109 protein-coding genes, 2 tRNA genes and 1 other RNA gene (1 of these 112 only partly in view) are annotated in these 112,945 nt (G+C 76.0%); 71 read left to right on the top strand and 41 right to left on the bottom strand.

Annotation, left to right across the window (positions count from 1 at the left end):
- The 5 genes from P9841_RS10230 to P9841_RS10210 form a co-directional block, all read left to right on the top strand.
- A protein-coding gene (locus tag P9841_RS10230) for a TIGR03557 family F420-dependent LLM class oxidoreductase (RefSeq protein ID WP_283318587.1) crosses the window boundary here: on the top strand, nt 1-352 show its final stretch. 659 nt of this gene lie to the left of the window's left edge; 352 of the gene's 1,011 nt are visible here — the last part of the coding sequence; the start codon falls outside the window, past its left edge; the stop codon is at nt 350-352.
- Nucleotides 353-422: 70 nt separating this feature from the next.
- Entirely contained in the window at nt 423-788 is a 366-nt protein-coding gene (locus tag P9841_RS10225; protein WP_283318586.1) for a hypothetical protein, read from the top strand.
- Between the two features lie 162 nt (nt 789-950).
- On the top strand, nt 951-2,189 hold the full coding sequence (locus P9841_RS10220; protein ID WP_502847449.1) for a VIT1/CCC1 transporter family protein: 1,239 nt from the start codon (nt 951-953) through the stop codon (nt 2,187-2,189).
- A 71-nt stretch (nt 2,190-2,260) separates the two neighbouring features.
- Nucleotides 2,261-3,199 (top strand): siderophore-interacting protein, encoded by a 939-nt coding sequence (locus P9841_RS10215; protein WP_283318585.1) that lies wholly within the window; start codon nt 2,261-2,263, stop codon nt 3,197-3,199.
- Between the two features lie 155 nt (nt 3,200-3,354).
- Nucleotides 3,355-4,098 carry a DUF3800 domain-containing protein gene (locus P9841_RS10210; RefSeq protein ID WP_283318584.1) on the top strand — a complete coding sequence of 248 codons (744 nt, stop codon included), beginning with the start codon at nt 3,355-3,357 and terminating at the stop codon, nt 4,096-4,098.
- Between the two features lie 303 nt (nt 4,099-4,401).
- Here the strand turns inward: P9841_RS10210 and P9841_RS10205 are convergent, their stop codons facing one another.
- Both P9841_RS10205 and P9841_RS10200 read right to left on the bottom strand, forming a co-directional pair.
- Nucleotides 4,402-5,715 carry an RNA polymerase sigma factor gene (locus P9841_RS10205; RefSeq protein ID WP_283318583.1) on the bottom strand — a complete coding sequence of 438 codons (1,314 nt, stop codon included), beginning with the start codon at nt 5,713-5,715 and terminating at the stop codon, nt 4,402-4,404.
- Nucleotides 5,688-6,110: a YciI family protein gene (locus P9841_RS10200; protein ID WP_283318582.1), complete on the bottom strand. Its 423-nt coding sequence runs from the start codon at nt 6,108-6,110 to the stop codon at nt 5,688-5,690. The genes P9841_RS10205 and P9841_RS10200 overlap by 28 nt, the downstream gene beginning before the upstream one ends.
- A gap of 157 nt (nt 6,111-6,267) precedes the next feature.
- On the opposite strand from P9841_RS10200, the gene P9841_RS10195 reads away from it, so the two are divergent.
- From P9841_RS10195 to P9841_RS10165, 7 genes are all read left to right on the top strand, one after another.
- Nucleotides 6,268-6,687, top strand: coding sequence for a pyridoxamine 5'-phosphate oxidase family protein (locus P9841_RS10195; protein WP_283318581.1), 420 nt, complete (start codon nt 6,268-6,270; stop codon nt 6,685-6,687).
- Between the two features lie 68 nt (nt 6,688-6,755).
- Nucleotides 6,756-7,301, top strand: coding sequence for an NINE protein (locus P9841_RS10190; RefSeq protein WP_283318580.1), 546 nt, complete (start codon nt 6,756-6,758; stop codon nt 7,299-7,301).
- A 159-nt stretch (nt 7,302-7,460) separates the two neighbouring features.
- The gene (locus P9841_RS10185; protein WP_283318579.1) at nt 7,461-8,498 is read left to right on the top strand and encodes a LacI family DNA-binding transcriptional regulator; all 1,038 of its coding nucleotides are present in this window, start codon (nt 7,461-7,463) and stop codon (nt 8,496-8,498) included.
- A gap of 85 nt (nt 8,499-8,583) precedes the next feature.
- Nucleotides 8,584-9,879, top strand: a complete 1,296-nt coding sequence (locus tag P9841_RS10180; protein ID WP_283318578.1) for an ABC transporter substrate-binding protein — start codon at nt 8,584-8,586, stop codon at nt 9,877-9,879.
- 158 nt (nt 9,880-10,037) lie between these two features.
- The gene (locus P9841_RS10175; RefSeq protein WP_283318577.1) at nt 10,038-10,985 is read left to right on the top strand and encodes a carbohydrate ABC transporter permease; all 948 of its coding nucleotides are present in this window, start codon (nt 10,038-10,040) and stop codon (nt 10,983-10,985) included.
- A 1-nt stretch (nt 10,986) separates the two neighbouring features.
- Entirely contained in the window at nt 10,987-11,973 is a 987-nt protein-coding gene (locus P9841_RS10170; RefSeq protein ID WP_283318576.1) for a carbohydrate ABC transporter permease, read from the top strand.
- A gap of 1 nt (nt 11,974) precedes the next feature.
- Nucleotides 11,975-13,354 (top strand): glycoside hydrolase family 32 protein, encoded by a 1,380-nt coding sequence (locus tag P9841_RS10165; protein WP_283318575.1) that lies wholly within the window; start codon nt 11,975-11,977, stop codon nt 13,352-13,354.
- Here P9841_RS10165 and P9841_RS10160 read toward each other — a convergent pair.
- Complete coding sequence (locus tag P9841_RS10160; RefSeq protein ID WP_283318574.1) at nt 13,293-14,681, bottom strand: MFS transporter; 1,389 nt, start codon at nt 14,679-14,681, stop codon at nt 13,293-13,295. The two genes, P9841_RS10165 and P9841_RS10160, sit on opposite strands and share 62 nt — an antisense overlap.
- A 22-nt stretch (nt 14,682-14,703) precedes the next feature.
- On the opposite strand from P9841_RS10160, the gene P9841_RS10155 reads away from it, so the two are divergent.
- The gene (locus P9841_RS10155; RefSeq protein WP_283318573.1) at nt 14,704-15,264 is read left to right on the top strand and encodes a TetR/AcrR family transcriptional regulator; all 561 of its coding nucleotides are present in this window, start codon (nt 14,704-14,706) and stop codon (nt 15,262-15,264) included.
- A gap of 147 nt (nt 15,265-15,411) precedes the next feature.
- Here the strand turns inward: P9841_RS10155 and P9841_RS10150 are convergent, their stop codons facing one another.
- Nucleotides 15,412-16,479 carry a methyl-accepting chemotaxis protein gene (locus P9841_RS10150; RefSeq protein WP_283318572.1) on the bottom strand — a complete coding sequence of 356 codons (1,068 nt, stop codon included), beginning with the start codon at nt 16,477-16,479 and terminating at the stop codon, nt 15,412-15,414.
- A 215-nt stretch (nt 16,480-16,694) separates the two neighbouring features.
- Nucleotides 16,695-17,696: a LacI family DNA-binding transcriptional regulator gene (locus P9841_RS10145; RefSeq protein WP_283318571.1), complete on the bottom strand. Its 1,002-nt coding sequence runs from the start codon at nt 17,694-17,696 to the stop codon at nt 16,695-16,697.
- Between the two features lie 167 nt (nt 17,697-17,863).
- On the opposite strand from P9841_RS10145, the gene P9841_RS10140 reads away from it, so the two are divergent.
- From P9841_RS10140 to P9841_RS10125, 4 genes are all read left to right on the top strand, one after another.
- Entirely contained in the window at nt 17,864-19,150 is a 1,287-nt protein-coding gene (locus P9841_RS10140; protein ID WP_283318570.1) for an ABC transporter substrate-binding protein, read from the top strand.
- Between the two features lie 70 nt (nt 19,151-19,220).
- A complete protein-coding gene (locus P9841_RS10135; protein WP_283318569.1) occupies nt 19,221-20,165 on the top strand; it encodes a carbohydrate ABC transporter permease in 945 nt (314 codons plus the stop codon).
- Nucleotides 20,162-21,082: a carbohydrate ABC transporter permease gene (locus tag P9841_RS10130; RefSeq protein WP_283318568.1), complete on the top strand. Its 921-nt coding sequence runs from the start codon at nt 20,162-20,164 to the stop codon at nt 21,080-21,082. The genes P9841_RS10135 and P9841_RS10130 overlap by 4 nt, the downstream gene beginning before the upstream one ends.
- Before the next feature lie 38 nt (nt 21,083-21,120).
- Nucleotides 21,121-22,218, top strand: coding sequence for a glycoside hydrolase family 172 protein (locus P9841_RS10125; protein WP_283318567.1), 1,098 nt, complete (start codon nt 21,121-21,123; stop codon nt 22,216-22,218).
- Between the two features lie 123 nt (nt 22,219-22,341).
- Here P9841_RS10125 and P9841_RS10120 read toward each other — a convergent pair whose 3' ends face one another.
- Nucleotides 22,342-22,758: a PIN domain-containing protein gene (locus P9841_RS10120; RefSeq protein WP_283318566.1), complete on the bottom strand. Its 417-nt coding sequence runs from the start codon at nt 22,756-22,758 to the stop codon at nt 22,342-22,344.
- Nucleotides 22,743-23,003 carry a type II toxin-antitoxin system Phd/YefM family antitoxin gene (locus P9841_RS10115; protein WP_283318565.1) on the bottom strand — a complete coding sequence of 87 codons (261 nt, stop codon included), beginning with the start codon at nt 23,001-23,003 and terminating at the stop codon, nt 22,743-22,745. The genes P9841_RS10120 and P9841_RS10115 overlap by 16 nt, the downstream gene beginning before the upstream one ends.
- 80 nt (nt 23,004-23,083) lie before the next feature.
- Here P9841_RS10115 and P9841_RS10110 point away from each other — a divergent pair, with 80 nt between their 5' ends.
- The 4 genes from P9841_RS10110 (at nt 23,084) to P9841_RS10095 (ending at nt 25,629) form a co-directional block, all read left to right on the top strand.
- The gene (locus P9841_RS10110) at nt 23,084-23,380 is read left to right on the top strand and encodes a DUF6412 domain-containing protein (RefSeq protein WP_283318564.1); all 297 of its coding nucleotides are present in this window, start codon (nt 23,084-23,086) and stop codon (nt 23,378-23,380) included.
- A 116-nt stretch (nt 23,381-23,496) separates the two neighbouring features.
- Complete coding sequence (gene yidC / locus P9841_RS10105) at nt 23,497-24,300, top strand: membrane protein insertase YidC (RefSeq protein WP_283318563.1); 804 nt, start codon at nt 23,497-23,499, stop codon at nt 24,298-24,300.
- An 86-nt stretch (nt 24,301-24,386) separates the two neighbouring features.
- Nucleotides 24,387-24,668 (top strand): DUF3892 domain-containing protein, encoded by a 282-nt coding sequence (locus tag P9841_RS10100; protein WP_222171018.1) that lies wholly within the window; start codon nt 24,387-24,389, stop codon nt 24,666-24,668.
- Nucleotides 24,669-24,705: 37 nt separating this feature from the next.
- Complete coding sequence (locus P9841_RS10095; RefSeq protein WP_283318562.1) at nt 24,706-25,629, top strand: pseudouridine synthase; 924 nt, start codon at nt 24,706-24,708, stop codon at nt 25,627-25,629.
- A gap of 26 nt (nt 25,630-25,655) precedes the next feature.
- Here P9841_RS10095 and P9841_RS10090 read toward each other — a convergent pair whose 3' ends face one another.
- Nucleotides 25,656-27,383: a hypothetical protein gene (locus tag P9841_RS10090; RefSeq protein ID WP_283318561.1), complete on the bottom strand. Its 1,728-nt coding sequence runs from the start codon at nt 27,381-27,383 to the stop codon at nt 25,656-25,658.
- 69 nt (nt 27,384-27,452) lie between these two features.
- Nucleotides 27,453-29,288, bottom strand: coding sequence for a sigma-70 family RNA polymerase sigma factor (locus P9841_RS10085; RefSeq protein ID WP_283318560.1), 1,836 nt, complete (start codon nt 29,286-29,288; stop codon nt 27,453-27,455).
- Between the two features lie 215 nt (nt 29,289-29,503).
- Here P9841_RS10085 and P9841_RS10080 point away from each other — a divergent pair, with 215 nt between their 5' ends.
- The gene (locus P9841_RS10080; protein WP_283318559.1) at nt 29,504-35,377 is read left to right on the top strand and encodes an SdrD B-like domain-containing protein; all 5,874 of its coding nucleotides are present in this window, start codon (nt 29,504-29,506) and stop codon (nt 35,375-35,377) included.
- Between the two features lie 51 nt (nt 35,378-35,428).
- Here P9841_RS10080 and P9841_RS10075 read toward each other — a convergent pair whose 3' ends face one another.
- Nucleotides 35,429-36,448 carry a glycoside hydrolase family 43 protein gene (locus P9841_RS10075; protein ID WP_283318558.1) on the bottom strand — a complete coding sequence of 340 codons (1,020 nt, stop codon included), beginning with the start codon at nt 36,446-36,448 and terminating at the stop codon, nt 35,429-35,431.
- A gap of 79 nt (nt 36,449-36,527) precedes the next feature.
- On the opposite strand from P9841_RS10075, the gene P9841_RS10070 reads away from it, so the two are divergent.
- The 5 genes from P9841_RS10070 to P9841_RS10050 all read left to right on the top strand — a co-directional run bounded on the left by P9841_RS10070 (nt 36,528) and on the right by P9841_RS10050 (nt 42,194).
- Nucleotides 36,528-37,568: a LacI family DNA-binding transcriptional regulator gene (locus tag P9841_RS10070; RefSeq protein ID WP_283318557.1), complete on the top strand. Its 1,041-nt coding sequence runs from the start codon at nt 36,528-36,530 to the stop codon at nt 37,566-37,568.
- 148 nt (nt 37,569-37,716) lie between these two features.
- Nucleotides 37,717-38,976 (top strand): ABC transporter substrate-binding protein, encoded by a 1,260-nt coding sequence (locus tag P9841_RS10065; RefSeq protein ID WP_283318556.1) that lies wholly within the window; start codon nt 37,717-37,719, stop codon nt 38,974-38,976.
- A gap of 97 nt (nt 38,977-39,073) precedes the next feature.
- On the top strand, nt 39,074-40,054 hold the full coding sequence (locus P9841_RS10060; protein ID WP_283318555.1) for a carbohydrate ABC transporter permease: 981 nt from the start codon (nt 39,074-39,076) through the stop codon (nt 40,052-40,054).
- A complete protein-coding gene (locus P9841_RS10055; protein ID WP_283318554.1) occupies nt 40,054-40,932 on the top strand; it encodes a carbohydrate ABC transporter permease in 879 nt (292 codons plus the stop codon). The genes P9841_RS10060 and P9841_RS10055 overlap by 1 nt, the downstream gene beginning before the upstream one ends.
- Nucleotides 40,929-42,194: a family 1 glycosylhydrolase gene (locus P9841_RS10050; protein WP_283318553.1), complete on the top strand. Its 1,266-nt coding sequence runs from the start codon at nt 40,929-40,931 to the stop codon at nt 42,192-42,194. Before P9841_RS10055 ends, P9841_RS10050 begins: the two co-directional genes overlap by 4 nt.
- 19 nt (nt 42,195-42,213) lie before the next feature.
- Here P9841_RS10050 and P9841_RS10045 read toward each other — a convergent pair whose 3' ends face one another.
- The 3 genes from P9841_RS10045 to ppk2 all read right to left on the bottom strand — a co-directional run bounded on the left by P9841_RS10045 (nt 42,214) and on the right by ppk2 (nt 44,129).
- Nucleotides 42,214-42,684, bottom strand: a complete 471-nt coding sequence (locus P9841_RS10045; RefSeq protein ID WP_283318552.1) for an ATP-binding protein — start codon at nt 42,682-42,684, stop codon at nt 42,214-42,216.
- Between the two features lie 89 nt (nt 42,685-42,773).
- Nucleotides 42,774-43,292, bottom strand: coding sequence for a GNAT family N-acetyltransferase (locus P9841_RS10040; RefSeq protein WP_283318551.1), 519 nt, complete (start codon nt 43,290-43,292; stop codon nt 42,774-42,776).
- Between the two features lie 24 nt (nt 43,293-43,316).
- Nucleotides 43,317-44,129 carry a polyphosphate kinase 2 gene (gene ppk2 / locus P9841_RS10035; protein ID WP_283318550.1) on the bottom strand — a complete coding sequence of 271 codons (813 nt, stop codon included), beginning with the start codon at nt 44,127-44,129 and terminating at the stop codon, nt 43,317-43,319.
- A gap of 109 nt (nt 44,130-44,238) precedes the next feature.
- Here ppk2 and P9841_RS10030 point away from each other — a divergent pair, with 109 nt between their 5' ends.
- Genes P9841_RS10030 through P9841_RS10015 form a run of 4 tightly spaced genes read left to right on the top strand, consistent with a single transcriptional unit; the run spans nt 44,239 to nt 46,785 of the window.
- Complete coding sequence (locus tag P9841_RS10030; RefSeq protein WP_283318549.1) at nt 44,239-44,547, top strand: hypothetical protein; 309 nt, start codon at nt 44,239-44,241, stop codon at nt 44,545-44,547.
- The gene (locus tag P9841_RS10025) at nt 44,544-45,917 is read left to right on the top strand and encodes a restriction endonuclease fold toxin-2 domain-containing protein (RefSeq protein WP_283318548.1); all 1,374 of its coding nucleotides are present in this window, start codon (nt 44,544-44,546) and stop codon (nt 45,915-45,917) included. Before P9841_RS10030 ends, P9841_RS10025 begins: the two co-directional genes overlap by 4 nt.
- Nucleotides 45,914-46,363 carry a hypothetical protein gene (locus tag P9841_RS10020; protein WP_283318547.1) on the top strand — a complete coding sequence of 150 codons (450 nt, stop codon included), beginning with the start codon at nt 45,914-45,916 and terminating at the stop codon, nt 46,361-46,363. Before P9841_RS10025 ends, P9841_RS10020 begins: the two co-directional genes overlap by 4 nt.
- Nucleotides 46,360-46,785 (top strand): hypothetical protein, encoded by a 426-nt coding sequence (locus P9841_RS10015; RefSeq protein WP_283318546.1) that lies wholly within the window; start codon nt 46,360-46,362, stop codon nt 46,783-46,785. Before P9841_RS10020 ends, P9841_RS10015 begins: the two co-directional genes overlap by 4 nt.
- A gap of 31 nt (nt 46,786-46,816) precedes the next feature.
- Here the strand turns inward: P9841_RS10015 and P9841_RS10010 are convergent, their stop codons facing one another.
- Nucleotides 46,817-48,223 carry an APC family permease gene (locus tag P9841_RS10010; protein ID WP_283318545.1) on the bottom strand — a complete coding sequence of 469 codons (1,407 nt, stop codon included), beginning with the start codon at nt 48,221-48,223 and terminating at the stop codon, nt 46,817-46,819.
- A gap of 145 nt (nt 48,224-48,368) precedes the next feature.
- On the opposite strand from P9841_RS10010, the gene P9841_RS10005 reads away from it, so the two are divergent.
- Nucleotides 48,369-48,701, top strand: a complete 333-nt coding sequence (locus P9841_RS10005; protein ID WP_283318544.1) for a YtxH domain-containing protein — start codon at nt 48,369-48,371, stop codon at nt 48,699-48,701.
- 16 nt (nt 48,702-48,717) lie between these two features.
- Here P9841_RS10005 and P9841_RS10000 read toward each other — a convergent pair whose 3' ends face one another.
- From P9841_RS10000 to P9841_RS09985, 4 genes are all read right to left on the bottom strand, one after another.
- Complete coding sequence (locus P9841_RS10000) at nt 48,718-49,551, bottom strand: FAD:protein FMN transferase (RefSeq protein ID WP_283318543.1); 834 nt, start codon at nt 49,549-49,551, stop codon at nt 48,718-48,720.
- The gene (locus P9841_RS09995; protein WP_283318542.1) at nt 49,548-50,102 is read right to left on the bottom strand and encodes an FMN-binding protein; all 555 of its coding nucleotides are present in this window, start codon (nt 50,100-50,102) and stop codon (nt 49,548-49,550) included. Before P9841_RS09995 ends, P9841_RS10000 begins: the two co-directional genes overlap by 4 nt.
- Nucleotides 50,103-50,114: 12 nt before the next feature.
- Nucleotides 50,115-51,581 (bottom strand): ferredoxin reductase family protein, encoded by a 1,467-nt coding sequence (locus tag P9841_RS09990; RefSeq protein WP_283318541.1) that lies wholly within the window; start codon nt 51,579-51,581, stop codon nt 50,115-50,117.
- Nucleotides 51,582-51,728: 147 nt separating this feature from the next.
- Entirely contained in the window at nt 51,729-52,442 is a 714-nt protein-coding gene (locus P9841_RS09985) for a FadR/GntR family transcriptional regulator (protein ID WP_283318540.1), read from the bottom strand.
- A 175-nt stretch (nt 52,443-52,617) separates the two neighbouring features.
- Between P9841_RS09985 and P9841_RS09980 the strand changes: the two genes are divergently transcribed.
- The 3 genes from P9841_RS09980 to P9841_RS09970 all read left to right on the top strand — a co-directional run bounded on the left by P9841_RS09980 (nt 52,618) and on the right by P9841_RS09970 (nt 55,490).
- A complete protein-coding gene (locus P9841_RS09980; protein WP_283321917.1) occupies nt 52,618-53,094 on the top strand; it encodes a gluconokinase in 477 nt (158 codons plus the stop codon).
- 49 nt (nt 53,095-53,143) lie between these two features.
- Entirely contained in the window at nt 53,144-54,526 is a 1,383-nt protein-coding gene (locus tag P9841_RS09975; protein WP_283318539.1) for a GntP family permease, read from the top strand.
- 217 nt (nt 54,527-54,743) lie between these two features.
- The gene (locus P9841_RS09970; RefSeq protein ID WP_283318538.1) at nt 54,744-55,490 is read left to right on the top strand and encodes an SAM-dependent methyltransferase; all 747 of its coding nucleotides are present in this window, start codon (nt 54,744-54,746) and stop codon (nt 55,488-55,490) included.
- 43 nt (nt 55,491-55,533) lie between these two features.
- Here the strand turns inward: P9841_RS09970 and P9841_RS09965 are convergent, their stop codons facing one another.
- Nucleotides 55,534-57,306, bottom strand: a complete 1,773-nt coding sequence (locus tag P9841_RS09965) for a pyruvate dehydrogenase (RefSeq protein ID WP_283318537.1) — start codon at nt 57,304-57,306, stop codon at nt 55,534-55,536.
- A 218-nt stretch (nt 57,307-57,524) separates the two neighbouring features.
- Here P9841_RS09965 and P9841_RS09960 point away from each other — a divergent pair, with 218 nt between their 5' ends.
- Complete coding sequence (locus P9841_RS09960; RefSeq protein ID WP_283318536.1) at nt 57,525-61,814, top strand: SCO7613 C-terminal domain-containing membrane protein; 4,290 nt, start codon at nt 57,525-57,527, stop codon at nt 61,812-61,814.
- A gap of 31 nt (nt 61,815-61,845) precedes the next feature.
- Here the strand turns inward: P9841_RS09960 and P9841_RS09955 are convergent, their stop codons facing one another.
- On the bottom strand, nt 61,846-63,372 hold the full coding sequence (locus tag P9841_RS09955) for an MFS transporter (protein ID WP_349306889.1): 1,527 nt from the start codon (nt 63,370-63,372) through the stop codon (nt 61,846-61,848).
- A gap of 73 nt (nt 63,373-63,445) precedes the next feature.
- Between P9841_RS09955 and P9841_RS09950 the strand changes: the two genes are divergently transcribed.
- Nucleotides 63,446-63,742 (top strand): GNAT family N-acetyltransferase, encoded by a 297-nt coding sequence (locus P9841_RS09950; RefSeq protein ID WP_283318535.1) that lies wholly within the window; start codon nt 63,446-63,448, stop codon nt 63,740-63,742.
- 13 nt (nt 63,743-63,755) lie between these two features.
- Here the strand turns inward: P9841_RS09950 and P9841_RS09945 are convergent, their stop codons facing one another.
- The 3 genes from P9841_RS09945 to pgm form a co-directional block, all read right to left on the bottom strand.
- Entirely contained in the window at nt 63,756-64,433 is a 678-nt protein-coding gene (locus P9841_RS09945) for an HAD family hydrolase (protein WP_283318534.1), read from the bottom strand.
- 51 nt (nt 64,434-64,484) lie between these two features.
- Nucleotides 64,485-64,649 carry a hypothetical protein gene (locus P9841_RS09940; protein WP_283318533.1) on the bottom strand — a complete coding sequence of 55 codons (165 nt, stop codon included), beginning with the start codon at nt 64,647-64,649 and terminating at the stop codon, nt 64,485-64,487.
- Nucleotides 64,650-64,789: 140 nt separating this feature from the next.
- Nucleotides 64,790-66,460, bottom strand: coding sequence for a phosphoglucomutase (alpha-D-glucose-1,6-bisphosphate-dependent) (gene pgm / locus P9841_RS09935; RefSeq protein WP_283318532.1), 1,671 nt, complete (start codon nt 66,458-66,460; stop codon nt 64,790-64,792).
- Nucleotides 66,461-66,555: 95 nt separating this feature from the next.
- Between pgm and P9841_RS09930 the strand changes: the two genes are divergently transcribed.
- The 3 genes from P9841_RS09930 to P9841_RS09920 all read left to right on the top strand — a co-directional run bounded on the left by P9841_RS09930 (nt 66,556) and on the right by P9841_RS09920 (nt 69,029).
- On the top strand, nt 66,556-67,383 hold the full coding sequence (locus tag P9841_RS09930) for a DUF5926 family protein (protein ID WP_283318531.1): 828 nt from the start codon (nt 66,556-66,558) through the stop codon (nt 67,381-67,383).
- 415 nt (nt 67,384-67,798) lie between these two features.
- Nucleotides 67,799-68,560: a glycosyltransferase family 2 protein gene (locus P9841_RS09925; RefSeq protein ID WP_283321916.1), complete on the top strand. Its 762-nt coding sequence runs from the start codon at nt 67,799-67,801 to the stop codon at nt 68,558-68,560.
- Between the two features lie 94 nt (nt 68,561-68,654).
- Nucleotides 68,655-69,029, top strand: coding sequence for a VOC family protein (locus P9841_RS09920; RefSeq protein ID WP_283318530.1), 375 nt, complete (start codon nt 68,655-68,657; stop codon nt 69,027-69,029).
- Between the two features lie 139 nt (nt 69,030-69,168).
- Here P9841_RS09920 and P9841_RS09915 read toward each other — a convergent pair whose 3' ends face one another.
- From P9841_RS09915 to P9841_RS09905, 3 genes are all read right to left on the bottom strand, one after another.
- Nucleotides 69,169-69,627, bottom strand: a complete 459-nt coding sequence (locus P9841_RS09915) for a hypothetical protein (protein WP_283318529.1) — start codon at nt 69,625-69,627, stop codon at nt 69,169-69,171.
- Nucleotides 69,627-70,223 carry an HVO_A0114 family putative DNA-binding protein gene (locus tag P9841_RS09910; protein ID WP_349306962.1) on the bottom strand — a complete coding sequence of 199 codons (597 nt, stop codon included), beginning with the start codon at nt 70,221-70,223 and terminating at the stop codon, nt 69,627-69,629. Before P9841_RS09910 ends, P9841_RS09915 begins: the two co-directional genes overlap by 1 nt.
- A gap of 248 nt (nt 70,224-70,471) precedes the next feature.
- Nucleotides 70,472-70,556 (bottom strand) — tRNA-Ser (locus P9841_RS09905).
- A gap of 95 nt (nt 70,557-70,651) precedes the next feature.
- Here P9841_RS09905 and P9841_RS09900 point away from each other — a divergent pair.
- From P9841_RS09900 to P9841_RS09880, 5 genes are all read left to right on the top strand, one after another.
- Nucleotides 70,652-71,380 (top strand): AAA family ATPase, encoded by a 729-nt coding sequence (locus P9841_RS09900; protein ID WP_283318527.1) that lies wholly within the window; start codon nt 70,652-70,654, stop codon nt 71,378-71,380.
- 24 nt (nt 71,381-71,404) lie between these two features.
- An RNA gene (gene ffs, locus P9841_RS09895) (signal recognition particle sRNA small type) lies at nt 71,405-71,501 on the top strand.
- A gap of 147 nt (nt 71,502-71,648) precedes the next feature.
- A complete protein-coding gene (locus P9841_RS09890; RefSeq protein WP_283318526.1) occupies nt 71,649-72,554 on the top strand; it encodes an ABC transporter ATP-binding protein in 906 nt (301 codons plus the stop codon).
- Entirely contained in the window at nt 72,551-73,927 is a 1,377-nt protein-coding gene (locus P9841_RS09885) for an FtsX-like permease family protein (RefSeq protein WP_283318525.1), read from the top strand. The genes P9841_RS09890 and P9841_RS09885 overlap by 4 nt, the downstream gene beginning before the upstream one ends.
- A 123-nt stretch (nt 73,928-74,050) precedes the next feature.
- A complete protein-coding gene (locus P9841_RS09880) occupies nt 74,051-75,697 on the top strand; it encodes a serine/threonine-protein kinase (protein ID WP_283318524.1) in 1,647 nt (548 codons plus the stop codon).
- A gap of 57 nt (nt 75,698-75,754) precedes the next feature.
- Here P9841_RS09880 and P9841_RS09875 read toward each other — a convergent pair whose 3' ends face one another.
- Nucleotides 75,755-76,186, bottom strand: coding sequence for an Lrp/AsnC family transcriptional regulator (locus P9841_RS09875; protein ID WP_283318523.1), 432 nt, complete (start codon nt 76,184-76,186; stop codon nt 75,755-75,757).
- Nucleotides 76,187-76,255: 69 nt separating this feature from the next.
- On the opposite strand from P9841_RS09875, the gene P9841_RS09870 reads away from it, so the two are divergent.
- The 3 genes from P9841_RS09870 to P9841_RS09860 all read left to right on the top strand — a co-directional run bounded on the left by P9841_RS09870 (nt 76,256) and on the right by P9841_RS09860 (nt 79,790).
- Nucleotides 76,256-76,996 carry a LysE family transporter gene (locus tag P9841_RS09870; protein WP_283318522.1) on the top strand — a complete coding sequence of 247 codons (741 nt, stop codon included), beginning with the start codon at nt 76,256-76,258 and terminating at the stop codon, nt 76,994-76,996.
- A 182-nt stretch (nt 76,997-77,178) separates the two neighbouring features.
- A complete protein-coding gene (locus P9841_RS09865; RefSeq protein ID WP_283318521.1) occupies nt 77,179-78,339 on the top strand; it encodes an alpha-hydroxy acid oxidase in 1,161 nt (386 codons plus the stop codon).
- Nucleotides 78,336-79,790, top strand: coding sequence for an FAD-binding oxidoreductase (locus P9841_RS09860; protein WP_283318520.1), 1,455 nt, complete (start codon nt 78,336-78,338; stop codon nt 79,788-79,790). The genes P9841_RS09865 and P9841_RS09860 overlap by 4 nt, the downstream gene beginning before the upstream one ends.
- 1 nt (nt 79,791) lies before the next feature.
- Here the strand turns inward: P9841_RS09860 and P9841_RS09855 are convergent, their stop codons facing one another.
- The 5 genes from P9841_RS09855 to P9841_RS09835 form a co-directional block, all read right to left on the bottom strand.
- Nucleotides 79,792-79,995, bottom strand: coding sequence for a hypothetical protein (locus tag P9841_RS09855; protein ID WP_283318519.1), 204 nt, complete (start codon nt 79,993-79,995; stop codon nt 79,792-79,794).
- Nucleotides 79,996-80,064: 69 nt separating this feature from the next.
- Nucleotides 80,065-80,664 carry a methionine ABC transporter permease gene (locus tag P9841_RS09850; RefSeq protein ID WP_283321915.1) on the bottom strand — a complete coding sequence of 200 codons (600 nt, stop codon included), beginning with the start codon at nt 80,662-80,664 and terminating at the stop codon, nt 80,065-80,067.
- Between the two features lie 62 nt (nt 80,665-80,726).
- Entirely contained in the window at nt 80,727-81,797 is a 1,071-nt protein-coding gene (locus P9841_RS09845; RefSeq protein ID WP_283318518.1) for a methionine ABC transporter ATP-binding protein, read from the bottom strand.
- Between the two features lie 124 nt (nt 81,798-81,921).
- Nucleotides 81,922-82,821, bottom strand: a complete 900-nt coding sequence (locus P9841_RS09840; protein WP_283318517.1) for a MetQ/NlpA family ABC transporter substrate-binding protein — start codon at nt 82,819-82,821, stop codon at nt 81,922-81,924.
- A 516-nt stretch (nt 82,822-83,337) separates the two neighbouring features.
- Nucleotides 83,338-84,249 (bottom strand): MetQ/NlpA family ABC transporter substrate-binding protein, encoded by a 912-nt coding sequence (locus P9841_RS09835; RefSeq protein ID WP_283318516.1) that lies wholly within the window; start codon nt 84,247-84,249, stop codon nt 83,338-83,340.
- A 622-nt stretch (nt 84,250-84,871) separates the two neighbouring features.
- On the opposite strand from P9841_RS09835, the gene P9841_RS09830 reads away from it, so the two are divergent.
- The 4 genes from P9841_RS09830 (at nt 84,872) to P9841_RS09815 (ending at nt 89,026) form a co-directional block, all read left to right on the top strand.
- Complete coding sequence (locus P9841_RS09830; RefSeq protein ID WP_283318515.1) at nt 84,872-87,532, top strand: DNA polymerase III subunit gamma and tau; 2,661 nt, start codon at nt 84,872-84,874, stop codon at nt 87,530-87,532.
- Complete coding sequence (locus P9841_RS09825; RefSeq protein ID WP_283318514.1) at nt 87,529-87,660, top strand: hypothetical protein; 132 nt, start codon at nt 87,529-87,531, stop codon at nt 87,658-87,660. The genes P9841_RS09830 and P9841_RS09825 overlap by 4 nt, the downstream gene beginning before the upstream one ends.
- Before the next feature lie 85 nt (nt 87,661-87,745).
- Nucleotides 87,746-88,345 (top strand): recombination mediator RecR, encoded by a 600-nt coding sequence (gene recR / locus P9841_RS09820; RefSeq protein WP_283318513.1) that lies wholly within the window; start codon nt 87,746-87,748, stop codon nt 88,343-88,345.
- Nucleotides 88,346-88,459: 114 nt separating this feature from the next.
- Nucleotides 88,460-89,026, top strand: a complete 567-nt coding sequence (locus P9841_RS09815; protein ID WP_283321914.1) for a DUF5063 domain-containing protein — start codon at nt 88,460-88,462, stop codon at nt 89,024-89,026.
- 65 nt (nt 89,027-89,091) lie between these two features.
- On the opposite strand, the gene P9841_RS09810 is transcribed toward P9841_RS09815, so the two are convergent.
- Nucleotides 89,092-89,517, bottom strand: a complete 426-nt coding sequence (locus tag P9841_RS09810; RefSeq protein ID WP_283321913.1) for an organic hydroperoxide resistance protein — start codon at nt 89,515-89,517, stop codon at nt 89,092-89,094.
- A gap of 133 nt (nt 89,518-89,650) precedes the next feature.
- On the opposite strand from P9841_RS09810, the gene P9841_RS09805 reads away from it, so the two are divergent.
- The 10 genes from P9841_RS09805 to P9841_RS09760 all read left to right on the top strand — a co-directional run bounded on the left by P9841_RS09805 (nt 89,651) and on the right by P9841_RS09760 (nt 98,887).
- Nucleotides 89,651-90,268: a TetR/AcrR family transcriptional regulator gene (locus P9841_RS09805; protein WP_283318512.1), complete on the top strand. Its 618-nt coding sequence runs from the start codon at nt 89,651-89,653 to the stop codon at nt 90,266-90,268.
- A complete protein-coding gene (locus tag P9841_RS09800; protein ID WP_283318511.1) occupies nt 90,265-91,044 on the top strand; it encodes a TSUP family transporter in 780 nt (259 codons plus the stop codon). Before P9841_RS09805 ends, P9841_RS09800 begins: the two co-directional genes overlap by 4 nt.
- Nucleotides 91,045-91,170: 126 nt before the next feature.
- Complete coding sequence (locus P9841_RS09795; protein WP_283318510.1) at nt 91,171-92,445, top strand: aspartate kinase; 1,275 nt, start codon at nt 91,171-91,173, stop codon at nt 92,443-92,445.
- A complete protein-coding gene (locus P9841_RS09790) occupies nt 92,442-93,512 on the top strand; it encodes an aspartate-semialdehyde dehydrogenase (protein ID WP_283318509.1) in 1,071 nt (356 codons plus the stop codon). The genes P9841_RS09795 and P9841_RS09790 overlap by 4 nt, the downstream gene beginning before the upstream one ends.
- A gap of 150 nt (nt 93,513-93,662) precedes the next feature.
- Nucleotides 93,663-94,040: a GntR family transcriptional regulator gene (locus P9841_RS09785; protein ID WP_283318508.1), complete on the top strand. Its 378-nt coding sequence runs from the start codon at nt 93,663-93,665 to the stop codon at nt 94,038-94,040.
- Complete coding sequence (locus P9841_RS09780) at nt 94,037-94,945, top strand: ABC transporter ATP-binding protein (RefSeq protein WP_283318507.1); 909 nt, start codon at nt 94,037-94,039, stop codon at nt 94,943-94,945. Before P9841_RS09785 ends, P9841_RS09780 begins: the two co-directional genes overlap by 4 nt.
- A complete protein-coding gene (locus tag P9841_RS09775) occupies nt 94,942-95,745 on the top strand; it encodes a hypothetical protein (protein WP_283318506.1) in 804 nt (267 codons plus the stop codon). The genes P9841_RS09780 and P9841_RS09775 overlap by 4 nt, the downstream gene beginning before the upstream one ends.
- Before the next feature lie 83 nt (nt 95,746-95,828).
- The gene (locus P9841_RS09770) at nt 95,829-96,776 is read left to right on the top strand and encodes an ABC transporter ATP-binding protein (protein ID WP_283318505.1); all 948 of its coding nucleotides are present in this window, start codon (nt 95,829-95,831) and stop codon (nt 96,774-96,776) included.
- A 1-nt stretch (nt 96,777) separates the two neighbouring features.
- Nucleotides 96,778-97,548, top strand: a complete 771-nt coding sequence (locus P9841_RS09765; RefSeq protein ID WP_283318504.1) for an ABC transporter permease — start codon at nt 96,778-96,780, stop codon at nt 97,546-97,548.
- Nucleotides 97,549-97,633: 85 nt separating this feature from the next.
- On the top strand, nt 97,634-98,887 hold the full coding sequence (locus tag P9841_RS09760) for a GGDEF domain-containing protein (protein ID WP_283321818.1): 1,254 nt from the start codon (nt 97,634-97,636) through the stop codon (nt 98,885-98,887).
- A 74-nt stretch (nt 98,888-98,961) separates the two neighbouring features.
- On the opposite strand, the gene P9841_RS09755 is transcribed toward P9841_RS09760, so the two are convergent.
- From P9841_RS09755 to P9841_RS09745, 3 genes are all read right to left on the bottom strand, one after another.
- Nucleotides 98,962-99,035, bottom strand: a tRNA-Pro gene (locus P9841_RS09755).
- A gap of 89 nt (nt 99,036-99,124) precedes the next feature.
- On the bottom strand, nt 99,125-100,102 hold the full coding sequence (locus tag P9841_RS09750; RefSeq protein ID WP_283321817.1) for a metallophosphoesterase: 978 nt from the start codon (nt 100,100-100,102) through the stop codon (nt 99,125-99,127).
- On the bottom strand, nt 100,099-102,546 hold the full coding sequence (locus tag P9841_RS09745) for a penicillin-binding protein (RefSeq protein ID WP_283321816.1): 2,448 nt from the start codon (nt 102,544-102,546) through the stop codon (nt 100,099-100,101). Before P9841_RS09745 ends, P9841_RS09750 begins: the two co-directional genes overlap by 4 nt.
- Before the next feature lie 251 nt (nt 102,547-102,797).
- On the opposite strand from P9841_RS09745, the gene P9841_RS09740 reads away from it, so the two are divergent.
- The 3 genes from P9841_RS09740 to P9841_RS09730 all read left to right on the top strand — a co-directional run bounded on the left by P9841_RS09740 (nt 102,798) and on the right by P9841_RS09730 (nt 103,831).
- Nucleotides 102,798-103,106, top strand: a complete 309-nt coding sequence (locus P9841_RS09740; protein WP_283321815.1) for a WhiB family transcriptional regulator — start codon at nt 102,798-102,800, stop codon at nt 103,104-103,106.
- 84 nt (nt 103,107-103,190) lie between these two features.
- Nucleotides 103,191-103,352: a Sp36 family protein gene (gene sp36 / locus P9841_RS09735; protein ID WP_146837291.1), complete on the top strand. Its 162-nt coding sequence runs from the start codon at nt 103,191-103,193 to the stop codon at nt 103,350-103,352.
- The gene (locus tag P9841_RS09730; protein WP_283321814.1) at nt 103,349-103,831 is read left to right on the top strand and encodes a RidA family protein; all 483 of its coding nucleotides are present in this window, start codon (nt 103,349-103,351) and stop codon (nt 103,829-103,831) included. Before sp36 ends, P9841_RS09730 begins: the two co-directional genes overlap by 4 nt.
- A gap of 78 nt (nt 103,832-103,909) precedes the next feature.
- Here P9841_RS09730 and P9841_RS09725 read toward each other — a convergent pair whose 3' ends face one another.
- Complete coding sequence (locus P9841_RS09725; RefSeq protein WP_283321813.1) at nt 103,910-104,587, bottom strand: Crp/Fnr family transcriptional regulator; 678 nt, start codon at nt 104,585-104,587, stop codon at nt 103,910-103,912.
- A gap of 51 nt (nt 104,588-104,638) precedes the next feature.
- Nucleotides 104,639-105,058 (bottom strand): hypothetical protein, encoded by a 420-nt coding sequence (locus P9841_RS09720; RefSeq protein WP_283321812.1) that lies wholly within the window; start codon nt 105,056-105,058, stop codon nt 104,639-104,641.
- Between the two features lie 154 nt (nt 105,059-105,212).
- On the opposite strand from P9841_RS09720, the gene nth reads away from it, so the two are divergent.
- Nucleotides 105,213-105,977: an endonuclease III gene (gene nth, locus P9841_RS09715; RefSeq protein ID WP_283321811.1), complete on the top strand. Its 765-nt coding sequence runs from the start codon at nt 105,213-105,215 to the stop codon at nt 105,975-105,977.
- 19 nt (nt 105,978-105,996) lie between these two features.
- Here the strand turns inward: nth and P9841_RS09710 are convergent, their stop codons facing one another.
- The 3 genes from P9841_RS09710 to P9841_RS09700 form a co-directional block, all read right to left on the bottom strand.
- Nucleotides 105,997-106,920: an alpha/beta fold hydrolase gene (locus P9841_RS09710; RefSeq protein ID WP_283321810.1), complete on the bottom strand. Its 924-nt coding sequence runs from the start codon at nt 106,918-106,920 to the stop codon at nt 105,997-105,999.
- 11 nt (nt 106,921-106,931) lie between these two features.
- Nucleotides 106,932-108,224, bottom strand: a complete 1,293-nt coding sequence (gene nhaA, locus P9841_RS09705; RefSeq protein ID WP_283321809.1) for a Na+/H+ antiporter NhaA — start codon at nt 108,222-108,224, stop codon at nt 106,932-106,934.
- A 91-nt stretch (nt 108,225-108,315) separates the two neighbouring features.
- Entirely contained in the window at nt 108,316-109,047 is a 732-nt protein-coding gene (locus P9841_RS09700; RefSeq protein WP_283321808.1) for a winged helix-turn-helix transcriptional regulator, read from the bottom strand.
- Nucleotides 109,048-109,253: 206 nt separating this feature from the next.
- Here P9841_RS09700 and P9841_RS09695 point away from each other — a divergent pair, with 206 nt between their 5' ends.
- From P9841_RS09695 to ygfZ, 5 genes are all read left to right on the top strand, one after another.
- A complete protein-coding gene (locus P9841_RS09695; RefSeq protein ID WP_349306949.1) occupies nt 109,254-109,991 on the top strand; it encodes a hypothetical protein in 738 nt (245 codons plus the stop codon).
- A 1-nt stretch (nt 109,992) separates the two neighbouring features.
- Complete coding sequence (locus P9841_RS09690; protein ID WP_283321806.1) at nt 109,993-110,439, top strand: thioredoxin family protein; 447 nt, start codon at nt 109,993-109,995, stop codon at nt 110,437-110,439.
- Nucleotides 110,440-110,469: 30 nt separating this feature from the next.
- Nucleotides 110,470-110,937 carry a DUF4395 family protein gene (locus P9841_RS09685; RefSeq protein ID WP_283321805.1) on the top strand — a complete coding sequence of 156 codons (468 nt, stop codon included), beginning with the start codon at nt 110,470-110,472 and terminating at the stop codon, nt 110,935-110,937.
- A gap of 166 nt (nt 110,938-111,103) precedes the next feature.
- Nucleotides 111,104-111,682, top strand: coding sequence for a heme-binding beta-barrel domain-containing protein (locus P9841_RS09680; RefSeq protein ID WP_283321804.1), 579 nt, complete (start codon nt 111,104-111,106; stop codon nt 111,680-111,682).
- 1 nt (nt 111,683) lies between these two features.
- Nucleotides 111,684-112,910: a CAF17-like 4Fe-4S cluster assembly/insertion protein YgfZ gene (gene ygfZ, locus P9841_RS09675; protein WP_502848833.1), complete on the top strand. Its 1,227-nt coding sequence runs from the start codon at nt 111,684-111,686 to the stop codon at nt 112,908-112,910.
- Nucleotides 112,911-112,945: the final 35 nt, after the last annotated feature.

Genomic DNA, 112,945 nt, shown 5'->3' with positions numbered 1-112,945 from the left:
CCGCAAGATCGGGCAGATCCCGATCTCCTGGGACCCCGACGTGGAGACCGCGAAGCGGCGCGCGCACGAGCAGTTCCGGTGGTTCGCCGGCGGCTGGCACGTCAACGCCGACCTGCCGACCACGGAGGCGTTCGACGCGGCCAGCCAATACGTCCGCCCGGACGACGTCGCGGAGACGATCCCCTGCGGCCCGGACCTCGACGCGATCGTCGAGGGCGTGAGCGCCTACTGGGAGGCGGGGTTCACCGACATCGCGCTCGTGCAGGTGGGCGACGCCGCGCAGCAGCGGTTCCTCGACGAGGCCGCCGGGCCGCTGCTGGAGAAGCTGCGCGAGGCCGCGCCGTCGTCGTGACCGCGTCGTGACCCCGTCCGGCCGTGTCCAACCGGCCGGTTGACCAACCCCACGGTTCGAGAGGAGCACCATGGCTGTCACCGCGTTCCAGGACCTGCCGCTCGCCGACCGCGACCGCGAGTGGGACGGCGCCGCCGCCGAGAAGCGCGTCCGCGCCTGGGCGGGCGCCGAGGACGACCCGAACGAGACGTACCGCGACGCGCACGTCTGGTACGACGCCGACGCGAAGGGGAACTTCACGGCGTACAAGCTGCTCATCGCGGACGTCGTCGACGACCGGCTGGTGGCCGTGCCGCGGGGCGTGTTCGCCGCCGCAGCCGTCCTGCAGGGCTCGCGCGGCGGCGTGGACCTGCCGGCGAAGGACGTCGACCGTGTGAAGAGCCACCTCGCGAAGTACTACCGGAAGCTCGACGAGACGCCGCCCTGGGAGGACTGACCGGGCACGCGCCGGGCGGGGGTGGTGGCACCCGGGTCGCCGGACCGCCGGTCGGGGACGTCCGGCGCCCTGCTCAGGGGGCCGGCGGACCCGTCGATTCGGCCTCCCGAATCGGCCCGGAACGCGTGACGTGGGCGTCGGCAAGCCCCACGATGGTGGACCGTGCCACCGACCCACAGCCCCTCCGGGGGCCACCCCGCAGCGCCCGCGCCCACCCCGACCCGCCGGCAGGTGCGCCGGTGGCGCCGCTACCTCGCGGACGAGCGGGCCGAGGCCGCCGCGTACCGCGACCTCGCGTCGCGCCGCACGGGTGAGGAGCGGGCGATCCTGCTGGCGCTCGCGGACGCCGAGAAGCGGCACGAGCAGCACTGGCTCGACCTGCTCGGCGACCAGGTGGGCCGCCCGCTGCGCGGCGACTACCGCTCGCGCGTGCTCGGCTGGCTGGCCCGGCGGTTCGGGGGCGTGTTCGTGCTCGCGCTCGCGCAGCGCGCCGAGTCCCGCTCCGCGTACGCGGACGACGCCGACGCGACCCCGACGATGGCCGCCGACGAGCGCATCCACGAGGAGGTCGTCCGCAGCCTCGCGATGCGCGGCCGCAACCGCATCTCGGGCACGTTCCGCGCCGCGGTGTTCGGCGCGAACGACGGCCTGGTGAGCAACCTCGCGCTCGTGCTCGGCATCGGCGCGAGCGGCGTCGCCACGTCCACCGTGCTCCTCACGGGACTGGCCGGCCTGCTCGCCGGGGCGCTGTCCATGGGAGCCGGGGAGTACGTCTCCGTGCGCTCGCAGCGTGAGCTGCTCGAGGCGTCGCGGCCGAGCCGGCAGGCCCGCGAGGCGCTGCCGCACCTGGACCTCGACGCCAACGAGCTGGCGCTCGTCTACCGGGCGCGCGGGATGACGCCCGACGCCGCCCGGGAGCGCGCCGGCACCGTCCTGGCCGGGCTCGCCGTGCTGGAGGGCGCCGCGCCCGCGTCCGCGCTCACGCCCGGTGAGGGGGCGGTCGACGAGGCCGCGGACGCCGGGGCGGGTGCGGGCGGCGAGGGGGCGGCCGACGCGGGTGCCGCGGGTGTCGCGCCCGCTGTGCCCGACGTGCCCGCCGAGGTCGTCGACGAGCACGAGACCGTCGGCTCCGCGGTCGGCGCCGCCGGGGCGAGCTTCTGCTTCTTCGCCACCGGCGCCCTGGTCCCCGTCGTGCCGTACCTGCTCGGCATGGAGGGCTGGCCGGCGGTCGCCCTCGCGAGCGGGCTGGTCGGCCTGGCGCTGCTCGGCACGGGGGCGACGGTCGGCGTGCTGTCCGGGTCCTCGCCGACCAAGCGCGCGCTGCGCCAGCTGGCGATCGGCTTCGGCGCCGCCGCCGCGACCTACCTGCTGGGTCTCGCGTTCGGGACGTCCGCAGCATGACGGCGGTCCACCCAGTGGGATGTGTCACACAGGGGGTGAGGTAAGGCTTGCCTTCGGGTTACGGTGGCGCCATGACCACGACCACCGCGCCGGCCGTCACCACGCCGTTCCGGTTCTTCGACGTGCGGGTCGCACGCGTCGTGGACCTCAGCCCGTCGTTCCGCCGCTTCACGTTCACCGGCGACGACCTCGACCAGTTCGCCGACAACGGCTACGACCAGCGCATCAAGCTGCTGCTCCCGCTGCCGTGCGGCTACGACACCGTCCCGCAGGGCGAGTCCTGGTACCTGCAGTGGCGCGATCTCCCCGAGGAGCTCCGCCACCCCATCCGCACCTACACCGCCCGCGCCGTCCGGCAGGACGCCCGTGAGCTCGACGTGGACGTCGTCCTGCACGGCGACGCCGGCCCCGCCTCCCGCTGGGCCGCGTCCGCCGGCGTCGGCAGCTCCCTCGTCGTGCTCGGCCCCAACCGCGCGCACCCCGGGCCGTCCGGCGGCGTCGACTTCGTCCCGCCCGCCCACGCCGACCGCCTGCTCATCGCGGGTGACGAGACCGCCGTCCCCGCCATCGCCGGCATCCTCGAGCGCCTGCCCCGCGACGCCCGCGGCGAGGCCCTGCTCGAGGTCCCCGTCACCGGCGACGAGCTGCCCCTCGACGCCCCCGCCGGCGTCACCGTCCGCTGGCTCCCGCGCGACGGCGCCCCGCACGGCTCGCTGCTCGTCCCCGCCGTCCAGGCCGCCTGCACCCGCCTCATGCCCCACGAGGCCCCCGTCCCCGACGGCCTCGACCTCGAGGACGTCGACATCGACGGCGGCATCCTCTGGGAGGTCCCCGTCGACCACACCACCGGCGAGCCCCTGCGGCAGTCCGCCGCGCTCTACGCCTGGCTCGCCGGCGAGGCCGGGGCGATCAAGACGCTGCGCCGGCACCTCGTCGGCGGCTGCGGCGTCGACCGCAAGGCCGTGGCGTTCATGGGCTACTGGCGCGAGGGGCGCTCCGAGGGGGCGTAGGTCCGCACGCACGGGCGCTGGTTCCTGGCTCGGGATCTGAGCGGGGAGGCGGCGATCGTTGTCGACGTGCGTGCGAAGCGCCGGCGGTGGTCGTGCGCTCCGCGGCTAGCGTCGCCCGGGTGAACACCGTTGTCGCCCGCGAGAACGAACCGAGCGTGACGCACGATCGACCGGACGTCCGTCGGGACCCGTTCCCGTCCGGGCTGCTGCTGGCGTACGTCGACGAGTCGTACACCGCCGAGCGGTTCTACCTCGGCGCGGTCCTCGTCGACGGTGAAGCCGCCGCGCGCATCGAGGCCGGCTTCGACGCGATCGTGGGCGACTACTGCGGGAGGTTCGGACTGTCGCCAGCGGCGGAGATGCACGCCAACCCGCTGTTCCAGGGCAAGGGCGAGTGGCGCGACGTCCCCACCCGTGCCCGGATCAACGTGTACGCCAGGGCGATGCAGGTCCTCGGCAGCTCGGGTGCGCAGGTCGTCCTGCGTGGCATGAACGTCCGCCGGCAGCGCGAGCGCTACGTGAACCCGCACCCGCCCCACGAGGTCGTGCTCGGTCACCTGCTGGAGCGGGTGGACGAGCGCGCTGAGGTCTCCGGCGCCCACGCTCTCGTGCTGGCGGACGAGGTGCACAACAGCGACCGTCACCGCACCAACTTCCGTGAGTTCCGGGTCGGCGGCACTCCCGGGTACCGCAGCACGACGCTGCACCGGTTGATCGACACGATCCACTTCGCGCCCTCGGAGCACTCGCGGCTCCTGCAGGCGGCCGACCTCGTGACCTTCCTGCACCGGCGGAGGTGCACCCACGCAGAAGCGGATCCGCGTGCGCAGCGGGCCAACGACGAGATCTGGGGCAGAGTCGCCCCCGCGATCGTGCACGAGCTGTGCTGGGAGCCGTAGCAGCACGAGAGCCCCGCACCACGGGGCGCGGGGCTCAAGGCGATGCGGGAGGCTGCGAAGCGTCCTGCTCGACCGATGCTACACGCGCGCACCGACTGCCCGGCCGGTGGGTTGCGCCGAGTCGTATGCGGCCCCGGCCTCCGGGACGGACCCTCGTGCTCACTGTCGGAGGCTCCCACCGTGATCGGAGAGGTCCGCGCGGGATCGGAGGTGTCCGCGGAGACCTCCGAGCCCGCGTCCCTCCCTCCGATGACTGTCGGAGCCTCCGAAGGGGAACCGCCGGGGTCGCGGGGAGGGGCGCGGTCAGGCGTCCCGGAGGTCCGCTGCCTTGCGTTCCAGGACCGACCGCTCGCGGGCGTTGCCGCACAGCGCGGCCGCGCGCAGGAGCTCCGCCCGGGCCTCGTCGGTCCGGCCGAGGCGGGCGAGCAGCTCGCCGCGGACGCTCGGCACCAGGTACGTCCCGCGCAGGGCGCCGGCGTCGGCGAGGGCGTCGACCAGGGGCAGCGCGGCCGCCGGGCCGGACGCCTGGGAGACCGCGACGGCGCGGTTGAGCTCGACGACGGGGGACGGGGCGACCTGCGCGAGCGCCCCGTACAGCTCGACGACGCGCGCCCAGTCGGTGCCGGGCACGGAGGGCGCGAGGTCGTGCTGCTCGGCGATGGCGGCCTGGAGGGCGTACGGCCCGAGCCCGCGGCCGGCGGCGTGCGCGCGGGCCAGGGCGGCGCGGCCGCGGCGGATCGCGGACCGGTCCCACCGGCGGCGGTCCTGGTCGGCGAGCAGCACGGGCTCGCCGTCGGGGCCGGTGCGCGCGGGGAACCGGGCGGCGGTGAGCTCGAGCAGCGCGAGGAGGCCCTGGGCCTCGGGCTCGTCCGGGACCAGCCGCGCGAGCACCCGCGCGAGCCGGACCGCCTCGTGCGCGAGGTCGAGCCGGATCCAGGAGTCGCCGGTGGACGCCGACGAGCCCTCGGTGAACAGCACGTACACGACGTTCAGCACCGACCCGAGGCGCTCGGCGCGCTCGGCCGCGGGCGGGACCTCGAACCGCACGCCGGCGGCGGCGAGCGTCTTCTTGGCGCGGGTGATCCGGGCCTGGACGGTCGGCACGGGGACGAGCAGCGCCGCGGCGACCTGCTCGCTGGTGAGCCCGCCGACCACCCGCAGCGTGAGCGCCAGCCGGGCCTCGCGCGGCAGCACGGGGTGGCAGGCCACGAACAGCAGCGCGAGCCGGTCGTCGTCGATCCGGTCGGGGTCCCACAGCACGTCGGGGTCGTCCGAGAGGGCGGGCTGGGCACCCGCGTGCGCGCCGCCCTCGGGCAGCCCGCGTCCCAGGGCGGCGTACCGGGTGTCCCGGGCGGACCGGCGCCGGAACGCGTCGACCGCCCGCAGCCGGCCGACGTGCAGCAGCCACGCGACGGGGTCGCGCGGGACGCCGTCACGCGGCCACGCGACGAGGGCCTCGGCCAGCGCCTCGGACGCCACGTCCTCGGCCAGCGGGAAGTCGCCGGTGTACCGGGCGAGCGCGCCGACGATCCGCGCGGACTCGATCCGCCAGACCGCCTCGACGGCGCGCCGCCCGGCGTCGGCGGCGCTCAGTTCGTCCCGAGCTGCTCCCGCCACACGGCCTCCTTCTGGATCCACTCGTCGTCCTGCGGGAAGTCCTCGGGGCCGGTGACGCGGCGGACCTCGATCTTGTTGCCCGCGCCGTGCAGCGGGGCGCGCTTGGCCCACTCGACGGCGTCGTCGAGGGCGGGCACGTCGAGGATCCAGAAGCCGTTGAACAGCTCCTTCGTCTCGCCGTAGGGGCCGTCGGTGACGACCGGGGTCTCGGCGGTGAAGTCCACGACGGCGCCCTCGGTGGCGTCGCTCAGCCCCTCGCCGCCGACGAGCACCCCGGCCTGCATCATCGACTCGTTGTACCGGCCCATCGCCGCGATGACCTCACGGAAGTCCAGCTCCCGGAAGGCCGCGACGCCCTCGTCGGTGCCCCGCATGATCAGCATGTACTTGGCCATCGTCGTCTCCCTCGGTGTCGGTGGCCCGCCTCCCGCGGACCCTCTCACCTCCCAGGTCGAACGGGAAGGCCCCGGATCGACAGCCGCCGGCGAGGAATCCGTGCGCGCCGCCCGGGGTTGCGCGAGGAGGATCCGCCACTCACCCGGGAGGACGACCATGGCCGCCGCGTTCACCGCCGAGGACCGCGCCCTGCTGCAGCGCCCGCTGCACGGGTTCCTCACCGTCGCCGCCGGGCCCACGCCGCCGCAGCCGCGACCGGTGTGGTTCGAGCTCGCGGACGACGGCACGGTGCAGCTGTTCACCGGCCCCGGGACGCTGAAGGTCCGCCGCCTGCGCGAGGACCCGCGGGCGTCGATCGTCGTCGCCGCCCCCGTGGGTGAGCGGGAGCACTGGGTGGCGGTGTCGGGGCCCGTGACGGTCGAGCACGACGGTGGCCACGACCTGGCGGCCCGGCTCGCGGCCCGGTACTGGGACCTGGACGACCCGGTGCGCGCGCGGGAGCTCGAGGGGCTGCTCGCCGAGGAGCAGGTCCGCCTGGTGATCCACCCCGACGCGGTGAGCCGCTACGCGTTCTGACCGCCGGCGCCCACGACGGCCCGGGAATCCCGTCCGCGGGCGGCGCCCGCCGCGCTAGTGTCCGGCGCATGACGGACGAGCAGCAGCCCCCGCAGCCGGCCGAGGGCGCGCAGCCCGTCGGCGACCCGTACCCGACGCCGCAGGACCAGCCGCCGTACCCGGGGGCCGAGCCGTACGCCGCGCAGCAGCCGTACCCGGGGCAGGACCCGTACCCGGGCCAGGACCCGTACGCCGCGCAGCAGCCGTACCCGGGCGCCGTGCAGGCGTACGCCGCCGCGTACCCGCCGCCCGCGGCGCCGCTGTACGCGAGCCCGACCGCGCCGTACGGGGTGGACCCCGCGACCGGGCTGCCGTGGTCGGACAAGAGCCGCTCCACCGCGGGCCTGCTCCAGCTCCTGCTGCCGCTGGTCGGCGTGTGCGGCGTCGGGCGGCTCTACGCGGGGCAGACGGCGATCGGCCTGCTGCAGCTGCTGGGCTTCTTCCTCGGCGGGCTGCTCATGGTGGTGCTCATCGGGTTCGTCATCGCCCCGGCCGTGTGGCTGTGGGCCGTCGTCGACGGGATCGTCCTGCTGGCCTCCGGAGGTCGTGACCAGTACGGACGCCCGCTGCGCTGACCTCGCCCCCGGCGCCGCCCCGGCGGTGTCCGCCGCAGCCGCACGTCGTGTGCGCGGCGGTGGGTTGACACGGACCCGTCCGGTGGTTCATCGTTTTGGCACTCGGCTGACAAAACGGTTTGGCAGCCACGGACACGACGAAGTGGCGGTGAGCGGCCCGTGGCAGCACGCGTGAGCATCCGGGACGTCGCCGCCCGCGCCGGGGTGTCCGCGACGACGGTCTCGCACGTGCTCAACCGCACCCCCGGCACCCGCACGTCGGCCGGCACGCAGGAGCGCGTGCGCCGCGCCGCCGAGGAGCTCGGGTACTCCGCGAACGCCGTCGCGCGCACGCTGCGCACCCGCCGGTCCGACTCCGTGGGCTTCGTCGGCGACGAGATCGCGACCACCCCGTACGCCGGGGAGCTCATCGCCGGGGCGCAGGAGGTCATCCGCGCGCACGACGGCGTGCTGCTCGTGACGAACACCGAGTACGACGCCGAGCTGGAGGCCCGCGAGGTCCGCGAGCTGCTGGACCGGGAGGTCGACGGCGTGCTGTACGCCGCGATGTACCACCGGGTGGTCCAGGTGCCGCAGGGCCTCGCGGACGTGCCGGTCGTGGTGCTCAACGCCGAGGCCGCCGGGAGCACGCACTCGTGGGTCACGCCCGACGAGGTCGCCGGCGGCCGGGACGCAGCCGCGGTGCTGCTCGACGCCGGTCACCGCCGGCTGGCCATGATCAACGACGCCGACGACATCCCGGCCTCGCACGGACGCCCCGCGGGCTTCCGCGCCGCGTGCGCCGAGGCCGGGCGCCCCGCGCAGGACGTGGTCGTCGTCCCCAGCGAGCCGACCACGGACGCCGCGCGGCGCACCGCGACCGCCCTGCTGACCGGACCCGACCGCCCCACCGGCCTGTTCTGCTTCAACGACCGCATGGCGATGGGCGCCTACCTCGCGGCGCACGCCCTCGGGCTGCGCGTCGGCGTGGACGTCTCGGTCGTCGGGTTCGACGACATGCGGATCCTCACCGAGGCGATCGACCCGCCGCTGACGTCCGTCGCCCTCCCGCACCGGGAGATGGGCGCGTGGGCGGCGCAGCAGCTGTACCAGCAGATCTCCGCGCGCGACGAGGGCCACGAGCCCGAGGTGCGCACGGTCCGGCTCCGGGGTCCGGTCGTGCACCGGGCCTCCGTCGGAACGCCGCCCCGGGAATGACCCCGGGGCGGCGCCCCAGCGACGCGTTGCAGCGCGTCGCGGCACACCAGATGAACGACCATCCAGTGATCCGGAGGACCATTCCGTGTCTCGTCACACCGTCCGGCGCCTCGCAGCCGCCAGCGTAGCCGCCTGCTCCCTCGTCGCCCTGACCGCCTGCTCCTCCGGGTCGTCCGGCGGCAGCGGCGACGGCCCCACCACCATCGCCCTGTGGACCCACAACGGCGGCAACGACGCCGAGCTCGCCGCGAACCAGCAGATCGTCGACGACTTCAACGCGAGCCAGTCCGACTACCGCGTGGAGCTCGAGGCGTTCCCGCAGGCGTCCTACAACGACGCCGTCGTGGCCGCCGCGTCCGCCCGCAAGCTGCCGTGCGTGCTCGACATCGACGCCCCCAACGTCCCGAACTGGGCGTGGGCCGGCTACATCCAGCCGCTCGGGCTGCCCGACGACGAGCTCGACGGGCAGCTGCCCAGCACGATCGGCGAGGTGGACGGGGACGTGTACGCGTTCGGCCACTACGACGTCGCGCTGGCGTTCTTCACGCGCGCCTCGGCGCTCGAGGCGGTCGGCGCCCGCGTGCCCACCACCGACGACCCGTGGACCCGCGACGAGCTGGAGACGGTGCTCGACGACCTCCAGGCGACCGGGCAGTACGACTACCCCCTGGACCTCGGCACCGGCGGCACCGGCGAGTGGATCACCTACGCCTACTCGCCGTTCCTGCAGTCCGCCGGCGGCGACCTGGTCGACCGGGACGGCTACACCACGGCCGACGGCGTGCTGAACGGCGACGCCGCGCTCGACTGGGCGGGCTGGATGCAGGGCCTCGTCGCGGACGGCCACATCGCCGCGCGCTCCGGCGAGGACGCCACGGCCGACTTCGTCAACGGGAAGTCCGCGATCCTCTACAGCGGCTCGTGGGCGTACGACACGGTCACCGACGCGTTCGGCGACGACGCGGTGGTCATCCCGCCGGTCGACCTCGGCGAGGGCCCGGCCATCGGCGGCGGCTCCTGGCAGTGGGCGATGAGCGCGCAGTGCGAGGACGTCGACGGCGCGCGCGCCTACCTCGAGTTCAGCCACCAGGCCGAGTACGTGCAGGCGCTCGCGGAGGCGACGGGCACCATCCCCGCCACCGACGAGGCGGCCGCGGCGATGACGGACTACGCCGCCGGCGGCGCCAAGGAGGTGTTCCGGACGTTCTCGCAGGACTACGCGGTGGTGCGCCCGGTGACGCCCGCCTACCCGTACATCACGTCGGTGTTCCAGAAGGCGACGCAGGACATCCTGTCCGGCGGCGACCCGGCGACGATCCTCGACAAGGCCGTCTCCGACATCGACAACGACATCGCGCAGAACGGCGACTACGCCTTCTGACGCCCCGCGGCCGGCGCCCGCCGCCCGGCACCCCGTCGTCCCGGTCCGCCCGGGCGCCGGCCGCACCCCGTCGTCCCGCACCGCTGCTCCGAGCGGACGGCACCCCGACCCCCGCGCCGGCCTCCGCGCCGTCGCGCCCCACCCCGAAAGGTCCCGCCATGGCCCTCGCCACCGGAGCCGCGCGCCTGCGACCGCGGTCCGCCGCGCGCCGCCCGTCCCGCGGCGGCACGCGCACCAGCCGCGGGCACGAGGCACGCACCGCCGCCTGGATGGTGGCGCCCGCCGCCACCCTGCTGGTGGTGTTCCTCGTCGTGCCCGTGGTGCTCGCGTTCGTCCTCGCGTTCACCAACGCCCGGCTGATCTCCCCGCGGCCGGCCTCGTTCGTCGGGCTGCACAACTTCGCGACCCTCTGGGGCGACCCGGTGTTCTGGGCGTCGCTGCGCAACACCGTGGTGTTCGCCGCCGTGGTGGTGCCGGTGCAGGCCGGCCTGGCGCTGGTGCTCGCGCTGCTGGTCAACGCGAAGGTCCGCGGCACGAACATCTTCCGGACGCTGTACTTCGTGCCGGTCGTGACGTCGATGGTCGTGGTGTCGCTGCTGTGGCGGTTCCTGTACCAGAAGGACGGGCTGCTCAACGCGATGATCACGGTGGTCCACCCGTCGTACCAGCCGGTCGACTGGCTCAACGACACCCGCACCGCGCTGCCGGCGATCATCCTCATGTCCATCTGGCAGGCCGTCGGCTTCCACATGATCATCTGGCTGTCCGGCCTGCAGACGATCCCGGGCGAGCTCTACGAGGCCGGTGACCTGGACGGCGCCACCGGCTGGAAGCGGTTCCGGTACATCACGTGGCCGTGCCTCGCGGCGACCCGGACGTTCATCCTCATCACCATCACGATCGCCGCGCTGAGCCTGTTCACGCAGATCAACGTCATGACGCAGGGCGGGCCGCTGGACTCCACGACGACCGTCGTCTACATGGCCGTGCGCACCGGCTACCAGCAGCTCGCCACGGGCTACGCCTCGGCGATCTCCCTCGTCTTCTTCGTGCTGGTGCTCGTCGTGTCGGGCGTCCAGCGCTTCCTCACCCGGGACAAGGACTGACATGGCCACCGTCACGCCCCCGCACGCCACCTCGCCGGTGCCCGGCCCCGCCGCCGGGGACCTGGCGCCCGCCGCGCAGCCCGCCCCGGAGCCGCGCGCCCGCTCCGGCCGGCGGGCGGGCCGCCGCCGCGCCGCCTGGCTCACGCAGACCGGGCGGGTGCTGCTCGGCCTGGTGTTCGTCGGGCCGCTGCTGTTCCTGTTCGTGTCCTCGCTGAAGCCCGACCTGCAGATCTTCGCGGACCTCGGGTCCTGGCGGGCGTTCCTGCCGGTCGGGGACATCTCGCTGGACAACTACACGGCGGTGTTCGACCGGGTGCCGTTCGCCCGCCTGCTGCTCAACTCCATCGGCATCTCCGCGGTCACCGTGGCGCTCGGGCTCGTGATCAACTCGCTCGCCGCATTCGGACTCGCCCGGCTGCGGTGGCGCGGCAAGCAGCTCGTGCTCACCGCGATCATCGCGACGCTCATCGTGCCGTTCGAGACGCTGGCCCTGCCGCTCGTGTGGTGGGTGAACAAGCTCCCGAGCCTGCGCCTGGAGGGCTTCCACCTGGAGCTGACGCAGGGCTGGCTCGACACGTACCAGGTGCAGGTGATCCCGTTCCTGGCCAACGCGTTCTCGATCTACCTCTTCTACCAGTACTTCACGTCCATCCCGACGGAGCTCGACGAGGCCGCGCGGATGGACGGCGCCGGGTGGTTCCGCATCTACCGCCGCGTGGTGATGCCGCTGTCCGGCCCGGCGGTCGCCACCGTCGCGATCCTGACGTTCCTGCCCGCCTGGAACTCCTACCTGTGGCCCCTGATGGTCGTGCAGTCCGAGGAGCTGCGTCCCGTGATGATCGGCATCCAGTACTTCTTCCAGCTCAACGTGTCGTGGGGGCAGATCATGGCCTACGCCTCGATGATCACGCTGCCCGTCCTGGCGCTGTTCCTGGCGTTCCAGAAGGCGTTCATCGGGTCCATCGCGTCCTCGGGGGTGAAGGGCTGACATGACGATGCTCCCCGCCGCCGGCGACACGGCCGTCACGGACGCCGACGCGCAGCCGGCCCCGACGCCGCACCTGCGGCCCGCCTGGCACTTCACGACCGCCGACCGCTGGCTGAACGACCCGAACGGCCTGGTGCACGCCGACGGCGTCTACCACCTGTTCTTCCAGACCAACCCGCACGGGACGACCTGGGGCGACATCTCCTGGGGCCACGCCACGTCGGCGGACCTCGTGCACTGGACCGAGCACGGCACGGCGATCCCGGCGCAGGACGGCGAGATGGTGTTCTCCGGCTCCGCGGTGGTCGACCACGGGGGCACGGCGGGCTTCGGCGCGGGCGCGCTGGTCGCCGTGTGGACCGCGGCCCGGCCGGGCAACCAGTCGCAGGCGCTGGCGTGGTCGGGGGACGGCGGCCGGACGTTCGCCCGGTTCGAGGGCAACCCGGTGCTCGACATCGGGTCGGCCGAGTTCCGCGACCCGTACGTGCTGCGGTACGGCGACCACTGGGTCATGGCCGTCGTGGAGGCCGACCGGCAGCGCGTGGCGCTCTACACCTCGCCGGACCTGCGCGACTGGGCGCTCGCCTCGCACGTCGGCCCGGTCGGCGCGGTCGGCGGCGTCTGGGAGTGCCCGGCGCTGCTCCAGGTCCCGGTCGAGGGCGGCGCCCCTGGCGAGCGGGCCTGGGTGCTGCTGCTGTCGCTCAACCCGGGCGGCGCCACCGGGGGCTCCGGCATGCAGTACCTGGTGGGCGACTTCGACGGCACGACGTTCACCCCGGCGCCGCTGCGGGACGGCGCGCCGCGCTGGCTCGACCACGGCCACGACTACTACGCCGCGGTGGCGTGGAGCGACGCGCCGGACGGCCGGGCGCTGACGATCGGGTGGGCCTCGTCGTGGCAGTACGCCCGGGAGGTGCCGACGGCGCCGTGGCGCTCCTCGATGTCGCTGGCGCGGGAGCTCGCCCTGGTGCGGGTGGACGGCGAGGCGGTGCTGGTGCAGCGGCCGGTGCTGCCCGCCGACGCACCGGTGCACGCCGTCGGTCCCGCGCCGGGCGCCGTCCCGCTGGAGGGGCCGGCGGTCGTGGAGGTGGTGCTGCCGCGGGGCGGGCGCGTGGCGGTGCGGGACGAGACCGGGGGCGCGGTCCTGACGCTGGCGCTCGACGCCGAGGGGCTCGTCCTGACGCGCCCGGCGCCGGCCGCGGGCCTCGACCCGCACTTCACCGCGCCGGCGGTGGCGCCGGTGCCCGGCGACGGCCCGGTCGCGCTGCGCGTGGTGGTGGACGGCAGCGTGGTGGAGGTGTTCACCGCCGACGGGCGGGTCACGTTCTGCGAGCTGGTGCTGCCGGACGGCCCGCTCGCGGAGCTCGTGCTCGACGCCTGACGCCGTCCGCGGAACGGCCCGCCGCCGCGCCCTCGTCGCCCGCCCGCCGGGTGACGAGGGCGGCCCCGGCGACGACGACGGCGGCCGCGAGGAACGTCGGCCGCGGGCCCCACCCGCCGACGAGCGCACCGGCGGCCGCCGAGCCCGCGCCCTGGCCGAGCACCAGCACGACGAACAGCATCGACGTCCCGGAGGGCGCCCGGCCGGGGTCGAGCCGGACGGTCCACGCGATGAGGGCGCCGGTCGCGGCGGTGTAGCCCCAGCCGAAGACCGCGGCGGCGGCGAGGGCCGGGCCGGTGGCGCCCGGCACGAGGGCGAACGCGGCCGTGGCGGCGGCGACCGCGAGCACCGTCACCCCCCACGCGGTGCGCGGTCCGGCGGCCGTGAGCGGGCGGGCGGTCCCGATGACCGCCGCGCCGCCCGCCCCGACGGCGATCCACGCCGCGACCGAGGCGGTGGGACCCGCGCCGGCCTCGACCAGCAGGGACCGGCCGTACGTCCAGACCGCGGCCGAGCCGGCCCCGAGCAGCAGGGCGGCGACGAGCAGGCGGCGGTGGGCGGCGAACCAGGCGGTGGGCGGCAGGGCGGAGACGAGGCGCCTCGCCGGGGCGGTGCCGCCTGCCGGGCGGGCGTGGGCGCTCGCCGCTTCGTCGCCCGACGTCGCGCGGGCGGCGCCCTCGGCGCCCCCGGCGCCCTCGGCTCGCTCGGGGCCGTCTCGGGGCGCGCGGTCGGAGCGCTCGTCCCCGCGGTCGAGCGCGAGCACGAGCGCCCCGGCCGCGGCCGTCACGACGGCGACGACGCCCCACGCCAGCCGCCAGTCCGGCAGCACGACCAGCGCGAGCACGCCCGCGGCCACCAGCCCCGGCCCGGTGCCGGCGTTGACGACGGCCTGCGCGCGGTCGGCGGCGGCCGGGGGGACGTGGCCCGCCACGACCTGCACCAGCGCGGGGGAGGCGAACCCCGCGCCGGCCGAGCTGAGCACCGCCGCCGCCGCGAACCCCCCGGCCGTGGGCGCCAGCGCCATCCCCGCGGCCCCCGCGCCGGCGGTCAGCGCCGCCGCCGCGACGAGCGCCCGCCGGTGGGAGCCGGCCGCCACGAACCCGGTCACGGCGGCGAGGCAGTACGCGAGCGACGCACCGAGCGCGGCCCGGCCGGCGGCGGCGTCGTCCAGCGCCAGCTCCGCCTGGACGTCGGGCAGCACGAGCCCGTAGGCGAGCCGGGTCAGGCCGTAGGTCGCGGCGATCAGCCCGGTGCCGGCGGCGAGCAGCGCGGCGCGGCGGGCGGGGGGCGGGAGCGGCGGAGGCCGAAACGAAAACGAACGTTTCACTTCTTGAGCATAGGCTGGGGCGGTGCGCGCCACCACCGAAGCCCGGCTGCTCGACGCGGCGGAGGAGCTGTTCTTCTCCCGCGGCATCGCCGCCACGCCCGTCGACGCCGTCCTCGCCCGCGCCGGGGCGTCGGCCGCGACGCTGTACCGCGGCTACCCCACCAAGGAGGCGCTGGTGGCCGCTGCGCTCGACCGCCGGCACCGCGACTGGGTCGCGACGTGGGACGCGTGCGTCGAGCGGCAGCCCGACGACGAGGGCCGGCTGCTCGCGGTGTTCGACGCCCTCGACGCGTTCCGCTCCGGCCCGCGCGGCGCGCGGTGGTGCGCGTTCCTCGGGGCGGCCGCGGAGCACGCCGACGAGTCGGCCGAGGTCGCCGCCGCGGTGCGCACGGACACCGAGACCCTGCGGTCCCGGCTCACCGCGCTCGCGGAGCCGGTCGTCGGCCCGGACGCCGCGGCGCTCGCCGAGGAGCTGCTGCTGGTCGTCTCGGGCGACCTCGCGATGCGCCTGCGGGACCCGGGCCACAGGACCGCGCTCGCCCGCGAGGTCGCCCGGGCCCTGGTCGCGCGCCGCCGCGCCTGACGCCCGCCCGAGCCCGCCCGAGCCTGCTCGAGCCCGCCCGAGCCTGCTCGAGCCCGCCCGGCCGCCGTCGAGGTTGCAGCAGATGCGGGTTTCCGGGCCGCGAACCCCGCACCTACTGCACTCTCGACGGCTGCCCGGCGCGCGCGCTCAGGCCTGGAACAGCTCCTCGAGCCGCGTCGCCCGCCCGGAGACGAAGTCCGCCGAGGACCGCAGCCCGTCGACCGCGCGCGCCGTGGCCGCGGCGGCCTCCGCGACGCTGCCGACGTCCCGGCTCATGCCGTCGGCGACCGCCGACTGCTCCTGCACGGCGGCCGCGATGCCGGCCTGCCGCTCCCGGACGTCCTCGATCTGCGTGACGATCTCGCCGATGGCCTGGGTGGCGTGCGCGGTGGTCTCGGTGATGGCGTCGACCATGCCCGTGATCTCGTCGGTCGCCTCGTGCGTGCGGTCGGCGAGCGACTTCACCTCACCGGCCACCACCGCGAAGCCCCGGCCCGACTCGCCGGCCCGGGCCGCCTCGATGGTCGCGTTGAGCGCCAGCAGGTGCGTCTGCTCGGCGATGGACGTGATGAGGCGGCTGACGGTGCCGATGCGCTCGACGACCTCGGTGAGCGCCGCCAGGCGGTGGCTCGCGGTGGACGCCGACTCGACCGCCCGGGCCGTCCCGGCGGACGCGGCCGTGGAGCCCGACGCGATCTCGTGGATGCTGGCCGACATCTGCTCGGACGCGGCGGCCACCGACGCGGCACGGCCGGACACCCCGTCGGCGTCGTCGGCCAGCCGCTGGGCGAGCGCGGTGAGCGTCGACGCCGACCCGGTGAGCTCGTCGGCGACCTCCACGGTGGTGCGCCGCTGCACGTGCTGGTCGGTGACGTCGTCCCACACGCCGACGAAGCCCTCCGGCAGCCGGTCGAGGACGACGCGGAGCTCCACCGACCCCGAACCGACCGGCACCGAGGTGATGGTGGTGACGGGGAACTGCCGGCAGTCCCGGATGGTCTCGGCGAGCCGGACGCGCAGCGCCTCCATGACGTGCTTCCCGTGCTGGGCGACGATCCGCTGCGCGAGCACGTCGCCGGCGCGGTTGCGCTGGACGATGGTGCCGCTGTCGTCCGCGACGATCAGCGGGGCCGGCAGCGCGTCGAGCACCGCCTGGGCCCCGATGCGGGCGACGAGGGGGGCGACGCCGTCGGCGGCGGCCTGACGACGGAACACGCGCATGACCTTCTCCTCTGCGAGCGGGATGCCTGGTGCATCGACCGCCGCCGGGGCCTGCTGACGGGTTCGGCCTGGTCGGCGGCCGGATCGGGACCTCGGTCCTGCTGCACCCGGGTGGCGGGCACCCGCGTCCGGGTGGCGGCCCCGGGCGGGCGGGTGAACGGCGGACCGTCCGGGGGCGCCGCGGCGGAGGACCTCCGTGCCGGCGCGCGTCAGGGCGCGGGGATCTCCCCGGAGCCCCGGGGGATCAGCGTCGTGCGCAGCCGCACGCCCTCGAGCACGGCGTCCGGCCGGGCGAGCTGGTCCAGCAGCAGCCGCGCGGCGCTGCGGCCGACGGCCACCGGGTCCTGCGCGACCACGGTCAGCCCCGGCTCGACGAGGTCGGCGAGCTCGACGTCGTCGAACCCGACCAGGGCGACGCGGTGCTGGACGCCGGCGCGGTGCAGGGCGCGGACGGCGCCGATCGTGGTGCCGTCGCGGCCGGTGACGACGGCGGTCGGGGGGTCGGGCAGGGCGAGCAGCTCCAGCACCGTGGCGGACGCGGCCTCGGGGGTCTCGACGTCGGTGCGCACGAGGGCCGGGTCGGCGGGGATCCCGTGCTCCCGCAGCCCGTCGAGGAACCCGGCGTGCCGCTCGCGCATGGTGGCGGAGCGCAGGTCGGTGACGTACGCGATGCGCCGGTGGCCGTGGGCGACGAGGTGGGACACGGCCTGGTGCGTGCCGCCGCGGCCGTCGGACAGCACGGCGGGCGCGGCGATGCCGTCCGCGGGCCGGTCGACCAGCACGACGGGGATGCCCTGGCGTCGCGCGACGGCGAGGTACGACTGGTCGCCGGGCGGCGGGGCGACCACCAGGCCGTCCACCTGCCGGGACCGGAGCTCCTGCACCAGGTCGGCCATCCGCTGGGGGTCCTCGTCGGTGCTGGCGGCGAGCACCAGCGACCCGCGCTCCCGCACGGCGTCCTCGATCTCGCGGTGGAGCTGGGCCTGGAACGGGTTGGCGACGTTCTCGATGACCAGCCCGACGGTCCACGTGGGGCCGCCGCGGCGCCGGAGGGTGGAGGCGGCGTGGTTGCGGGTGTAGCCCAGGGCGGCGACGGCCTGCTGGACGCGGGCCGCCGCGTCGGCGCCGACGTTGCCGGTGCCGTTCACGACGCGCGAGGCCGTCATGGGGCTCACGCCGGCCAGGCGCGCCACGTCCTTGATCGTCGTCACCGCTGCTCCCTCGCTGGTCGGAGGTCACGTTACCAAACCGCAACGTGCCGCGGGCGACGTTCCTGCTAGACGCATCGCGAGGCCGGAGGTAGCGTTACCACCGCTGCAACCCGGGTCACGGCGGGCGGTGGCACGGCACACAGTCAGCGACGACGTGGGAGGAAGCTGTGACACGAACGAGGCTCCGGGTGGCCGGCGCGGCCGTGGCGGTCCTGGCAGGTGGCGCGCTCGCCGCCTGCGGTGGCGGATCGGGCGGCGACGACTCGACCTTCACGATCCTGCAGTACGAGACGACGTCCACCGCGCAGTACAAGGGGTGGCAGCTCGCGCTCGAGATGTTCCAGGAGGCGCACCCCGACGTCGACGTCGAGTTCGCCTCCACGAGCTTCGACTCCATCCGCTCCAACGCGAAGATCCTGCTCACCGGGGACGACGTGCCCGACGTGATGCAGTTCAACACGGGCAACGCCGACGGCGGGCAGCTCGCCGCGCAGGGCCTGCTCGACCCGCTCACCGACGTGGTCGAGGAGAACGGCTGGGACGACACCATCACGGGCTCGGTCGCGGCGCTCGCGAAGTACGACGAGAACGGCCACGCCGGCTCCGGCGACTGGTACGGCGTCCCGAACATCGCGTCGTTCTTCACGTTCTACTACAACGCGGACCTGCTGGCGGAGCACGGCTTCGACGCCCCGCCGCAGACGATGGCCGAGCTCGAGGACATGTTCGACGCGTTCCTCGCGGACGGCGTCACGCCCGTCTCCAGCAACGCCGGCGAGCACGCCGTGCTCCAGACCTGGTGGCAGCTCGTCTCGGGCGACGCCGACCGGCAGGAGATCGACGACTTCATCTTCCTGCAGGGCGAGCCCGACGTGACGTCCGGGGCGTTCGCGTCCGGCACGGAGCGGCTCCAGGAGTGGATCGAGAAGGGCTACCTCGGCACGCAGCTCGCCGGGATCAAGGCCGACGAGATGGAGCGGGCGTTCATCGCCGGGGAGTTCCCCTTCATGGCCAACGGCACCTGGTCGTTCTCCCGGGTCGCCGAGGAGGCCGACTTCGAGTGGGGCACGTTCACGTTCCCGGGGGCGGCGCTCAACGCCGGCGCGTCCGGCCACCTGTGGGGCGTCCCGGCGAGCTCCCAGCACAAGGACCTCGCGTACGACTGGATCGCCACGACCCTGTCCCCCGAGGTGCAGAACGAGATCGCCGCGCAGGGCGGCATCCCCGTCGCCGGTGACACCGCCGCGATCGAGGACCCGCGCATGCGGGACATGAACGAGCAGTTCGACGCCATCAAGGCCGCCGACGCCCTGTCGTTCTACCCGGACTACCCGGTGCCCGGCCTGCTCGACTTCCAGATGAGCGGGCTGCAGGGCATGACGAACGGGTCGACGGACGCCGCGGGCTTCCTGGCCGGGCTCCAGGACTTCTACGACTCCGGCAAGGACTCCTGACCCGCCCGCGCCACGCGCACGGCCCGGGCCGGCACGACGCCGGCCCGGGCCCCCACTCCGGGAGACACGCATGACAGCCACCACCCCGCCGCGCGCGCGGCCCCGCCCCGCACCGGCGCCCCGGCCGCGGCGACCCGTCAGCTACTGGGCCTACCTGCTGCCGATGGGCGTCGGGTTCGGCCTGGTCGTCCTCGTCCCGTTCGCCGTGAACGTCTGGTACAGCCTCTTCAGCTGGAAGGGCGGCGCCGCCCCGCGCACCTGGGTCGGGCTCGAGAACTACCGCGAGCTCATGCAGGACGACGTGTTCTGGCGCTCGTTCGGCAACACGCTCTACCTCATCGGCGCTGTCGCCGTGGTGCCCACCGTGATCGGCCTCGTGCTCGCGGCGCTGCTGTTCGACCACATCGGGCGCAGCTTCGGGGCCCGGGCGGCGTCGGTGCTGCGGGCGGCGTACTACCTGCCGCAGATCCTGCCCATCGCCGTGGCCGGCGTGCTCTGGAGCTGGATCCTCGAGACCCGCGACGGCGCGCTCAACTCGGTGCTGCGCTCGCTCGGCGTCACGACGCTCCCCGACTGGCTCGGCGACCCCGGCATCGCGCTCTGGTCGATCATGCTCATGCTGGTCTGGCTGCAGATCGGCTACCCGGTCGTGGTGCTCATGTCGGCGCTCCAGCGGGTCGACCCGGAGCTTTATGAGGCGGCGGAGCTCGACGGCGCCGGCTGGTGGCGCCGGTTCCGCGCGATCACCGTGCCGCACATCCGCACCGACATCTACGTGGTGGTGCTCACCGCCACGATCGGCGCGATGAAGCTGTTCGCCCCCGTGCTCATCCTCACCAGGGGCGGCCCGGAGAGCTCGACCTACGTGCCGTCGTTCTTCTCCTACCGGAACTTCTTCGAGCTGTCCCGCGTCGGCTACGGCGCCGCGTCCGCCACGGTGCTCGCCGTGGTGATCGGCCTCGTCGCCGGGGGCCTCATCTTCTGGCAGGCGCGATCCGTGGAGGCCGACCGATGACGACGACCACCGCCGCCGCCCCGGTGCGCCGGCCCGACCCCGCCCGGCGCCGGGACGGGCGCCGCCGCCGGTCCCGCGACCGCCGCCTGTCCGTCGCCCTGCTCGGGCAGCGCTGGCTGGTGCTGCTGCTCGCCGTGGTCGTCGGCGTGGGGATGCTGCTGCCGTTCTACCTGCTGGTCACGAACGCGTTCAAGACCGGCGCGGACTACTCGCGCCGCGGCCCGCTCGCGCTGCCGCAGGAGTGGACCCTGTCGGCGTTCGAGCGCTACCTGTCGAGCGTCGACTACCCGCAGCTGCTCGCGAACTCCGTGCTCATCGCGGGCGTCGTCGCGGTCGGCGGGGTGGTGCTGGCGATGCTCAGCGCGTACGCCCTCGGCATCGGGAGGGTGCGCGGCCGCACGTGGGTGGTGTTCGTGCTGCTGCTCGCGACGATCCTGCCGCAGGAGGCCCTGATCTACCCGCTCTTCTCCGGCGCGCAGGCGGTCGGGCTGCAGAACTCGGTCTGGTCGGTCGTCATCATCTTCGTGGTGCTGCAGGCGGCCTTCGGCACCTACCTGCTGAGCTCGGTGCTCGGGACGTTCCCGCACGAGATGCTCGAGGCCGCCCGCGTCGACGGCGCCAACCGCTGGGTGCTGCTGACCCGCATCGTCACCCCGATCATGCGCCCGACCATGTCGGTGCTGCTGGTGTTCTTCTTCGTCTGGACGTGGAACGAGTTCTTCATCCCGATGATCATGCTCATCACGCCGAAGGCGCAGACCATCCCGATCGCGCTGGCGGCCCTCAAGGGCCAGAACACCCTCGACGTCACCCAGCTCGCGGCGGCGTCCCTGCTGTCGCTGCTGCCGACGCTCGTCTTCTTCGTCCTGTTCCAGCGGACCCTCACGCGCGGCGTCACCGCCGGGGCCGTGAAGTGACCGCGCCCGTCCCGTCCCCGACCCCCAGGAGCTCCGCCGTGCCCCTCGCCACGCCCGCCTACGCCGTCCTCGACGGGACCCGCACCCGGTCGCTGAGCGCCGAGAACCCCACCGGTGCCCCGGGCGCCGGGGGCTCGGCCGCGTCCGCGCTCGGGCCCGGTCGCAAGGGCCGGCCGTGCGTGCCCGTGCCGGCCGGTGAGGCGCTGACCATCGCGGACATCGAGGGCCCCGGCGTCATCCGGCACCTGTGGTTCACGCTGCCGCGCGACACGGAGGCCGGGCCGTACGTGCTGCGGGACCTCGTGCTCCGCATGACGTGGGACGACGCGGACGAGCCGGCCGTCGAGGTGCCGTTCGGGGACTTCTTCTGCAGCGGGTTCGCCACCGCGTCCGTCATGACGTCCGAGGCCGTGGTCGTCGCACCGAACGGCGGGTTCAACTGCTACCTGCCGATGCCGTTCCGGCGGCGGGCGCGCATCGAGCTCGTCAACCAGCACGCCGGGGACATCCCCTACGTGTTCTACGAGGTGTCGTACTCGCTGGACGACGACCTGGGCGACGACGTCGGCTACCTGCACGCCGCGTGGCGCCGCTCCGACCCCGCCGCGCCGCGGGGCACCGACCACGTCGTGCTCGACGGGGTGACCGGCCGCGGGGCGTACGTCGGCACCTACATCGGCGTCACCGCCCTCGAGCGGTTCTGGTGGGGCGAGGGCGAGATGAAGTTCTTCGTCGACGACGACACCGACCTGCCGACCATCTGCGGCACCGGCGTGGAGGACTACGTCGGCGGCGCGTGGGCGTTCCAGGACCACCTCGGCGCGGTCCCCGTGCCCCGCGCGCAGACCTTCAGCTCGGCGTACCTCGGCTACCACCAGCGGATCGTCGAGGACGGCACCGCGCACTCGCCGTACGACACGACGATGCCGCCGAGCCACGGCATGTACCGCTGGCACCTGCCCGACCCGATCCGGTTCGCCACCGGGCTGCGCGTCACGCTCCAGCAGATCGGCGACCGCGGCGGACGCCTGTTCGAGCGGGCGGACGACGTCTGCACGACGGCGTACTGGTACCAGGACACGCCGGGCGGCGCCCGCGAGCCGCTGCCGCCCGCCCCGCTGCGCGAGCCGCGCTGAGGCCCGGCGGTCACCGACCCGCGCCGGACGCGGCGCGGCGCGTGCCCGGGGTCCCCCGTGACGGGCCCCGGGCACGCGTGTGCCCGGGGCAGGTCGGCGGGCGGCGGGTCAGCGCGCGGCGGGTCAGCGGGCGGCTGCGTCCGCCGCGGCGAGGTAGCGGACGGCCGGCAGCTCCCCGAACCGGGCGCGGGCGTCCGTCGAGAGCACGGTGCGGTCGTGCTCGACGGCGGTGGCCGCGATGATCAGGTCGTGCGCCCTGCGGCGCCGGCCGGTCCGGCGCGTGTGCGCGAGCAGGCGGCCGTGCAGGGCCGCGGTGGCCTCGGTGTAGTCGAGCACCGGGATCGTCGCGGTGACCGCGTCCAGGACCGCGCGCCGGGAGGCCGCGCGCGCGGGGGAGTCGGCGAGCTCGACGCCCGTGCGGAACTCGGCGATCGTGACGGCGGCGACGGCCAGGTCGTCGTCGGCGAGGGCCGCCCGGTCGAGCGTGCCGCGCTCGAACGCGATCAGGGCGCCCGTGTCGAGGATCAGGCGTCGCGCCACGGGTCGCCCTCGTCGGGGGTGAGCAGGTCCGTCGCCGCGTGCACGTCGGACTCGAACGCCTCGTCGAGGGCGGCGTCGGCCGCGTCGAGCGCGCGCGCGAGCGATCGTCCCGTCGCCGTCGTGACGGGACGCAGCTCGGCCACGGGGTGGCCGCCGCGCGTGATCGTGATGACGTCGCCGTGCTCCACCGCGTCGAGCGCCGCGGCGAACCCCCGCGAGATCGTCGTCGCTGTCATCGTCCGCATGGCTCGCATCCTATCTGATTATCTGATCGGGCGACCGGCTACCCTGGTCGCACCAGCACCTCCGGACGAGAGGAACCCCGGTGGGAGACGCCCTGCCCGTCGTCGAGCTGCTGCGCGACGCCGTGGTGTCGCTGGCGCTCCTCCTCGGGGCGGGCACGCTGACGAGCACGTTGGTGCTCGCCGGTGCCACCACCCTCGCGGTCGCGGTCGCGACGGCGCTGCTGGCCCGCGGGCTGCGCGGCCTCGTGCTCGACGTCGCCGCGGTCCCCGCCGGGCACGTCCGCGCGACGGCCGACGCCGGGCCCTCGACGGCGCAGAGCGACCCCGACGCCCCGGGGCGGCCCCGTCCCCGGGCACCCGGCCTGCTCCTCGGCTGACCCACCCGTCCCGAGGCTCTCTCCACCCGACACCGCGCAGCGCGCGGTGACCGGTCGCCCGCGCGCACGGGTCGGTCGGCGGACGCGTACCCGCCCGTCACGACCGAGGACCCACCATGGACCTGCTCTCCCTGCCCCCCGTCGCCGCCGTGCTCGACACGGCCTACCGCGCCCTCATGGGCCTGACCCACCTGCTCGAACCCCTCGCCGGCAGCGGTGCCGCGGCCGCCGCCGTCGTGCTCGTGACCCTGCTCGTGCGCGCCGCGCTCGTCCCCGTCGGCGTCTCGCAGGCGCGCGCGGAGCAGACCCGGGCCCGTCTCGCGCCCCGGCTCGCGGAGCTCCGGCGGCGGCACAGCCACCAGCCCGAGAAGCTCCAGGCCGCGACGCTGCAGCTCTACGCCGACGAGGGCACGACGCCGTTCGCCGGGTGCCTGCCGGTGCTCCTCCAGGCGCCGGTGGTCGGCGTGATCTACGCGGTGTTCGTCCACCCGCGGCTCGCCGGGCACCCGAACGCCCTGCTGGGCGAGACGCTGGCCGGCGTGCCGCTCGGGTCGAGCCTCGTGGGCGTCCTGGGCGGTGGTGGCGCGTCGGCGGCGACCCTGCTCGTCCTCGGCGCCGTCGTCGCGGCCGTCGCGGCGGTGGGTGAGCTCAGCCGGCGGGCGGCGCGACCCGGGGGGCCGCTGGCGCCGCCGGCACCCGAGACCGGGGCGGGCACGCCCGCGGGACCGCTCGCCGGCCCCGGCACGCAGCGGCTGCTGGGGATGCTCCCGCTGACGACGGCCGTGGTCGCGTGCGTGGTGCCGCTCGCGGCCGGCCTGTACCTGCTCGTGACGGTCGCGTGGACGTACGTCCAGCGCCGCGTGCTGCGCCGCCGGTACCCGCTGCCGCCGGCACCGCCCGCGCGCCCGGCCACGGACTGAAGTCCCTTCCGGGTGCCGTGCGGGCGGCGGGACGCTGGGCCAGGGCGCAGCGTCGCGCCCCAGCCGGTGGTCGAGGAGAACGCGCCATGAGCATCCGCATCACCCACATCCGCCTGTCCGACGGGGTCCGGGACCACGAGCACATCACCGATGTGCAGTGGACCAGCCTGGAGGACAACGACCACGGCGTGAGCCCCCGCGCCGCCGTGGTGAAGTGGATCGACACCGAGGGCGGCCACGCCTACGTCGGGCAGGGCCCGTCCTCGGTGCGCGTCACGACGGTGCACCCGGCCTTCGGGGCCGCGCACCTGCGGACGTGGGCGGACGGCGCGTGGACGGACAACCTCCTGGAGCTCCAGGAGTTCTGAGCGTCCGGCGCGGCGGGCGGCCTCGTACCATCACCGGGTGCCGCCCCGCTCGCCCCTGCCCCCGCGCCACGGCCTGGGGGCGGCGTGGGTCCGGACCCCGGACCGCGCGCGCGACCGGGTGGACCCGTGGCCGACGATGGGCGCCTGGCTGCGCGACCGCCTGCCCGAGCACGTCGACGTGCCCGGGATGCTGGCCTCGGGGGCGTTCGTCGGCGAGGACGGCCGGCCCGTGCGCGCGGACGACCCGTACGCGCCGCACCGGTTCGTGTGGTTCCACCGGGAGCTGCGCGACGAGCCGCCGGTTCCGGGCGCCGTCCACGTCGTGCACCGGGACGAGCGCCTGGTGGTGGTCGACAAGCCCCCGTTCCTGTCCTCGATCCCCCGGGGCCGGCACGTGCGCGAGAGCGTGGTGGTGCGGCTGCGCGAGGAGCTCGGCCTGCCGGAGCTGTCGCCGCTGCACCGGCTGGACCGCGTGACGTCCGGCCTGCTGCTGCTCAGCACCGAGCGGCGGTGGCGCGGCGCCTACCAGACGCTGTTCGAGCACCGCGCCGTCGCCAAGACCTACCGCGCCCTGGCGCCCCTGCGGCCGGACCTCGCGCTGCCCGTCGTGGTGCGCGACCACCTGCGCAAGGAGCGCGGCCGGTGGCAGGCGGAGGTGGTGCCCGGCGCGCCGCCGAACGCCGAGACCCTGGTCGAGCTCGAGTCCGAGGTGGACGGGCGGGGCGTCTACCGGCTGACACCGCGCACCGGCCGGACGCACCAGCTCCGGGTGCACCTGCTGGGGCTCGGCATCCCGATCGTCGGCGACCCGCTGTACCCCGAGGTGCTGGACGTGCCGGTCGACGACTTCTCCCGGCCGCTCCAGCTGCTCGCCGCGGAGGTGGCGTTCACCGACCCGGTCGACGGGTCGGCGCGCCGGTTCGCGTGCGTGCGCCGGCTGCCGCTGGCCGCGGAGGGCTGACGGGGCCGGGCCCTACCGGCGGGGGGTCACGCGCGCGGGCACCGGCGCGCGTCGTGCCGCGACCCGGCGGCCCGTGACGGCCGCGGCGCCGGCCACGAGCGCCAGCACGGCCAGCGCGAGCAGGCCGCCCGCGTCGTCGGCGCCGGTCGTGGCGAGCGCGGCCGGCCGGGCGGCCGTCGGCGCGCGGCGGCAGCGGGCGCGGCGGCCGGGGCCTCCGGGTCCGCGGGCGCGGCGGCGACCGTGACCGGCACCGACGTCACGGCGACGCCGTCCAGCAGCACCACGATGTGGTGGTCGCCGGCGGGCGTCCCGGCGGGGAGGTCGACGGTGACGCGCAGGACGCCCTCGCCGGACGTGCGCGCGGTCGCGAGGAACACCGGCGTGGAGTGCAGCTCGAGCGTGTACTCCGTGTCGGGCAGCAGGCCCCACACCTCCACGGTCACCGAGTCGCCGGCGACGGCGCTGTCCGTGGACGCCGCGATGGTGGGTGCGGCGATCCGGCCGGACGGGGGCGTCGCGATCTCGTACGGCTGGTACCCGGTCGCGTGCGCGGTGACGACGGCGTACACACTCTCCCCGACGAGGTCGCGCGTCGGCAGCAGCGTCGCCGCGGTGGCGCCCGGCACCGGCGTGCCGTCGGCCGTGAACCACTGGTAGGTCAGCGACTCCGGCTGCGGCGACCACGCGGCGGTGTCGAGCGTGGCGGTCAGCGAGCCGGTGAGGACGTGCCGGCCGACGAGCTGGGGCGCGGCGCCGGGCGTGAAGGAGCGCAGCGACACGGTCGGCGTGTAGTCCGAGCCGAGCGTCTGGTAGTCGTGGTGGCCGGCGGCGTGGAGCACGGCCTGCACGTACAGCGGCTGGCCCAGCAGGTCGAGGCCAGGGGTGAACGTCGCGGACGTCGCGCCAGGCACGGGCGTGCCGTCCGTGCGGTACCACTGGTAGTCCACGGAGTCCGGCGCCGGGGTCACGCCGGCGGTGTCGAAGGTCGCGGTGAACGGGTCCCCGACGAGCCCGGAGCCGGAGACGGTCGGGCGGCCGACGCCGTCGAACGACCCGAGGTGCACCGTGGTGCTCGCCGTCGAGGTCTGGGTGTTGGTGACCCGGCCCGTCGCCGTCGCGGTGACGACGACGTAGAGCGTGGAGCCGATGTCGTCGGCGTCGGGCGTGTACGTGGCGAACGTGCTGCCGCTGCCGGACGCGACGACGGCGTCGACGGGGTAGCGGTGCCACACGTAGGTCAGCGTCTCCGCCGCCGGCGACCACGCGCCGGTCGGGGTGAGCGTGAGGGGCTGCCCGACGAGGCCGGTGCCGGTGACGGCGTACGAGGGCGTGGCGTCGAAGCCGGGGGTCGCGACCGCTCCGGTCATGTTCGTGCCGACGACGTACGTCTCGCTGGTCCCGTCGCCGAACCACACCGCGGCGTACAGCGACTTGCCGAGGTCGGCCTGCGTCGGTACGTACACCAGGTCGTCCCGGTCGTCCGTGAGCTGCGTGCCGTCGGACCAGTACCAGTCGACCGCCGTGGTGACCGGCGTCGGGGTGACCTCCACGGCCGCGAGCGACACGGTCAACGGCTGCCCGAGCCACGCGCTGCCGGGCACCGTCGGCGTGCCGGTCACGGCGTAGGGGACCGCCGCGGCGGGCCCGGCGGTGAGCAGCCCGGCGGCCAGCACGAGGGCGGCGGTGAGCGCGGCACGCACGCGGGTCAGGGGACGACGACGACGGGCGACGGGCACGCGGGGCTCCTCGGTCACGGGTGGCTGTGCCTGGACCGTACCGTCCCGGGCGCCGGGAACCCGCAGGCCAGCACGCGTTTCACCCGGTCACGGCACCGTGAACGCGACCCGGGCCCAGGCGCCGACGAGCCCCCGGTCGGGGTCGGCGTACCGGACGGCGAACGTGTGCGCGCCCGGGGTCAGCCCGTGCACGGTCCGCACCAGCGGGGCGTCCGCGAGCACGTGCGTCCGGCCCGTGCGCACGCCGTCGACGGCGGCCTCGACGCGCAACCCGGCGGTGCCGCCGAACCGCACCTCGAGGTCGTCCGCCACCCCGTCGCCGTCCAGCGCGACCGGGACGACCACCTCGCCGTCGGCCGGCGACAGCAGCTCCGGCGCCTCCGCGGTGTACGGGCCGAACGGGCCGGCCACCGGGGACTCGCGGTCGTCCACCCGCTGCACGACCACCAGGGTGACCGCGGTGCCCGCGTCCACGTCCGCCTGCACGGCGGCCCGCCACGCGCCCGCCTCGTCGGCCCTGGTGGCGCCGAGGACGGCGCCGTCGGCCGTCCGGAGCTCGACCACCGCACCGGGCACCGCCGTCCCGGAGAGCGCGGGCAGGTAGTGCGGCTCGGCGAGCACGTCGACGACGGTCGGGGCGGCCGGGCCCTCGGGGTCGACGGGCACCTCCGGGTCGACGGGCACCTCGGGGTCGACCGGCACCTCCGGGTCCACCGGCGTCCCGGGCCCGGCCGGGGTGCCGGGGTGCACGGGTGCGGGTCCCGGCGGCGCCGCCGGGACGGGCGGGAGGTCCCCCGCGGGTGCGGCCGTCGTGCCGCCGCGGGTCCCGTCGCCCTCCCGGACGGGGCTCCGGGGCGGCGTGGCGTCGTCGTCCGGGGGGAGCTGCTCCGCGCCGTCCGGCACCGGGTCGTCCACCGGGGTGGCCGGGCCGGGCGGCTGCGGGCCCGGGGCGGGCGCCTCGGGCGCCGTGACGTCCGCCGCCTGCGGGGCGGGTCCGTCACCGCCGCCGAGGCGTGCCAGCCCGAGCGCACCGGCGGCGAGCGCGAGCACTGCCGCAGCGGCAGCGGCCGCGGTGGCGAGCGACCGCCGTGACGGGCGCAGCCGGCGCGGGGCGGGGGTGCCTGCCGCGCCGGCGGCGAGCGGCCCGCCGGGGAGGGCGACCGCGAGGGCGGGCAGCGGCCAGAGCAGCGCGCGCAGCCGCGCCCGGAGCAGGATCTCGGCCTCCGTGCCGACCTCGGCCACGAGGACCGGGCAGTCGTCGCAGGTCTCGAGGTGCCGGTCGAACCGGCGTCGGGCGCGCGGGGACAGCGCCCCGCGGTGGTGGTCGCCGACGCGCTCGGCCACCCAGCGGCAGTCGGCGCGCTCGGGCAGCCGGGTCACGTGGGCCTGCAGCCAGGCGCGCCGCAGCCCCTCCCGGGCGCGGTAGGCCAGGGCCGCAGCGGCGTTCGGCTGCAGGCCGATCAGCGGTGCGACCTCAGCCGGCGTCAGCTCCTCGAGCTCGGTGTACCAGAGCACCTCGGCCCACTCCGGCGGCAGCGACGCGTAGGCGCGGGCGAGCAGGGCCTCGTCGGCGAGGCGCTGGGCGACGGGCGGCTCGTCCACCGGCCCGTCGACCCCGTCGAGGCTGGTCGTCGCGCCCGCGCGGGCGGTCCACGACATGGCGACGTTGCGGATCGTCGCGTACAGGTAGGGCCGGAACGCCCCGTCGGGGCCGCGGCCCGCGCCGAGCGCCTCGAGGATCCGCGCGAACGCCTCGGCCACGAGGTCGTCGGGGTCGAACCGGTCGGTGATCCGGCGGGCCGCCGCACGGCCCGCGTCCGCGTGCCGTCGCCAGAGCTCGCCGTACGCGTCGTGGTCGCCGTCGCGCACACGCTGCGCGAGCTCGGTGTCGGACCTCTCCGTCGCGGGCAGCACGACGTCCATCGCCTCCTGGGGGAACCGCCGGTGGGCTCAGGCGGTCCGGCCACCCAACCAGAGGTCCCGGACGTTGCAGGTATCCGGTTTGTCCCGTTCACCCGAAGGGACGAATCCGACGAACCGGACTGCCGAACTCGCGTCATAGCGACCGCCCCCCGCAGTCCTGCACCGCAGGAGGGCCTTCCCGGCCCGGACCAGGTGCGAGCGGACGAGGGACTGACGTGGAGAACAGGCAGGGTGCAGGGCACGCCGGACGGTGGGCGCGACGGTGGTCGCGCGGGTGGGCCCGCGGGTGGGCGCTGGGGCTGACGGTCGTGCTGGCGCTCGTCGCCGCCGTGGCCGGGGCGCCGGCGGCGGCCACGGCGGCGGGCGCCCCGGCGGCGGCCGAGGAGCCGCGGGCGGCGCTGAGCGTCGTGAAGTCGGTCGTGCCGACCGAGGCGCGCCCCGGGGACCGCGTGACCTGGACGATCGACGTCACGTGCGAGTCCATCGTCACGATGTGCGTCGACGCGGTGCTGACGGACGCGGTCCCCGCGCCGTTCGTCATCGAGCCGGACGGCGTGTCGGTGCAGGGGCAGCGCACGGGGTCCGCCGACGTGGCCGTGGACGGCAGCGAGGTGCGCGTGGCCTTCCGCGAGACCGACGCCGGCCGGCCCGGTGCGCAGGGCATCGCCGCGGGCCAGAGCCTGTCCGTGCTCGTGCAGACCACGCTGCCCGCCGGCACCGACCGCTCGTGGGACGGCGCGTCCGTGGTGAACACCGCCGACGCCGTCGCCGCCAACGCGGACCCGGTGTCCGACGACGCGACCGTGACGGTCGTCGTCCCGGTGGACCCGGCCGTCGGCGTCACCAAGCGCTGGACCCCGTCGGACCAGGTGGCCGGCGACGGGGCGGACCTCACCCTCGCGCTGGGGGTGGAGAACCGGTCCCCCGTCGCGGCGACGGCGCTCACCCTGACCGACCCGGCCGCCGGCACCGCGCCCGCGTTCGGGCCCGGCACCCCGCTGGACCTGCGCGGCTTCGGTGACTGGACGGCGCCGGACGGTGCCACCGGCCTGACGGTCGAGCTGGTGACCGCGGCGGGCAGCACCACGGTCGGGCCGTTCGCGCCCGGCACCCCCGTCGACACCGGCGCGGTGGACCTCGCGGCCGTCACGGGCGTCGTCCTGCGCTTCACGGGCGACGACGCCGAGGCCCTCCCGCCGGGGGCCTCCGGCGCGGTCGCGCTCCGGCTCGGCCAGAACGGCACCGCGGACCGCGACGCCGTGACGCAGGTCCCCAACACGGCCGCGGGATCGGTCGCGACCGCGGCCGGCGACGCCACCGGCACGGCCTCCGCGACGGTGCAGCTCAACCCCGTGACGGTCGAGGTCACCGCCGGCAAGACCGTCGAGGGCCGCGCGCAGGCGCAGGTCGTGGCCGGCGCGGAGGCGGTCGTCGCGCTGAGCGCCGCCAACTCCTCCAACACCACGCTCGCCACCCTGACCGTGCGCGAGCCGGCCACCGGCACCGACCCGTTCGGGACCACGGCCGACGGCAAGCTCGCGCTGCTGGGCCTCGGGTCCGACGGCACGGGCACCGGCGCGGGCGCCGACTGGCCGGAGGGCGCCGTCGAGGCCGACGTGACGTTCACCGGCACGGGCCCGGGCCTGCCGCTCACCACGACGGTCACCGCCCCGGCGGGTGGCTCGGCCGGCACGGTCGGCTGGCCGCAGGTGCCGGCCGGTGCGGTCGTCACGGGCGTCCAGGTGGAGTACCGCGGCACCATGCCGCCGGGCGCGCGGGCGGTGCTGCCGCTGCGCGTCGCCACGGACGCCGGCTGGGACACCACCCGCGGCTTCCCGAACCAGGTGGCCGTGGGCGGCTCGGCCTCCGACGGCACGGCCGCGGCGGAGCGCACCGCGACCGCGACCCTCACGGTCGTGCCGCGCCGCGTCGTCACGACGACCGCGAAGACGCTGACGCAGGCGGTCGGCGGCGAGCAGGTCACGGGCGCCGTGGGTCAGGAGGTCGTCGCCCGGCTGACCGGCGGCATCTCCGCCGACACGACGGTGCCCGTGGGGCGGCTCGTGATCGAGGACGTCGCGGACGGCACCGCCGGGTCCAGCCTGTGGGGCGTCGCCGCGCTCGACCGCCTCGGGTCCGTCGCGGTCCCCGGCGGGTCGCAGGCCGAGGTGCTGGTCCGGGTCGGCGGGGCGTGGACCTCGCTCGCGGGGCCGACGTCCGACGCCTCCGCGCTGCTCGACCTGGCGGTGCCCGCGGGCGCCGACGGGGTCCGCGTCGTGTACACGCCGCTGACCGCCGGCGCGTCCCTGCCGACCACCGGCAGCTTCCGACCCGTCGTCACGCTCGTGATGGCGCTGACCGAGGCGCAGGCCCCGGGGACCGCCCTGACCAACACCGCCTCGACCACCGGTGAGGGCACCGGCGTGGGCGAGGGCCTCACCGGCACCTCGGGCGACACCGCGACCACGACGCCCGGACCGGGCGGCACGCCCCTGGACATCCGGCGCGTCGACGCGAGCAAGCAGTGGCGCGACGCCGCGGCGCTCGTCCCCGTCGGCAACGCGACGGCCGAGGACGGCGACCGGCCCGCCAACCGCCTCACCATGCGGGTGCAGAACGTCACCGGCATCCCCGTGGAGACACTGCGCCTGGTCGACCCGGACCCGCAGGTGCCCGCCAACGCGTTCGACCTGGTGGACGTGACGCGCCTGGCGGTCACCGCCCCGGAGGGCACGCGGGACCTCACCGTCGTGCTGCGCGACGCGGACGGCACGCCGCTGCGGACGCTGACGTCGGCCGCGGCGGTCGCCGCGCTGACCCGGGCCGAGCTCGCCGACGTGGCGCAGGTCGAGGCGCGCGCGGACGGCACGCTGCCGGACGGCGCCGTGCTCACCGTGGTCGCCGACACGGAGCTGCGGGCCACCACCCGCTCCGGCTCGCCGGTGCTCGGGACCGCGGACGGCCCGGCGTGGACGACCGTCGTCAACACGCTGCGCGGCGACCTCGGCCCCGGCACGCCGGACGACGCCGCGCGCGCCGACACCGTGCTGTACCCCGAGGCGCTGCAGCCGCTCGACGGCGCGCTCGCCAAGTCGGTGGACCCCGGCACGGTGTCCCGGTACGCCGCCGAGGACCGCACCGTGCGGCTCGCGCTGAGCGCGCGGCGCACGAGCGACGCGGCGGTGAGCCGCCCGTGGCAGTACGTGCTCGAGGACACGACGCCGGAGTTCTGGGACGCGGTGGACCTCGTGGGCGTGGAGGCGCTGTCCGGCGTGACCGCCGCCGACGGGACCGGCTTCACCGCCGCCGTCGAGTACCGCGTGGACGGGGCGTGGACCCCGGCGGTGACGTCGGAGCTGGCCCCCGGCACCGCCGCGGCCTCCCCGGCGCTCCCCGCGGGCGCGGGCGACCTGCCGGACGGCGTGGACCCGTCGGACGTGACCGGCCTGCGCGTCACGTTCACCGCGCCCGAGGGCCGGTGGTTCGCCAACCGCGTCGTGGGCGGGTTCGAGGGCCCGACGGTCCTGGTCACGCTGGCGCCGCGCAGCACGCTGCGCAGCACCGGCGCGGAGGTCCCGGCGGGCACCGTCACGAACGTGCTCACCGGCTCCGTGCAGGGCGAGCACACGCCGTCGCCCGTGGTCCTGGACCCGGTCACCGCGCCGTACACCGTCACCGACGGCACCCCGGACGCCACGGTGACCAAGTCGCCGGTCACCACGACCACCGGCCCGGGCGCGGTCATCCCGTTCACGCTGACCGCGACCAGCACGGGCACGGCCCCGCTGGTCGACCCCGTGCTGACCGACGTGCTGCCGGCCGACGCCGAGGGCGCCCTGCTCGTCTACGACGAGCTCGCGTACGGCGCCGCGAGCGTGCAGGTCACGCCGGCGACCGCTGCCGCGGCGTCCGCCACGCCGACGGTGACGCTCGACGGCACCGCGCTGCGCGTCACCTTCCCGCCCGGCACCCGCCTGCTGCCCGGGGAGCGCGTGCTCGTCACGGTGCCGCTCGCCGTGCGGCCGGGCGTCGCCGCGGGCACGACGCTCACCAACGGGTTCGTGCTGACCGCCGCGGACGACCTGCGGCGCGAGGCGACCGCGACGGTGGAGGTCGTCGCGATGGCCACCTACCTGCGCGTCAAGGACGTGGCGGAGGACGTCGCCCCCGGCGGGCGGCCCACGGGCGTGGTGAGCACGGTCGGCGGCACCTGCACCGACGACGGCGGGTTCTACCGGAACCCCTGCCTGGTGCGGACGGCCCCCGGCGGGACGGAGACCTGGCGGATGCGGGTGACCAACACCGGCAACCTGCCCACCGCCGCGATCTCGCTCGTCGACGTGCTGCCGCACCCCGGTGACACGGGGACGTCGCGCTCGCAGAGCGGGTCGCCGCGCGGCAGCGTCTGGGCGCCCGAGTACCTGGGCGACCTCCACGTCGAGGGCGTCCCCGCCGCCGGCAGCAGCGCGGTGTCGTACCTGCTCGACGGGCGGACGTGCCGGTTCACCGGCGACCCGCGGTCGGCGGACCCCGCCGGCGACGGGTGCGCCGCCGACGTGTGGACGCCCGCCGACCAGGTCGACGACCTCGCTGCGGTGCGCGGGCTGCGCGTGGACGTCGACCTCGCCGCCGAGCCCCTCCAGCCGGGGGAGACCGTCACGGTGACCTTCCGCACCCGGTCCGCCACCGGGTACGACCGGGCCGCCGCCGACGCGGACGCGCCCGCGTGGAACACGATGGTCGTCAGCACGGCGAGCGTCGCGGCGTCCGGGCTGGTGCACGAGACGCTCGAGCCCAACCGCGCCGGCGTCGCCGTCGACCGCACGTACGCGCTCGGCGACCTCGTGTGGGTCGACCGGGACCGCGACGGCCGGCAGGGCGCGGACGAGCCCGGGGTGCCGGGCGTGACCGTCCAGGTGGTGCCGGCCGGGTCGGACGAGCCCGTCGCGACCACCGTCACCGGCCCGGACGGCCGCTGGCACGTCGACCTGCTGCCGGCGGGGGAGTACCGGGTGCGGTTCGTGCTCGACGACGCCACCGCCGCCCGGTACGTGTTCACGCGGTCGCTCGTGGGCGACGGGGCGGGCGACTCGGGCGCCGGCGCCGACGGCTGGACCCGGGTGGTGCGGCTCGGCACCGACGCACCGCGCGTGCGTCCGGTGGTCCCCGCGGACGGGCTCACGGCCGACTACGTCGACCCGACGGTCGACGCGGGCCTGGTCGAGCGCACCGTCCGCGTCGGGGACCTCGTCTGGGTCGACACCGACGGCGACGGCGTGCAGGACCCGGGCGAGCCGGGCATCCCGGGGGTCGTGCTGCGGCTGACCGGCCCGGACGGGTCGGACGTGCTGGACGCGTTCGGCCGGCCCGTGCGGCCGGTGACCACCGACGCGGACGGCCGGTACGTGTTCGCGGACCTGCTGCCCGGGCGGTACCGGGTGACGGTCGACCGGCTGGCGTCCGCGGACGCGCTGCGGCCGTACGCGCCGACGCTCGAGGGGGCCGGGTCCGACCGGGCGCGGGACTCCTCGACGTGGACCGCGGACTCGTCCGCCCTGACCGGCGGCCAGGAGGACCTGACGCTGGACTTCGGGTTCGTGCCGGCCGACGAGAGCAGGCTCGCGGTGCGCAAGGCGGTCGCCGACCGGGTGGCCGGGCGCATCACGTGGGAGGTCACGGTGCTGTCCGCCGGCACCCGGGACGTGCGGGACGGGTTCACCGTGAGCGACGAGCTCGAGGCCGGCCTGCGGTACGTCTCCGCCACGGGTGACGGGTTCGACTGCACCGTCGAGGGCCAGGTCGTCACCTGCCGCCACGACGGGCCGCTCGCGGCGGGCGGGACCGCCACGGTCCTCGTGGTGACGGACGTGACCACGCCCGGCGCCACGGTGGGCAACACGGCGGTCGTGCAGCCGGACGACCCGCACGGCACCGGCGTGCCGCCGGCGAGCGACTCCGCGGTGAGCGCCGCGCCCGCGGGCGAGCTGGCCCGCACCGGCTCGGACGCCGGGTGGCTGCTGCTGGGCGGGCTGGGCGCGCTGCTGCTCGGCGCCCTGCTGGTGGTGTCCCGCCGCCTGCGACGGGAGTGACGACGCCGGGCCGGCCCGCCGCACGCGCGGGGGGCCGACCCCGGCCCGGTGTCAGGCGACGGCGGGAGGCGTGCCGTCGGGTCGCAGCACGACGGTCGACGTCGGCACGGGCCGCGTGTCCGGCACCGGGACGCCCCACACGGGCCGGCCGTCGGCGTCGAACGGCAGCACCTGCGCGCGGGCGTGGCGGTTGGGGTCCCACAGCGGGTCCCCGGCCGTCTCGGGGGCGGGCCGGGCGTGGTAGACGAGCACGACCCGGCCGTCCTCGGTCTCGGTGAACGAGTTGTGGCCCGGCCCGTACTGCCCGGTGGCCGGGTTGCTCACCATCACCGGCTCGGGGCTCTTGGTCCAGGACGCCGGGTCGAGCAGGTCGGCGGTGGCGTCAGCCGTCAGCAGGCCCATCGCGTACTCGGGGCCGGTCGCCGCGCCGGAGTACGTGAGCCACACCCGGCCGTGCCGGACCAGCACGGCCGGCCCCTCGTTCACCCAGAACCCGGCGGTCTCCCAGGCGTGCTCGGGCCGGCTGAGCAGGACCGCCGGTCCCGCGAGCGTCCACGGGTCCGCCATCGGGGCGATGTAGAGGTTCGAGTGCCCGCGGACCGCGAGGTCCTGCTGCGCCCACACCAGGTACTGCGTGCCGTCGTGCACGAAGGTGGTGGCGTCGAGCGCGAACGTCTCCCACCCGGTGTCCACCTGGCCGCGCTCGACCCACGTGCCCGTGAAGGGGTCCGGTGCCGTGTTCTCCAGCACGTACACGCGGTGGTTGAACGTCTCCGCGGCGCCGGGCGCGTCCGCGGTGCCGCGGTCGTCGGGGGCCGCGGCCAGGTACACGTACCAGGCGCCGCCCACGCGGTGCAGCTCGGGCGCCCAGATCAGGTGCGACATCGGGCCGTCGGCGTGGCGCTCCCAGATCGTCACCTCGGGGGCGGTCTGCAGCCCCGCGAGCGTGTCGGCGCGGCGGAGCACCACCCGGTCGTACGCGGGGTGCGACGCGGTGAAGTAGTACCGGCCGTCGTGACGCAGGACGTGCGGGTCGGCGCGCTGCAGCACGACCGGGTTCGGGATCTCCACGAGTTCTCCAACGTTGTACGGGTGGCGCCGCGACAGTAGCGCCGGTCCGCTCCGGAATTCAACGTTGTAAGGTCGCCACGTGGCAGCGCACGCAGGGGAGGGACCGGCGCCCACGCTCCGCGACGTCGCGGAGGTGGCCGGGGTCTCGTTCAAGACCGTCTCCAACGTCCTCAACGACCACCCGCAGGTGCGTGAGGCGACGCGCGCGCGGGTGCTCGCCGCCGTCGAGCAACTCGGCTACCGGCCGAACCTGTCCGCCCGGAACCTCCGCCGCGGGCACAGCGGGGTGATCGGCCTGGCCGTCCCCGAGCTCGGCCAGGCGTTCTTCGCCCAGCTCGCCGACGACGTCATCCACACGGCGGCGGAGCGCGGGCTGGTCGTGCTGGTCGAGCAGACCGGCGGGGACCGGGAGCGCGAGCTCGAGGTGCTGCGCAGCCCGCGGCTGTCCCTCACGGACGGGCTGCTGCTGGCGCCGCTCGGCCTGACCGCCCAGGACGCCGAGGACGCCGCACCCGCGTCGCCGCTCGTCGTGCTCGGCGAGCCGCTGTTCGCCGGCGCGGTCGACCACGTGACGATGCGCCACGAGGACGCGGCCCGCGCGGCGACCGGGCACCTGCTGGGCCTCGGCCGGCGGCGGGTGCTGCTGCTCGGCGCCCACGCGGGGGAGACGACGAGCGTGGCCGGCCTGCGCCACGCGGGCTACGTCGCGGCGCTCGCCGCGGCCGGCATCCCCGTGGACGACGCGCTGGTGGTGCCGATCGAGACCTGGGACCGGCCGAACGGCGCCCGCGCGATGGCCGAGGTCCTCGACGCGGGCACGCGCATGGACGCCGTGTTCGCCATGAACGACGACCTGGCGCTCGGCGCGCTGCGTTCGCTGCAGGAGCGCGGCCTGCGCGTGCCGCACGACGTGGCGCTGGTCGGGTTCGACGACGTGGCGGACGGCCGCTTCGCGTACCCGAGCCTCACGACGGTGGAGCCCGGCCGGCACGAGGTGGCGCGGCTGGCGGTGGAGTACCTGCAGGAGCGGATCGCGGACCGCCGGACCGGGCGGCAGCTCGCGCCGCGCGTGGTCGCGCCGGACTTCCGGCTGGTGGTCCGGGAGTCGACGACGCTCTGACGCCCGGCGCGCCCGCGCCCCTGACCTGCGGTCCTGCCCCCTCCCGGGGCCCGGGGTTGACAGCCCGGCGGGCGTCCCGGCACCATGCACTTACAACGTTGACTTACAACGTTGTACCGGGAGTAGACGTTCCGAAAGGTCCACCGCGATGAAGCGAACCCCCGCACTGCTGGCCGCCCCGGTCTGCCTGACGCTCGCCCTCGCGGCGTGCTCCGGCGGCGGCTCCTCCTCCGGCTCCGACGGACCCGTCGAGCTCACGTTCTGGCACGGCTACACCGAGGCCGACGGCGACGTGCTCGAGCAGATCGTCGACGACTTCAACGCCGCGCACGACGGCGAGATCACCATCACCACCGAGGTGAACCCCTGGGACGTCATCGACGACACGTTCCTGCCGGCCCTGTCCGCCGACAACGGGCCCGAGATCGTCGCCATGCCGGCCGAGCGGCTGCCGGTCTACGCCGACCGCGGCGCGTTCGTCGACCTGGACGACTTCTACGCCGGCGACGAGGCCACGCCCGACCTCAACCCGGGCGCCCTCGACATGGTCACCGTCGACGGCACCGCGTACGGCGTCCCCACCGGGTTCGTGCCGCTCACGATGTTCTACAACAAGGCCCTGTTCGCCGAGGCCGGCGTCGAGGTCCCGACAACCTGGGACGAGTGGGTCGCCGCCGCCGAGGCGCTCACCGTGGACGAGGACGGCGACGGCACGCCCGAGCAGTACGGCCTCGTGCTGACCGACCACGCGACGGTCGGCAACGGCGTCTGGCCCACGCTGTTCTACGGCAACGGCGGCGCGGTCGTCGAGGACGGCAAGGCCGTGATCGACTCCCCGGAGAACGCCGAGACCCTCGAGTTCTGGCACGGCGCGATCGCGGCGACGCAGCTCAGCCCGACGGGCGTCGACGGCATCGCGGGCGACGGCCTGTACTCCAGCGGCCGGGTCGGCATGTACATCGGCGGCCCGTGGATGGCGTCGATCTCCGAGGAGAACGGCATCGACTACGGCATCGCGCCCATCCCGGCCGGCCCCGCGACGCAGGCCGCCTCCGCCATCGGGGTCGCGATGGCCCTCACCGAGCAGGCCGACCAGGCGCAGCAGGCGGCCGCGCAGGAGTTCTTCAGCTACTTCCTCGCGCACGAGCAGGCGGTCGCGTGGTCGCTCGGCTCCGGCTGGCCGCCTCTGCGCACGGACGTGACGACCGACGAGGTCGGCGAGAACCCCGTCGTCGCGGCGCTCACGGAGCAGGCGGAGCTCGGCCGCCCGCTGCTGCCCGGTGTCGTCAACAGCACCGACGTGCTGACCGCGGTCGACGACCTGACCCAGCGCGCGATGGCCGGCGAGCCGGTCGACGCGCTGCTGGCCGAGGCCCAGACCGCCGTCCAGGCCGCGCTCGACGACTGAGGCCCGGCCCCGCCGGACCCGCACCGCAGCCGGTCTCCCCCGCCCCGCGTCCCTGCCCGGGCGTCGGGGGAGGCCGGCCCCACCGAGAGGCACCACCATGAGCTCCGCGCAGGCCGTCAGCCCGCGTCGCCGGGCCTACCGCGCGCCCGCCCCGCTGGGCGGGCGGCGTCCCGCCACCGGCTCGCCGTCGTCCCGCAGTCCCCGCACCGGCCGCCGCCGTACCCGCACCGCCCTGGCGTTCCTCGCCCCCGCGCTGCTGGTCCTGGGCGTGTTCGTCGTCTGGCCGATGCTGTCCGCGCTCCAGATGTCGTTCACCGACGCGAGCGGCTTCGGTCAGGCCGAGTGGGTCGGGCTGGAGAACTACGCCCGGATCGTCACCGACCCGGACATCCGCGACGCCGTCGGCAACACCGTGCTCTACGCGGTGCTGTTCACGCCGACGGCGGTGGTGGTCGCGCTGGCCCTCGCGCTGCTGCTGAACGACCCGCGGCTGCCGCTGCGCGGCCTGTTCCGGACGGCGCTGTTCCTGCCGTTCATCATCTCGCTGGCCGTGGGTGCGCTCGCCTGGTCGTACCTCATCGACCCGCAGGTCGGGCTGCTGCACTACTGGCTGCGTGGCCTGGGCATCGACCTCGGCAACGTGCTGCAGGACCCGACGCTCGCCATGCCGGCCGTGGCCCTGGTCGCGGTCTGGAAGAACTTCGGGTTCTACATGGTGATCTTCCTGGCCGGGCTCCAGGACATCCCGGGCTCCCTGTACGAGGCGGCGAAGATGGACGGCGCGGGTGCCTGGTCCCGGTTCCGGCACATCACGCTGCCGATGCTGTCGAACACCACCGCGTTCGTCCTGATCTTCGCGCTCATCGCGGCCCTCCAGGCGTTCGACCAGATCTACGTCATGACCGGCGGCGGTCCGTACGGCAGCACCCAGACCGTCGTGATGGAGATCTACGAGTCCGGGTTCCGCAAGCTCGAGCTCGGGTTCGCGTCCGCCCTGTCCTACGTGCTGCTGCTCGCGACTCTGCTGCTCAGCCTCGTCCAGTTCGTGTTCTTCGGCCGCCGCGAGGAGGAGCGCTGATGTCCGCCGCCACCCTGGGGGTCGCCCGTCCCGCGCCCCGGCCCGCGCCCCGCCGCCGCCGGGTCCGCCCGTCGACGGTGCTGCTGACCGCCGCCGTCGTCGTCGCGACCCTCGTCGCGCTGCTGCCGCTCGCGATCGTCCTGTTCACGGCGTTCAAGCCGACGTCCGAGGTCAACGCGTTCCCGCCCACGCTGCTGCCCGACGCCTGGACCACGGTGAACTTCGCGCGGATCTTCGCCGACCTGCCGTTCGCGCGTCTGATCGGCAACTCGTTCCTGTTCGCCGGTGGGGTGACCGTCTTCGCCCTCGTGTTCGACTCGCTCGCCGCCTACGCGCTGGCGCGGATCGACTTCGCCGGCCGCAAGGCGCTGCTGGTGGCGATCGTCGCGACGCTGATGATCCCGTTCCAGGCGACGCTGATCCCCGTCTACCAGATCGTCAGCGACCTGGGCTGGGTCAACACCTTCGCCGGGCTGATCGCGCCGCGCGCCGCCGACGCCTTCGGGATCTTCTTCCTGCGGCAGTTCTTCCTGTCGCTGCCGCGGGACCTCGACAACGCCGCGCGGATCGACGGGGCCTCGGAGCTGCGGGTCTTCACGCAGATCGTGCTGCCCAACGCCCGGCCCGCGCTGATGACCCTCGCGATCTTCGTGTTCGTCAACAACTGGAACGACCTGCTCTGGCCGCTCGTGTTCACCACGCAGCGCGAGATGGGCACCATCACGTCCGGGCTGACGCTGCTCACCGGCCCGGGTGGCATCGTGCCTTACGGCGTGATGATGGCCGGCGCCCTCGTCGCCGTGGTGCCGCTGGTCGTGGCGTTCCTGTTCGTGCAGCGGCGGTTCATCGAGTCCATCGCCACCACGGGGCTCAAGTGAGCGCCCGCCGCTGGTTCGAGGACGGCGCGCTGCACTTCGGCCTCGGGGTGGAGGACACGTTCGTCCCGCAGTCCGGGCCGGGGGAGCGCGCGATCGACGAGTACGCGCTGACCGACCACTACGCGAAGTACGCCTCCGACCTGCAGCTCGCGGTCGACGCCGGGGCCACGTTCCTGCGGTGGGGGGTGCCCTGGTACCGGGTCAGCCCCGCCCCGGGGCAGTGGGACTGGTCGTGGGTGGACCGGGTGGTGGACAGGTTCGGCGAGCTGGGCCTGCGCCCGGTGATCGACCTGCTGCACTACGGCACCCCGCTGTGGCTCGACGGGCAGTTCGCGCACCCCGACTACCCGAAGGTCGTCGCCGAGTACGCCGTCGCGTTCGCCGAGCGGTACGCCGACGCGGTCACGGACTACACCCCCGTCAACGAGCCGATGATCCACGCGCTGTTCTGCGGGGTCTACGGCTACTGGCCGCCCTACCTGACGGGGGACACGGGCCTGGTGGCGATGGTGCGGAGCCTCGGCGAGGGGTTCGTCCGCACGCAGCAGGGCGTCGCGGAGGTGCTCGGCGACCGCGCGACGTTCGTGCACGTGGACGCCTCCATGCGGTACGCCGGGGACGTGGACGGCGAGCACCGCGACCAGGCGGCGCGGCTGCGCGAGCAGGCCCACCTGGTCGAGGACCTCGTCACCGGGCGCGTGGCCGACGGTCACCCCCTGCTGCCCGTGCTGCGGGGCGGCGGCATGGACGACGCGAGCCTCGCCTGGTTCGCGGACCAGGCCGTGCGGCCGCACGTGATGGGCGTCAACTACTACCCGCGCATCTCCACGGAGGTGTTCGAGGAGGGCGTCCACCACGGCGGCGGGTTCGCCGACCCGCGGCCCACCCAGGACGCCGGCGTGGCGGGGCTCGTCGAGGTGCTCACCGAGGCCGAGCGCCGCCACGGGGTGCCGGTGATGCTCACGGAGACGTCGGTCACCGCGCCCGTCGCCGACCGCGTCGCGTGGCTGCACGAGTCCGTCGCCGCCGTCCGCGCCCTGCGCGCGCTCGGGCACCGGGTGGTCGGCTACACGTGGTGGCCCGTGTTCGACATGTACGAGTGGACGTACCGCCACGGGACCGGCCCGCGTGCGGACCACCTGCTGACGATGGGCCTGTGGGACCTCGTCGAGGACGGCCGCGGGGGCCTGGACCGCCGCCGCACGCCCGTCGCCGACACGTTCCGCGCGCTCGCGCTGGACGCGCGCGCGAACGGGCGTTGAGCGGCGGTCCCCGCCTGCGTCAGCCCTGGGCGGGGAAGATCGCCCACACGTGCTTGGTGGAGTCGGTCGTGTACCAGCCGACGGACTGCGAGAGCCTCCGGGCGATCAGAAGCCCGAACCCGCCGGCGCCGACGGGCCGCTCGCCCGCGAGCACCGGCACCGAGTGCAGGTCCGCGTCGCAGACGTCGAGCAGGTAGTCGGTGCCGTCGGTCAGCAGGGACAGCACGGTCGGGGGCAGCCCGTGCTCGAGCGCGTTCGTCGCCAGCTCGGAGGCGACCAGCACCATGTTCTCGGGCACCTGGCCCAGCAGGTCCTGCGGTGCGGCGTGCCGGGCGGTGACCGCCGACAGGAGCTCGCGGCGCACCCGGGACAGGTCGGTGACGGAGTCGAGCGACCACGACCGGACGGCCGTGAACCGGTCCGGCGGCACCGACGCGGCGAGCCCCGCGTCGGTGGGTCCGCGGGAGCTCCCACCGCCGTGCTGCACCACGTCGCCTCCCCGTTCTCGAAGGATCTGCCGCATCGACGGTAGGTCCCGCGCCCGGTGCCCGCCACCGGTGCCCGGCGGCCCGGCGGGGCTCAGCGCGGCGGCGTCAGCCGGGTGTAGAACGCCGACGACGGGCTCGGCCGGTAGGCGGCGAACGGGGGGCACGCGACGAACCCCGCGCGCTCGTACAGCGCGCGGGCGGCCGCGAAGCCGTCCTGCGTCCCCGTCTCCAGGCTGACGCGGTCGTCGCCCTGCTCGGCGGCGAGCGCGAGCAGCCGGTCGAGCAGCGCGGCCGCGACGCCGCGCCGCCGGGCCGCGGCCGCGGTGTGCATCGACTTGATCTCGGCGTGCCCGGGGGTGATCCGCGCGAGGGCGCCGACGCCGAGCAGCGTGCCGTCCGCGTCACGCGCCGCGAGGAACGTCACGTGGGGGGCGGCGAGCGCGTCGACGTCGAGCGCGTGCACGTCCTCCGGCGGGCTCTGCGCGTGCATCGCCTGCAGGTGACGCGTCAGCAGGGCCCGCACGTCGGGCGTGCGCGGGTCCTCGGGGGCGATCACGGGTGCGGAGGTGCCCCGGGCGGGGGCCGGCGCGGGCGCGGGTCGTGCGGTCACGCGCGGGACGGTACCCGGCGCGTGTTACGCCTCCGGGTCCCCGAGCAGCGACGCGCAGTGGTCCGGGACGTACGTGGACAGCTCGCGGGGCGGCCGCACGTACTCCTCGGACGCCGGTGGGCGCTCCGGCAGCACCACCGGGTCGTGGGGCACCTCCTGGTAGGGGATGGTCGACAGCAGGTGCGCGATCATGTTGAGCCGCGCGTTCCGCTTCAGGTCGGACTCCACGACGTACCACGGGCTGGTCGGCAGGTCGGTGTGCGCGAACATCGTGTCCTTCGCCCGGGAGTACTCCTCCCAGCGCGCGATCGACTCCAGGTCCATCGGGCTGAGCTTCCACCGGCGCACCGGGTCGTTCCGCCGGGACCGGAAGCGCCGGAGCTGCTCCGCGTCCGACACCGAGAACCAGTACTTGCGCAGCAGGATGCCGTCGTCGATGAGCATCTGCTCGAACCCCGGCGTCTGCTGCAGGAACCGGGCGCGCTCCTGCGGTGTGCAGAACCCCATGACCGTCTCGACCCCGGCGCGGTTGTACCAGGACCGGTCGAACAGCACGATCTCGCCGCGCGCCGGCAGGTGCGCGATGTAGCGCTGGAAGTACCACTGGCCGCGCTCGCGCTCCGTGGGCGCGGGCAGCGCGGCGATGCGGGCGACCCGGGGGCTCAGGTACTCGGTGATGCGCTTGATGGTGCCGCCCTTGCCGGCGGCATCGCGGCCCTCGAACACGACCACCACGCGGGCCCCGGTGGCGCGCACCCACTCCTGGAGGGTCACCAGCTCCGACTGCAGCCGGAACAGCTCCGCCTCGTACACGGCCTTGGGCACCTTCGGCGTCATGCCCGGACGGTACGCCGCCGCCGCGCGCCGCGGGAGGTGCCGGCGGCGGGGACCTGAGTCGTGCTACTTTTGAGTAGCAGCCGCGCATCCCCGAGAGAGGTGGACGAGCGTGGCTGACGCCAGCCTGTTCGAGGTCGACACGGCGGAGCTCCGCCGCACCGGGAACGACGTGCTGCGCGTCGCCGACCGGGTGGCGGCCACGGGCGCCGCCCCGGTGGTCCCCGGGCCGGAGGCGTGGCGCGCGGGCCCGCTGACCTCCGCCGGGGCGCGGTTCGACGCGCGCTACCGCTACCTCCTGACGGCGCTCGCGGCGGAGGTCGACCACGCCGGCGAGCAGATCAGGGGCGCCGCGTCCGCCTACGACGAGGCCGACGCGATGGCCCGCGACCACCTCGCCGGTCTGCCGGCCCGCCCGTGATCGGCGGCGCGACCCTCGCGACGTCCACCGACGCGCGGGCGCTGGTCCCGACCGACCCCGACGCGCTCGAGGGCTCGGCGGCGGAGGTCGACGGGCGGCGCCGGGCGCTCGCGGCCGCGTCGGCCGACACGGCACGCGCCGCGTGCGACCGCTGGCACGGCGCCGCGTCCGAGGCCTGGGCGGCGCACCGCTCGCGGCTGGTCGAGGTGCTCGACACGGTCGCGGGCGCCACCGACGTCGCCGGCGGGGTCCTGCGGCAGCACGCCGCCGTGGTCCGGTGGGCGCACGCCCGCGCCGAGGTCGCCGTCGCCCTGTGGGCGCAGGGCGAGGACCTGAGCGCGGCGTGGCGCCGCCGCGCCGACGTGGACCCGCCGGTGCTCGGCACGCCGTCGTCCCCCTCGTCCACCCCGGGTGCGACCCGCTGGCGGCCCCGCGTCGCCGACGTCGACCCCGGGGCGTCGCACCGGGCGCTCGCCGAGCAGGTGCTCGCCTCCGCCCGCGCGGAGGTCGTCGCGTCGGAGGCCGCCGCGGCGGGCGTGCTCGACGGGCTCTCCGCCGGCGTCCCGGACGGCGGACTCCACCCCGGCGACTTCCTGCGCGGCGTCGCCGACTGGCTGACCTCCACCGCCGGCGCGCTGTGGCGGTACGGCTCGCTGCGCGCGGTCGTCGACGGCCCCGGCTGGGCGTCGTCGTGGGCGGAGCTCGGGACCTCGACGGTCGACCTGTACCACGCGGCGGGCGAGGACCCGTTCGGCACCGGCCGGGTGCTGCTCGACACCGACGGGCTCGCCGACCACCCCGGCCGGTGGTGGGGCGGCCACGCGCCCGACCTCGCGACGAGCCTGGTCACGGGCGGGTCGACCGCCGGCGTCGCGGGCGCCGCGCGGATGGCGCGGTACCTCCAGGACATCGCCGACGGCGTGGACCGCGTCGCCGCCGGCGAGCGCTGGCTGGACGCGCTGCGGGCCGCCGGCGACGTCCGTGCGGTCACCCGCGTCGAGGGGTGGGCCGACTACCAGCGGACCTGGGCCGGACCGGAGGAGTTCCGCCTCCGGAGCGGCGACACGAGGATCTGGGCGGACGGTGTGCACATCGACCCGGACGCCGTGGTGGCGGTCGAGGCGAAGTTCGTCGAGCGACCGGGCGCCTCGATGTGGGAGGGGAGCGTGCCGGACTTCCTGCGGGACGACCTGCTCGCGGGGTTCGACGACGAGGTGGAGCGGTACGCCGCCGTGATCCGGGGAGGCGACAACCCGGTGGAGCGGCTGCGGATCGTGACGTCGACCCCGGAGGCGGCGGAGCACCTGCTGGCGCGCGCCCGGTCGCTGGTCGGAGACGGTCTGGACGTGGAGGTGGTGGTCCGCTCGTGAGCAACCGTCTGTACATCCGGGGGACGACCGCGGCGCCGCTGCCGGTGTCGTTCGAGGCGCTGGCGCGGGCCGCCGTCGCCCGGTGGGGGTCTGCGGCGACCGTGGTCCGCCGTCGCCCGCCGTTCCACGTGGAGGTCGAGGTGCAGATCGATCCGCCGGACGGGTCGGGGTTCCAGATCGACTACCTGCGGACCCGCACCGCGATCAGCACCGACGCGCTGCCCGACCGGTGGCCGGAGGTGGCCGCGTGGGTCCGCGCCGTCGTGCCGGACCAGGGCCGTCGACTCATCGCCTTCGACGCCGCGATGACCCTCCACGTGGAGCTGCTCCCGGGCATGCGGCCCACGGACGTCGCCTCCGCTGTCGTGGACCACGGGACGCCCGGGTGGGAGGCGCGCGACCCCGAGGTCGCCGCGCTGCTCGGCCGTGGCGGCCGGTCGCCGTGAGCAACAACCTGCTCGTCGCGTGCGAGGGGACGATCCCGCTCACCGCCGACCGGTTCGCCGAGGTGGCACGTCGGCGGTGGCCGGACGCGCGGGTACGGCGGCTCCGGCCGCCACGAGCCTCCGCGGTCAACGTCCAGGTGGTGGGTCCCGCCGGGGTCTACCAGATCAACTACTTCCGGGACCGGCGTTCCTTCTCGTGCGACGCCCTGTGGCCCGGGTGGGGCGAGCTCGCGGCGTGGTTGCGGTCGGTCGTGCCGGACGACGGCCGGCTGCTGGTCGCGGTCGACGCGGCGCTCACGATGCACGTCACCCTGACGCCCGGGATCACCGCGGCGGAGTTCGAGACCCGGGTGGTGCTCCACGACGCACCCGGCTGGGTCGAACGGGAGCCCGAGGTCGCCGCGCTGCTCGGGTTCGCGTGACCGCGGCGCGGGCGTGGCGGGCGGGCCGGGGTCAGCCGGTCGCGGCGGTGGCGTCCTCGTCCGCGGTCGCGCCGGTCCCGCCCGTCAGCAGCCGGTTGACGACGTACAGCACCACGCCGATCCCCAGCAGCACGGCGGCCCGCAGGTACACCGCCCCCTCGCGGCCCGTCAGCGGCGACGCCAGCGCCAGCGACACGACCGCCCCGACGACGGGCGCCCACGTCGGCGCGCGGAACGAGCGCTCGCGGTCGCCGTCCACCGTGCCGGTCTCGTCGTCGTCCGCGGGGCGGCGGCGCAGGACGAGCACGGCGACGTTGACCACCGCGAACACGAGCAGCAGGAGCAGGACGGTGGTGTCGGCCAGGCCGCCGAGGTCGCCGGTCGCGGTGAGCGTCAGCGCGAGGACCACCGTGAACGCGATCGCGACCACGGGGGTGCGGCGCCGGGAGTGCACGCGGCCGAGCGCGGCGGGGACGATCCCCTCGCGGGACATCCCGTACACCAGGCGGGACGCCATCATCATGTTGATCAGCGCGGTGTTCATGACGGCGAGCAGCGCGATGAGCGCGAACAGCCACGGCGGGAACGCCAGCCCGGCCACGCGCACCACCTCGAGCAGCGGCCCGGTGGAGCCGACCAGCACGTCCGTCTCCACCAGCATCGACGCCGTGAACGCCACCGCCAGGTAGATGGCCCCGGCCACCGCGAGCCCGCCGAACAGCGCCCGCGGGAAGTCGCGCCGCGGGTGCCGCGCCTCCTCCGCCAGGTTCACCGAGTCCTCGAACCCGAGCAGGGCGTAGAAGGCGAGCGCGGTGCCGCCGAGCACGCCCATCCACGCGGGGCCGTCGGTGTGCAGGTCGAGGGCGCGGGACGGGTCGCCGTCGCCGTGCGCGAGCGCCCACACCCCGATGCCGATGATGACGAGCAGCCCGCTCGCCTCGACCAGCGTGAGCACGACGTTCACGCGCACCGACTCGGAGACCCCGAGCACGTTGACGACCGTGATGAGCCCGAGGAACACCCACGCGGCCACGAGGGTCGGCACCCCGAACGGCAGCAGCTCCGCCAGGTAGTCCCCGCCGAACGCCCGCGCCGCCGCGGAGGCGCTGGTGATGCCCGACATCATGACGGCGAACGCCACGAGGAACGTCAGGAACGGCCGCCGGAAGGCGCGGTTCGCGTACAGGGCGGCGCCGGCGGCCTTCGGGTAGCGCGCGACGAGCTCCGCGTAGGCCGTCGCGGTCAGCGTGGCCAGGGCGAACGCCAGCAGGAACGGCAGCCAGATCGCGCCGCCGACCTGCTCCGCGACCGTCCCCGTCAGCGCGTAGATGCCGGCGCCGAGGATGTCCCCGACGACGAACAGCAGCAGCACCGTGCGGCCGATCGTGCGCCGCAGCTCCGGCTGGTCGCCGCCGGGCACCCGTGTGGTCTGCGTCATCGAGCCTCCCCCTCGTCGGGGGCCACTGTGCTCCTGCCCGCATCGTCGTGCGCGTCGAACGGTCCCCGGCGCTCGCCGGGCGCGCCACGACGGGCGCCCCTAGGCTCGATCGAATCAGGAGATCCAGCGACCAGGGAGAGAACGCATGAAGGGCAAGCTCGCATTCGTCCTCGGCGCCGGCATCGGCTACGTCGTCGGCACCCGCGCGGGCCGCGCGCAGTTCGAGAAGATCAAGGGGTGGGCGTCGGACGCGTGGCACGACCCGCGCGTGCAGTCCACGGTCGACGACCTCGAGTCGACGGCGGCGCGGTTCGCGAAGGACCAGGGCGTCGCGCTCAAGGACAAGGCGGTCGACGCGGTGAAGAGCGCGGTGTCCCGCGGCTCCGACGACGGCGCGTCCGCCGAGCCGTGGAGCACCGGGCCGGGCGCCGCGCCGGGCACCGGTGGCGGGAGCACGACGGGGCCCGACCGGGCCTGAGGCGGCCGGCGCCGGCTCAGGCCGGCGCCGCCCACCGGTGCACGGAACCGTCCGCGAGCACCAGCACGCCGGAGGTCCCCGGCAGCCCACGGAGCCGGCCCGGTGCGTGCGCGCCCAGCACGACGGCGGCGGTCGCCCACACGTCCGCACGCTCGGCGGTCTCCGCGACGACGGTCGCCGACCGGATCGCGCCGCCGGCGGCCGCGCCGGTGCGCGGGTCGACGACGTGGGCGCCGCGGGCGGCGGGGCCCGACGTGGCCACCCCGCCGTCGGTCACGTCGATCCAGGCGAGCACCCGGCTGCGGTCCGCGGGGTCCTCCACGCCGACCCGCCACGGCAGACCGCTGCGGCTCCGCACGCCCACGTCGCCGCCCGCGACCACCGCGACGTCGCCGTCGAGGCCGGCCAGCGCGTCGAGCGCGCGGTCGACGGCCCACCCCTTGGTGAGGCCGGTCGGGTCGAAGCCGTCCCGCCACCCCCACGCGTCGACGACGCCGCCCGTCGCCGACCGCGCGACCACGCACCGCCGGTGCACCGCGGCGAGCTCCGGTGCCGCGTCGAGACCGAGCTCCCCGCGGCGGTAGCGGCTCAGGTCCGAGTCGGGGCGGAAGGGGCTGAGCGCCGCGTCGATCCGCGCCACCAGGGCGAACGCCTCCGCCACGGCGCCGGCGGTGGCGGGGGCGTGCGCCGCCGGCCCGCGGACGTGCACGCTCCAGGGCATCGCCATGTGGTGCGCCACCCAGGCGCAGCGCGGCAGCCCGGCGGCCTCCCGGACCCGGGTGTCGCGCTCGGCGGCGTCGAGGTCGTCGCCCGACGGCGTCCAGGCCGTGGCGTCCGCGGCCGCGCTCACGCCTGCGCCGCCTCGTCCAGCGCCGCCTGCAGCGACTGCGCGTACGCCTCGCTCGTGTACGTGGCGTGCGACACGAGGGCGATGTCGGCGCTCTGCGCGTCGAGCGCCTCGCTGTTGAGCGTCGGGATCGCCTGTCCGGAGATGCTCCGGGAGCGCCCGTCCGGGGAGTCCTGGGTCGCGCCGACGTCGGTGAGCCGGCCGTCGGTCACCGTGACGGTCACGGTGACGGTGCCGTACCGCATGGACGTGGACGCCGAGTACGTGCCGGTCGAGCCCGAGCCGGTCGAGCCGGACCCGGTCGAGCCCGCGGCGTCCGGGGTCGTCGCGCCGGCCGCGTCGCCGCTGCCGGCCGCGGAGCCGGACTCCGCCCCGGAGCCGGACGGCGCCCCGTCCCCGGCCTGCGCGGTCGACCCGGACGTCGCGCCGCCCGCGGTCGCGGCCCCGTCGGCGGTGCCCGTCGTGTCGAGCGTCCGGCCGGTGCTCGTGGGGTACAGGAGGATCAGGCCGAGGCCGGACAGGGTGCCGGCCACGGCGACGAGGATGCGGCGCACGGGAGTCTCCTCTCACCAGGCGTAGGACTCGAGGTGGATCTGCCGCTCGGGCACGCCGGCGGCGCGCAGGTCGGCGACCAGGGCGGTGGACCAGGCGGCGGGTCCGCAGACGAACACGTCGTGGTGCACCAGGTCGGGCACGAGTCGCCGCAGCGCGTCGGGTCCGGGGACGTGGCCGTGCTCGGCGGGCAGCCAGGGCGTGCCGGTGCGGGAGCGCGGACCGGGGAGCGGGACGTACCGGAGGGCCGCGTGCTCCGCGAGCCACTCGGCGTCGGCACGCAGCGCGGCCTCCGACGGGTCGGTCGAGCGGTGCACGAGGGTGTCGGAGCCGGGCGTCCACGCGTTGTCCTGGAGCAGGGCGACCACGGGCGCGATGCCGGCGCCGGCCGCGAACGCCGCGATGCGGTGCCGCGTCCGGACGCTCGTCGCCGTCCGGCCGAACGGCCCCTCGACGAGCACCGGCGTCCCGGGTCCCATCGCCGCGAGCCGGGCGCCGTCGTCGCCCCGGACGCCGATCGTGACGCGGAGCCCCGCGGTGGTGGGCTGCGCCGAGAGGCTCAGCGGGTGGCCGCGCGTCCAGCCGGCGCCGGTCCGGAACCGCCAGACCAGGAACTGGCCGGCCTCCACCCGGAGCCGGTCGAGCCGGCGCCCCGTGACGTGCACCGACACGATCGTCGGCGTCTCCTGCACGACGGCCGCCACGCGCAGCCGGTGGCGGGCGCTCAGCAGCAGCGGGCGCGCCACCCGGAAGGTCAGCAGCGCGACCAGCGTGAGCCCGTACAGCGACCACCAGTACGCCGCGGTCCAGGGGTGGGCGAGGAACGACGACCCGGTCCAGAGCTGGTGCGGCAGCGCGAGCCCGATGCCCAGGTAGGCGTACAGGTGCAGCAGGTGCCACGACTCGTAGCGCAGCCGCCGCCGCGCGGCACGCACGGACAGCACGACGACGCCGGTGATCAGGGCGGTCCCGGCGACCGCGAGCAGCATGCCGGGCAGCGTGAGCGTCATCGACCACAGCTCCGCGACGGGACCCCGTCCCTCGGCCGACGCGTACGCCACCACGATGAGGACCAGGTGCAACGCGAGCAGCCAGAACGACGTGAACCCGGCCCAGCGGTGCCAGGTGGTGAGCCTGTCCTGCCCGAACGCGCGCTCGGCGGCGGGGATGCGTGCCATGCCCAGCACCTGCAGCAGCAGCAGCGCGCTGGCCCACAGGCCCGCGAGCCGGCCCGCGGACCCCAGCGCGGTCGCGCCGCCCTGGAGCAGCAGCCCGGCGCCACCGGCGCTCACCCAGAACGCGGTGACGACCCCGAGGTGCGCACCCACGAGCCAGGCGACCGCGTCGCCCCACCAGCGTCGTCGCGCCGGGGGGAGCAGGCGCCGGACGTGCCCTCCGCGGGCGTCCGGCGGGCGGGGCGACGGCGTGGTGTCGCCCGGCGCGCGCGGGCCGGGCACTGCGGTGGTCGGCGGAGCGCTCACGCTGCCCTCCCGGGCTGCCGGACCGGGTGGCTCCCGGTGAGGGCTCCTACGGTGCGGCCGGGTGCTCCACGTCCGCTGGAACGCGCCTGTGGTGCACCTGTGCGTGCGGGAGCGCGGGCCGCCCCGCGGGCGGGCGGGGCGCGGCGGTCAGGACGCGGCCACGCCGGCGTCGTCCGGCAGGGACCCCTGCACCTCGTCGACGATGCCGGCCATGGCCCGCTGCGCGGCGACCGGGTCGCCGAGCGCGACCGCGCGCGCCACGGCCTCGTGCCCGTCGAGAGCGGCGGGCACGGGCGAGGCGGGCATGAGGCCGAGAGCCGTGCGGCCGGACAGCACGGCCGTCACCAGCTCCGACAGCGCCCCGAACAGCTCGTTGCCGCTGGCGCGCAGCAGCAGCTGGTGCATCCGGATGTCGAGCGCGAGGAACTCCGCCTGCGTGGCCTCCCCGGCCTCGCCGAGCGCCCGCATCCGCTGCGCGATGTCCATGAGCTCCGTGCGGACCTCGACGGGGGCGTACCGCGCGGCGCCGGCGGCGGCCAGCGGCTCGACGGCGTGGCGCAGCTCGGTCAGCGTCCGCAGCTGCGCGAGCCGGCCGGGTCCCTCGAGCCGCCAGGCGATCACCCGGGGGTCGAGCACGTTCCAGCTCTCGATGCCGAGCACGACCAGGCCGACGCGCCGGCTGGAGCGCACCAGGCCGAGGCCCTCGAGCATGCGCATGACCTCGCGCGCGACCGTGCGGGACACCCCGAACTCGGCGCCCAGCTCCTGCAGCGTCAGGACGGCCCCGGCGCGCAGCTCACCGGCGGTGATGCGGCGCCCCAGCGTGTCGAGGACGGTGCTGTGGAGGACGGCGGCGGGCACGCGTCCAGGGTAGGGCCGCGGACGGCGCCCGACACTATGAGAGCACCACATGTGGACAAAGGTGCTACCTGTGGGTGATGCTGAGCCGGTGGACACCGACGTCACCGAGGCCGAGACCGCACCGCACCGCACCGCCGCGCCGTCGGGCGCCGAGCGCCCCGACCTCGTCGTGGTCATGGGCGTCGCCGGCTCCGGCAAGACCACTGTCGCAGCACTCCTCGCCGGCCGCATGGGGGCGGCGTTCGCCGAGGGCGACGACTTCCACTCCCCGGCCAACGTCGAGAAGATGTCGGCCGGCACCCCCCTGACCGACGACGACCGCTGGCCGTGGCTCGGCGGCATCCGGGACTGGCTCGCCGAGCGCGCCGCCGCCGGCGAGAGCGCCGTCGTCCCGTGCAGCGCGCTGCGCCGGGCCTACCGGGACCTGCTGCGCGAGGCCGGGCCGGTGCGCTTCGTCCACCTCACGGGCAGCCGCGAGCTGCTGTCCGAGCGCATCCAGGGCCGGGCCGGGCACTTCATGAAGCCCGAGATGCTCGTGTCCCAGCTCGCGACCCTCGAGCCGCTGGCCGACGACGAGGACGGGTTCGCCGTCGACATCGACGCCAAGCCCGCCGCGCTGGTCGACGAGATCCTCCGGCGCCTCGGCCGCTGACCCGTACCTCTGCCCACCACCACCGCCACCACTGTCGACGGAGACACCCATGACGCCTGAGGGCTGGACCCAGACCCTGACCGCCGGGCCGCTGCTCGGCATCGCGGCCGGCGCGATCGCCGTGCTGCTGCTGCTCATCATCTGGCTGCGGATGCACGCGTTCGTCGCGCTGATCCTCGTCAGCCTGCTCACCGCGCTCGCCACCGGCATCCCCGTCGGGGACGTCGTGCCGGTCATGACGTCGGGCTTCGGCTCCACCCTGGCCGGCGTCGCCCTGCTCGTCGCGCTCGGGGCGATGCTCGGGCGGCTCGTCGAGACCAGCGGCGGGGCCCAGGTGCTCGCCGACTTCCTCATCGGCAAGTTCGGGGAGAAGCGGGCGCCGTTCGCGCTCGGCCTCGCGTCGCTGATCTTCGGCTTCCCGATCTTCTTCGACGCGGGCCTCGTCGTGATGCTGCCGATCGTGTTCGCCGTCGCGCGCCGCCTCGGCGGGTCGCTGCTGCTGTACGGGCTGCCCGTCGCCGGTGCGTTCTCCGTGATGCACGTGTTCGTGCCGCCGCACCCCGGGCCGGTCGCGGCCACCGAGCTGCTGGGCGCGAACGTCGGGACGGTGCTGGCGATCGGCGTCCTCGTCGCGATCCCCACCTGGTACGTGACCGCGTACCTGTACGGCGTGTTCACGGGCCGGCGGATCTCGCTGCCCGTCCCGTCGATCCTCGGCGAGGCCGACGAGGAGGCCACCGCCAACCCGCCGTCCTTCGGCACGGTCGTCTCGCTGCTCCTGCTGCCGCTGGTCCTGATCTTCGCCAACACCGGCCTCGACGCGCTGCGCGCGGCCGGCGTGGTGGACGGCGACGCGCTGTGGGTGCAGGCCTTCCGTGCGCTCGGCCAGACGCCCGTCGCCCTGCTCGTCACCGTCCTCGTCGCCACGTACGTGCTCGGCCGGCGCCGCGGCCGGTCCGGGACGGTCCTGGAGAAGGTGCTCGACTCCGCGCTCGGCCCCGTCGCCTCGGTCATCCTCATCACCGGCGCCGGCGGCATGTTCGGCGGCGTCCTGCGCGCGTCCGGCATCGGCGACGCGCTCGCGGACGTGCTCAGCGACCTCGGTGTCCCGGTGATCGTCGCCGGGTTCCTCATCGCCACGGTGCTGCGGGTCGCCCAGGGGTCCGCGACCGTCGCGCTGACCACCGCGGCCGGCCTCATCGCGCCGGCCGTCGCCGCCGGCGGCTACAACGCCGTGGAGCTGGCGACCATCGTCCTGGCGGTCGCGGCAGGCTCGGTGGTCCTCAGCCACGTCAACGACTCCGGCTTCTGGCTGGTCGGGCGGTTCTTCGACATGGACGTGAAGACGACCTTCAAGACGTGGACCGTCATGGAGACGCTCATCGGCGTGATGGGCTTCGGCCTGGCCGCGGTGATCTTCGCGATCGCCTGACGACCGGGCGCGCGGGCGGCGGGGGCGACGGGGAAATCCGTCGCCCCCGCCGCCCGTCCCGCCCTACGGTTGCAGCGGGCCCGCACGGGGCCCCGGCGGCCGCCGCGGCGTGCCGCGCGAGCGAGGAGCCGATGCGAGATGACCGCGCTGGTGCCGGTGGCCGGACCCGTCCGCCGCCAGACGACGACCCGTCAGCACCCGTGCAAGGAGCATCACCGTGTTCGACCTTCGCCTGTTCTCCGTCCGTGAGTCCCGCCTCCGCATCCACAACCCCCTGACCGCGCAGCAGCTCGCGGACTGGGGCGCCGGGCTCGACCTGCCGCCCGGCACCCGGGTGCTCGACCTGGCCTGCGGGTCCGGCGAGCTGCTGTGCACCTGGGCCCGCGACCACCGCGTCACCGGCCTCGGCGTGGACCTCAACCCGGACTTCCTCGCCCATGCGCGGGCGCGCGCCGACGAGCTCGGCGTGGCCGGCGCCGTGCGGTTCGTCGAGGGCGACGCGTCCGGGTACGTGGCCGACGAGCCCGTCGACGTGGCGGCCTGCGTCGGAGCCACCTGGATCGGCGGGGGCGTGCCCGGCACGCTCGACCTGCTGCGCCGCAGCATCGTCCCCGGCGGCATGCTGCTGGTCGGCGAGCCGTACTGGCGCACCGTCCCCGCCACCGCGGAGCTGCTCGCAGCCTGCCAGGCGGGTGCCGTCGAGGACTTCCTGCCGCTGCCGGAGCTGCTCGCCTCGTTCGGGGAGCAGGGCTACGACGTCGTCGAGATGGTCTGCGCGACCGAGGGGTCCTGGGACCGCTACTGGGCGTCGCAGTGGCTCACCATGCGGCGCTGGGCGGACGCCCACCCCGGCCACGACCTGCACGACGAGGTCCGGCGGCTGCTGGCCACCGAGCCGCAGCAGTACGCCGCCGGCGTGCGGGCGCACCTCGGCTGGGGCGTGTTCGCGCTGATCGCGCGGTGACGCCGCCGGTGCCCGGGCGGGACGTCCGCCCGGGCACCGGGGGTCAGGGCCGGGGCACGTTGCGCAGGTTCGAGCGGGCCATCGCCATGACCTCGCCCATGCCGCCGCCGAGGATCTCCTTGCTCATGGCCGCCGTGAAGCCGCTGAGCTGCTGGCGCGTGATCTTCGGCGGGATGGACAGCGCGCGCGGGTCCGTCACGAGGTCGACCAGCGCCGGCCCGTCGTGGGAGAAGGCCTCCCGCAGGGCCGTGCGGATCTGCGTCGGGTCCTCCACGCGCACGGCCGGGATGCCCATCGCCTGCGCGACCGCGGCGTAGTCGATCGCCGGGGAGTCCGTGCCGAACGACGGCAGGCCGTCGACCAGCATCTCCAGCCGGACCATGCCGAGCGTCGCGTTGTCGAACAGGATGATCTTGACGGGCAGCTGGTAGTGCACGAGCGTCACGAGCTCGCCCAGCAGCATCGACAGCCCGCCGTCCCCGGCGACCGCCACCACGTGCTTCTGGCGCGCCCCGCCGTCCCGCGCCGCGAACGCCGCGCCGATCGCGTGCGGCACCGCGTTGGCCATCGAGCCGTGCAGGAACGAGCCGATGACGCGGCGGCGGCCGTTCGGGGTCAGGTACCGCGCGGCCCACACGTTGCCCATGCCGGTGTCGACGGTGAACACCGCGTCGTCCGCGGCCTCCTCGTCCAGCAGCACCGCGGCGTACTCCGGGTGGATCGGCGTGTGGTGCTCGACGTCCTTCGTGTACGCGCCGACCACGCCGGACATCGCCCGCTCGTGCTTCTTGATCATCGAGTCCAGGAACCGCCGCGACTTCTTGCGCCCGACCAGCGGCAGCAGCGCGCGGACCGTCTCTCCCACGTCGCCGACCACCGCCAGGTCGGTCCGGGTGCGCCGGCCGAGGTGCGTCGGGTCGATGTCGACCTGCGCCGTCCGGACGTCGGAGGGCAGGAACTGGTCGTAGGGGAAGTCGGTGCCCAGCATCAGCAGCAGGTCGGCGCCGTCCATCGCGGCCTGCAGCGCGCCGTAGCCGAGCAGCCCGGTCATGCCGACGTCGAACGGGTTGTCGTACTGGATGTGCTCCTTGCCGCGCAGGCTGTGGCCGACCGGGGCGGCGATCTTGTCGGCCAGCGCCAGCACGTCGTCGTGGGCGCCGCGCACGCCGGCCCCCGCCAGGATCGTGACCTTCTTCGCGTCGTCGATCGCGTCGGCGAGCGCGGCCACGTCGACGTCCGCGGGGACGACGCGCGGCCGCCGGGGGCGCACCAGCTGGTCCGGACCGGGCGCGGGCGCCTCCTCGTCGGCGACGTCGCCCGGCAGCGTGAGCACCGCGACGCCCGGGGCGCCGTAGGCGTGGTGGATGGCGCTGCGGATCACCCGCGGCGCCTGGACCGGCGACGAGATCATCTCGGAGTACACCGAGCACTCGACGAACAGCCGGTCGGGGTGCGTCTCCTGGAAGAACTGGGTGCCGATCTGCGCGCTCGGGATGTGCGACGCGATGGCGAGGACCGGCACGCGGCTGCGGTTCGCGTCGTACAGGCCGTTGATGAGGTGCAGGTTGCCCGGGCCGCACGAGCCCGCGCAGACGGCCAGCCGCCCGGTGATCTCCGCCTCGGCCGCCGCGGCGAACGCCGCCGCCTCCTCGTGCCGGACGTGCACCCACTGGATGTCGGCACCGTCCTTCTGCGCCCGGCGGATCGCGTCCACCACCGGGTTGAGGCTGTCGCCCACGATCCCGTAGACGTGGGTGGCACCCGCTGCCACCACCTGCGCCACGAGCTGGTCCGCCACCGTGCTGCTGCGTGCCACCGCGTCCTCCTGTCGTCGTCGCGTGCTGGTCCGCCTCCATAGTCATCCCATGACTTGGGCGGTGCCACCGGGAAGCGTGTCTCGTGCCTCACGCGCACGGCTCGCCGGACCCGGGCGGGGACGACCAGGACCCGGCGGACCCCGGACGACCTGGTGAAAGTCTGCGCAGGAACTGTGGACGACGCACCTGGGGCGCTCCCGCCTGGCACGCTCAGCACGTGGAACCGACCTCGGCAGGCGCCGCCCGGCGCGAGCTCACCGACTTCAGCCGCTGCCCGCACTGCGGGACGACGCTCGCCGGGCCGCGCTGCCGGACCTGCGGGCTCGACCTCGGGGGAGCGGACGGTGCCCGCATCGCCGACGCGTCGCGCACCGCGGCCCGGGCGCTCGACGACCGGCAGCGGCTGATCGAGGCGGTCCGGGCCGCGCAGGCGCGCGCGACCGTGCCGGGGGCGGCGGTCGCGCCCGCGGCGCCGGTCGTGCCGCCGGTCGGGACCGCGTCGCCGGTCGCGTCGCCCCCCGCGTCGCCGGCGGTGACCGCGTCGCCCGTCGCGTCGTCCCCTGCCTCGCCGGTGGTGCCACCCTCCGCGTCGCCGGTGGTGCCTCCCCCTGCGGCGCCCTGGGCGGCGGGGCCCTGGGCGACGGGCCCGGACGTCCCCGGTGCGGGCGCGTGGCCCGGCGCCGCGCCGCAGCCCCCCGCCGGCTGGCCGGGCGGGCCGGGCGTGCCTCCCCCCGCCCGGCAGCCGGTGCCCCCGGCCGGTCGGCCGTTCGACGTCGCGCGCCTGTTCGCCCTCGCCGGTGCGGGCCTCGTGGCGGCGGCGTTCGTCGTCCTCGCGTTCTTCCTGCTCGGCGACGCGCCCGCCGCCCGGGTGGTCGTGCTGCTGCTCACGACGGCCGGCGCCGCGGTGGGTGCGCTCGCGCTCCGGCGCGCCGGCGTCACCGGGTCCGCGGAGGCGGTCGGCGGCCTGACCGCCGCGCTCGCGGTCGTCGACGCGTGGGTCGTGGGGGCGCTCGCCGGCGGGCGCGTCCAGCCGCTCGTCCTGGCGTTCCTGCTGCTCGCCGTCGGCGTCGGACTGCCCGCGGCGGGCCTCGCCACCCGGATCCGCTCGTGGACCGTCGCCGTCCTCGTGCTGCCCGCCGTCCCCCTGTGCGTCTCGGCGGCCGTCGGCGGCGGCTGGGCCTGGCACGTCGGGCTGCTCGCCGCCTCCCTGGCCACGCTCGTCCGAGTCCCCTACCGCCGCGCGGTCGACCAGCGGTTCGGCGCCCGGGGGGAGGTGGTCGACGGGCTGCTCGTGGCCCTCGCCGGCGTGCTGCTGCTCGCGGCGCTCGCGGTCGCCCCCGACCTGCCGACGGCCGACGGCTGGCCCGCCGGCGGGCTCGCGATCGGCCTGCTGCTCGCCGCGGTCGTCGCCGGTCTCCAGGCCCGCGCGGGCCAGGCGGCCCCGTGGACCGCGACCGCGGGGGCGCTGGTCGTCCTCGCCGCGTCGGCCGCTCCCCTCGACCTGGGCGCTCTCAGCATCGGCATCGCCGCGCTCACGGGCGCCGGAGCCTGGCTGCTCGTGACGCTGCTGCCCGCCGCGACGGGACGCGACACCGGATCCGACGCGCTGCACCGGGCGCGGGTGTCCGGCGGGTGGGTCGCGCTGGTGGTCGTGACGCTGCCCGGCCTGCTCGCGGCGGTCGCCGACGGTCTGACGCTGCTCGAGGCGCTCCGGATCCCGCCGCCCTCCAGGCTGCCCGTCGCGGCCTTCGACCCCGCCGGCGACCTCGCCGAAGGCGCCTCCTCGCTCGGGCCGGTGCTCGCGGTCGTCGTGCTCGCCGGTGCCTGCGCCGTGATCGCGGTGCAGCGGCTCGCCCCGGTGCTCGAGCGCCGCTGGGCGGCCCCCGCCGGCACGGTGCCCGGGGTCGTCCCGCCCCCCGGCGTCCCGCTGCCCGGCATCCCGCGGCCCGCCGTGCCGCGCGAGCCGTACGTCGTCACGGCGGGCCGCGCCTGCCTGCCCGCCGCGGTCGTGCTGGCCGTCGCCGCGGCCGCGACGCTGCTGCGGCCGTGGTCCCCGGCGCTGCTGCTCGCCGAGCTGCTCCTGGCGGTGGCCCTGGTCGAGACGGCACGCCGTGCCCCGCGCCGGCCCGGACCGTCGCGCGCGGTCGCCGGAGCAGCCGGTGCGGTGGCCGGAGCCCCCGCTGCGGTCGCCAGCGAGCCGGCCGGCTGGGTGCCGTCGTCGGCGGCCCCGGCTCCCGGCGGGCCCACGCCCCGGAGCGCCCCGTGGCGCAGCACCCTCGTCGTGGCCGCGTTCGCGCAGCTCGCGGCGCTGGTGCTGCTGAGCTGGGTGGCGCGGCCGACGGTGCTCCTCGGCGCGGCGGCCGTGGTGCTGCTCCTGCTGCGGGCGCGCCCGCTCGTGCCCGCGCCGGTGCGGGGCGTCCTCGTCGGCGCCGGCGCGGCCTACGCGACGCTGGCGCTCGGCTTCGGGCTGGCGTGGCTGGGGTGGGACGGGTTCGGCGTGGTGGGGGGCACGGCGGTCGTCGCCGTGCTCGCCGCCGCCGTCGTGACCGTGCTGCCGCGGGTCGGCCGGGACACGTGGCTCGCCCTGCTCGTCGTGGCCACGGTGCCGGCCGCCGTGGCGGTGCTCGCGGTGGCCGTCGACCGGACCTGGTGGTCCGCGGGCGCCGCCGCCGCGCTGCTGGTGCTCGAGGCGGTGGTCCTCGACACCCGCGCGCGTCCGGTGCCGGCCTGGCTGCGGGTGCTGGCCGCGGCCCTCGTGCTGCCGACCGTGTCGGTGCTCGTCATCTGCGCCGGCGCGGTGCTGCTGCCCGGGTCGGGATCCCCGGTGCTGCTGCCCGTGGTCGCCGTCCTCGCCGCGGCCACCGCCGTCGCCGCCCCGCCCGTGGCGACGCGGCTGCGGCGCCGGTCCCTGGACGTCTCGGCGGAGCCCGCCCGGGTGGCGCTCGAGGTCGCGGCCGCCGGGACCGCCGCGGTGGCCCTGCTGCTCGCCGTCCTGCGGGCCACGACCGGCGCGGACACCGTGCTGGTGCTCTGCGCGATCCTGGCCGCCGGGGCCACGGTGGTCGCCCAGCGGCCGGACCGGCGCCCCGTTTGGTGGGCCGCTGCGCTGCTCTGGTCGGGGGTGCTGTGGTCGGCGCTCGGGTGGTGGGGCGTCGGCCTCGTGGAGGCGTACACCGCGCCCCCCGCCGCCGCGGCCGTGCTGGTCGGGGCTCTGCTCGCGCGGCGGTCGGCGGAGCGCTGGCGCCCGCTCGTGCGCGCCGGCACCGCGCTGCTCGTGACGCCCACGCTGCTGCTCGCGGTCCTCGGACGGGACACGGGCACGCGGGCGGCGGCCCTCCTCGCCCTCGCCGCCGTCGCGGTGGGGAGCGTGCTGCTGTCCGACGAGGACGAGGGACCCGATCCCGCTCCGACGCCCGCCGGGCGCGCGTGGCGGGTGCTGACGGACGCCGTCCTCGTCGGTGCGGCCGTCGCGGCGCTCGCCGGCCCGGTGCGCGCCCTGCACCTGGCCGCGAGCACCCCGGCGGGGCCGGCGGCCGACGACGCCCGCCTGTTCGGGGCCGCGCTGCTGTGGTCGCTCGGGGGCGCGGTGCTGCTCGGCGTCGCCGGACGGTCTCTCGCCCGACGGCACGAGGCGGCGGTGGTCGCCGTGACGCCTCCGGGTGCCGCGTCGGGACCCACCGGACCGGGCCCCCGGCTCCGCTGGGCCCTGGCCCCGGCCGTCGTCGCCGGGACCGTCGGCACGCTCGTCGCGGTCCGCTCGTCGTGGGCGGCGGCGTGGACCGGGTGGGTCGTCGAGCTGCTGCTCCTGGCACTCGCCCTGACCGCCGTGCGGTCCGACGTCCGGTCCGGCGGACCCGGTGCCCGATCGGCTGCCCGGCCCGACCTCGGGTCCGCCGCCGCGTCCGGCTCCGACCCCCGGCGACCGGCCGTCGTGCTGCCCCCGGGCTGGTTCCTGTGGCTGGCCGCGCTCGCCTGGGCGATCGGGGCGTGGAGCACGCGGCTGCTGCGCGTCGAGATGTTCGCCCTGCCGGTCGGCCTCGCCCTCACCGCCATGGGTCTCGTCGCGCTGCGCGCGGCCCTCCGGGACGACGCCGTCGCCGATCCCGCGGGGCCCCCGGCGCGCTCGTCGGCCGGGTGGCCGGTGGGCGGGCGCACCTCCGCGGTCACCCTGACGCCGGGCGCGCTCGCCACGCTCGGTCCCTCCGTGCTGGCGATCTGGACCGACCCGATGACCTGGCGCGCCGTCCTCGTCGTGGTGCTCGCGCTGGGGTTCATGCTGCTCGGGGCGCGCGAGCTGCTCCGGGCGCCGCTGGTCGTCGGCGCGACCACCCTGCCCGTGGCGGTGCTCAGCGTGTTCGCGGCACAGCTCGGCGGCACGGTGTCGGCGGGCCCGTGGCTGCTGACGCTCCTCGCCGCGGGCGGGCTGCTGCTGGTGCTCGGGATCTTCGCCGAGCGGCGCCGGTCCGGGCAGGGTGCGCAGGACGAGCAGCCGCGCGTCCTGCGCTGACGGACGCCGAGGGGGACGCCCCGGCGGGCGGTCAGCCCGCGGGCGTGTCGTCGGCCGCGGGCGTCAGCCGCTCCGACCCGGGGACGTCCATCGGCACGGGGAGCGTCGAGCCGCCGGCCCGCCGGGGGGCGTCGTCGGCGGCGACCGGCGTCACGGCATGCGCTGCGGTGCCGCCCGCGGGCGCTGCCGACGCGTCGACCGTGTCCTCGTCGCTCGCGGCGGCCCGTGCGCCGGCCCCGGGCGCGGTGCCGCCCTCGGACGTGCCGCCCTCGGAGGTGCCGCCCTCGGAGGTGCCGCCCTCGGAGGTGCCGCCCTCGTCGTCCGGCCCCGCGCCGGCCGGCACCCGCGGGTCCTGGTTGCCGGCCCGCAGGGTGCGCAGCGAGGCGAGCACCGCCACCACGGCGAGCGCCGCCGACCCGACGACCACCAGGTAGCCGCCGTGCGACCCCTGCCGGTCGATCATGGACCCCGCGACCCAGGACCCCAGCGAGACGCCGACGCCGAGCGAGGTGCCGACCCAGGTCAGCCCCTCCGTGAGCCGCTCGCGGGCCACGAAGTGCTGGACCAGCGCGTTGCCGTTCACGAGCGTCGGCGCGATCGCGAAGCCCACGACGAACATGACGACGCCGAGCATCGTCATCGAGCTCACGAGGACGAACAGCGACACCCCGAGGGCCAGCGCGACCATCCCGATCGCGAACCGGCGCCACAGGGGCGTCACCCAGTGCCGTGCGCCGTAGAGCAGGCCGGAGATCATCGAGCCGCAGGCGAACACCGCGAGCACCACGCCCGCCAGCGCCTGCCGTCCCGCCTCCTCCGCGAACGCCACGGTGCTCACGTCGGTCGCCCCGAAGATCGACCCCATCGCGACGAACACGACGGCGAGCACCACCATGCCGCCGGAGCGCATGACGGACACGCGACGCACGGGCGCGCCGTCCGGTCCTGCGGGGCGCGGGCCGGACGGCGGCGGCTCGGTGCGGCGCTGCGCGAGGAACCAGTACCCGCCGAGCACCATCCCGACGACCGGCACGACGAGGCCCGCCGCCGGGGCGACCGCGGTCGCCAGCGTCGTCGCGAGGATCGGGCCGACCACGAACACCAGCTCGTCGAGCGCGGACTCCAGCGAGTACGCGGTGTGCAGCGCGCGCGGGTCCGACAGCACGTGGGACCACCGGGCCCGGACGAGCGCACCGAACGAGCCGATGGTGGCGCCGACGAGCACGGCGGTCGCGTAGAGCGTCCACACCGGCGCGTCGAGCGTCGCGCAGAGCACGAGGGAGACGAGCGCGACCGCGGAGACGGTGAGCGCGGGGCGCATGACGCGCGCCTGGCCGTGCTGGTCGACGAGGCGGGCGAGCTGCGGGGAGCACACCGCCTGCGCGAGCACGTACGCGGCGGAGACGGCACCCGCCAGCCGGTACGAGCCGTGCAGGGACTCGATCATCAGGATGATGCCGATGCCCACCATGGACATCGGGAGCCGGGCGATGACGCCGGCACCGGAGAACGCCAGGGCACCGGGCCGGTCCAGCACGTCACGGTAGGTCCCCAGCACGTGCACAGTGTCCCACCAGCGGGTGACACGGGGCGCCGTGGAGGGCGCGGCCCGGGTGACGCATACTCGCGGGATGGCGGACGTGGACGTGCGGGACGTGCCGGAGCGGCAGCGGTTCGAGGCGGTGGGCACCGACGGTGCGGTACTGGGTGTCGCGGAGTACGAGCGCAGGCCCGGCGTCGTGGTGTTCACGCACACCGAGGTCGACCCCCGGCAGGAGGGGCACGGGATCGGCTCCACGCTCGTCCGGTCCGCCCTCGACCTGGTCCGTGCCTCGGGCGACCGGATCGAACCGGCGTGCCCGTTCGTGCGGGCGTTCGTCGCCGAGCACCCGGACTACGCGGACCTGGTCGCCGGCACCGGGGACTGAGGCGGGGCCGGCCTCAGCGCAGGACGGCCGCCAGGGCGCTCGCGTCGAGGTCGCGCAGCACCTCGGCCACGTCGTCGTGCACGGCCACGGCGCCCGCCTCGGTCAGCTCGGCCGCGGAGGTGCCGCCGCTGCGGACGGCCACGCACGGCACACCCGCGCGGACGGCCGCCTGCACGTCCCACACCGAGTCGCCGACGAAGACCGCCCGGTCGGCGGGGACGCCTGCACGCTCGAGGGCCACCTCGACCAGCTCCGGCTCGGGCTTGGCCTCCTCGACGTCCTGCGAGGCCGTGACCTGCACGAGGTCGTCGACGTCGAGCACCTCGCGCAGCCGCTCGACCTCCTCGGGTGCCGCGGAGGTCGCGAGCACCACCCGGGCCCCGCGGTCCGCGAGGTCCCGGACGAGCTCGCGGGCACCGTCGAACGGCCGGAGCAGCCCGGCGAGGTCCGCGTACCGGGCGGTGTGCTCCTGCTTCACCCGGTCGGCCAGCGCCTCGGTGTCGTCGCCGAGCAGCTCGCGCAGCAGCCGCCCGGAGCCCATGCCGATCCGCCGGTGCACACGCCAGGCGTCGACCGGGTGGTCGGCGGCGGCGAACGCCTGGACCCAGGCGTGCACGTGCAGGTAGTTGGAGTCGACGAGCGTGCCGTCGACGTCGAACAGGACGGCGCCGGGTCCGGGGGTCTGCGTCATGGCCTCCGGTCTACCGCCCGGTGCGCGTCCCCGCGCGCCGAGCCGCCGCGGTCAGGGGTTGAGGAACGAGCCGGGGTCGGCGTCGCTCGTGCCGGCGTCCGGCATCGACCGCGCGACCTCCTCGTCGCTGATCTCCTCGTCGCGGACGGCGTCCACGTCGGGGTCGGTGACGGCGTCCGGTGCGTCGTCGGGGACGGGGGTGCTGGACTCGCTCATCGCGTGCTCCTTCGCTCGGTCGCGACCCGGTGCGGGCCGCCGCGAGCGGTCACCGGCCGTCGCCGGCCACGTCGCCGCGGAGGCGGGCACCGGCACCGCCGGGCGGCCCACGCTAGGCCCGCCGGCGGCGAGGCGCGCGCTCAGCCGAGCGCGTCCGAGACGACGTCCTTCGCGGCCTCCTGGACCTGCGCGAGGTGCTCGGGGCTGACGAACGACTCCGCGTAGATCTTGTAGACGTTCTCCGTCCCGGAGGGGCGCGCGGCGAACCAGGCGTTCTCGGTGGTCACCTTCAGCCCGCCGATGGCCGCCCCGTTGCCGGGGGCCTGCGTGAGCTTGGCCGTGATGTCCTCGCCGGCGAGCGTCGTCGCCGTCACCTGCTCGGGCGAGAGCCGACCGAGCGTGGCCTTCTGCTCGAGCGTCGCCGGGGCGTCGACCCGCGCGTACCAGGACTCGCCGAACTCCCCGACGAGCTCCGCGTGGTGCTGCGACGGCGTCCTGCCGGTGGTGGCGAGGATCTCGGAGGCCAGCAGCGCGAGGATGATCCCGTCCTTGTCGGTCGTCCACACCGAGCCGTCGGTGCGCAGGAACGACGCGCCGGCCGACTCCTCGCCCCCGAAGCCCACGGAGCCGTCGAGCAGCCCCGGCACGAACCACTTGAAGCCCACGGGCACCTCGAGCAGGCGGCGTCCGAGGCTGCCCGCCACCCGGTCGATGAGCGACGAGGACACGAGGGTCTTGCCGATCGCGGCGTCGCCGGGCCAGCCGGGCCGGGCGCCGGAGTACAGGTAGCGGATCGCCACCGCGAGGTAGTGGTTCGGGTTCATGAGCCCGGCGTCCGGCGTGACGATGCCGTGGCGGTCGGAGTCGGCGTCGTTGCCGGTGGCGATGTCGAACGGCGCGTCGGCACCCATCGCCGTGACGAGCGACGCCATGGCGGACGGCGACGAGCAGTCCATCCGGATCTTGCCGTCCCAGTCGAGCGTCATGAACGACCACTGCGGGTCGACGCGCGGGTTCACGACCGTGAGGTCGAGGCCGTAGCGCTCCGCGATCGCCCCCCAGTACTCGACGGACGCCCCGCCGAGCGGGTCGGCGCCGATCCGCACGCCGGCCGACCGGATGGCGTCCAGGTCGACCACGTGCACCAGGTCGTCGACGTACGCGCCGAGGAAGTCGTGCTTGCGGGTGGTGTCGGCGGCGAGCGCGGCGTCCACGCTGACGCGCGGCACCCGGTCGACGCCCTGCGCGAGCAGCTCGTTGGCGCGGTCCGCGATCCACGAGGTCGCGTCGGAGCCGGCCGGGCCGCCGTGCGGCGGGTTGTACTTGAAGCCGCCGTCGCGGGGCGGGTTGTGCGAGGGGGTCACCACGATGCCGTCGGCGAGGCCGGGCCCGCTGGCCCGCACGCCCTCCGAGGTCGCGGCCCCGTTGTGGAGCAGGATCGCGTGGGAGACGGCCGGCGTCGGCGTCCAGGAGTCGCGCGCGTCCACCCGGACCTCGACGCCCGCGGCCGCGAGGACCTCGAGCGCCGTCCGCCACGCCGGCAGCGAGAGCCCGTGCGTGTCGCGCCCGATGAACAGCGGGCCGTCCGTCCCCTGCCCGCGGCGGTACTCGACGATCGCCGCCGTGATCGCGACGATGTGCGCCTCGTTGAACGCGCCGTCGAGGCTGGACCCGCGGTGGCCGCTCGTGCCGAACACCACCCGCTGGGCGGGGTCGTCCAGGTCGGGGCGGCGGTCGTGGTACGCCGCGAGCATCGCGTCGACGTCGACCAGGTCGGAGGGCTGGGCGGGGGTTCCGGCGCGGGGGTCCATGCCGTCGATCCTGCCACCGAAGCGCGCGCCGCGGCGGGCCGGACGGGAACCTGTGGACAACCGGACGCGGGCGTCCCGGCCGGTAGCCTGGGGGCATGGCCTCAGCATCCGACGTCGAGTTCGTCCTGCGCCCGTTCGAGGGTCTCCCCGGGGAGCCCGACTGGGTCGCCCTGCGCGAGCTCGTGCCCGCCGCGACCGCCACCGCCCGGACCGTCGCCGAGCACGGGGCGCGCGACGTGGTGGTCACCACGGTCCTGCCGTCCGGGTGGTCCGCGCTGCACCGCGCCGACGGCGTGGTCCTGCTCGCGCTCCAGACCGTCGGGGGCTCGGGCGACGCCAGCCGCGACCTCGCCGCCGCGCTGCTCGAGGCGCTCGACGCCGAGCCCGGCACGGCCGTCCAGCAGTCCGGCCTGCCCGGCCCCGGCCCGCGCCTGCAGGACGTGCTGGACCTGACGGTGCCGTTCGAGGTCACCGTCGAGGACGGCTTCGGCTACTGGATCGCGCCGGACACCGAGATGACGCCCGAGCTGAAGGCGGCCGTCGAGGAGGCCGACGCCGGCGTCGTCGACACGCACAAGGTGCCGGGCGTCGAGGCGGCGTACTGGGTCCGCATGGGCGCCCGCGAGTACCTGCGCTGGGCGCAGCCGCACGACGAGCAGCAGGTCATCGACGGCCTCGCCCGCCTGCACGGGCGCCGCGAGTCGGGCTTCGACGGTGCGAAGTTCATCGGCTACTTCCGCTCCAACGGCCTCGTCGTCCCGGTGTGGGAGCTCGCGCGCGGGTCGGAGGCGGCGGACGTCGAGGCGCCGCTCGCCGCGTTCGCGCCCGTGTTCGAGGCGGCGATCGCGGACACCGAGCCGCTCGACGCGAACGCCCGCCGTGCGCGCGCCGGCATCGTCGCCCGGCAGGTCACGCTGCGCTGACGCGGACCACAGCACCGGCGGGGGCCGGGCCGGGCGACGTCCCGGCCCGGCCCTCGCCGTCCGCGGCCCCCGGACCTCCCCGCCTCCGGTCCGCGTGCCCGGGCCGAGCCGCTGGTGGCGAGGCCGGGCCGCCGGTGTGACCGTCCTGTGCAGCCTCCGCGTGTCCGGGGCCCGGAAGGGGTCGAGGACGTGCCGGATCGTTAGGCTGTCTCGGGTGACGGGCGAGGCGCAGGACAGGACCGAGGGACGACCGGTCGCCGACGGTCCTGCCCCTGAGCCCGCGGGCGCCACCGACGCCCCCGACGACGCCGGGTCCGGAGCGGCCCCCGACGCGTCGACCGCCGACGCGGACGCGGCCCCGACGCCCCCGGCAGGGCGCAAGCCCCGCCGTCACCTGCCGCAGCCGACGGCCCCGATCGACACCCCCACGACGACCACCCGCACCGGGCGCTCCCGCCAGCGCGTCGCGGTCGTCATCCCCGCGAAGGACGAGTCCCGCCGGATCGCCGCGACGGTCCGCTCCGCGCGGGCGATCCCGCACGTCGACCTCGTGCTCGTCGTCGACGACGGCTCCGAGGACAACACGCAGCACGTCGCCCGGGAGGCCGGCGCGGTCGTCGTCCGGCACTCGCACAACCGCGGCAAGGCGTCCGCGATGGAGACCGGCGCCGCCGTCGTCGCGATGCGGGACGCCCCCGACCGGCCGCCGCGCCTGCTGCTCTTCATCGACGGGGACCTCGGCGACACCGCCGTGAACACCGCGCCCCTGGTGCCGCCGGTGCTCGAGGGCACCGCCGACGTCTCGATCGCCCTGCTGCCGCCGCAGCCCGGTGCCGGTGGCCGCGGCATCGTGGTCGGCGCCGCCCGCCGGGCCATCCAGTCGATGACCGGGTGGACGCCGACGCAGCCGCTGTCCGGGATGCGCTGCCTCACCCGGGAGGCGTTCGAGGCCGCCACGCCGCTCGCCCGCGGGTGGGGCGTGGAGACCGGCATGACGATCGACCTGCTCCGCAAGGGCTTCGTCGCGGTGGAGGTGCCGTGCGACCTGCGGCACCGCCCCTCCGGCAGCGACCTGCGCGGGCAGATGCACCGGGCCGCGCAGTACCGCGACGTGCAGCTCGCCGTCGCCGCCCGCCGCCTGCGCACGTTCGCGTCGCCCCGCCGCGCCAAGGGCTGACCGCCGGCCGTCCGGGCGCGCTGTCGGGGGTCGTCCGTACGCTGGACGGAGCCGACCCCGCGACGGTGCGGGGTCACCGGCCCGGGGAGCGGACATGGCACACGGCGACATCACGCACATCGACATCCCGGTCGACGACGTCGAGCGGGCGAAGGGCTTCTACGGCGCGCTGTTCGGCTGGCAGATCCAGGAGTACCCCGGGTTCGAGGGCTACCCGATGTGGCAGGCCCCGAACAAGGTCAGCGGCGGCGGCCTCGCACCGCGCAGCGAGGGGTTCGACCAGCCGCGGTCCTACGTCGAGGTCGACTCCATCGACGAGACGCTGCGCCGGGTCACCGAGCTCGGCGGACGGGTCGTCGTGCCGCGCAGCGAGATCGACGCGACGAGCTGGTGGGCCGCGTTCGTGGACACGGAGGGCAACCAGGTCGGGCTGTACGAGGGCACGACCGGCGGCGACGCCGGGTCGTGAGGCGCGAGCACGCAGGGGCCTCGCTCGCGGAGCGTGCGACGATCACGACGAGAGAGGTTCGTCGGGTGCCGGCACACCGCCGATCGGACAGTCGGAGCCGAGATCGCGGCCAGGACGTCCCTCGCGAGGCAGGCGTCGGTCAGAAGGGTGGCATCCGGCCGATGACGCGCTGAGCGACGTCGACGATCCTGCGGCAGCCAGGGTGGTCGGCGCGGACGTCGTCGGCGACGGCGTCGTGCTCTTCGCGGTAGTCCCCGGCGTTCCGTGCTCTGCGCACCCGGTGGTACGCACCGAGGTCGCGGCCGAGCGGTGGGTCGAGCTGTGCCAGGACGGCGTCGTACAGCGCGATGTGACCGCCCGCTCGGGTGGGCCGCAGCCCCTGGGCGAGGAGGATCGCCGTGAGCGCCTTGCGGTTCGCCCCGTGCAGGGCGTCGTAGGCGAGGACGGTGTCGGTGTCAGCCAGCGTCAGCGCGGATGCAAGATGCGTCTGGGCCACGTCGACGAGCGACTGCGCCGCGTCGAGGTTCGGCGGGACCTGTTCGAGCATGCCGGTCCGGATCAGGCTCTCGACGACCGCTCGTCCCTGTTCCCAGACCATCAGGCAGCCGCTCCGCTCTCGCGACCCAGCGTGAGCCTGACCAGTGGACGGTCTCGGAGTGCAGCGAGGAAGGTCTCCTCGCCCGACGCCCATCGCTCCGGCGAGACGAAGGTGACGTTCACCTCCCGGCCCAGGGCGGAGTCGACACCCTCGAGCGCGTCGTAGACCGCCTCCCGGTCGGGCACGCCGACCACGAGCACGTCGATGTCGCCCGGAGCCGGGCCGACCTCGCCGTGCCAGCGCGCCGCCCAGGAGCCGTAGACGTACGCCTCGGCGATCCCCTCGACGTCGCAGAGGGCGCGCTCGAGGAAGGACACCGGCCCGTAGGTGACGACGAGGAGCTGGCGCAGGGGGGCTGTTGCCGGGTTGTCGTCGGCCGGCCGTACCACCACGGATCGGCCGACACGTGTGCCCGTGACCAGGTCGGCATCCATCAGGCGCCGAACCTCCCGGTGGACGGTCGGCTCCGGAGCGTCGAGGGCGCGCGCGAGGTCGGTGATCGTGCGCGGCTCGTCGTCGGTCAGCACGCGAAGGAGCAGTCGAGCCTGCAGAGCTGACCGGAAGATGGGGATCAGCGCGGGTGCTCGCGTTCTCATATGGCGCAGGATATCTCTCGCCAAACGAGGGAACAAGGCCTGTGGATGACACGCGTCGCTGCTCCCAGGCGGGAGCCTCGTCGCGTCCGTCACCGCATGGCCGCCCGTCGCTCGGTCGCGACGCGCTGAGGTTGACGCCGCCGAAGCACGGCTGCCAGAACTGCTACCGCCGCGCCCGACCGCCCGCACCCAGCCGACGACGAAGGGCCCGCCACCCACATCGCTGCGGGAACGGGCCCTTCTTCCGGCGGAGGATGGGGGATTCGAACCCCCGAGGGCTTGCACCCAACACGCTTTCCAAGCGTGCGCCATAGGCCACTAGGCGAATCCTCCCGGCCCGTAGAGGGTACCCGAGCCCGGGGGGTGCTCGGAAACCGCGCCCGAGCAGCGTCCCCGGGGCGCCGGCCCCGGTGTGGTGGGCTGTCCCCGTGCCCCTGACAGGTCCCGCGCTGCCGGTCCGACGCGTGCGTGCGGACGCGCGCGAGCCCGTCGACGCCGGGGCGTGGTTCGCCCGGGTCCCCGCGGTGGCGCAGGTCCTGCGGGACGGGTGGGACCTGGGGGCCGCGACCGTGCTGGTCGGGGAGAACGGCGCGGGCAAGTCGACGCTGGTCGAGGCGCTCGCGATGGCGTTCGGGATGGGCGCGGAGGGCGGGTCGACAGGCGCGCGGGGCGTGACGCGCGCGTCGGAGTCGGCGCTGTGGCGGCACCTGGTGCTGGAGCGCGGCGCGGGCGCCGCGAAGCGGGGGTTCTTCCTGCGGGCCGAGACGATGCACGGGTTCTTCACCTACCTGGAGGACAACCCGTCGCCGGCGGACCTGGCGTTCCACGAGATGTCCCACGGGGAGTCGTTCCTGGCGCTCGCGGAGGACCGCATGCGCGGGCGGGGGCTGTACGTGCTGGACGAGCCGGAGTCGGCGCTGTCGTTCACCGGGTCGCTGGCGCTGCTCGCGCACCTGCGGCGGCTGGTGGCCGGGGGTGCTCAGGTGGTGCTGTCGACGCACTCGCCGGTGCTCGCGGCCCTGCCGGGGGCGCGGGTCTGGGAGGTCGGCGGGTGGGGGCTGCGGGAGACCCGGTGGGAGGAGACGGACCTCGTGCTCTCGTGGCAGGGGTTCCTCGCCGGACCGGAGCGCTACCTGCGTCGGCTCGACGCGGAGTGACCCCGCGGCTGCGTTAGGCTGGGGGCAGACCCCTCGTGCGGCGTCATCTCGCTGAACCCCCCCAGGGCCGGAAGGCAGCAAGGGCAGGTGAGCTCTGGCGGGTGTGCGGGGGGTCCTTGCACGCCCGGGGTTGGCAGCGCGGATGACGAGGCCTCCGACTGCGGGCGGACGCGGCGCGGCGCCTCCGACCGCGGTCGCACCGGCCCCGCCCGCAGGACGCGACCGCGGGCCGACGCGACCGCCCGGTGCCCGCGACGACGCTGGGGGCATGACCGAGCCGCACGCCTTCCCCGTCCCCTCCCCGGCCGCCCCGCCCGCGGCAACCCCGCCCGCTGCGGCACCGACCGCGGCAACCCCGCCCGCTGCGGCACCGACCGCGGCGGCGCCACCCGCGGCCGCCCCGTACGGCGCCCCGCCGGCGCCCCCGCGCCTGTCCGCCCGGGGGCTGGTCAAGCGCTTCGGCGCGACGACGGCGCTGGCCGGGGTGGACCTGGACGTCGCCCCGGGCGAGTCCGTCGCCGTGATGGGGCCGTCCGGGTCGGGCAAGTCGACGCTGCTGCACTGCCTGGCGGGCATCCTCGTGCCGGACTCCGGCAGCGTCGCGCTGTCGGGCCGGACGCTGCACGACCTCGACGAGCGCGGGCGCTCGCTCGTGCGGCGGCGCCAGTACGGGTTCGTGTTCCAGTTCGGGCAGCTGCTCGCGGAGCTGCCGGCGGTCGAGAACGTGGCGCTGGCCCCGATGCTGCTCGGCACGTCCCGCAAGGAGGCGACGGCGCTCGCCGTGCGCTGGCTCGGGTCGCTGGGGCTGGCGGGCATGGAGGGGCGCCGGCCGGGCGAGCTGTCGGGCGGGCAGGCGCAGCGCGTGGCGGTGGCGCGGGCGCTCATCACCGGGCCGGAGGTGGTGTTCGCGGACGAGCCGACCGGGGCGCTCGACCAGGCGACGGGCGAGGACGTCATGCGGGTGCTGACCGAGACGACCCGGCTCGCGGGTGCGTCGCTGGTGCTGGTGACGCACGACGCCGGCGTCGCCGCGTGGTGCGACCGGCGGGTGGAGGTGCGGGACGGCCGGGTCGTCGCCGACGTGCGGCAGGCACCCCGCGCCGGCGCCCCGTCCGCTCCTGCCGGGTCCGCGTCCCCGTCCGCCCCGTCGACCGCGCCCGGCGGTGCCCGGTGAGCGCCGTGCTCGCGCTGGCCCCGCGCCTGCGCTCCGCGGGCGGCCGCGACAGCCGGCTGACGACGGCCCTCGCGGTGGCGGCGTTCGCCGTGATGACGGCGCTGACGCTGTCGGTGGTGGGAGGGCTGCTCGGGTTCCTGGGACGCGCCGCCGACCCGGTGGGTGCGTACCAGCGCGAGAACGCCGACTTCTACGTCGTGCTCGCCTGGACGGCCCTGGTGCTGCTCGTCGTCCCGCTGCTGACGCTGGGCGGGTCGGCGGCGCGGCTCGGCGTGGCGCGCCGGGACGCCCGGCTCGCGACGCTGCGCCTGCTGGGCGTCACGCCGCGGGAGGTCGTCGCCCTCACCGTGGTCGAGACCGCCTGGCAGGGGCTCGTCGGGGCGGCGGCCGGGGTGGTCGGGTACGTCGCGCTGCTGCCGGTGTGGACGCGCGTGCCGTTCCAGGGCTCGACGTTCTCGGCGGCCGAGCTCTGGGTGGGGTGGCCCGTCCTGGTGGCGGCGGCCGTGGCGGTGCCCCTGCTCGCCGTGGTCAGCGGGGTCGTGTCGCTGCGCCGCGTCGTGGTGTCGCCGCTCGGCGTGGCCCGTCGGCAGACCCCGCCGGGGCTGCGTGCGGTGCGCGCGGTCGTCGCCGTCGTCGCGATGGGCGTCTTCATGGTCGTCCTGGCCGGGCTCGGGCAGCTCGGGGCCGCGGCGGCCACGTTCGCCGTCGCGTCGCTCGCCCTGGGCTTCGGCGCGCTGAACCTCGTCGGGCCGTGGGTGCTCGGGCTGGCCGGGCGTCTGCGCGTGCGCTGGGCGCGGACCCCGGCGCAGCTCCTCGCCGCGCGCCGGCTGGTGGACGACCCCCGCGCGGTGTGGCGGGTGGTCGGCGGGCTCGGCCTCGCCGGGTTCGTCGCCGGGTCGCTCGCCGTCCTGCCCGTGCTGGCGTCCGGTGGCGCGGGCGACGGTGCGAGCGCGCCGGACGTGGCCGCCGCCGAGACGATGTCCGGGGACCTGGTGCGCGGCGGGATGCTGACGCTCGTCATCGCGTTCCTGGTGGCGGCGGCCTCCGCGGGCATCACGCAGGCCGCGGGCGTGCTGGACCGCCGGCGCGAGTACGCGCTCCAGGTGCTCGCGGGGACGCCGGTCGAGCTGCTCGACTCGGTGCGGCGTCGCGAGGTGCTGGTGCCGATGCTGCTCGTCGGCGTCGGGTCCGCTGCCGCCGCGGTCGTCATGTTCTCCCCCCTGCTCGGCCTGACCGGCGTCAGCGACCCCCGCGGGCTGCTGCTGCTCGTGACGTGCCTCACCGCGGGCTGCCTGCTGGTGCTCGCGGCGACGGAGACGAGCCGCCCGCTGCTGCGCACCGTCCTGGCGGAGACGCAGGTCAGGCCGGACTGACTCCCCGTGGCCGCCTCCGGGGCCGGCGTCGCCCGTCACCGGGACGGGGGACGCCGGTCCCGCTCGACGCGCGCGCTCGCCGATCCGCGGCGATCCTGGTGCCACCCGTCGAGGAGGTCCCGCGTGAGCGAGAGGCGTGCGGAGGACGCACGCGCCGAGGAGCCGTGCCCCACTGCGCCGGCTGCCGACGCGCCGCCCCGCGAGCGTGCGCTCGGCAGCGGCACCGTGCTGTCCGGCCGGTACGTCCTCGGCGACCGCCTGGGTCGCGGCGGCATGGCCGAGGTGTACGCCGCGCGTGACGACGTGCTGGGCCGTGACGTCGCCGTCAAGGCGTTCCACCCCTCGAACGCCGGGCCGGTGGCGGACGAGAGGCACCGCGCCGAGATGCAGCTGCTCGCGCGGCTCAGCCACCCGGGGCTCGTCACCGTCTTCGACGCCGGCACGGCCGAGCTGGCCGGCGGGGAGCGGCAGGACTACCTCGTCATGGAGCTGGTGCGCGGTCCGTCGCTCGCGACGCGGGTGGCGGCCGGGCCGATGTCGGCCGACGAGACCGCCGTCGTCGGCGCGCACGTCGCGGAGGCGCTCGCGTACATCCACGACGAGGGCGTCGTGCACCGCGACGTGAAGCCCGCGAACATCCTGCTGCCCGCGGAGGAGCGGTCCGGTGCGACGGTGCCGTGGACCAAGCTGGCGGACTTCGGGATCGCCCGCGCGCCGTCCGACGAGCACCTCACCGTGACCGGCGAGCTGCTCGGCACGCCGTCGTACCTCAGCCCGGAGCAGGCGACCGGGGGACCGCTGACGCCGGCGTCCGACGTCTACGCCCTCGGGCTCGTGCTCGTCGAGTGCCTCACCGGCGAGCGGGCGTTCCCGGGCACGCCCATCGCGTCCGCCGTCGCGCGCCTGCACCACGCCCCGCCGATCCCGCGCCACCTGGGGCCGCGCTGGGCCGGGCTGCTGACGGCCATGACGGCCCTCGAGCCCACCGACCGCCCCGGCGCCGTCGCGGTGGCGGAGGAGCTGCGCGCGCTGCTGCGGCCCGCGGCGGCCGGGCTCGGCCCCGTCACCGGCGACGTCGGCTCCGCGACCGTGCCGCTCGGCGTCGTGGTGCCGCCGGTCGTCGGGGGCCCCGGCCGCTCGGAGCCCGGCGTGGAGGTCGCCGACGACGAGGGTGAGCCCACGCAGGCGGTCTCCCCGGCGCAGCGCGCCGACGGCGACGCCCCCGCGGTCGCGGCCGCCGCGCCCCCTGTGGACCTCTCCCGCGCGCGCCGGACCCGCCGCCGGGCGGGCGCGCCGCGTCGTGGCGGGCTGCGTGTCGCGGCCGTGTCCGTCGCCGCCGTCAGCGTGACCGCCGCCCTGCTGGGCGCCCGCGCGCTGGGCGAACGCCCGCCGGTGGCGGACCCGGAACCGGCCGCGACCGTGAGCGCCGACCGCACCGCCGATCCCGTCGAGGAGCCCGCCGACAGCACGACGACGGCGCCCGGGGGTGCGGCGACCGAGCCCTCCGACACCGCGGTGCTCGTGGACGCCTCGGTGGAGAGCGACGGGGCGGCCCCGTCGGACGAGCCGGCGGCCGGGTCGCCGTCCGGGGGCGGTGCGGCTGCCACGGACCGCGGCCCCGGTCCGGCGTCGTCGGGCGGCGGCCCGCCGGCCGACCGGGGGCAGGGCGGCGGCGCGGGTGGCGCGACGGCCGAGAAGGCGAAGGACCGTGCGGGTCCCCCCGGGGACGAGCGGGCGAAGGACCGCAAGGGCGGCCCGGGCGAGGGCTGATCGCGCCGGGCTGGCAACGGGCTCGCAACGGGCTCGTCGCGGGCTCAGGGGGTCCCGTCAGCCGCCCGGGTTCCGCAGCGCCAGGCGCGAGAGCGTCTGCACGGCGCCGTCGTCCCGCTTCATGGCTCGCACCAGGCGGTCCAGCCCCGCCGCGTCCGGGACGACGGCGTGCACCAGGTAGTCGTAGCCGCCGGTGACGTGCACGGCGTCGAGCACCTCGGGCCGGGCGACGGTGGCGCGCCGGAACGTCTCGGAGTCGGCGTCCGGCGCGAGGCGCACGTCCACGAACACCTCGAGCCCCGCGCGTCCGCGGTCACCCGCCGCGGGCGCGCGGACGGTGAAGCCGCCGATCCGTCCGTCGTCGAGCATGCGCCGCACGCGGGCCGCCGCGGCGTTCGGCGACAGCCCCACGCGCGCCCCGAGCTCGCGGTACGGCAGCCGCGCATCCACGGTCAGCTCACGGAGGATCGCGTCGTCCACGGTGTCCATGCCGCGATTGTCGCAGTCGAGGTGCGCGATGTGTGGTGTCCCGGGTCCGGCCCGCGGGATCCTCGCCGCATGCCCGCCCTGCTCGACGCCCCGGCCGCGTCCGCCCTTGCTGCGGGCGTGCTCGCCGGGCTCGGCGTGGCCGTCCCGCTCGGCCCGGTGGGGGTGCTCGTCGCGCGGACCGCCGCGCTCGACGGGTGGCGCCACGGGATGGCCGCCGCGGGGGGTGTCGCGGCGGTCGACTGCGGCTACGCGGTGGTCGCCGCGACGGGCGGCGCGGCGCTCGCGCGGGCGCTCGCCGGGCGCGAGCGGGCGCTGTCGCTCGGCGCCGCGGCGGTGCTGGTGGTGGTCGGCCTCGTGCTGCTGCGCGCGGCGCTGACGGCGCCCCGCGGTCCGCTGGCGGAGGCCGTCGCCGCGCCGGGCCCGGGGTCGAGGCAGGGCCCGGGGTCGAGGCGGGGCCCGGGGTCGACGCCGGAGCCGGGGTCGGTGCCCGGCCCGGGGCCGCTTCCGGGGCTCGCGACGTCGACCCGGGGCCCGCTCGCGGTGGCCGGGCGCTTCGTGCTGCTCACCGCGGTCAACCCGCTGACCGTCGTCACCTTCGCCGCGGTGGCCGCGTCCGTCCCGGGCCGCGCTGCCGGCGTCTGGTTCGTGGTCGGCGTCGCAGCCGCGTCGGGGGCGTGGCAGTCGGTGCTCGCCGGTGCCGGGGCGGTGCTCGGGCGACGGGTCGGTGCCGCCGGCCGCCGAGCCACTGGGGTGGCGGGCGCGGGTGCGGTGCTGGCCGCCGCCGTCGTCGCGCTCGCGCGGGCGGTGTGAGCCCGCCGCACCCCGCGTCGCTGCACGTCACCGCCCCTCGCCGACTGAGACGTCCCGCCCCGCGCCCCACCCGCGGGGCTACGGTGCGGGGCGGGGCCCGGAGCCGCCGGGCCCGTCCGGCGAGGAGGCGACCCGTGCGGCGACGGCTGCAGACCTGGTCCGAGCTCAGACCCCTGCTGCGGATGCGTCCGCTGGAGCTGGACCCGGTGGCCCGCCGGCTGTCCCGGGCGTACACGGTCCGGGACCTGCGGACGGTCGCCCGGGCCCGCACCCCGCGGTCGGTCTTCGACTACGTGGACGGCGCCGCGGAGGCCGAGGTGTCGCTGCGCCGCGCCCGGCGGGTGCTGCGCGACGTGGAGTTCCGGCCGTCGGTGCTGCGGGACGTCGGCGACGTCGACCTGTCGACCACGGTCCTGGGCCGCACCGCGCAGGCGCCGTTCCTGTACGCCCCCACCGGCTTCACGCGGATGATGCAGCACGAGGGCGAGCGGGCCGTCGCGCGCTCCGCGGCCCGCACCGGGGTCCCGTACACGCTGTCGACCATGGGCACGACGTCGATCGAGGAGCTCGCCGACGCCGCGCCGGACGGCCGGAACTGGTTCGGCCTGTACGTGTGGAAGGACCGCGGCGCGTCCACCGAGCTGATGGAGCGGGCGAGGGCCGCCGGCTACGAGGCGCTGGTCATCACCGTGGACGTCCCGGTCGGGGGAGCCCGGCTGCGGGACAACCGGAACGGCTTCAGCATCCCGCCGGCGCTGTCGGTGAAGACGGTCGTCGACGGCGCGCTGCACCCGTCGTGGTGGCTGAACTTCCTCACCACCGAGCCGCTGCGGTTCGCGACGCTCGACTCCTGGCAGGGCACGATCGAGGAGCTGGCCTCGCACATGTTCGACCCGACGGTCGAGCTCGCCGACCTGGCGTGGGTGCGCGAGCACTGGGACGGACCGCTCGTCGTGAAGGGCGTGCAGACGGTGGCCGACGCGGAGCGCGTCGTGGGGGCCGGCGCGGACGCCGTCGTGCTGTCGAACCACGGCGGGCGGCAGCTCGACCGCGCGCCCGTGCCGCTGACCCTCGTGCCGGAGACCGTGCAGGCGCTCGGCGACCGCGCCGAGGTCTACGTCGACACCGGCTTCTCGAACGGCGCCGACATCGTCGCGGCGGTCGCGCTCGGCGCCCGGGCCGTGATGCTCGGCCGCGCCTACCTGTACGGCCTGATGGCGGGCGGCGAGCGCGGCGTCGACCGGGTCGGCACGATCCTGACCACCGAGATCGCCCGCACCCTGCGCCTGCTCGGCGTGCGGTCGCTGGCCGAGCTCACCCCCGACCACGTGAGGCTGCCGTGACCGCGACCCGCACGCCCGTCGACCCGGCCGCCGGCGGCCCGGCCCCGGTCCCCGTCCCCGCGCCGGACGCCGCCGCGCTCGCGGCCGTCCTCGCCGACCTGCGCGCCGCGCTGCCCGCCGAGGCCCTGGTCACCCACCCCGACACCCTGCGGGGCCGCGCGCAGGACGGCTCGGCGACCCCGCCCACCGGCGACCCGGTCGCCCTGGTGCAGCCGTCGACCACCGCCGAGGTCTCCGCCGTGCTCCGCGCCGCGCACGCCCATCGCGTGCCGGTCGTGCCGCAGGGGGCGCTCAGCGGGCTGGCCGGCGGCGCCAACGCCGTCCCGGGCGCGATCCTGCTGTCGACGGCCCGCATGACCCGGATCCGCCGGATCGACCCGGTCGACCAGGTCGCCGTCGTCCAGCCCGGCGTCGTCACGAAGGACCTGGTCGACGCGGTGGCCGCGCGCGGGCTGTTCTACCCGCCGGACCCGGCGTCGTACGCGCAGAGCACGATCGGCGGGAACATCGCGACGAACGCGGGCGGGATGCGGTGCGTGAAGTACGGGGTGACCCGGGACTTCGTGCGCTCGCTGGAGGTGGTGCTCGCCGACGGGGAGGTCGTCCGGACGTCGCCGGAGACCGTCAAGGCCGTGGCCGGGCTGGACCTCACGGGCCTGGTGGTGGGCTCGGAGGGCACGCTCGCGGTCGTCACGGAGGCGACGCTCGGGCTGCTGCCCGCCCCGGGCCCGGACCGCGGGGTGTGCGCGACCTTCGCCACGGTGGCCGACGCGCTCGACGCGGCGAACGCCGTCGTCGCGAGCGCGCACCGGCCCTCGACGCTCGAGCTGCTGGACGGCGTCGTGCTCGCGTCCCTCGTGGCGTACGACCCGGACGCCGGTCTGCCCGCGGGCGCCGAGGCGATGCTGCTGGCCATCACCGACGAGGCGCTCGGTGGCGCCGAGGACGTCGCGGCGTACGAGGCGATCGCCCGGGCGCACGGCGCGGTCACGGTCGACGTCGCGCACGACGAGGAGCGGCTGCACGCCCTGATGCGCGCCCGGCGCGCGTTCAACCCGGCGATGCGGGCGGTGCGCGGCGGCTCGATCAACGAGGACGTCGCGGTGCCGCGCACCCGGCTGCCCGAGCTGCTGGAGCGGCTCGGCGAGATCTCCGCGCAGTCGGGGCTGCCGATCGGCACCGGCGGCCACGTCGGCGACGGCAACCTGCACCCGGTCATCGCGTTCGACCCCGCCGACCCGGCGCAGGTCGCGGCGGCCGCGGACGCCCACGCGCGGATCCTGGGTCTCGCGGTCGAGCTCGGCGGCACCGTGACGGGCGAGCACGGGATCGGCACCGAGAAGCGCGGCGCTTTGGCGGGCGAGCTCGGCGAGCGCGTCCTGGCGATCCAGCGCGGGATCAAGGCGGTCCTCGACCCGCGCGGCATCCTCAACCCGGGCAAGAAGCTCTAGCTCAGCGCAGGAACGCGAACACCAGCACCCCCAGGGCGACCACGACGACGGGCGCCGCCCCCAGCAGCAGGGACCGCGTCGACGCGGGCGTCGTGCGGGGCCCGTCCCGGAAGCTCGGGGCGAGGGGGTTCTGGTTCATCCCCGGTCGCTCGCCGATCCCGCGCTCGTCGCGCCACGGCTCCTGCTCGCGCTCGTCCTCGCCCACGGTGCGCCCCCTCCGGCCGGTCGGTGCCCCCAGTGTGCCCGCCCGCGGTCGCCCGCGGGCGGGCACCCGTCAGCGGCGCAGGATCTTGCGGGCCAGCGTGTTGCCCAGCAGCTGCGCCAGCTGGACCATCACGACGATCACGGCCACGGCGGCCAACGTCGCGACGTCGTTGAACCGCTGGTACCCGTAGACGATCGCGAAGTCGCCGAGCCCGCCGGCGCCGATCGCCCCGGCGACCGCCGTCATGTCGACGATCCCGACGAACAGGAACGTGAACCCGAGGATCAGGGGGCCGAGCGTCTCCGGGACGATCACCGTCATGATGATCCGGAGCGGTCCGGCGCCCATGGCGCGCGCCGCCTCGATCACGCCCGGGTCGAGCGCCACGAGGTTCTGCTCGACGATGCGCGAGGTCGCCACCGTCGCCATGATCGACAGCGCGGGGATCGCCGCCTCGACGCCGTACGAGGCGCCGGTCAGGGCGATCGTGAGCGGGCGGACGGCCGTGATGAAGATGATGAACGGGATCGGCCGGATGATGTTCACCACGATGTTGAGCACGGTGAACACGGCGCGGTTCTGCAGGATGTTCCCGCGCCGCGTGACGTAGAGCGCGACGCCGAGGGCGAGGCCGCAGAGCCCGCCGATCGCCAGCGCCGCGATCGCCATCTGGAGGGTCTCGCCGAGGGCGGCCCAGAGAGTCGGCCACAGGGACGTGCCGTTGGGCGTGGTCACGCGCCCACCTCCTTGCTCGCGGGGCCGGCGTGGTCGCCGTCCGGGGCGTGCTCGATCACCTCGGTGTGCGCGCGCAGGTCGGCGAGGAACGCGTCGACCGCGGCGTCCGGGCCCTCGAGCGCGAACGTCAGGGAGCCGAGCGGGCGGGAGTTCACCTCGGTGATGCCGCCGAACACGACGTGCCCGTTGATGCCGTGGGCGCGCAGGCGCTCCGTGACGACGACGCCGGCGGTCGCCTCGCTCTCCCGGATCGCGATCGTGACGATCCGGCCGGCGTGCCGCTCGCGCAGCCGGGCGACCACGTCGGGCCGCGGGCGGTCGTGCAGCGCGGCGCCGATGAACCGCCGCGTGATGGGCTGCGTCGGCTCCGCGAACACGCGGTAGACGTCGCCCTCCTCGACGACCTTGCCGTGCTCCATCACCGCGACCCGGTTGCACAGGTACGAGACGACGGACATCTCGTGGGTGATGACGACGATCGTGACGCCGAGCTCCCGGTTGACCCGGCGGAGCAGGTCCAGCACGTCCTTGGTGGTCTCGGGGTCGAGGGCGCTGGTCGCCTCGTCCGCGAGCAGCAGGGCCGGCGACGTCGCGAGCGCCCGGGCGATGCCGACGCGCTGCTTCTGCCCGCCGGACAGCTGGTCGGGGTACTGCTTGGCCTTGTCGGACAGCCCGACGAACTCCAGCAGCTCCTTCACGCGCGCCTCGCGCTTGGCCCGGGGCCACCGGGCGACCCGCAGCGGGTACGCCACGTTGCCGGCGACCGTGCGGGACTTCAGCAGGTTGAACTGCTGGAAGATGAAGCCGATCCCCGCGCGGGCGGGGCGCAGGCCGCGCTCGGACAGCCCGGTGAGCTCGGTGCCGTCGACCACCACCTGCCCGGAGGTCGGCGTCTCGAGCGCGTTGACGAGCCGGACGAGCGTGCTCTTGCCCGCGCCGGAGGAGCCGATCACGCCGAACACGTCGCCGCGCTCGATGTCGAGCGTGACGCCGTCGACGGCGCGGACGGGACCGGAGGTCCCGTCGAACACCTTCGTGACGTCACGCAGGGAGACCATCGCGGTCATCGGGTCACCGTCCTGGGGTGGGGTCGCCCGCGGGTGCGGGTGCGGGTGTGGGTCTCGGGTGCCGGCGTCGCGCCGGCGGGCGGTCGTGCGCCGGGCGACCCGCGGGCCGCCCGGCGCCGGGTCGTCAGCCTGCGGTGCGGACCTGGTCCTCGAGCTCCGCGAGGCTCGTCTGCAGCTCCTCGGCGCTCAGGTCCTGCTCGACGGCGGTGCCCTGGTTCTCGTCCAGGAGCTGGCCGATGACCTCGTCGCGGTGGTAGATCTCGATGAGCTCCGCGTACACCGGGTTGTCGGCGTCCTCGGACCGGGCGACCCAGACGTTCACGTAGGGCCGGGCCGTGTCCGTGTCCTCGAGGTCGGAGTAGATCGCCGTGGTCGGGTCGATGCCCGCGTCGGCGGCGAAGTTGTTGTTGACCACCGCGGCGTCCAGGTCCTGCAGCTGGATCGCGGTCTGGTTGGCGTCGACGGGGACGACCGTCACGCGGGAGGCGGCCTGGTCGATCTCCGCCGGGGTGGACAGCGCGTTGCCGCCGCCCTCCAGGGTGATGAGACCGGCCGACTGGAGCACCAGCAGCGCGCGCGCCTGGTTGGTCGGGTCGTTCGGGATGGCGACCTCGCCGCCGTCCGGGATCTCGTCCGGCGAGGCGTAGCCCTTCGTCGTGTAGAGGCCGAGCTGGTAGATGACCGTCGCGCCGATGGGCGCCAGGTCGTCGTCCGCGCTCACGTTGTAGTTCGCCAGGAACAGCAGGTGCTGGAACTGGTTCAGCTCGAGCTGGCCCTCACTGAGCACCGGGTTGGGCTGCTGGTAGTCCGTGAAGTTCACCAGCTCGACGTCGATGCCCTCCTCGGCCGCGAGCTCGGTGAACGTCGTCCAGTAGGCCTTGGACTCGTCCGTCACGCCGACCCGCACGGTCACGCGGTTGTCCGGGTCCGCGGCGGTCGGGGCGGCGGCGGGCCCGCCGCCGGAGCAGGCGGCCAGCGCGCCCACGGCGAGGGCGGCGAGGACGGCGGTCAGTCTGCGCTTCATGGTGGTGCTGCCTTCCGGTGGTTCTGAGCGGGGACCCGCCCCGGGGGCGAGCCCGGTGCGGGCCGGTGGCCGGGTCCGCGGGGCGGTGGCGTGCGGGGGTGCGCGGCGCCGGGGGGTGTGGCTCTCCGGCGGCGGTCCGGTACCGGGCGGCGCGGAGCCGTCGGCGTCAGGGCCGGGGTGGGGCGTCCGGTCGGGCCGCTCGTCAGGAGCGTCGGGCCGGGCGGGACGTCCGCCGGGGGAGGGCCGTGCTGCGAGGGTGCAGCGTCAGCACATTCGCTGACGACAGCACATGAGCCCGCAGGACGCCCCGGCCATGGCGCGCATCTGCTGCGCGCGGCGCTCGGAAGCGGCGTGGGTGCTCACGTGCTCGACTCCTGTCCCTGGGGGGCGGACGCGGGCGACCCTAACACCTGCCCGGAGCGCCGCGTCCGCCGGTCTCACGGCGTCGCCACGCCCTCCCGCGCGCGGACGGCGCCGGCCCCGGGGCGGGACCGGCGCCGTCCGTCGGCGCGGGGCTCAGGCGTTCTCGCGGACCAGGTCCTCGAGGTCCGCGAGGTCGGACCGGAGCTCCTCGGCCGGCACGTCCTCGACCACCGCGGTGCCGCCGTTCTCCTCGATCAGCTGGTCGGTGACCTCGGGCGAGTGGTAGATCTCGATGAGCTGCGCGTACACCGGGTTGTCGGCGTCCTCCGCCCGGGCGACCCAGATGTTGAGGTACGGCCGGGCGGTGTCGGTGTCCTGCAGGTCGGAGTAGATCGCCGTCGTCGGGTCGATGCCCGCGTCCGTCGCGAAGTTGTTGTTGATGACGGCGCCGTCCAGGCTCTGCAGCTGGACCGCGGTCTGGTTCGCGTCGACGGGGACGACCGTGACCGTCGACGCGGCCTCGTCGATCTCGGCCGGCGTGGAGAACGCGTTGCCCCCGTCGGTCAGGGAGATCAGCCCGGCCGACTGCAGCACGAGCAGCGCACGGGCCTGGTTGACCACGTCGTTCGGGATCGCGATCTCGGCGCCGTCCGGGATGTCGTCCGGGGAGGCGTAGCCCTTGGTCGTGTAGAGCCCGAGCTGGTAGATCGCCGTCGAGCCGATGGGCTGCAGGTCGTCGTCCGAGCTCACGTTGTAGTTGGCGAGGTACAGCAGGTGCTGGAACTGGTTGAGCTCCAGGTCGCCCGAGCTGAGGATCGGGTTGGGCTGCGTGTAGTCGGTGAAGTTCACCAGCTCGACGTCGATGCCCTCGTCCGCGGCGAGGTCCGTGAACGTCGTCCAGTACTCCTGGGCCTTGTCGGTGACGCCGACGCGGACCGTGACGCGGTTGTCCGCGTCGGCCGTCGCGCTGGCCCCGGCCGAGCTCTCGCCGCCGCCGGACGCGCAGGCGGCGAGCGACGCGGTGGCGGCGATCGCGGCGATCCAGGCGGTCAGTCTGCGCTTCATGGGGGTGTGCCTCTCGCGTAGGCCCGGCGGGGGTCGTGCCGGGTCGGGGGTGGTGCGGGGTTCGGGGGTCGTGCGGCGACCGGGGGCCGGCGGTGCGCGGCGCCGCCCCGGGGCGTCGGGCGCGGGCGGTGGTGGTCGCACCGCGGGCCGTGGCGGGCGACGGGGCGCCGCCGCTGGGTCCGCGTGCGGGACGGGGCCGTGCCGGCGGCTCGTGCGGTCGCGGTGCGGCGGGCCGTCAGGCCGTGGCGGTACAGCGACAGGCGACGGCCTGCGCGGCGGCGCACATCGAGAGGCGGCAGGTGGTCGTGGCGTGCTCGCGCATCGTGCTGCCTCCTCCTCGGGCGCCCGGGCGGACCGTGGGCGGTCCGCGACGCGGTGAAACTAGCGTCGCGTCTCGCAGCATGGAACGGCGCGTCCGACATGCGGGACGCCGTGTCGCGCGCGTGACGCGGGCCGCGCCGGCACCGCCCCGTCCGCTGCCGCCGCGGCCCGCGCGCGCCGAGGCCCCGGGCGGGGAGTCGCGCGCGCCGGGCGCCCCCGCCGGAGGAGAAGCGCTCGCGCCGTCCCCAGCCGACCTCGCCGGGGTCCCGGCGTGTGGGCTGCCACCTCTAGAGTTCTGGGGGTGACGACAGCCCTCTACCGCCGCTACCGGCCCGAGACCTTCGCGGAGGTCGTGGGGCAGGACCACGTCACCGGTCCGCTCCGCCAGGCGCTGCGCACGGGGCAGACGAACCACGCGTACCTGTTCTCCGGCCCGCGCGGCTGCGGCAAGACGACGTCGGCGCGCATCCTCGCGCGCTGCCTCAACTGCGCCGAGGGGCCGACCGACACCCCGTGCGGCGTGTGCGAGTCGTGCGTCGAGCTCGCGCGCGGCGGCCCCGGCAGCCTCGACGTGGTCGAGATCGACGCGGCCAGCCACGGCGGCGTCGACGACGCGCGCGACCTGCGCGAGCGCGCGACGTTCGCCCCGGCGCGGGACCGGTACAAGGTGTTCATCCTCGACGAGGCGCACATGGTGTCGCCGCAGGGGTTCAACGCCCTGCTGAAGATCGTCGAGGAGCCGCCGGAGCACGTGAAGTTCATCTTCGCGACGACCGAGCCCGACAAGGTCATCGGCACCATCCGCTCGCGCACCCACCACTACCCGTTCCGGCTCGTGCCGCCGGACGTCATGGTCGGCTACCTCGAGCAGCTGTGCCGCGCCGAGGGCGTGCAGGTCGGGTCCGGCGTGCTGCCGCTGGTCGTGCGCGCGGGCGGGGGGTCCGTCCGCGACTCGCTCTCCGTGCTCGACCAGCTCATCGCGGGCTCGGGCCCCGAGGGGCTCGACTACGAGGCCGCGGTCGCGCTGCTCGGCTACACCCACGCGTCCCTGCTGGACGACCTCGTCGAGGCCGTGGCCGCCCGGGACGGCGCCAGTGCGTTCCGCGTCGTCGAGCGCGTCATCGCCACGGGACACGAGCCGCGCCGGTTCGTGGAGGACCTGCTCGAGCGGCTGCGCGACCTCATCGTCCTCGCGGCGTCCGGCGACGCCGCGGCGGCCGTGCTCCGCGACGTGCCGGGCGACCAGCTGACGCGGATGCAGACGCAGGCCGCCCATCTGGGCGCGGCCGAGCTGTCCCGGTCCGCCGACCTCGTCAACACCGCGCTCACCGAGATGACCGGGGCGACGTCGCCCCGGCTCCACCTCGAGCTCCTCATGGCGCGGCTGCTCCTGCCCGCGCTGGACGACTCCGCGGCCGGGCTCGGTGCCCGCCTCGACCGGCTCGAGCGGGACGGCGTCCGCGTGGGCGGTGGCTCCGCCCCGGCCGCCGGGCGGGAGCCCGCGGAGGTGGCCGGGGCGCGTCCGTCGGCCGGGGGCTTCACGCCGGCCGCACCGGTGGAGCGCGTCGCGGTCGTGACGCCGGCCGCACCGGTCGAGCGCGTCGCGGTCGTCGCGCCGGTGGACGCTCCCGTGCAGGACGCGGGGGCGCGGGCCGGGTCGGCGCCGGGCGGGTCGGCGCAGGACGAGACGCCGGCCGGGTCGGCGCCGGGCGGGTCGGCGCAGGACGAGACGCCGGCCGGGTCGGCGCAGGGCGCGGCGCAGGCCGGGTCGGCGCAGGCCGGGTCCGTCGTCGACGCGCCCGCCGACGAGGCACCGCTCGCGCCGCCGGACGACGTGTCACCCCCCGCCCCCGAGCCGGCCCCCGTCGCCGCCGCGGACGCCGACGGCGACACCTCGTGGCCGGACGTCCCCGCGCCGGGCCGGCGCGAGGCCGCGGGCCCCATCCCCGACGAGGAGCCGTCCGACGCCCCGGAGGAGCCGGAGCCCGCCGGCCCCGCCGAGCCGGCGGCGGTGGTCCACGACGTGCCGGTCGCCGAGCCCGTCGCCCCGGTGGAGCGCCCGGTCGGCGCGCCCGGCGGCGGCGACACCGAGGTGCTGCGCCGGCGGTGGCCGGAGGTGCTCGACACGCTCGGTCGGCTGAAGAAGACCACGTGGGTCCTCATCAGCCAGAACGCCCAGGTGGTCGAGCTCGACGCGACGACCCTGCGCCTCGGCTTCTCGGCCCCCGGGCTGGCGTCGGCGTTCCGGTCCGGGCCGCACGCGGACCTCGTGCAGCAGGCGGTGCGCGAGACGCTCGGGTTCTCGGTGAAGGTCGAGCCCGTGCTCGCCGGCCCGGGCTCCGCCCCGGGTCGGTCCGCCGAGCCGCAGGGCCCGGCGCCCGCCGGTGGCCGCGGGGGCGCCCCGTCCGCCGCGGAGGCGGCGGCCTCGTGGGACGCGCCCGCGCCCCGGCCGACGTCCGAGCCCGGCGCGCGTGCGCCGCACGACGGGCCGGCCCCCGACGTGAGCGCGGACGGTGCGGCCGACGACGACCCCGACGGGGCCACCCGGCCCGCGCCGGACGGCCCGCGCGCGGCCGGGGAGCCGGGCGCGGCCACGCGTCGGTCCGCCGGGCCGTCGGCACCGCCCGCCGTGGGGAGCCCGGGGACGGCCGCCCGGCGGGAGCCCCCGCCCCGTCCACGTCCGGCGGTGCGGCCCGGCCCTCGACCGGTGCCGGCGGTGCGGGTCGCCCCGGGTCGCCCGGGGACGACGCGACGCCGCGGCCCGGGGCCGCCCGCGACCGGGCGCCCTCCGCCCCGCCGCCGTGGGACACCGACCCCGACGACCCCGGTGCTGCCGAGCCGCCGCCCGAGGACGACTGGGCCCCCGCCCCGCCGAGCGGTGCCGACCGTGTGCGGGCGGCGGCACGCGCCGCGGCCGCGGGCGGCGGCGCGGGTGGTGCGGCACCGGGTGCTCCCCGCGTGACGTGGGCGGACGACGAGCCGTCGATGGACGACCCCGACATCGGGTCCTCCGGGCTGTCGGGCGTGCCGCTGCTGGCCCAGATGCTCGGCGCCACCGTGGTCGAGGAGCCGGAGGACCGCCCGTTCTGATCCGGACGACCGCCCGCGCCGGGCGGGTGCGCCCGGCCGGAGCGGCGCGGGGGCCGGTGTGGGTGCCGGGCCGTAGGCTGTGCGCGTGTACGAGGGCGCGGTCCAGGACCTGATCGACGAGCTCGGGCGACTGCCCGGGGTCGGGCCGAAGAGCGCCCAGCGCATCGCGTTCCACATCCTCGCGGCCGACCCCACGGACGTGCGCCGTCTGGTCGACGCCCTGACGGAGGTCAAGGCCCGCGTCCGGTTCTGCGTGCAGTGCGGCAACGTGGCGGAGGAGGACCTCTGCCGCATCTGCCGCGACCCGCGGCGTTCCGCGGCGGTGCTGTGCGTCGTCGAGGAGCCGAAGGACGTCGTGGCGATCGAGCGCACGCGCGAGTTCCGCGGGCGGTACCACGTGCTCGGCGGGGCCATCAACCCGATCGCGGGCGTCGGCCCGGACGACCTGCGGATCAAGGACCTCATGACCCGCCTGGCCGACGGGACGGTCACCGAGGTGATCCTGGCCACCGACCCGAACGTCGAGGGCGAGGCCACGGCCACGTACCTGGCGCGCCTCCTGGTGCCGATGGGCCTGACGATCAGCCGGCTGGCCTCGGGCCTGCCGGTGGGCGGCGACCTCGAGTACGCGGACGAGGTGACGCTGGGCCGGGCGTTCGAGGGGCGCCGGCGCATCAGCGCCTGACCTGGGTGCCTGCCACCGCGCCGGCCGGCCGTTGGGCGTGTCGCCCGCAGGAGGGGCACGATGGCCCGCGTGACCCGATCTGACGACGCACCCGTCACCGCGGACGCCGCCCCGGTGCCCGACGGCGAGGCCGCGGACCTGCGCGCCGTCGCCGAGTCGGTCGCGCGGGAGTCCCGGGCCTTCCTCTCGACGGTCACGGAGGTCGGTGCCGGCGCGAACCCGGACGCCGCGATCCCGCTGCTGCTGCTCGCGGTGTCGGACGTGCTGGGTGTCGGCGCGCGGCTCGGGGCGATCGTCGACGTGGTGCCGAGCGAGCGCTACGAGCCGGACGTCGGCCCGGACCCGGACGTCGACCCGCTGCGGTCGGCGCTGGCGAACGTCCTGGACGGCGTGGACGAGTACGCCGAGGTGGTCGACCCGGTGCTCGGCACGGAGGTCGGCGCGGCGACGCTGTCGGGCGACCTCGTGGCGATCGCCGGTGCGCTGGTCCAGGGCCTGCGGCACTACGACCGCGGGCACGTGCTCGAGGCGCTGTGGTGGTGGCAGTTCTCGTACCTGTCCACGTGGGGCGAGCGCGCGTCGAGCGTGCTGCGCACCCTGCAGACGCTGCTCGCCCACCTGCGGCTGGACGTCGAGGACGACGTCGCCGCCGAGGCGGAGTACGACGCCCTGCAGCGCTGAGGCCGCCCCGGGGACTCCGCGCGCGGTGCCGAACCCGCGCCGCGCGAGGCGGCGCGGGGACCGGGTCAGCCGACGGTGGTCTCGAGCGTGACCTCGATGTTGCCGCGGGTCGCGTTGGAGTAGGGGCACACCTGGTGCGCCTGCGCGACGAGCCGCTCGGCGGTCTCCTGGTCGACGCCGCCCAGCTCGACGTGCAGCGCCGCCTCGAGCGTGTAACCGCCGGAGCCGTTGGGCAGGATGCCGACCTCGGCGACGACGGCGGAGTCCTGGATCGGCGTCCTGGCCGCGGCCGCCACGCCCTTGAGGGCGGAGTGGAAGCACGCCGCCCACCCGGCCGCGAAGAGCTGCTCGGGGTTCGTGCCGCCGCCGGGGCCGCCCATGGCCGGCGGCACGGCGAGCGTCAGGTCCAGCACGGCGTCGTCGGAGGCGACCCGGCCCCCGGCGCGGCCCTCGCCGGTCGACGTGGCGATGGCGGTGTAGACGGCGCTCATGCGGTGCTCCTCGTGCTCGATGTATGTAGACGAACTAGTACGTCTACAGTGAACCACGCCCGGCGCCGCCATGCCAGACTGGATCGGCGCGAGGGGCCACGCCCGCGCCGCACCGACCCGAGGGGAGACCGCCGTGCCGACGTCCGCGCCGACGCCCGCCCCCGCCCGGCCCGCGTCGCCCGTGGCCGCCCGCATCCTCGACGCCGCCTCCCGGCGCTTCGCAGCGGACGGCATCCGCACCGTCAGCGCCGACCGGGTCATCGCCGAGGCCGGGGTCTCGAAGGTCACGTTCTACCGGCACTTCCCCACCAAGGACGCCCTCGTCGTCGCCTACCTGACGTCGGTCGCCGACGCCGAGCGCGCCGCGGTGGACGGCTACCGGGCCGCGCACCCCGCGGACCCCCGCACGGTGCTCGACGCCTACGCGGGCGTGCTCGGGGGTGCGGCGTGCCTCCCGGGGTTCCGGGGCTGCCCGTTCATCAACGCCGCGGCCGAGTACGCCGACCCGTCGCACCCGGTGCGCGCGGTGGTCGCCGAGCACCGGCGCTGGATGGTCGCGACCGCCGCGGAGCTGCTCACGGAGCTGGGCGTCCCCGACGCGACGGCCGCCGCCGAGGAGCTCGTCATGCTCCGTGACGGCGCGATGGTCGCGGGCTACGTGGGCGGTCCCGAGGCCGGCGCGGCGGTCGCGGAGCACCTGCGTCGCGCCGCCGCCGCGATCGTGGCCGCGCACCGCGCGACCGCCTCGTGACGGTCTCCGGGCTGGAGCTCACCCTCGGCACCGTCCTGCTGCTCGTCCTGGCCGGCTTCGCCGCGGGCTGGGTCGACGCCGTGGTCGGCGGGGGCGGTCTGGTGCAGCTGCCGGCGCTGCTGCTCGTGCCCGGCATCAGCCCGGTGCAGGCGCTCGCCACGAACAAGCTCGCCGGCATCCTCGGGACGTCCGTCAGCGCGGCGACCTACTACCGCCGGGTGCAGCCCGGCCTCGCGACGGCGGGCCCGATGGCGCTCGCGGCGCTGACCGGCGCCGCCGGCGGGGCGGGCCTCGCGTCGCTGCTCCCCGAGGACGTGTTCGTGCCCGTGATCCTCGTGGCGCTGGTGGCGGTCGCCGCGTACACGGTCGCCCGGCCGCAGGTCGGGCGGGCCACCGCCCTGCGCTGGCAGGGGCGCACGCACCTGCTCGTGGCGCTCGGCCTGGGGGCCGGCATCGGGTTCTACGACGGACTGCTCGGACCGGGCACCGGGTCGTTCCTGGTCATCGCCCTCGTCGGCGTGCTCGGGTACGCGTTCCTCGAGGCGTCCGCGCAGGCGAAGATCGTGAACGCCGCCACCAACCTCGGGGCGCTCGTCGTCTTCGCCGCGCAGGGGGCACCGCTGTGGCGGCTGGGGCTGCTGGTCGGCGCGGCCAACGTCCTGGGCTCGTACCTCGGCGCGCGCACCGCGGTCGCCCGGGGCAGCGGGTTCGTGCGGGTGGTGTTCCTGGTGGTCGTGGCGGTGCTGATCGTGCGGCTGGCCGCCTCGCTGCTGTAGCCGCGACCGCGCGGTCCCGCGATGCGGGCGGCCCGGGGGGACGGGCGCCGGCGCGTCCTAGACTGCGCCCGACCCCTGCCGGTCGCCCCCCGCGGCCGGACCCCGCCACCCGGAAAGTCCCCACTCGTGGCCCTCATCGTGCAGAAGTACGGCGGTTCGTCGGTCGCCGACGCCGACAGCATCAAGCGCGTCGCGAAGCGGATCGCGGAGGCCAAGCGCGCGGGCGACGACGTGGTGGTGGTCGTGTCCGCGATGGGCGACACGACGGACGAGCTCATCGACCTCGCGCAGCAGATGACCCCGCTGCCGCCGTCGCGCGAGATGGACATCCTGCTGACCGCGGGCGAGCGGATCTCCATGTCGCTGCTCGCGATGGCGATCAGCAGCCTGGGCGTGGAGGCGCAGTCGTTCACCGGCCAGCAGGCGGGCGTCATCACCGACGAGGTGCACGGCAAGGCGCGGATCATCGACGTCTCGCCGAGCCGCATCGCCGCCGCCCTGGACTCCGGCGCCGTGGCGATCGTCGCGGGCTTCCAGGGCGTCACCCAGCACACCAACGACGTCACGACGCTCGGCCGCGGCGGCTCCGACACCACCGCGGTGGCGCTCGCGGCCGCCCTGCACGCCGACGTCTGCGAGATCTACACCGACGTGGACGGCGTGTTCACCGCGGACCCGCGCATCGTGCCGTCGGCCCGCAAGATCGACCGGATCAGCTACGACGAGATGCTCGAGATGGCGGCCAGCGGCGCGAAGGTGCTGATGCTGCGCTGCGTCGAGTACGCCCGCCGCTACGCGGTGCCCGTGCACGTGCGGTCGTCGTTCTCCACGCACACGGGCACGCTCGTCACCGACGCGCCGAACGAAGAAGGAGCACCGATGGAGCAGCCGATCATCGCCGGCGTCGCGCACGACCGCAGCGAGGCCAAGATCACGATCGTCGACGTCCCGGACGTGCCCGGCAAGGCCGCGCGCATCTTCGAGGTCGTCGCGGCCGCGGGCGTGAACCTCGACATGATCGTGCAGAACGTCTCGGCCGCGGCGACCGGCCGCACGGACATCTCCTTCACGCTGCCGGCCAGCGACGGCGCCGCCGCGACCACGGCGCTCACCGAGCACCAGCCGGACATCGGCTTCACCTCGCTGCAGTACGACGACACCATCGGCAAGCTGTCCCTGATCGGTGCCGGCATGAAGTCCCACCCGGGGGTGTCCGCGCGGCTGTTCGCGGCGCTGTCGGAGGCGGGGATCAACATCGAGATGATCTCGACGTCGGAGATCCGGATCTCGGTGGTGACGCGCTCCGACCAGCTCGACGACGCGGTGCGCGCCGTGCACACCGCGTTCGACCTGGACAGCGCCGACGAGCAGGCCGTGGTGTACGGAGGGACGGGACGATGAGCGAGCAGGTGGGCGCCGGGCTGCGGGTCGGCGTCGTCGGGGCGACCGGTCAGGTCGGTGCCGTCATGCGGCGGCTGCTGGACGAGCGCGACTTCCCGGTGGCGGAGATCCGCTACTTCGCGTCCGCGCGCTCGGCCGGGTCGACGCTGCCGTGGCGTGGGCGCGACGTCGTCGTGGAGGACGCCGCGACGGCGGACCCGAGCGGGCTCGACATCGCGCTGTTCTCCGCGGGCGGCGCGACCTCGAGGGCCCAGGCGCCGCGGTTCGCGGCGGCGGGCGTCACGGTGGTCGACAACTCGTCGGCCTGGCGCATGGACCCCGACGTGCCGCTGGTCGTCTCCGAGGTGAACCCCGGTGCGCTCGACGACATCCCGAAGGGCATCGTCGCGAACCCGAACTGCACCACGATGGCGGCCATGCCGGTGCTGCGGGTGCTGCACGAGGAGGCCGGGCTCCGCCGGCTGATCGTGTCGACGTACCAGGCGGTGTCCGGCAGCGGGCTCGCCGGCGCGCAGGAGCTGGACGGCCAGGTGCGCGCGGCGGTCGAGCAGGACACGCTCGCGCTCGTGCACGACGGGTCCGCCGTGACGTTCCCGGAGCCGGTGACGTACGTCGCCCCGATCGCGTTCAACGTCATCCCGCTCGCGGGGTCGATCGTCGACGACGGCCTGCTGGAGACCGACGAGGAGCAGAAGCTCCGCAACGAGTCCCGCAAGATCCTGGGCATCCCCGACCTGCTGGTGTCCGGGACCTGCGTGCGGGTGCCGGTGTACACGGGCCACTCGCTGTCCGTGAACGCGGAGTTCGAGCGGCCGATCACGCCGCAGCGCGCGTACGAGCTGCTCGCCGGCGCGCCGGGGGTGCAGCTCGCGGACGTCCCGACGCCGCAGGCCGCCGCGGGCGCGGACCCGTCCCTGGTGGGGCGGATCCGGCAGGACCCGGGCGCGCCGGACGGCCGGGGCCTCGCGCTGTTCATCTCGAACGACAACCTCCGCAAGGGCGCGGCCCTCAACGCCGTGCAGGTCGCGGAGCTGCTGGCCGCGCGCCTGGGCGCCGCCCGGGCCTGACGCCTCCCCGAGCCCGCCCGGCGGGCGTGACGGCCGCACCGTCACGCCCGCCGCGGCGGGCTCCGTGCTGCCCGGGCTTGTGCGGGGGCGAGGTGCTGTGGTTCATTAGTGGAGTAATGAACCGCAGGACCGGCGAGGAGGTGGGTGCGCGTGTTCGACGGGCGTGACCCCATCTACGTGCAGATCGCCGACCAGATCCGCCAGGACGTCCTGCGGGGCGACCTCCAGCCCGAGGAGCAGGTGATGAGCACCACGCAGTACGCCACCACCTTCCGCATCAACCCGGCCACGGCGGCCAAGGCGTTCGCGCAGCTCGTCGACGACGGGATCCTGTACAAGCGCCGCGGCGTCGGCATGTTCGTGGCGCCGGGTGCGCCCGACCGGCTGCGCGCCGAGGGGCGGGAGTCGTTCTTCGCGGAGGTCGTCGACCCGGTCGCGGAGAGGGCCCGCGCGCTCGGCATCCCGCTCGAGGACGTCGTCGCCCGGCTGCGGGACCGCGCGGCCCTCGAGGACGGGGCGGCGTCGTGACCGCCCTCGACGTCGAGGTCCAGGACCTCACCGTGCGCTACGGGCGGACGGTCGCCCTCGACGGCGTGACGCTCAGCGTCCCCGCCGGCGCCGTCACCGGGCTGCTCGGCCGCAACGGGTCCGGCAAGACGACGCTCGCGTCCGTGGTCGCGGCGTTCCGGCGGCCGACGGCCGGGCGGGTGCTCGTCGGGGGCCGCGAGCCCTGGGAGGACGAGGACGTCGTGCCGCGCATCCTGCTGGTCCGCGAGTCCGGTGACGTGCTCGACTCCGAGACGCTGCGCACCAACCTGCGCTACACGGCGGACAGTCGCCCCGCGTTCAGCCGGGAGGTCGCCGAGCGCCTCATGGACCGGTTCGCGCTCGACCCCGGCGCCAAGCCGCAGAAGCTGTCCCGCGGCCAGAAGTCCGCGTTCGGGATCGTCCTGGCCGTCGCGGCGCGCGCCGACCTGACGATCCTCGACGAGGTGCACCTGGGGCTCGACGCCCCGGCCCGGTACGCCTTCTACGACGCGCTGCTGGAGGACTACGTCGAGCACCCGCGCACCGTCCTGCTGTCGAGCCACCTCATCGCGGAGGTCGAGCGCCTGCTGGAGCACGTCGTCGTGATCGACCACGGGCGGGTGCTGCTCGCGCAGGAGGCCGACGCGCTGACCGCTCGCGGGGTCTCCGTCACCGGGCCCGTCCGGGAGGTCGAGCGCTTCGTCGTCGGGCGCACGGTGCTCGGGCGCCAGCAGCTCGGCGGGACCGCGCAGGCCACCGTGCTCGCGTCGCCGTCGGACGCCGAGCGGGCGGACGCCCGCGCCGCGGGGCTCGAGCTGGGCCCGGTGCCCCTGCAGGACCTCTTCGTCCACCTGACCGCGGAGGGCGCCGGCGAGGCCGTCCAGGAGCTGGGGAGGGTCCGATGACCACCGCGCACGCACCGTCACCTGCGCCCGGCGCCGCCCGCGGCAGGCCGCTGTGGCCGGCCCGCACCGGCCGCCGGCGCGGTCCCGCGCTCCGCACCGCGCGGAACCTGCTGCGCTGGTTCGCGCCCATCGCCGGCATCTACGCCGCGATCGTCGTCGTGGTGGTCGTCGCGGTGCCGCTGGTGGTCGCCTCCGTCGGCCACGTCGAGATGTCCGTGGTCTGGTTCGCCCGCCAGAGCGGCATCTGGTTCCCCTTCTCGGTGCTCATCGGCGTGGCGGCGGCGTACCCGCCCGTGCACGTCGCGAACGGGATGACGCGCCGCAGCTACGTGCGCGGCGCCCTGGGCGCGGTGGTCGTGATCGCCGCCGTGCTCTCGGCCGGCATGACGGCCGCGCTGCTCGCCGAGCGCACCTGGTACCGGGCGATGGGGTGGGACTGGGGACTGGTCGACGGCTGGTTCGCGCCGTCCGAGGGCCTGGTCGCCGTCTTCATCAGCTACCTGGCGACCTACCTCGTGGCCCACCTCTCCGGGCTGCTGGTCGGCACCGTCTACGCGGTCGGCGGCGGGTGGTGGGGCACCCTGACGCTCCCGCTCACCGTCGGCCCGGTCCTGCTCGTCGCGACGCTCGTGGGCGACGGCGGGGACTGGCGGCCGTTCGCGGACGTCGTCGGCGGGGAGCCGGGCACCGGCACCCCACCGCTCGCGGTCCTGGCCGTGGCGACCGTCCTGGCGGCGGCGCTCGCGGCCGCCTTCTCCGTCCTGACCCGCCGTCGCGCGATCGCACCCCGCAGGGGCTGACCCGCGCACCGCGCGCGGCGGCCCGGGAGCGGCCGCGCACCCCCGCACCTCCCGCACGTCCGAGCCGAGGAGGAACGACCCGCATGACCCGCACCGAACCCGTGATCCACGCGGAGCACCTGCACAAGCGCTACGGCAGCACCGTGGCCGTCGCCGACGTCGGCCTCACCGTCCAGCAGGGGGAGATCGTCGGCATCCTGGGGCGCAACGGCGCCGGCAAGACCACGACCGTCGAGATCATCGGCGGCCTGCGCGACCGGGACGGCGGCGACGTCCGGGTCCTCGGGCTCGACCCGGGCGGGCCGGCGCGCGACCGGGCGGCCCTGCGCGAGCGCGTCGGCCTGCAGCTCCAGGAGTCGGCCCTGCCGGCCCGCCTGACCGTGCGGGAGGCGGTCGAGGAGTACGCCTGCTTCTACGACGACCCGGCCGACCCGGAGACGCTGCTGCGCGACCTCGACCTGCTCGACAAGGCCGGCACCCGCTTCGCCGCGCTGTCCGGCGGGCAGAAGCAGCGCCTGTCGATCGCGCTCGCGCTGGTCGGCAACCCGGAGATCGCGGTCCTCGACGAGCTGACCACGGGACTGGACCCGCAGGCGCGCCGGGACACGTGGTCCGTGGTGGAGCGCGTGCGGGAGCGCGGCGTGACGATCCTGCTGGTCACGCACATCATGGAGGAGGCCGAGCGGCTGTGCGACCGGGTGGTCCTGGTCGACTCCGGCCGGGTGGTCGCCGAGGGGTCGCCCGCCGAGGTCGCAGCCCGTGTCGGCGCCGACCAGTCGCTGGTGTTCCGCCCGTCGTCGGCGCCCGACCTCGCCGTGCTGCGCGCGCTGCCCGCGGTGTCCGGCGTGGAGGAGCGCCCGGGCGGCACCGTCGAGGTCCGCGGCACCGGCAACGTGGTCCAGGACGTCATGGTCGCCCTCGCGGCCGACGGCATCCGCCCGGACGACCTGCGCGTCGGCCGGGCCACCCTCGAGGACGCGTTCGTCCGGCTCACCGGCGCGGACGCCCGGCCCGCCGTCCAGGAGGTCTGACATGTCCGCGACCAGCCCCCGGGTGCTCGCCCGGGTGACGTCCGTCGAGGCACGCCTGGCGCTGCGCGACCCCGCCACCGTGTTCTTCGCCCTGCTCTTCCCGGCCGTGCTGCTGACGGTGCTCGGGCTCGCGACGCCGTGGGGGTCCGCGCCGTACGACCCGTCCGACCCGCTGCTCGCCACCATCTCGGGCATCACCGGTTACACGCCGATCGTGCTCACCCTGGCGGTCGGCACCGTCGCCCTCTCGTCCTACCCGACGGTCATCGCCACGTACCGGGGGCAGGGCGTGCTGCGCCGGCTGTCGACCACGCCGCTGCCGCCGTCGCGGCTCCTGGTCGCGCAGATCGTCGTGAACGTCGCGGCGCTGCTCCTCGCGGCCGTCCTCACGCTCACCGTCGGCATGCTGGTCGTCGACGTGACAGCGCCCGAGCGGCCGGGCGTCGTGCTGGCGGCGTTCCTGCTCACCGCCGCGTCGACCTTCGGGCTGGGCTCGCTGGTCGCGGCGCGGGCGCCCACCGCCGGGGCCGCGAACGGCATCGGCATGACGCTGTACTTCGTCTCGCTGTTCTTCGCGGGCGTGTGGCTGCCGCTGCCGATCATGCCCGAGGCGATCCAGCGGATCGCCGTGTGGACGCCGCTCGGCGCCGGGTCGCAGGCGATGCTCGCCGGGTGGGTGGGCGACGGCGTCCCGGTGCGGGAGCTGCTCGTGATGGCCGGGTGGACCGTCGTGCTCGTGCCGGTCGCCGCGCGCGTGTTCCGGTGGCGCTGAGGCGGACCGCAGCATCTCGCGCAGATCTTGTGGACGGGTCAACCACTTCCTGAAGGTGGCGCCCGGGTCGGCCGATGGGTCACCTGTGACCCCCTCCGCGACCGACGACCTCCGCGAGCGCACCGACGCGCCCGTGGTCGTCCGTCTGCTCGCCCACGTGCCGGCGCCGTTCCGCGTCGGCGGCAACGCGGCCACCGCCGGGCGCGTCATGCTGCTGTTCGCCGGCGCGGTCGTGGTGCTCGGCGCGGCGTTCCTCGGCGTCGACCAGCACGAGCTCGCCGTCCTCGCCTCCACGTCCGCCGCCATGCTGCTGCTGGTCCTCGCGAGCCTGCGCCTGCCGTGGCGCCGCGGCTCCCGCGCGACGCTCGCGTTCCCCGCCGCGCTGCTCCTCGCGCTGGGCGGGCTGGGCCTGACCACCTCCGGGGTCGCGGAGGCGTTCGTCGGCCTCGTCCCGCTCTGCTTCGTCTACGTCGGGCTGTTCCACCGCGGCCGGGACGCGCTCGCGCTGCTGCCCGTGGCGTGGTGCGCGTACGCCGTGATGGTGACGGAGCTCGGAGGCCACGTCCTGGTGCGGCTCGCCGTCTACGGGGTCATCTGGTGGGCGATCGCGCAGGTGCTGGCGCTCACCATCGCCTACCAGCGCGCCATCCTCCGCAGGCTGCGCGCCGACGCCCGCACGGACGCGCTCACGTCGCTCGGCAACCGCCGGGGGCTCGACGACCGGCTGGCGGCCGCGCGCCCGGGCGACTGCGTCGTCATCTGCGACCTCGACCACTTCAAGGACGTCAACGACACGCAGGGCCACGTGATGGGGGACCACGTGCTCGAGCGCTTCGGTCACGCGGTCGACCAGCACCTGCGCCGCCGCGACTACGCCGCCCGGTACGGCGGTGAGGAGTTCGTGCTGGTCCTGCCGCGCACCGAGCCCGTCCAGGCCGTCAACATGCTCCGCGCGCTGCGCGCCGAGTGGGCGGAGGAGGGCACCGGCGTCACGTTCTCCGCCGGCATCGCGCGCGTCACGGCGGCGACCCCGCCGGGCAGCGCCCTGGCGGCCGCGGACATCGCGCTGTACCGGGCGAAGCAGGCGGGACGCGACCGCTTCCGCATCGCGACGGCCGCGCTCGGGGCGCCACGGACCGCGCCGGGGTCGTCCGGTGCCGACGTGCCCGGTGCCGAGGTGCCCGGTGCGGAGGTGCCCGGTGCCGACGTGCCCGGTGCGGAGGTGCCCGGTGCCGAGGTCTCCGGTGCCGACGTGCCCGGTCGGGAGCGGCCGGCCGGGACCGACGTCGGCCACCCGGGCGTCGAGCCCGGCAGGCAGGAGACCCGGTCGGGCTGCTGAGCGCGCCGACGGACCACGAAGGCCCGGACCGTCCGGTCCGGGCCTTCGTCGATGTCCTGCCGCGACATCACCGGTCGGGGTGGCGGGATTCGAACCCACGACCTCCTCGTCCCGAACGAGGCGCGCTACCAAGCTGCGCCACACCCCGGTGAAGCCCGCCCAGCATAGCCGAGGTCCGGGGGTGGTCGTTAACCGGGACGGGCAGGCCGTCGCGGGGTGTGACCGACGTCGCGTCGGTCAGGCGGGGACCAGCGTCAGGAGGGTCGCCTCCGGGCGGCACGCGAAGCGCACCGGCGCGTACGGGGAGGTGCCGAGGCCGCCGCTGACGTGCAGCCACGTGGAGTCGGCGCCGCCGCGCTCGTCGGGACGCGGGCCGGGCCAGCCGTGCAGGCCCTTGGCGCGACCGCGGTCCAGGTCGCAGTTGGTGACGAGGGCGCCGTAGCCGGGCACCGCGAGCTGGCCGCCGTGCGTGTGGCCGGCCAGCACCAGGTCGGCGTCGTCGGCCAGCATGGCGTCCAGGACGCGCCGGTACGGGGCGTGCGTGACGCCGAGGTGCAGGTCGACGTCGCCGCCCTCCGCCCGGGTCACGCCGGCGTCGTCCCGCACGGGGGCCGGGCGGACGTCGTCCGGGCCGCCGGCCGCGGGGAACCGGTCGCGGTCCAGGTGGGCGTCGTCGGTGCCGACCAGCGAGATCCGGCGCCCGGCGGTCTCCACCACGCCGCGGCGGTTCGTGAGGTCGACCCAGCCCGCGGACGACAGGCGGCGTCCGAGCTCGCGCCACGGCAGCTCGACCGGCGGCTCCCGGCGGGTCGTCCGGGCGTCGGGCAGCAGGTACCGCGCGGGGTTCTTGGGCGTCGGCGCGACGAAGTCGTTCGAGCCCCAGACGAACGCCCCGGGGGTGCCGAGGTGCGGCTCGAGCGCCTCCAGGAGGGTGGGCATCGCGTCGAGGTGCGCCCAGTTGTCGCCGGTGTCCACCACCAGGTCGGGTCGCAGCGACGCGAGGTCACGCACCCAGTCGACCTTGCGGCGCTGCCCGGGCGTCAGGTGCAGGTCCGACAGGTGCAGGACCCGCAGCGGGTCCTGCCCGGCGGGCAGCACCGGGACGGTGACCTCGCGCAGGGTGTACCAGCGGACCTCGACGAGAGACGCCCAGGCCAGCGCGCCGGCACCTGCGAGCGCGAGTCCGCCGAGGGTGCGGGCGGCGGGGTGCGTCACGGGTCGTTCGGCCTGGGCTGGCCCTCGCCACCGCCGCCGCCGCCGCCGCGACCGCCGCGGCCTCCGCCCTCGCCGTTCTGCTGCCCGTCCTCCTGCTCGTCGGGAGCCTGGGGGGCGGGACCGCTCGAGACGGTCAGGGTGATGGCCGATCCGAGCGTGGCCTCCCCGGCCGGGTCCTGGCTGATGACCGAGCCCGCCGGGACGCTGTCGGAGTTGGCGGGCGTCCCGATCGTGACCGCGAACCCGGCGCCCTCGAGCGTGCTCGTCGCGGTCGCCTGGTCCTGGCCGACGACGGACGGGACGGGCACCGGCCGCCCGTACACGTACTCGCTGGTCGGCTCGCCGAACCCGGGGTTCGGGTCGCCGTCGAGCAGGGCGGTGTCCATGAACCGCTTCCACGTCGGGCCGGCGATCGTCGCGCCGTACATGTAGTTGACCCACTGGCCGCCGACGGTGATGTGCTGCATCGGGGTGAAGCGGTCCGGGTAGCCGACCCACACGGCCGTCGACAGGCGCGGGGTGTAGCCGACGAACCAGGTGTACTCGTTCTCCGACGTCGTGCCGGTCTTGCCGGACGCGGTGTACTGCGGCGTCCCTATCGTCCTGCCCGTGCCGTTCCAGACCTGGCTGAGACCGAAGTTCATGGCGTTCGCGAGCTCGGGGCTGAGCGCGGGCGTGCAGTTCGCGGACGGGATGTCCAGCTCCTCGCCGCTCGCGTTCTTGACGCTGGTGATCGCGATCGGCTGGCAGTAGGTGCCGCCGGAGGCGAACGTCGCGTACGCCGCGGCGAGCGCGAGCGGCGTCGTCGACTGCGAGCCGAGCACGTTGGCGGGGAACGGGTCGAACGTGCCGGTTCCGGACTTGCCGCCCGCCTTGACGACGCCGAGCTGCGCGGCCCCGTCCATGATGTTGCAGAGGTCGAGCTGCATGGCCATCGACAGGTAGGCCAGGTTGACCGAGCCCTTGGTCGCGTCGGCGACCGTCATGACGCCTCGGCCGCCCTCGGCGTTGCCGGGCGTCCAGGTCTTGTTGATGCCCGGCTGCCCGCACGCGGTGAACTGGTTCTCGTTGAGCGGGCGGACCGAGCCGTTCACGCGCTCGTTGAGGCTGTGGCCCTGCTTCAGCCACTCCAGCAGGGTGAACGGCTTGAACGTCGAGCCGGGGGCGAAGCCGGTCGAGCCGCCGTAGTCGTACGAGGTGTTGTAGTTGACCGACGTGTCGCGCCCGGTGGCGTCCGCGGAGTTGTTGAAGTTCCGGTTCTCGGCCATGGCCTTGATCTGGCCGGTGCCCGGCTGCACGACGGAGATCGCGGAGCCGATGCCGGTCGGGTCGTCCACCGGCACGCCGGCCTTCACCTCGGCGTCGGCGGAGGTCTGCAGGCGCGGGTCGAGGGTGGTCGTGATGGTCAGGCCGCCGCGCAGCAGCAGCTCCCGGCGCTCCTCGGGCGTCTCGCCGAAGGCCGGGTCGTTCTCGATGACGCGGGTCACGTAGTCGCAGAAGAACCCGGAACCGGCGACGACGCTGCCGGCGGACATGCACCCGCTGCGGGGCTCGCTCACGTGGAGGGTGTCGGCGATCGGCGTCTTCACGCCCTCGTCGTACTCCTTCTTCGTGATGTAGTCCTGGTCCCTCATCAGGCCGAGCACCACGTTGCGGCGGCCCTGGGCGTCCTCCGGGTAGTCCACCGGGTCGAAGGCGCTGGGGCTCTTGGTGATGCCGGCGATCGTCGCGGCCTCGAGGTACGTCAGGTCCTTCGCGGACTTGCTGAAGTACCGCTGGGCGGCGGACTCCACGCCGTAGGTCGCGACGCCGAACTGCGCGATGTTGAGGTAGTTCTCGAGGATCTCGTCCTTGGTCATCCGCTTCTCGAGGGCGATGGCCAGCTTCGCCTCGCGGAGCTTGCGCGAGTACCCCTCGGGGCCCTCGGCCTCACGGGCGGCGGCCGCGGCGGCGAGGTCGTTCTCGCGGACCGCGGTCTCGATGAGGACGTTCTTCACGTACTGCTGCGTGAGCGTCGACGCGCCTTCGCGTGAGCTGCCGAGCAGGTTGCGGGCCGCGGCGCGCATCATGCCGGCCGGGTCGATGCCGCCGTGCAGGTAGAACCGCTTGTCCTCCGTGGCGATGACGGCCTGCTGCATGGCCTCCGACACGTCCTCCAGCGGGACGACGACGCGGTTCTCGGAGTAGAAGGTCGCCAGCACGGTGCCGTCGGCGGCGAGCATCGTGGACTTCTCCGACAGCGGGCCCGGCTCCAGCTCGCTCGGCAGGTCCTCGAACGCCTCGATGCTGAGGTCGGTCGCGGTGTCGGCGACCGCCACGGTGGGCAGCACCAGCCCGGCGGTCAGGAGCCCGCCGACGCCTGCCGTCAGCACGAAGGCGAGCAGCAGCGCGAGCGCCTGCACGACGGTGACCTGCCGCCCGCGCGGCGAGGGGGAGGGAGCCATGCCTGCCAGGGTACGGGAGGAGGCGGCGCGTGATCGTGCGGTCCACAGGGCGCACGGGGACCTGCACGGTACCTGCACACGGCCCGCCGCGTGCGGGAACGCGACTGGTTCCACCGAACGGTGGATGCCCCGGGGCGACACGACCGGGTACGGTCGCCGTGCAGGGGGGACTGCCGCAGCGTCCGTCGTCGCACCTCGGTGCGGGCGGACGCCCCGGCGCGTCCCGGTGTCTCAGGGACGAGGGAGTGCCGATGTCGATCGCGGGGCCGGACGGCCACTGGACGGCGCGGGCGGCGTGCGGGTCGGGCAAGGTGCCCCCGGACGAGCTGTTCGTCGAGGGTGCGGCGCAGCGCGACGCGCGCTCCGTGTGCACGGCCTGCGTCGTGCGCCTGGAGTGCCTGGCCGACGCGCTCGACTCGCGGGCGGACTTCGGGGTGTGGGGCGGCATGACCGAGCGCGAGCGCCGGGCGCTGCGCCGCCGGCGCCCGGAGGTGGAGTGCTGGCGCGACGAGCTCGTCGGCGAGGCCGACGTGAGCCGGGCGCAGGCGCTGGCCACCTGACGGCCCCGGCCGTCCGGCGCCCGCCGGCCCGCCGTCCCCCGGGACGCCGGCCGACCCACCGGGCTCCCGGGCTAGGGTGGCGTCATGGCCACCACCACGTGGGAGTACGCGACCGTCCCGCTCATCGTGCACGCGACCAAGGCGATCCTCGACCAGTGGGGTCAGGACGGCTGGGAGCTCGTCCAGGTCCTCCAGTCCGAGACCGGTCTGGTCGCCTACCTCAAGCGCCCGACGGGCGAGAAGTGAGCGGGCGGGTCCTCGAGCGCCTCGCGGCGCTCGGCATCGAGCTGCCCGAGGTCGCCGCGCCCGTCGCCGCCTACGTCCCGGCCGTCCGCACCGGCGCCCACGTCCACACGTCCGGCCAGCTGCCGTTCGTCGGCGGCGCGCTGCCCGTCGCGGGCAAGGTCGGCACGGGACCCGGGCAGGTGTCGCCGGAGACCGCGCAGGAGCTCGCGCGGACGGCGGCGCTCAACGCGGTCGCCGCGGTCGCCTCGGTCGTGGGCGACCTCGACCGGGTCGTCCGGGTCGTCAAGGTCGTGGGCTTCGTCGCGAGCGACCCCGCGTTCACCGGCCAGCCCGGCGTGATCAACGGCGCGAGCACCCTGCTGCAGGAGGTGTTCGGCGACGCCGGCGTGCACGCGCGCTCCGCCGTGGGCGTCGCGGTGCTGCCGCTCGACTCGCCCGTCGAGGTCGAGATCGTCGTCGAGCTCGCCCCGGAGGACTGACCCCGCGCCGGTCGCGGGACCACGACGGCCCGGTCACCCCGCGAGGGGCGACCGGGCCGTCGGCGTCCGGGGGCGGTCTCAGCGCGCGCGACGCTCCAGCCGCTCGAGGTCCAGCAGCACGATCGCGCGGCCCTCGCGCCGCACCCAGCCGCGCGCGGCGAAGTCCGCCAGCGCCTTGTTGACCGTCTCGCGGCTGGCGCCGACGAGCTGCGCGAGCTCCTCCTGCGTCAGGTCGTGCGCGACGCGCACCCCCTCGTCGGTCTGCTGGCCGAACCGGTGCGACAGGTCCAGCAGCGCCTTCGCGACGCGGCCCGGGACGTCCGAGAACACGAGGTCGGCGAGCGCGTCGTTCGTGCGCCGCAGCCGGCGCCCCAGGGCGCCGAGCAGGTGCTTGGCGACGGTCGGGTTCTGCTCGAGCCACGGCATGAGGGCGCCGTGGTCGAGCTCCAGCACCACGGCGTCCGCGAGGCCGGTGGCGGTGGCGGTGCGCGGGCCGGGGTCGAACAGCGACAGCTCGCCGAACATCTCGCCGGGGCCCAGCACGGCGAGCAGGTTCTCCCGCCCGTCCGAGGAGCGGCGGCCGAGCTTGATCTTGCCGGAGCGGATCACGTACAGCCGGTCACCCGGCTCGCCCTCGTGGAACAGCACCTCTCCGCGCGCGACGTGCACCGGCGCCATCGACGCGAGCAGCGTCCGGGACGCCTCGGGGTCCATGTTCGCGAACAGGGGCGCCGTGAGCACGACGTCGTCCTCCACGGGAGGAACCTCACCTTCTGACCGGGATGTGACGACCCTCAGTCTGCCTCATCAGGCGCGTGCGGCCCCGTCGAGCGCGCGGGTGCCGCCGTCCGTGACGTCGCGGGCGAGGTGCTCGATGTACCGGTCGGTCAGCTCGCGCAGGGCGTCGGCGAGCCGGTGCTCGTACCGCGCGAGCCGGCCCTCGAGCTCGCGGAGCCGCGGCAGCTCCTGCACCTCGGCGATCGGGAGCGCCCCGCGCACCGCCGCCGCGAGCTCGGCCGCGGGCGGGACGTCGCCGGCGGGACCGAGCAGGTCGCGCACGTCGGGGTCCGCCCCGGGGGCCTGCGGTGGCGCGGCCGCGGCGACGGCCAGCTCCAGGCGGTCCCGGACGAGGCGGCGCCACCGCACCACGTGCTGGTGCTCCAGGCGCAGAGCGCCCCGCTGCCGCCGCAGCTCGACGAGCTCCGCGGCCGTCCCCGCCAGGGTCATGCGCTCCGCCGTCCTCCTCGGGACCGCGGGTCGCGGGCCGTCTCCCAGTCGTTCGACGTGCACCGGCGCGGACTTGAGCGGTCGGGGGTGTGAACCGTGCCTCGGTCACCCGGGGGAAGCAGCCCGTTCCCCCGGGGGGACCTACGCTGGCCCGATGACGTCGCCCGCGCCGTCCGCCGACCGGCCCCCGCTCGCCCTGGTCCGGCGCGCCCGCCGGGTGAACCGGGCGCTCGCGGTCCGCTGGCCGGACGCGCGCTGCGAGCTCGACTTCCGGACGCCGCTGGAGCTGCTCGTGGCCACGGTGCTGTCCGCGCAGACGACGGACGTCCGGGTCAACCAGGTCACCCCCGCGCTGTTCGCGCGCTACCCCGACGCCGCGGCGTACGCGGGCGCCGACCCGGCGGAGCTCGAGGAGCTGATCCGCCCGACCGGGTTCTTCCGGGCGAAGGCCCGCTCGCTGCAGGGGCTCGGGCGCGCCCTCGTCGAGCGGTTCGACGGCGAGGTGCCGCCGCGCCTGGCGGACCTCGTGACGCTGCCCGGCGTCGGGCGCAAGACCGCGAACGTGGTGCTGGGCGACGCGTTCGGGATCCCCGGCATCACGGTCGACACGCACGTCGGGCGCCTCGCGCGGCGGCTGGGCTGGACCACCGAGGACGACCCGGTGAAGGTCGAGCAGGACATCGCGGCCCTGATCCCGCGCGCCGAGTGGACGCTGCTGAGCCACCGGCTGATCTTCCACGGCCGGCGGACCTGCCACGCGCGCCGACCGGACTGCGCGACGTGCCCGCTGACGCGCGACTGCCCCTCGGCGCTGGTCCGCGCCGCGGTGCCGCCGGTCCCGGTCCCGGCCGCGCCCGTCCCGCCCGCGCCCGTCCCGCCGGCGCCCGTCCCGCCCGCGCCCGGGAGCGCCTCGGCCTGACGCCCGCGCCCGGCGCGGGTCAGCGCAGGTCGCGCAGCCAGTCCCGCAGGACCGCGGTGACCCGGTCGGGCTCCTCCTCGGGCAGGTAGTGCCCCGCCCCGGAGAGCATCTCGAACCGGTACTGCGAGCCCAGCGCCCGCCCGACGGGGCCGTCGGCCATGGCGCGGGCCACGGGGTAGCACCCGTCGGACCCGCCGTGCACCTGGAGGGTCGGCACCGGGGCGGCGGCCCGCAGGGCCTGGGCGTGGCGGCGGCCGTCGGCGCGCGCGCCGGACCGGTAGAGCCAGCGCACCTGCTCCAGGGCGGAGTGGGCCGCGAACGGCACCTGCGCGGCGCGGCGGTACACCGCGAGCGCTGCGGGGTCCGGCCAGCGTGGCCCGCCCCACTCGCGCAGCAGGCGCGCCACCAGGTCGCCCCGCGTCATCGAGCGCTCCGGCAGGTAGGGGAGCTGGATCGCCGCCATCCGGCGCGCGGCCCGGGCGCGCAGGCCGGAGCGCGGGTCCGCCCGGCGCAGCAGCGGGTGCGGGGAGGACACGGCGACGACGCCCCGGGTGAGGTCCGGGTGGTACGCGGGCATGGCCCAGGCGACGTCGCCGCCCCCCACGCCGTGCCCGACGACGACGGCCCGGTCGCACCCGAGCGACCGCACGACGCCCGCGACGTCCCGCGTCAGGGTGGGGACGTCGTAGCCGATCGGCGGCTTGTCCGAGCCCCCGGTGCCCCGCAGGTCCATCGCGACGACGCGGTACCCGTCCTCGGCGAGCGCCGGGAGCTGGTGGCGCCACGCCCACCACAGCTCCGGCAGGCCGTGCAGCAGCACGACGAGGGGCACGTCACGGTCGTCCGGTCCCGCGACGGCGACGTGGAACCGCGCGCCGTTCGCGGGGACGAAGTGGTGCCGCCACGGGCCCTCGAGCAGCAGGGCGGAGGAGTCGACGGTCATCGGAGCCGAACCTACCGCGTCGGGGCGGTCTCCCGGGCCTGCCGGTGGTGCCGGTCCCGCCACGCGAGCGCGCTGCCGCCGAGCACCGCCGCCGTCGCGGACGCGACCAGGATGGCGACCTTGAGGTGCTCGTCGTGCGGGCTGCCGGCGCCGAACGCGAGCTCGCCGATGAGCAGGGACACCGTGAACCCGATGCCGGCCAGCAGGCCGACGGCGCCGATGTCGCGCCAGTGCAGCTCCGGGGCGAGCTCCGCCCGCGTGAAGCGCGCCACGAGCCAGGTCGCGGCCACGATGCCGACGGGCTTGCCGACGACCAGCCCGAGCGCGACGCCCTGGGCCACCGGGTCGCCCAGCGCGGCGCCGAGTGCGCCGTCCGCCAGCGGCACTCCCGCCGCGAACAGCGCGAAGACCGGCACGGCGAAGCCGGCGGACACCGGCCGCCACCGGTGCTCGAGCCGCTCCGCGACGCTCTCGCGCTCGCCGGTCCGGGCCAGGGCCGGCGCCGTGAGGCCGAGCGCGACGCCGGCGATCGTCGCGTGCACGCCCGAGGCGTGCATGAGCGCCCACGCGGCGACCGCGAGCACCAGCAGCGCCACCGTGACCAGGACGCCCGTCGCCCCGCGGCGGCGCACCCGCACGAGCACCGCGAAGGCCGCGACGGCGAGCAGCGAGGCCCCGAGCCACACCAGGTGCAGCGCGTCGGTGTAGACCACCGCGATGATGACGATGCCGAGCAGGTCGTCGACCACCGCGAGCGTCAGCAGGAACGCCCGCAGCGAGGAGGGCAGGCTGCGCCCCACGACGGACAGCACCGCGACCGCGAACGCGATGTCCGTGGCGGTGGGCACCGCCCACCCGCGCAGCGTGTCGCCCCCGGCCCCCGCGTTCACGGCCACGTAGAGCAGCGCGGGCGCCGCCATGCCGCCCACGGCCGCCACGACCGGGACCACGGCGGTCCGCAGCCGGCGCAGCTCGCCGTCCACGATCTCGCGCTTGAGCTCGACGCCGACGACGAAGAAGAAGACCGCCAGCAGGCCGTCGGTGGCCCACCCGGAGAGCGAGAGGTCGAGGTGCAGCGCGGACGGCCCCACGACGGTCCCCGAGACGGTGGCGTACGCCGCGGACCACGGCGAGTTCGCCCACACCAGGGCCACGACCGCGCCGGCCAGCAGCAGCAGGCCGCCGGTGCGCTCCGCGCGCAGCGTGTCGAGCAGGTTGCGCTCGCCGCCCGGCGTCAGCGCGGAGAAGAGCCGGGGGCGCTCGGCGCGCGGGGACCGGGGCGAGCTGGCGGGCGGGTGCGGCACGGGTGCTCCTGGGGTCGGCGAACGGGCGCCGACCAGACTTCCCGGCACACCCCGCCGCGGATCGTACGCGCCCGGGTCGGCGCGCGCCGCGTCAGACCTCCGCGGACACCTCGGCGGGCGAGGCCGGCCCGGGGTCGCCGGTGCGGCGGTCCTTCGGCGGGTCGAACCGGTAGCCGACGTTGCGGACGGTGCCGATCAGCTGCTCGTGCTCGGGGCCGAGCTTCGCGCGCAGGCGCCGCACGTGCACGTCGACCGTGCGCGTGCCGCCGTAGTAGTCGTAGCCCCAGACCTCCTGCAGCAGCTGCGCGCGGGTGAACACGCGCCCCGGGTGCTGCACGAGGTACTTGAGGAGCTCGAACTCCTTGTACGTGAGGTCCAGCGGGCGTCCGCGCAGGCGGGCGGTGTAGCCGCCGGCGTCGATCATCAGCTCGCCGGACGAGATCTCCTGCGGCTGGTCGTCGTAGGACGAGGACGCCGCGCGCTCGATCACGAGCCGGAACCGGGTCTCGACCTCGGCGGGCGTGGCGTTCTCCAGCACGATGTCGTCCGCGCCCCACTCGGCGGTGACGACCGTCAGGCCGCCCTCCGTCAGCACGAGCACGAGTGGGACGGTGAGCCCGGTCGCGCGCAGCAGGCGGCACGTGGTGCGGGCGGTCACGAGGTCCCGGCGCGCGTCGAGCACGACGATGTCCGCGTCGGGGGCGTCGACCAGCGCCGAGGGCTCGACCGGCAGGACGCGTACCCGGTGCGACAGCAGACCGAGGGCCGGCAGCACCTGGGACGAACCGCCGGACGCGGGTGTGAGCAGCAGCAGATCGGCCACGTTCCCCTCCTCCGGCGTCCGAATTGGGGGACACGGTACCGCGTGCGTGTCACGTCACCGTGTCCTGGTCCGTCACATTCCGTCCCGTGGGCGAACGCCGGGCGGTGTCCGGGACCCCCGGGCGGACCCGTCCTGCGGGTCCCGCGATGCCGGGTCGGGCGCCGGTGTCTGCGAGGATGGCCGGCGTGCAGGCGTCGAATCGTGCCGTGACCACGGCGGTCCTGGCGACGCTCGTCGCCGTCGCCGGCGTCCTCGGGGACGTCTCCCTCGCCGGGCGGGACGGAGTCGTCCTGGCCGGCCTCGTCGTCGTCCTCGTGCTGGCGCTGGCCGCCGGGCTGCCGTACCTCGCCGGGCTGCCCGCGCGGGTCGGGAGCTCCGTCGTCATCGGCCTCGCGGGCGTCGGGGCGGTGGTCGCCGTGCACCTCACGCGGACCGAGCCGCTGCTCGGCGACCTGCCGGCCGTGTTCGCCGGCGCGGTGCTCGCCGCGTTCGTCGCCGAGCTCGCGCGCCGCGACGGGCGCGAGCGGCTGGTGGAGTCGGTCGCCGGGACCGTGACGGGCGCCCTCGTCGCCGTGTGCGCCGCGGGCTGGCTCGCCGCCGAGCGCACCGCCGCGGGCGACGCGGTGGTCGTGACCGGCGCCGTCGCGCTCGCCGTGGGCTCGGCGCTCACCGCGCTCCCGCTGCGCGGGTGGACCGGCGCCGGGGTCTCGCTCGGCGGGGCGGTCGCCGGGGCGCTGGTCGCCGGCGCCGCGCTGCCCGCCGTCGGCCTGCTGCCGGGCGCGCTGGTCGGCGTGGCCGTCGGGGTGCTGGTGTCCGCCGCCGACGCGCTGCTCGACCGGCTGCCCGCCCTGGAACATCGTCTCGCGGGCTGGGCGGCCGCTGTCCTCCCGGTCGCCGTCACCGGCATCCTCGTCTACGTCGTCGGACGCGTGCTGGTGGGGTGACATGGAGCTGCGGGTGCTGCTGGTGCTGGCCGTGCTCGTGCTCACCGCGACCGCCGGCCTCGTCTGGCGCTCGCGCAACGGGCGGTTCGTGGCCGCCCGCGCCGTCCCCGACGCGACCGCCGCCGACCCGGTGCTGACCGCGGCCGACCTGGGCGCGCCGCTCGGGACCGCGGCCACGTTCCTGCAGCTGTCCTCCGAGGCGTGCGCGCCGTGCCGCAGCACCGCCGCGGTGCTGCGGGCGCTCGCCGCCGAGCGGAGCGGCGTGGCCCACGTGGAGGTGCGCGCCGAGGAGCGGCTCGACCTCGTGCGCCGGTTCTCCGTGCTGCGGACGCCGACCGTGCTGGTGCTCGACGGCTCCGGTGCGGTCCGGGGGCGGATGTCCGGCGCGACGACGCGGGCGCAGGCGGTCGACGCCCTCGACCGCTGTCCGGCGACCGCCGACGTCTGAGCCCCGCCCGTCCCCCTGAGAGGACCTCCCGTGCCCGCACCGCTCTCCGCCGGCAGCGCGACCGCCGCCCCGCAGGGGATCGACCCCCGCGGCCCGCGCGTCGGCGCCGCCGTCACCGCCGTCCTGCTCGTCGTCGTCCTGCTGCTGCCCGGTGCCGCGGCCACGACCGCGCTCGCGGTCGTGGCCGCGCTGTTCGCCGTGGGCACGGTCCGGGGCGCCCAGGGCTCGCTCCAGGGCGTGCTGTTCCGGCGTCTCGTGCGCCCCCGGCTCGCCCCGCCCACCGAGCTGGAGGACCCGCGCCCGCCCCGGTTCGCGCAGGGCGTGGGGCTGGTCATCACCGGTGCCGGCGTCGCGCTGGCGCTGCTCGGGGTCGCCGCGGCGGTGCCGGTCGCGGCGGCGCTGGCCCTCGCGGCCGCGGTGCTGAACGCGGCCTTCGGCCTGTGCCTCGGGTGCGAGCTGTACCTGCTGGGCGTCCGGCTGCGCGCCGCGCGGGCCTGAGCCGCCGGGAAGGCGCGCGGCGGTTCCGTCGTTAGGATCGGTGCATGCAGGCACTCGAGATCGTGTTCATCGGTCTGCTCGTCGCTGCGACGATCGCGATCGGCTGGTTCGCCGGCTTCGTCGTCTACCGGCTGTTCAAGGGACAGCGCTGACCGGAAGGGCTCCCATGGCGTTCACCCTCCCCGAGGGCCTCGCGCCCGAGATGTACCCGCTGGCCTGGCTGGTCGGCCGGTGGCACGGCGAGGGGGTCGTCGGGTACCCGGGCATCGAGGAGACGGCGTTCACGCAGGACCTCGTGGTCGACCACGACGGCGGGCCGTACCTGTCGTACACGTCGACGATCCGGCTCGTCGTGGCGCCGGACGACGCCTCGGCGCTCGAGGGGGACCCCGCCGCGGCCGCCGGCCCCGACGAGCCCGGGCCGGTCTGGCAGACCGAGCAGGGGTACTGGCGCATCCCGCCGGAGCGGCCGGAGGGCCTCGGCTCGGAGCTGTTCCCGGTCGAGCTGCTGCTCGCCGACCCGTCCGGGCACGTCGCCGTGTTCGTCGGGGCGACGGGCAACGGCCGCATCGACCTGGTCAGCGACGTCATCGCGCGCACCGCGACCGGCGCCGAGGTGACCGCGGGCAAGCGGCTGTACGGCCTGGTGCAGGGCGAGCTGATGTGGGCGCACGACCTGGCCGCGTTCGGGCACGACCTGCAGTCGTACGCGTCGGCGCGGCTCAGCCGCGTGCAGGTCGGCTGACGTGGCCGCCGACGGCGTCGCCGCGGGGCCTGCCGCGCCGACCGGACCGGCCGGACCGGCCGGACCGAGCACCGAGCCGCAGGCGGCCCCGCGCCACCGCAGCCCGCTGCTCGACCGGCACGGGGCGGTCGCCGCGTCGGGCCCGGACGCCGGCGTCGCGTGGCACTACGGCGACCCGACCGCCGAGCAGCGCGCCCTGACGCGCGGCGGCGCGGTGGTCGACCAGTCCCACCTGGGCGTCGTGCGTGTGACCGGCCCGGACCGGCTGTCGTGGCTGCACTCGATCACCTCCCAGCAGCTCGAGGGGCTGGCGCCGCGCACCTCGACGGAGACGCTGGTGCTCAGCCCGCAGGGGCACGTCGAGCACGCGGCGGCGGTCGTCGACGACGGCGAGGCCACCTGGCTGATCTCCGAGACGGCCCCCGGCCTGGCGGCGTGGCTCGACCGGATGCGGTTCATGCTGCGCGTCGAGGTCCAGGACGTCACCGACGAGTGGGCCGCGATCGGCGAGCCGCTGGCCGCCGAGGGCGGTCCCGACGAGCCGGTCACGTGGGCGGACCCGTGGCCGCGGACGCTGCCCGGCGGGACGCGCTACGGCCTGCCGGACGACCGGCACCCCGGCGCCGACCGCGCGTGGCGGCTGGTGCTGGTGCCCCGCGCCGGGCTGGTCGACGCCGTGCGCGCCCGGGAGGCCGCGGGCTGGCCGCTCGCCGGCACGTGGGCGAGCGAGGCGGTGCGCGTCGAGGCGTGGCGGCCGCGCGCGGGCCGCGAGGTGGACCACCGCACCATCCCGCACGAGCTGGACTGGCTGCGCACCGCGGTGCACCTGCACAAGGGCTGCTACCGAGGCCAGGAGACCGTCGCCCGGGTGCACAACCTCGGACGCCCGCCCCGCCGGCTGGTCATGCTGCACCTCGACGGGTCCGGGCACCTGCTGCCCGAGGCCGGTGCGGTGGTGCGCGACCTCGGCGACCTGCTGACGTCGGGCGAACCCGGCCGGGAGATCGGGCGCGTCACCACCGTGGCACGCCACCACGAGCTGGGTCCCGTGGCGCTCGCGGTCGTGAAGCGCTCCGCGCCGGTCGACGCCGACGTCGTCGTCGAGTGCGACGGCGGGCTGGTCACGGCGGGACAGGAGGTCGTGGTCCCCGGGGAGGGCGTCACCGCGGACCGCCCCGAGCCGCACGGGCCGCTCACGCGCGGCCTGGGCGGCCACCCGATGCTGTGACCGCCCGGTGAGCGGGGGCAGGGGGCCGTCCTCGG

The organism is Cellulomonas sp. ES6 (assembly GCF_030053835.1).
Taxonomy (GTDB): Bacteria; Actinomycetota; Actinomycetes; order Actinomycetales; family Cellulomonadaceae; genus Cellulomonas.
Note: the sequence above shows the minus strand (reverse complement) of the source record. Positions and strands in the feature narration are given on the sequence as shown.

Bases quoted from the DNA above. Each gene is read 5' to 3' on its own strand.
- P9841_RS10225 (WP_283318586.1), top strand. From the start codon at position 423: ATGGCTGTCACCGCGTTCCAGGACCTGCCGCTCGCCGACCGCGACCGC.
- P9841_RS10215 (WP_283318585.1), top strand. From the start codon at position 2,261: ATGACCACGACCACCGCGCCGGCCGTCACCACGCCGTTCCGGTTCTTC.
- P9841_RS10200 (WP_283318582.1), bottom strand. From the start codon at position 6,110: ATGGCCAAGTACATGCTGATCATGCGGGGCACCGACGAGGGCGTCGCG.
- P9841_RS10195 (WP_283318581.1), top strand. From the start codon at position 6,268: ATGGCCGCCGCGTTCACCGCCGAGGACCGCGCCCTGCTGCAGCGCCCG.
- P9841_RS10190 (WP_283318580.1), top strand. From the start codon at position 6,756: ATGACGGACGAGCAGCAGCCCCCGCAGCCGGCCGAGGGCGCGCAGCCC.
- P9841_RS10175 (WP_283318577.1), top strand. From the start codon at position 10,038: ATGGCCCTCGCCACCGGAGCCGCGCGCCTGCGACCGCGGTCCGCCGCG.
- P9841_RS10170 (WP_283318576.1), top strand. From the start codon at position 10,987: ATGGCCACCGTCACGCCCCCGCACGCCACCTCGCCGGTGCCCGGCCCC.
- P9841_RS10165 (WP_283318575.1), top strand. From the start codon at position 11,975: ATGACGATGCTCCCCGCCGCCGGCGACACGGCCGTCACGGACGCCGAC.
- P9841_RS10135 (WP_283318569.1), top strand. From the start codon at position 19,221: ATGACAGCCACCACCCCGCCGCGCGCGCGGCCCCGCCCCGCACCGGCG.
- P9841_RS10130 (WP_283318568.1), top strand. From the start codon at position 20,162: ATGACGACGACCACCGCCGCCGCCCCGGTGCGCCGGCCCGACCCCGCC.
- P9841_RS10115 (WP_283318565.1), bottom strand. From the start codon at position 23,003: ATGCGGACGATGACAGCGACGACGATCTCGCGGGGGTTCGCCGCGGCG.
- yidC (WP_283318563.1), top strand. From the start codon at position 23,497: ATGGACCTGCTCTCCCTGCCCCCCGTCGCCGCCGTGCTCGACACGGCC.
- P9841_RS10100 (WP_222171018.1), top strand. From the start codon at position 24,387: ATGAGCATCCGCATCACCCACATCCGCCTGTCCGACGGGGTCCGGGAC.
- P9841_RS10085 (WP_283318560.1), bottom strand. From the start codon at position 29,288: ATGGACGTCGTGCTGCCCGCGACGGAGAGGTCCGACACCGAGCTCGCG.
- P9841_RS10065 (WP_283318556.1), top strand. From the start codon at position 37,717: ATGAAGCGAACCCCCGCACTGCTGGCCGCCCCGGTCTGCCTGACGCTC.
- P9841_RS10060 (WP_283318555.1), top strand. From the start codon at position 39,074: ATGAGCTCCGCGCAGGCCGTCAGCCCGCGTCGCCGGGCCTACCGCGCG.
- P9841_RS10055 (WP_283318554.1), top strand. From the start codon at position 40,054: ATGTCCGCCGCCACCCTGGGGGTCGCCCGTCCCGCGCCCCGGCCCGCG.
- ppk2 (WP_283318550.1), bottom strand. From the start codon at position 44,129: ATGACGCCGAAGGTGCCCAAGGCCGTGTACGAGGCGGAGCTGTTCCGG.
- P9841_RS10010 (WP_283318545.1), bottom strand. From the start codon at position 48,223: ATGACGCAGACCACACGGGTGCCCGGCGGCGACCAGCCGGAGCTGCGG.
- P9841_RS10005 (WP_283318544.1), top strand. From the start codon at position 48,369: ATGAAGGGCAAGCTCGCATTCGTCCTCGGCGCCGGCATCGGCTACGTC.
- P9841_RS09980 (WP_283321917.1), top strand. From the start codon at position 52,618: ATGGGCGTCGCCGGCTCCGGCAAGACCACTGTCGCAGCACTCCTCGCC.
- P9841_RS09975 (WP_283318539.1), top strand. From the start codon at position 53,144: ATGACGCCTGAGGGCTGGACCCAGACCCTGACCGCCGGGCCGCTGCTC.
- P9841_RS09950 (WP_283318535.1), top strand. From the start codon at position 63,446: ATGGCGGACGTGGACGTGCGGGACGTGCCGGAGCGGCAGCGGTTCGAG.
- P9841_RS09945 (WP_283318534.1), bottom strand. From the start codon at position 64,433: ATGACGCAGACCCCCGGACCCGGCGCCGTCCTGTTCGACGTCGACGGC.
- P9841_RS09940 (WP_283318533.1), bottom strand. From the start codon at position 64,649: ATGAGCGAGTCCAGCACCCCCGTCCCCGACGACGCACCGGACGCCGTC.
- pgm (WP_283318532.1), bottom strand. From the start codon at position 66,460: ATGGACCCCCGCGCCGGAACCCCCGCCCAGCCCTCCGACCTGGTCGAC.
- P9841_RS09930 (WP_283318531.1), top strand. From the start codon at position 66,556: ATGGCCTCAGCATCCGACGTCGAGTTCGTCCTGCGCCCGTTCGAGGGT.
- P9841_RS09920 (WP_283318530.1), top strand. From the start codon at position 68,655: ATGGCACACGGCGACATCACGCACATCGACATCCCGGTCGACGACGTC.
- P9841_RS09915 (WP_283318529.1), bottom strand. From the start codon at position 69,627: ATGGTCTGGGAACAGGGACGAGCGGTCGTCGAGAGCCTGATCCGGACC.
- P9841_RS09910 (WP_349306962.1), bottom strand. From the start codon at position 70,223: ATGAGAACGCGAGCACCCGCGCTGATCCCCATCTTCCGGTCAGCTCTG.
- P9841_RS09890 (WP_283318526.1), top strand. From the start codon at position 71,649: ATGACCGAGCCGCACGCCTTCCCCGTCCCCTCCCCGGCCGCCCCGCCC.
- P9841_RS09875 (WP_283318523.1), bottom strand. From the start codon at position 76,186: ATGGACACCGTGGACGACGCGATCCTCCGTGAGCTGACCGTGGATGCG.
- P9841_RS09870 (WP_283318522.1), top strand. From the start codon at position 76,256: ATGCCCGCCCTGCTCGACGCCCCGGCCGCGTCCGCCCTTGCTGCGGGC.
- P9841_RS09865 (WP_283318521.1), top strand. From the start codon at position 77,179: ATGCGTCCGCTGGAGCTGGACCCGGTGGCCCGCCGGCTGTCCCGGGCG.
- P9841_RS09850 (WP_283321915.1), bottom strand. From the start codon at position 80,664: ATGGCGATCGCGGCGCTGGCGATCGGCGGGCTCTGCGGCCTCGCCCTC.
- P9841_RS09845 (WP_283318518.1), bottom strand. From the start codon at position 81,797: ATGACCGCGATGGTCTCCCTGCGTGACGTCACGAAGGTGTTCGACGGG.
- P9841_RS09840 (WP_283318517.1), bottom strand. From the start codon at position 82,821: ATGAAGCGCAGACTGACCGCCGTCCTCGCCGCCCTCGCCGTGGGCGCG.
- P9841_RS09835 (WP_283318516.1), bottom strand. From the start codon at position 84,249: ATGAAGCGCAGACTGACCGCCTGGATCGCCGCGATCGCCGCCACCGCG.
- P9841_RS09810 (WP_283321913.1), bottom strand. From the start codon at position 89,517: ATGAGCGCCGTCTACACCGCCATCGCCACGTCGACCGGCGAGGGCCGC.
- P9841_RS09790 (WP_283318509.1), top strand. From the start codon at position 92,442: ATGAGCGAGCAGGTGGGCGCCGGGCTGCGGGTCGGCGTCGTCGGGGCG.
- P9841_RS09775 (WP_283318506.1), top strand. From the start codon at position 94,942: ATGACCACCGCGCACGCACCGTCACCTGCGCCCGGCGCCGCCCGCGGC.
- P9841_RS09770 (WP_283318505.1), top strand. From the start codon at position 95,829: ATGACCCGCACCGAACCCGTGATCCACGCGGAGCACCTGCACAAGCGC.
- P9841_RS09765 (WP_283318504.1), top strand. From the start codon at position 96,778: ATGTCCGCGACCAGCCCCCGGGTGCTCGCCCGGGTGACGTCCGTCGAG.
- P9841_RS09745 (WP_283321816.1), bottom strand. From the start codon at position 102,546: ATGGCTCCCTCCCCCTCGCCGCGCGGGCGGCAGGTCACCGTCGTGCAG.
- P9841_RS09740 (WP_283321815.1), top strand. From the start codon at position 102,798: ATGTCGATCGCGGGGCCGGACGGCCACTGGACGGCGCGGGCGGCGTGC.
- sp36 (WP_146837291.1), top strand. From the start codon at position 103,191: ATGGCCACCACCACGTGGGAGTACGCGACCGTCCCGCTCATCGTGCAC.
- P9841_RS09720 (WP_283321812.1), bottom strand. From the start codon at position 105,058: ATGACCCTGGCGGGGACGGCCGCGGAGCTCGTCGAGCTGCGGCGGCAG.
- nth (WP_283321811.1), top strand. From the start codon at position 105,213: ATGACGTCGCCCGCGCCGTCCGCCGACCGGCCCCCGCTCGCCCTGGTC.
- P9841_RS09710 (WP_283321810.1), bottom strand. From the start codon at position 106,920: ATGACCGTCGACTCCTCCGCCCTGCTGCTCGAGGGCCCGTGGCGGCAC.
- P9841_RS09690 (WP_283321806.1), top strand. From the start codon at position 109,993: ATGGAGCTGCGGGTGCTGCTGGTGCTGGCCGTGCTCGTGCTCACCGCG.
- P9841_RS09680 (WP_283321804.1), top strand. From the start codon at position 111,104: ATGGCGTTCACCCTCCCCGAGGGCCTCGCGCCCGAGATGTACCCGCTG.